Origin of the sequence: Nostoc sp., assembly GCF_036919815.1 — a bacterium.
Lineage (GTDB): Bacteria > Cyanobacteriota > Cyanobacteriia > Cyanobacteriales > Nostocaceae > Nostoc.
The window spans coordinates 1-83,862 of the sequence record NZ_JBALCE010000121.1 but is presented as its reverse complement, the minus strand read 5'-3'; the positions used below and the strand labels follow the sequence as shown (position 1 = coordinate 83,862).

The following is an 83,862-nucleotide window of genomic DNA, read 5'->3' as shown; positions in this document are numbered from 1 at the left end:
ATTTAGCGATCGCCTCTGGAATCTGGGTTATTTGGTTGCTATAGAGGATAAGCTGCGTCAGATTGGTTAATTTAGCGATCGCCTCTGGAATCTGGATTATTTTGTTGTCACTGAGGTGAAGCTGCGTCAGATTGGTTAATTTAGCGATCGCCTCTGGAATCTGGATTATTTGGTTGCTATAGAGGATAAGCTGCGTCAGATTGGTTAATTTAGCGATCGCCTCTGGAATCTGGGTTATTTGGTTGCTATAGAGGATAAGCTGCGTCAGATTGGTTAATTTAGCGATCGCCTCTGGAATCTGGGTTATTTGGTTGTCATTGAGGATAAGCTGCGTCAGATTGGTTAATTTAGCGATCGCCTCTGGAATCTGGGTTATTTGGTTGCTATAGAGGATAAGCTGCGTCAGATTGGTTAATTTAGCGATCGCCTCTGGAATCTGGATTATTTTGTTGTCACTGAGGTGAAGCTGCGTCAGATTGGTTAATTTAGCGATCGCCTCTGGAATCTGGGTTATTTGGTTGTCATTGAGGATAAGCTGCGTCAGATTGGTTAATTTAGCGATCGCCTCTGGAATCTGGGTTATTTGGTTGTCATTGAGGATAAGCTGCGTCAGATTGGTTAATTTAGCGATCGCATCAGGTATTTCAGTTAGCTCTACTCGAATTAAGATAAGTTCCTCTAAATGTAGTATTTGCGTTACCACATCGGGAATGCTCTCTAAAGGATTGCCACTAATATCCAACTTACGCAAATTAGGCAAACCCAATAGTTCGAGTGGAAGCGTTTTTAAATTGTTGCCTAAAACCTTTTGGAGATAGCGCCTTCCTACGTCTTCATAACCTTCAACCTTCTTTCCCAAAATCAAAGACTCAAGCTGCTTCAACTTACCAATTTCTACAGGTAACTCAGTCAACTCCTGCCCCGACAAGTCTAACTCTTGCCAACCCTCAGCCACAGCGCGATCTATCAATACCAACAACTCATCCTGCGTCATAATTCCAAGGAGAAGGGTAAAAGGAAAGAAGATTGATGAAGATTATCTTAACTGATTAGCGAAAAATGCTAAATTATCACTTGTTGGCGATGCCTGCGGCGGGCTACGCCAACGCGCCTTGAGATGATATTTGAAAAGTATTTTTATTAACATCAAAGCCTCAGAAACCTAACCCCCCTACCCCCCTTCCCTACAAGGGAATGGGGGTTTCAAAGCCTCTCTCCGTTTCGGGGAGAGGTTTGGAGAGGGGTTTCTAGTATACTTTACGACTTTTCAAACAACCTCTGAGATGATAGGAAAAGCGATCGCGCGAGTGCTAACTTGTCAGTTTGCTGTTTGGGATATTGCGGATTTAGGCTACGCCTACGCATATATCTAAATCTGGTTTCTAGCTATCTCTGTTATCATACCTACGATCAATTTTTGGCATTGCTTACAAAACGAGCGATCACATCCCTGACAGTACACCAGGGAGCAATCACGCTATCTAACAAATTTGAATATTTCTACTCATCACTCAAAGTTTCAATTAATAAATCTACTTGCTGCTGTCGCTGCTGCAAAAAACTTTCGCACTGACGCAAATACTCTACAGCCTTAGCAAATTGCTCAAAAACCTCTTCCAATTCCAACTCACCCGCCTCAATGCCAGCGATAATTCCCTCTATTTCAATAACCTTCGCCTCATAATTCCAACCTTCCTCAGAATTAGAAGCACTCTTACGTTTAACCATTCAACTCTCGGCGTCCTTGGCGTCTTGGCGGTTCGTTAATTCCATAACCTTCACTTTAACCCCACCCTGCCCCAACTGAATCAACAAATCTTCTCCCACAGCCAACTGTCCCGCAGAACGCGCGATCGCCCCATCTTCCCTTCTCACCACCGCATAACCACGCTGTAACACCGCTTTCGGGTCAAGACTAGCCAACTTTTGCCGCAATAATTCTAGATGCTGCGTTGCTTGCTGCGATCGCCCCGTGGTAATTTGCACCAATTGCTGACGCTTCCAAGCTAACTTGTCCACCTCCTGCTGCACTTGCCGATCTAACCGCAAACGTCGCAAACGATTTCGCAATACTTGCAGTTTATTCTCAGCATTTTCCCTAAAGTCATGCACCGCATCATGTAAAGCCACAACTCGCTGGCGATGCTCAGTATACAACTCTGAAAGTGCTGGTACAACCATTTCCGCCGCCGCAGTGGGTGTATGCACACACGCATCTGCAACTAAATCTGCCAAAGATTCATCTCGTTGATGTCCAATACCAGTAATTATCGGTATAGAACAACTAGCAAGCGATCGCACCACTCGTTCATCATTAAAGCAAGCCAACTCCTCAACTGCGCCACCACCCCGCGATAAAATTAGCACTTCGGCGCGTCCATCTCTTTCCACCCGCTCAATTGCTTTGACGATAGATTCTGGTGCTTGTTCACCTTGTACGGTAGCCGGAGAAAATAAAACGTGTAAACCTGGATACCTTTGCTTGAGAGTTTTTTGAATATCACCCCAAGCAGCAGCCGTTGGTGAAGTGACAACAGCGATCGTTTGGGGGTGAGTTGGGAGCGATCGCTTTCTTTGAGCATCGAACAACCCCTCAGCCAGCAAGCGATTTTTTAGTTGTTGATAGCGCAACGCCTGTAAACCAACACCAGCAGGTAGAGTCTGCCAAACTGATAACTGATACTCTCCCCGTTGCGGATACAGGCGAATACTGCCCAAAATAATTATCTGCTCACCGGGAACGGGTATCTGGGCGAGTTTTGGCAATTGGCTATTCCATACCACACACTTAATTCCGGCGGTGCGATCGGTATCTTGCAGCGTAAAAAATAAACCACTGCGATGATGGTTTGCGCTGGAAACTTCACCAGTTACCCAAACTTGCCGTAATTGTTCATCTTGCTCTAACAGCAAGCGGATATAGTCAGTTAATCCAGCTACTGAAAGTGCACTATCGAGAATGAGAGAGTCGGGAACGTCGAAAGTCATCAAATATGCGCGAGAGCAAAAGCTTAATCAAATCTTAGCAAATAACGTTAATTAATAGCTATTGCGTTGAATTATCAAACTGGAAATATCCAAAAATTCGATTAGACTTAAATTAATCACTAACATAGAGTTTAAAACCATAATGGAAAAAATAGAACTTGAACTAGATAGACTCACTTTTGAACGAGCAAAAACTCTGGCAATAGTCAATCAATCAACTTTATCAGAATTTATTAGTCACGTAATTGAACGTTTAGCAGAAATTCAGAAAAACAACGATCCCTTAATGGGATTATATGCTGATGTTCCAGAAATTGTTGATGAAATTGTTGCCGAGGCGATGGAAAAAAGAGGATATACTATATCAGATGAATAAAGTAGAAAAATCCCTACTTGATACGGATATTCTTTCTGAAATTATTAAACGAGCAAATCCTCGTATTATTGTCAAAGCCAATAATTACTTAAACCAGTTTGATAAATATACAATTTCTGCAATTACAGTCATGGAAATTGTAGAAGGCTGGCAAAAACGTAAGCAAGAAAAACGCCTTCAGCAATTTTTAAGTATACTGGCTTCACAGGAAATATTATCCTTTGACTTGACAGAAGCTGTATTAGCAGGGAAAATCTACGCTGATTTAGAGGCAACCGGAAAAAGAATTGGTTATCCCGATTGTATGATTGCTGCAATTGCCATCAGTCATAATCTAACTTTAGTTACGGGTAATTTATCTCATTATCAAAGGATTCAAGATTTCGATTATTCGCTAAGACTAGATAACTGGCGTTTATAGTAACAATGGTAATGGATGAAGTGCCATCAAGTTTTGCCATTAACTAAATGCTCCAATGCAGATGTAAAATCCTCTGTACCAATCATTTGGGACTGACTCAGAGCAACTTCAGCTGCCTGACCGAAAACCATATCCTCTAATTCTTCCAGCCGATTAATTAATTTTTGATAGCTCTCGGCTGAAATAATCACATGGCTAGGCCGTGATTGCTTAGTTAGTAGAACTGGCTCAGTAGCAGCCTTATCAAAAACCTCACCATGTTTGTTGCGGGCATCTGTGAGAGTGTAGGTCTGCATAGGAATTTTGACTACTTTAGACATTTTGACTATATTTTAGCAGATAACTCTTCTTTCCCCCCACACGCCCAAATTATACCAAGTTGCCAAAGTTAGTCTTGTTTGGAATCAAGTCCGCTACTGGACTAACTTTTGAGCAAATAATACTATCTATCGCAACTTGGTATTATACCCCGTATTACCTCGCTAGCACGGAGTTTGTTTTTGGTGATTGGGTGCGATCGCGGTAAAGTTAGGTATTCTCAATAAACAAGTAGAAAAAATCGGCTTTAAAGTAGACAGCGTAAAGAGTTGATAGTTTTTAACTCGAAATATACATTATTAGGAAATATTTCTGATATTAAGTGCGTCAAAACTGCGTCACTTTTTTGAAAACAGAAAAAAGTGACACAGAAAAAAACGCTAAAAAGTGCATAGTTGTAAGGTTTTTTTTCAACTAGGCACAAAAACTGCTACTCTAGGGAAGATGATATGCTGATTGGCATAGGCGATCGCTCCTAATTTATCAACCTCCGCAAATACTCACGAGTACGGTTCTACTGACACTGTATATTTAGATAATTTTTCTTTAAAATCCCTTGCTTACCCAGCCAAAAAAAGCTATCTCTGAATGCAAGTTGGTATCATTGTGCAAGACTACCCTAATCTGGTAGCGATCGAGTTACGATCTTGTCATACCCTTTTTTTGATTTGAGAAGTCCTATTCCAGAATTTTCTGGTTAAAATAGTATATCTGTTCTACTCAAACTCCCAAAGCAACACTCCTTAAAACCATATATTTAGAGGCATTAGAGGCAGGAATGGCTATTAACACCGATACTTCTGGCAAGCAAAAAGCGCTGACTATGGTGCTAAACCAGATTGAGCGCACCTTTGGTAAAGGAGCAATCATGCGCCTGGGCGATGCTACCCGGATGCGGGTGGAGACAATTTCTAGTGGGGCGCTCACCTTGGATTTAGCATTGGGTGGTGGTTTACCCAAAGGGCGGGTAATTGAAATTTATGGGCCGGAAAGTTCCGGGAAGACTACAGTAGCGCTACATGCACTCGCCGAAGTGCAAAGAAATGGCGGTATTGCTGCCTTTGTTGATGCTGAACACGCCCTTGATCCCACCTATGCTGCGGCATTGGGTGTAGATATTGACAACTTGCTAATTTCCCAACCTGACACTGGCGAATCAGCTTTAGAAATTGTCGATCAGCTTGTTCGCTCTGCTGCGGTTGATATTGTAGTCATTGACTCAGTAGCAGCACTGGTTCCTCGCGCTGAAATTGAAGGGGATATGGGTGATATCCACGTCGGTCTTCAGGCGCGGTTGATGAGCCAAGCCCTACGTAAAATTACTGGCAACATTGGTAAATCTGGTTGTACAGTAATTTTCATTAACCAGTTGCGGCAAAAAATTGGTGTTACTTACGGTAGCCCAGAAACTACTACTGGCGGTAACGCATTGAAATTTTACGCTTCGGTGCGCTTGGATATTCGCCGAATTCAAACCTTGAAAAAAGGTACAGATGAATATGGTAATCGCGTCAAAGTCAAAGTCGCTAAAAATAAAGTAGCTCCGCCTTTTAGGATTGCCGAATTTGACATTATTTTTGGCAAAGGTATTTCTACCTTGGGTTGTATTGTAGACTTGGCAGAAGAAACTGCCATTATTGTCCGAAAAGGAGCTTGGTATAGTTACAACGGCGATAATATCTCCCAAGGACGAGATAACGCCATTAAGTATCTAGAAGAAAAGCCTGAATTTGCTGAGGAAATTAAGAAACTGGTGCGTGAAAAGCTAGATAAAGGCGCTGTTGTTTCTGCTAACTCTGTAGCTAAACCCAGTGAAGAAGATGAAGAGGAAGAAGTCGATTTAGAGCCAGAAGAATAAGGAATGTGGATTTTTTAATCTGCAACTTTTAATCTGTAGTGGGTTACAAAGACAGTTAACCCACATTTTCCAAGGTATTGATGAGTTACAGCAAGCCATAAAAATGATTGCTTCTATATGACGGGCAATCATTTTTATGGCTTTTTTCGTTGGAATCAGATAATTTTCAATTTTTTAGCTGGGATTGTATGGTATTTGTCTGCTAAAAAAGCGGTCTAAAATTTCTGATTTCTGTTCTAAACTGAAGTTGTGAGAAATTTTAGCTTTAACTTGTGACGAATGATTGCTTAGACGGATGCGATCGCCATTCACAAACAAGCCATTGGACAAAGGAAAAGAAAAAGAATTGTTTTGACGTAGCAGTGCTACGTCTCTACAAGGGTTCTGGGTAACGCATATTTAATTAATTTCACCAGATGTCTATTGATTATGTAATATGCCTTCACTCTCCTCAACGACAGTTGAGAAAAGGTGGCTCCGAAATCCCAACTTTCAACTTACAACAAGCCTCGTTTACCATTGGGGCGGATGGTCATCCAATTTGTTTTTGCTAGTGCTAGCTGCTCATCAGAAATTTTGGCACTGGTGAGATTAGCACCACACAGATTAGCTCCTCGCAGGTTAGCATTGCTGAGATAAGCATTGCTAAGGTCTGCACCTCGCAGGTCTGCCCCTTCTAAATCAGCATGGTTAAAGTATGCTTTGCTTAAATTAGCATCCTTGAGATTTGCTCGAGTCAGACTGGCTCTGCCAAAGTCACTATTTTGGAGATTAGCTCCCTGGAGATTGGTTTTTTGCAATTGAGCGGAATGGAAATTTGTTTGGGATAAGTCAGCACCTTGCAGGTTCAGCAAATTTAAATTGTGTAGGGCAAAATCCCGTCTTCCTTTCAGATAGGCTGTTAATAAACCTTCAGTATCTAACTTACGCTGAACTTTAGAATTTTGAACTTGGGAACTATTGCTGTTGCTGTTAGCTAAAATTGTTGATTTGGTCATCCCAGAACCCTGCTGTAATCCGGCCACTTCCGCTGCCTTGGCTCGTCTAGCGCGAATTGCTGCCGCTACCTGTGACACTCCTAGACTGGTAACACCAATAGAAGGGTTGTTAGATAAAACAGCAGAATTTTCCCGGTGGTTGTGTGTTCGCTCTTTAGATCCACTATCAGATTTAGTCAGTAAACCCTTTGCTAAACTATCTAAATATGGTTCTATTTCCAATGCTCTGAGAACTTCTGCTGCTGATTGATAGCGATTACGTACAGACACCTCTAACATTTTTCGCAAGACCTTGCTCAAGTGGTCACTCACTTGCACAATCTGCTCCCACATCATCTCGCCAGTGTTGGGATTGTAATCTAAATCTTTAGGAGTTTTGGTAGTCAGTAAATAAATGCATGTGACCCCCAGTGCATAGATATCACTGGCGTAGACTGGACGCATAGCCATTTGCTCTGGAGGTGCAAAACCAGGAGTACCAATGGCATAGGCAGTTAATGCTGTCTGTCCTGATTGACTTATCGCAGCTTGGCTTACTTGGTCTTTGACGGCACCAAAGTCGATGAGTACCATTCTGGCATCTTGAGTGCGGCGAATTAAGTTGGCTGGCTTGATATCACGGTGAATCACCTTTTGCTCATGGATGTATTGCAGCAGTGGCAGAGTCTCGCTCAAAAATTGCTTGACTCCAGTTTCGCTCAAGATGCCGTTAAGTTTGACCTCCTCCTGCAAAGTATCACCACTGATGTATTCTTGAACTAAATAGAATTGTTCATGATCTTCAAAATAGTCTAACAATCTTGGTACTTGGGGATGATTGCCAATCTTACCTAGAGTTTTGGCTTCTCGCTCAAAGAGTTCTCTAGCCATCTTTAAAACGTGTGGGGCGCTTCCTGATGGGCGTAATTGCTTGATTACGCAACTCGGTTCTCCGGGTAAGCCTTGATCATTGGCTAAGAAGGTTGCTCCAAAGCCACCCTGACCTAATGGTTTGATCACCTGATAGCGATCGCGCAATAGTAGTTGCGAGCCACAAGACTGACAGCTTTGGCTATTTACCAAATTTTCTGGATTGGGACAGATAGGATTTAAGCAGTAGCTCATGCACTCTCAACTCGCTGCACGAATAATCACCGGGAGTGTTATACTCTCTTTCTGTTATACTCTCTTTCAATTATTTAAATATTAATCAACTCTTGCAAGGTAATTTTTGCTGGAAATTCTTTGAAGATTTTATAAAGTTTAACTGATATTACGTAAAGCGATCGCTATAACAAGATGATTTATTATACTTATTTTTTTAAGTAGTGTTTAGCCTACTTTATACTAATTCGTAATGACGCTCTCTGAAAGCTTGCTACGTGCAGCGTGCTGCTTTGGCGACTGGCTACCCTAATTCGGAATTGAGAAAGTCAGCTTTAATCGGGGTTTTTGGATGATTGTATTTGTAGTCTTATTTTGGAGAATTGGTATTTAGAGGTATTGGAGGGCAGTGCCCAAGGCCAGTTGCTCTATTTGGGGAGACCCTAAGTAGAGCAACTGGCTCCCCTACAGAAAATCGCTGTAGGATTTTGGATGCCCAAATTTGGAGGCAATTTAGAATTATCTCCATTAGTCCTTAAGAGACTATCAGCTGGCTTTCATGTTCACACTAATCAGCTGTTCGATAAGTGCAAAAACATCACTGCGACTGAGTTTCTCTTTCCCATTAGCAAGGGCATCAAGAGTGCCATTAGCCAAGGTTAAGGGAATTTGGCAAAAATCTAAGGCAGGTCCTGTAGGAAGGTCTTTGGTGTAAGCTTCTGCCAGCGCTAGATTGCGCCGCGCATACTCTTGCATATTTGCTGCACTCCAACCCTCTGGGAAAAAGTCTACTCCACGCCCTAAATCTTCAGTATGGTTACGCAGGATATTAATTGCTTGTAAACCCCGACCAAACCCAATTGCCTGGGTACGGTTAGTTTGGGTTCCATCGTACCAAGTCCATAAGTCAGAAAGTAACAATCCCACTGCACCTGCAACCCCAAAGGTATAACGATCCAAATCGGATTCTGTGTAAATTTTCCAGTTATTTTCTGCCCAGTAAGCCATCCGGTCTGCCATTGCAGCAGTGGCATCCCAAATTCGAGGTGCAATGGTCTCTGGTGCTAGCAGCGACCATTCTCTAATCCTCACAGTAACTTCTTCTAAGGTATTCTCATACCCGCTAAATCCCGCAAAGAAAGCATCTACCGCGAAGCCATCAACTCCTGTCTGTAACGTCAGGCTAATCGCTCTTAACAGCTTTGCTTTAGTAGCGTTATCTAGTTCAGGATGATCTTCAATTTCATCAATGGCACGCATACACAAATATGCTGATGCTACTGCTTCTTGCAATCCTGGAGGTAAAAGACTAATTGGGATATAAAAAGTTCGGCTAGTTTCTTTGAGGATTTGCAATGCATCTCTACGTAAATTCATGTTTTCACTCCCCACTTGATTTTTGCACCACATGAAGTTGGCAGTTTTTTGATGATACTGGATATAGTTTTGACTAAACCTTAAAAACTATAGACCATAAGATACGCTAGTATTTCATCTAAAAATTAATAGTTTTTGGTGTTGCAATTAACAAAACTCTCAAATTTATCAAAGTCTAACCTAGTATATAGGGTTTTGGTTGCAAAAATGCGTCAGGTCTCGTTTGATATAGCTTTCATAAACTTTTAGTTTAGATATAAAGAATTATGCTAATGTTTGGTTGATTACCGCCAAATTTTTCCATGAGCAAACATCCATTTTCGAACTTTGAAAGTGTTTTAAGTCTGCGTTAATCTGGCTAACAAAGTGTAATAATTGTATATATAAAGACAATTCAGGAAAAGCTGGTAACAGATAATTGCAACTGTACGCACCTTTAGATGCAAACGGCGGCTTCCCCAAGAGTTAAGGCCAGTTAAATTGGGCATAGACGGCTGCGATGCCTGGGTTGGGCTATTCGGCGTCGCTTGATCGGTTACAGTGGAAGCCTCCTTGCTGTTCAAGGTGATATAGAGTGACCATAACTCAGAATAAGAAGTTCCCGTATATTTGCTAAATTGACAATAAAAAAGTGGGCTGTTTGCCCACTCAACAAAATATTTGTGAATATTTGACCTCTTACCGGTCTGAAGATATAGAAATTTAAATAGTTGTTTCGAGCTAGACTAAAGCAAAAGTGCGGGATGTTGGTATTGATGTCGAAGTCGAAGTCGATGTGGAAGCTGAAGCAACACCAGCTTTAGACTATGAAAAATGACTGCGCGATCGCATTATCGCGCGAATTCCAGGAGGCGGATGATGACAACTCGTGAAATTCATCTACAATTACTGCTGAGTAAACCAGTACTATAGACTCAACAGGTAAAACCGTCGGACGCATTCAGGAAGTACGCGCCGAACAACAAGGCGAATAATGGATTGTTAAGGAATATCTTATCGGCTATGCTGCGGTATTAGAACGGTTATCTGCTTGGACAATTGGGTTAAAAATTTTGCATCTACTGGGGGCGTAGAAAATCTACGGTGGTTATACAGTACCTTGGGACAAGCTAGATTTGACTGACCCTGACAAGCCGCGTTTGCGTTGCAGTCTAGATGCATTAAAGTTATTAAATGAGCAACCACAGGATACAGAGTAACTTGGCTTGAAAGAAGCAGATGATGTCACTAAGTTGCAAAACCTTGTAAATGTTAAACATTTTTGGTCGCCTGCACCTTCTTTTAATTACATTTAGCAATGTTAAGTATTTTATATTATTAATAAATTGACATTCAGCATGATGTTAGTTTGGCTAAAATTCTCTAAAAGCTTTCTAGAAATCTTTTAAAAGCTAATTATTATATTTTCCTGTTCTTTATTTTTTTTAATGTTCAAATGCCAGAAGTTAAAGTTGGAGATATTAGCATTTACTACGAGGTGAGAGGCAGTGGTTATCCGCTAATTATGATTATGGGTTTCAGCTTTAGCCTTTTGGATTGGGGAGACGCGTTTCCTGATGAATTGGCAAAAAATTACCAAGTCATTATGTTTGATAACCGCGATTCTGGACGTACAAAAAGTCAGTCAACAGACAACTACACGACTGCTGATATGACAAATGATGCAGCAGGATTGCTTAATGCTCTAGGAATAGCACGAGCTCATGTTTTGGGATTCAGCATGGGTGGTATGATTGCTCAACAGTTTGCCTTGAGACATCCTACCAAGCTAGATAAATTGATATTGTCCTGTACAATGGCTGGTGGAGATTGTAGCGATTTCAACCCAAATAATCAAGGAGATTTATTGGATCTTCTTTTTCCAACATCATACTTAGCGATCTCTAATAACCGGAAAAAAGCAGAAGATTTTTTCAGAAAAACTTCAGCTTATCACAGCCAACCAGATGGTTTTATAAGAAAATTACAGGCGCACCATACTCACGATACATGTAATTTATTGCAAGGCATTAAAGCACCTACCTTGATCATTACTGGAGATAGCGATATCATAATTCCTCCTGTCAATAGTAATATTTTGAATAACAAAATTTCTGGTTCAGAACTCAAAATTATTAAAGAAGGCGGACATGGGTTTGGTTATAGCCATGCTGCTGAAATTGCAAAAATTGTGACTGATTTTTTATCGTAATTCAACGGCATAAAATAAATGTGTCTCGTTTCCAGTCGGAGACTGGGAACGCCTAATGGGGGCTGCCGTCTCAAGACTTGCGGCAGAGCCGCAATTGAAGTGCATTTCCAGCCAGAGGCTGGAAACGAGGTTTTAAAGGGGTTTGCGCTGAAGTTGACACCTATGCCAGCTGTAAGCATCGCTCATTTTTTGGCCGACCTCATAAAATCGCATTGCTCCTCTGTAAATGTTTGTAACGGCAACATTTTGTGCATTACAAAAATCGCTCTTGCTAAAAAATATCTGCTAATCTTTCACCCAACTTCTAGCGAAAGAAAGAGTTTTAGGCTGAGTATCTCTGTAATCATGAATGCGGAGAAGTGTTAACTGCTTAATAAGTGATATGCCGCAATATTTCGGAAAACTACCTACTACTAACCAACCTTGGACAAGTGTTAGCAATGTAAAAGCTGTAACCTGGGACAATAATATTATTAATTTTGACTGTGGCGACTCACGCCTAATCATCAGCGTACTTGCTCCCAATTTAATCCGCGTGCGTTTTGCACCAACTGGGGAATTTATGCCTCGCCGTTCTTGGGCAGTGACACTGGATGATGCAGAATGGGCAATAACACCTTTTGCGGTGCGGGAAACTGAAGCAACGATAGAAATTGAAACAGCACAGATTCGTGTATGTGTTCAACGAGAAAAGTCTCGCATTACCTATTTTGACAAAGCTAATCGTCCTTTTGCCCAAGATGCACAGATGGGGATGGGTTGGCGGATGGGCGCAGTTGCGGGGTGGAAGGAAATTGCAGCCGATGAACATTTCTATGGCTTTGGTGAACGCACAGGCTGGTTGGATAAACTCAGCGAGGTAAAAACCAACTGGACAACGGATGCCTTAGATTATGATGCACTGACTGATGAAATGTACCAAGCAATTCCATTTTTTATGGCTTTGCGCCCAGAGGTAAGCTATGGCATCTTTTTTAATACCACTTTTTGGAGTCAGTTCGATATCGGTGCTGAACAACCAGGTATTTGGAAGATGGAAACTCGCGGCGATGAATTAGATTATTACATTATCTATGGCCCCGAACCTGCCCAAATCCTGGAGACTTACACTCAGCTAACTGGGAGAATGCCATTACCGCCAAAATGGGCGCTAGGTTATCATCAATGTCGTTGGAGTTACGAATCAGAAACTGTTGTGCGGGAACTAGCAAAGGAATTTCGTCAGCGTCGCATTCCCTGCGATGTTATTCACCTCGATATTGACTATATGCGGGGTTATCGGGTGTTTACTTGGAGTCCTCAACGCTTCCCCAACCCGGCAAAACTCATTAGTGATTTAGCAGAGGATGGTTTCAAAACAGTCACAATCATTGATCCTGGTGTGAAGTATGAACCAGAAGCCAATTATGATGTTTTTGACCAAGGAATAGAAAAAGACTATTTTGTGCGTAAAACTGATGGTGCGTTGTTCCACGGTTATGTTTGGCCTGAGAAAGCTGTTTTTCCTGACTTTTTACGTCCTGATGTGCGTAACTGGTGGGCTGATTTACACAAAAGCTTAACTGATATCGGTGTGGCAGGAATTTGGAATGATATGAATGAACCTGCCATAAACGATCGCCCTTTCGGCGATGATGGTGAAAAGATTTGGTTTCCCCTAGATGCACCACAGGGGGAAGGGGGAGATGAGGATAATTTTCAATCCAAAATCCAAAATCCAAAATCTAAAATTGATGCGACTCATACAGAAGTGCATAATTTGTATGGGTTGATGATGGCTAAAGCTTGTTATGAAGGGTTGCAACGGCATCGAGGCTCAGGGCGATCGTTTGTGTTAACGCGATCGGGTTATGCTGGTGTGCAACGCTGGTCTTCTGTGTGGATGGGAGATAACCAATCGTTGTGGGAGCATTTAGAAATGTCTCTGCCGATGCTTTGCAACATGGGACTTTCGGGTGTGGGGTTTGTGGGTTGCGATATTGGCGGGTTTGCTGGTAACGCCACAGCAGAATTATTCGCTCGCTGGATGCAGGTAGGAATGCTTTACCCGTTGATGCGCGGACATTCGGCAATGTCTACTGCTCGTCATGAACCTTGGGTATTTGGCGATCGCGTTGAAAATATCTGTCGAGAATATATTAACCTACGTTATCAACTACTTCCCTACATTTATAACCTTTTTTGGGAAGCGGCAAGAACAGGCGCACCGATTTTAAGACCATTATTATACCATTTTCCCAACGATCCGAAAACTTATACTCTCTACGATCAAGTATTGCTAGGTGCCTCGCTGATGGCTGCACCAATTTACCGCCCTGGAGTTGAGCATCGATCTGTTTATTTACCCCTTGGCACTTGGTATGATTGGTGGAGTGGCGATCGCTATGAAGGTCCGATTCATATTCTGGCTCATGCACCACTGGAAAGAATGCCACTATATGTCCGTAGTGGTGCGATCGTTCCGATGCAACCTGTCAGGCAATATGTTGATCAAGCCCCACTCGACGAGATTCGATTACGGATTTGGCCTGGTAATAATAAATATCAGCTATTTGAAGATGATGGACATACAAGCAAGTATCAAGATAAGGAATTCTCACTGACTAATATCAGCGTGTTTACTGAGAAAAATCAAACAGTAATAGAAATTGAAGCAAGAGTTGGGGAATGGACACCTTCACCGCGTCAAGTGATTGTAGAACTTGTTGGTATTGGAGAGCAACGTTTCCAAGATGATGGTAAGCAACGTAGCCTGCAATTCTGAAATACTCGTAAAGCTGGCTTATCTATAATACTCAATTGTGCAACAAAAAATATGCAGGGGGTTAATGAAGGTAGTTACAAGTGATACCTACGGCGGTTTATTAATTGCCGCGATCGCACTATCTTTTATATTACAATACAGTTCAGTTAAGCAATTTTTTCGTTCTCTTTCTTCTCTCTCTGTGTCCTCTGCGCCTCTGTGGTAGCCTGCGGCAAGCCGCTCCGCGTCTATGTTAAAAAAAACGACTTTAACAAAGAGTGCTAGCCTTAACCCAAGCGTATTGTTTTATATTAGACAAAGGAAAACAAAATGAATGTAGAGACGTAGCAGTGCTACGTCTCTACAAGGGTTCTGGATAACGCATATTTAATTTCTGGAGATGTCTAATTGTTGAGGTTCATACGATCCGGCGTTTACAGTATCAGTGTTTGCGATCGTCCTGATTGCGATGTGATCGCAACCACCAGAATTAGGGGAACAATTCCCGTCACAGCATTGACATCTGATGTAAAATATCGGATGCGAGCTATTCAAGAAGGTTATCAGCTGCATTTATCTAAACCTATTGAAGCAGGTAAGTTAGCTACAGTAGTCGCCAGTCTTGTTGGACGGACTTAGAGAGAATGGAAAATGGGGAGTGGGGAATATGAATTAAATTCTGCCCCATGCCCTCGGATATTTTTATTTCAATATGAATAATTATTGTGTATTGGGGCGATGTTTTAACTACCGAGACTCAGGAGTTTGTTGCAGGCGTAATAGGCTATCGTAAACCTGCCGTTTTAACATATTGTTATTTTGTAGTTCTAGAGTAATTTTGTTGAACTGATCAAAGCTCAAACCATTATCTGCGACAATTTTTTGAGCGCGAGTACAGTAATTGACTGCGATATCTTGAGCTTTCTTTGGAAGACCATTGAAGCTGTTAGAATCGTTACAAACAATCTTGGGAATTTCTCCATTGCCAATAAGTTTTTTAATTTCTTCAAAAGCATTTTGACGTGCTGGCTCCATTGCTAGCACGGCTTGAGCATAACTGTCAATTTCAGTATTGTTAACTATTGGTGATGGAGTTTGACCATCAGCTTTTAAACTCAATGAAAAAGCGTTTAAAATCACACCCGCAGTGGCTAGAACGCCGAAAAAGAATGATTGGGAAAGGATACGCTTTCGGCTATGTCGAGAAAATAAATCGGAAATTTTCTTCATATAGTGTGTGACACAAAACTACATCAGGGATATTTATAAGAACTTTGAATTATTTTCGGAGTTGGAAGTTCCAGCAACTACTCAATAGAACATGAAGCTTTTATATTTGATTGTCAATTGACTCGACATACTTGACAAAGTTCGATTATTTTAGTCTGGAGTGTTGACATTTCTGATGCTCCTTGCTTGAGGCTGACTTCTAACTCCAGTAGTAGGGGTAAGCAAGAGATTAATTGTTGTACAGAAAGCAGCCTGATTTCTTGTTGTAAGAAGTAGATCCGTTTAGGATTACCGATATCAGCAGCTTGAGCGATCGCTTGTTGATTGCGCTCACCACTTTCGATCATAATCTTTACCCATAGCCAGGTACGAAATTGTCCAATCAGTGTGGCAATTATCCGTAATCCCGGCTCGGAAGCATTGAGCAGATCCGCCAAGGTTGTCAAAGCTTTAGCTGTATCTCCTGTTCTGATTGCTGCTGCTAATTGTAAGCTATTTTGAGTAGTATTTCTGACTAACTTCGTAACAGTATTTATATCTAAAGGCTTATTATTACCTTGGGCATATAGCCGCAATTTCTCTAACTCATTGTAGAGAAGCCGTGTATCATTTCCTACTGATTCTGCCAATAACTGGGCAGTATTGGCAGTCAGTTTTACGCCCACAGTCTGCGCTGCTTGATTAACAGATTGCACCAGCAATTCTGTTTTCCAAGGGGGAATGAGCGGAAATTCTCGGAACTCGGTAGCAAACTGTTTTAACAATTTCGTGGATTTAAGGCGTTCATCTGGCTTGTTACGGCTAGTGAGCAATAAAAATGAGTTTTCGGGGGTTACAGGTAGCGATCGCACCAATTCTGCTAATACATTCTCTGGACAGTGCTGAAACAGAGTAGTATTTATCAGCCATACCAAGCGCCCACCAGCGCCAAAAGTGGGTGTCATCACCTGATTTAAGCCCTGAATCGTAGCATCAGCTTGATCTGGAGGGAATGAAGTGTAGTTAAAACTAATCCATTGGGGATCGAGGACGCGATCGCGCAGCATAGCGATCGCCTTTTCGATAGCAAAATCATCCTCACCCCAGTAAACATAGATTGGCATAGACAAACCTCTTAGCAAATGCGATCATTGGGCGTTGGTGAAGAATTAATAACTCCTAACTCCCCACTCCCCACACCCAAAAACTAAATACTTTTAAAATCATTCTGTTAATCGGGATAATTTTCCCTAAAATCTATCAAGTGAGAGCGTGAGGCTATAAAGATTGGACGACAACTATCAAACTTACTTAAATCGGTTAGCACGACTGACGCTGCCAGAAGCCTACAGATCCCAAGTTCAGCATATTCAGGAATCTTCTAAATTTCAGCCAGATTCTGGGTTAATACAAGCAACGGCCTTTCCTGGCTATACGCTAATTACCCCGCCTGCGGCAGAAGAAGAATCACAAAACTCTGCTTTCTATGCCAAATTACAGACTTACCAACAGGAACTTTTACAGTTGCCTGTAAACCGTAATTTGATCGTACCTGTACCTCCTGCTAGCTTCCATCTAACTTTAGCGGATTTAATTTGGGACAATGCTTACCTTGACACCTACGAAAAAAATCCCAAATTTGACGAGGAGTTACACTCTTGTTTAGCCGAAATGTTTCAGCAATATCAACAATTGATGACAAACAGGAGTCATCCGATTAAATGGCAAATGCTGGGACTAATACTGATGCCAAGAGCTGTAGCCGTTTGTTTGGTACCCAAGGATGAAAGCTGCTACGAGGAAATTAGTAAATTTCGCCGAACAATTTATCAAAATCCCAAGTTAATTGCTTTGGGTATTGAGCAGCATTATCACTTTACAGCCCATGTTACATTAGCCTATTTTGGGGAGGTTTCATCTGACTTAGACCGCACAAGTTTCAGCACAATGCTTTCTCAATTGAATGAACAATGGCTGTTAGATTTGCCAGAAATTTTGATTCATCGCGTCGAATTACGGAAGTTTAATGACATGACCCGCTATTATCGTGAACCAGACTGGCCGATTTTAGATTTTTGATCTGAATCCGCGTATTATCTGAGCAACATTAAATTTGGATTTGCTAATATAGCGGTTCTCAGTTGAGTCTAATATAGACCTAACCCCCAACCCCTTCCCTACATTCGCGCAGCGTCTCGTTGGCGTTCGCGTTAGCGTCTCTGAAAGAGAAGCCTCTCGTAGAGAAGAGAGGGAAGGGGAGTAAGATTCAAAGCCTCTCTCCTAAAAGGAGAGGTCAAAGTCTATTGCATACAAAGGAAAAGTGCTATAGTTTATTCGCATTTAAAATTCCGGTTGTTGATAAACGAGGTAAACAGCTTCTAAAAATACATCAGGTGTAACAGCTTCTGGCAACTTTTCTAGATTAATAATACCTACAACTTGCTCGGCTAGCTTTAGAGATAATGAGGCTTTTGCTTTTAACGACATTGCACCACGTCGCTGCAAATACTCACGAATAACAGCAAAATCATCAGGCATCAATGGTGATAAATCGGCAATTTGGATTAACTGTTCATGAAGTACCTTAGCCTGTTCCGAAATTGTTAATGTGGCTGATGCAGTCGGTGTTTGGGCTTGAATTACAATTGTGCCAGCTGCCAAATCACCTAAGCGCTTTTCTCGACGGCCAAACATAATTAAAAATGCGCCAATAAACAAAGTTTCATCAAAGGGTCGCAGTAAGGCACGTAGAGTTGCTTGTTGTAGCCCGATGAGTCTACCATCATCTCGAACTACGCGAATTTTAGCAACCCGTTTACCAGGGGTTTGCCCAAACCATAAGGTTTCAAAAAATACAAAATAGCCGATGTAAATTGCAAAGGCGATAATGAAGAAAATTGCTATTAACCAAATTCCTAAATTCCGAGCCTCAAAAAAATTGAACAGTTGCGTCGAAAAGAGAGTCCAGCCAAGGAAAAACACAAGCAAAATTACAGCCAAGGCTGTATAATCAATCAGCAGTGCCAAAGCTCGATTGCCGATTCCCGCTAGAGTAAATTCCAACTCTACACTTTCTGGAGTCTGGAATGTGATGCGATTAAAAAAGCGCATATTTTAACTAATTCAAAATTAATAGAGTTAAATTAAGGTGTTGAGTTAACGAAAATCCTGCAAGGGAGGTTCTCGTAATTGCAAACCTAGACCCTCGCGCCGACTACGCAAGTCAAAATATAAAACAGCTTTTAGTGCTTGCCAAAATGGCATCACAAAAACTCCACCTACTAAGCCGCTGATCAAAGAAATAACATATACAATTCCGTAGATAGTAGAACCTTGCTCAAGCTTTACGAGGAATAGTTGGGGTATATAGTTAAATACAAATACTAACGGAAATGTAACGACACACGCAACTAAAACAACGCCCTGAATGCGAAGTACTGAAGCTTTAGTTAAGTCCCAACTTCTGGCAACACTTTCGCCACCATTGATATTTTCCTCAACAGCTAGCGGTACCTCAGCTACTACCCAACGCGAGTAGAACCAAGTTAGTCCCAATAGCATAATAACTACCGTTACAATAATTGCCAATGTGGTTGCAACTATAACACCTGTACTACCTAATATCCCTCCTAATACTACTCCCAGCAAGCCACCCACGATACCACCCGCGATCGCTAGTCCCAAATAAATTACAAGTAAATATATACTTACTTGGAAACCAACTCTTAAAAATGACCAAAGACGTGGATTAATATGGCTACTGGCAGTTTGGACATTTTCAGGTTGGTAAACCAATTCTCCAAAAGCCAAGCGTGAAATTAGTCCAGAGATGGCTGCATATTTTGCCCAGCCGTAGATCGGAATTATAATCCACAAGTGAGCAATTAAAGCCAGTTTCAGATAAGTCTTCAGATGAGAACGATACAACCGTACCGCAGCAGTAACAACATTCCCTAAACTCAGTGGTTGTATCTGACTGGGAGATCCAAAATTTTCAGACATAATGGCAAATTTCCGTTGAAATTACGGAGATGAATTTGAGGCTATCTTAAGCTAAGTTAAACTCAGTGTTCCCAAAATTCATGAATATTCAACGTTGGATTGCACGACGAGAACCGAATTGGCAACGTCTGGATGCCCTATTAAGGCAGATAGAAAAAAAAGGGTTAAAATCCTTATCGGCAGCAGAAATTAGAGAGTTAGCGAGTTTGTATCGTTCAGTGGCAGCAGATTTGGCTCGTGCCCGCACACAACAAATCGGCAATACTTTGATCCAAAGTTTACAATCTTTAACAACTCGTGCCTATACGCAGATTTACCAAGGTTCGCGGCGACAGGAATGGCAGGCAATTCTGGAATTTTACCGATGGGGATTACCATCTGTAGTTCAGAAAACATTTGCATATATTGCTGGTGCAACGACGCTGTTTCTACTGGGGGCGCTAGTAGGTTGGTGGTATTCCTGGCAAAATCCTAGCTTTATGTCGTTGATAGTACCTGAAAGTTTGATTACTAAGGTGCGAGATGAGCATAAATTGTGGATGGGGTCAATTGTCGGCGTTGAACCTCTGGCATCCAGCAGTATCATGATCAATAACCTGTCGGTGTGTTTTGGGGCTGTTGCTGGTGGGATGACGGCTGGAGCATATACAACTTATTTGATGGTATTTAATGGCTTATTGATTGGTGCTGTTGGTACTTTGGTGGGTCAAAATAATCTGGCTTATCCTTTTTGGGCGTTTGTGTTTGGGCATGGTTCTTTGGAATTACCCGCGATCTTTTTTGCTGGAGGTGCGGGATTTTTATTAGCAAGAGCAATTTTATTTCCTGGTAAATATCGCCGTGGGGATGCACTGAAATTGTACGGTTTGCAAGCGGTGCAGCTAGTATTTGGGATTGTACCAATGTTGATTATTGCTGGTGCGATCGAAGGCTTTTTTTCTCCTAATCCCAACATACCTGATCCAATTAAATATCTGGCAGGAATAGGATTATTTATACTTTTAGTGCTGTATTGTAGCCGCAAGCAAACATCAAATAATTTAGATGGCGGCTGATGGGTAAATTGAAAAAATATTTTAGAATAAGGTAAATACTTTTCAGTTAAGACTTCAGAAGTTAGGACTTAACTATGTAAAAAAGTTCTTATAAGTTGAAGCTAGGATAATCATGATACAAACATCAAATAAAATATTGACCCTAGAAGAGTTTCTCGCACTACCAGAAACTAAACCATATTGCGAATACATCGACGGTAAAATTATTCCAAAACCTATGCCTCAAGGAAAACATAGCACTATTCAAGGAGAACTCTGTCCCACAATCAATTCTGTTGTCAAAGTACAAAAAATGGGTTGGGCTTTTCCAGAATTACGTTGCACTTACCCTTCGGGAAGCCGTGCTTCGCACGTCTATGCAGGACGTTCTATAGTTCCCGATGTCGCTGTATTCTGTTGGGCAAGGCTGCCTGTAGACGAGAATGGTGATATTGCCAATATATTTGCCGTAGCACCCGACTGGATAATCGAAATTCTCTCCCGAACAAAGCCATACAAAAGTTACAAAAAAAATCTTACACGCTCTCAATCACGGGACTCAAATGGGTTGGTTAATTGATCCTGATGAGCGATTCATTGCTGCTTATCCTGCGGGACAACAACCTTTACCTTTTGAGGAAATTGAGTCTGTTTTAGCAGTGCCAGAGTTGTGTCAGGGGTTACAGTTGATGGTAGGTGATATTTTTGGGTGGTTAAAGGTGACTACGTAATAAATATTAATCGGATTACTTTAGCAAGATCCTGATTCTGTGTAGATACACAACAACGAATGATTTAGGATTGCTACTCAATTCTACAGACTCACCGATTACCACAGATTTTTTATCTATTTTGTACTGAAGTTATAATTTTGAAATTTAGTGGTTTTTTCACTTTTAATTATTTAAATTCAACTGAAATTTTTTATCAGCATATTATTGCTAAACTAATCTAGTTAATCAAATATCAATAAACAAAAGATTAAGGTATGTTTAAAAGTAAGATTTAATTAGATATTAATCTTTTGTTTATTCATCCTTAACCATAAAAATTGTAAGTTATCTTAAGGCTGAAATTACAGCATAAATGTATTCCTTTAATTAGAGGTAATATGATTTTTCCGACTACCATCTTGAATCGTGTCATTGCTACTTCAGTGATGACAACTTCTGTTGCACTTAGTCCATTTTTTGGTGCGATCGCACATGCTGAAACTCTCAATGGTGCAGGAGCAACTTTTCCGGCTCCACTTTACGAACGCTATGCTCGTGAAGTGAAAAAGAAATATCCCGACTTGAAAATTAACTACCAAGCAATTGGTAGCGGCGGCGGTATTCGTCAAGTCATCGCTGGAACCGTTGACTTTGGTGGTAGTGATGCTGCAATGAAAGATGATGAAATCACTAAAGTCAAGAACGGTGTAATCTTAGTACCTACAGCAGGCGGTGCCGTTTCTGTTGTTTACAATCTTCCCGGCGTTAATGATCTCAAATTGTCCCGCGCTACACTACCAGCAATTTTCTCAGGTCAAATTACCAAATGGGATGACCAAAAAATTAAAGCTGATAATCCAGGTGTAAATCTACCAAATCAATCAATTAAATTTGTTGTTCGCGCTGATGGTAGCGGTACAACTTTCATTTTCACTAACCACTTGAGTGCTACTAGCGGTTATTTTAAAGGCAGAGTTGGAACTAACACTGCTCCCAAATGGAATCTGCCAAATGTCCTCAGAGGCAAAGGCAATCCAGGCGTAGCTGCCTTAGTATCTCGTACTTCCGGTTCTATTGGTTATGTAGAATATAGCTACGCTGTCCAAAATAACCTGAAATCAGCACTGGTACAAAATAAGAAAGGAGAATTTGTTGCTCCTTCTTTAGAATCTGCAAATGCAGCTTTATCAACTGTGAATTTCCCCGAAAACTACCGCGTTTTCGTAGGAGAACCAGCACAGGGTTATCCAATTGTAGGTCTTACTTGGATGCTGGTTTACAAACAGTATGCTAATGCTGCTAAAGCTGATGCAATTAAGAAATGGATTAATTGGGTATTAAAAGATGGTCAACAATATAACGATGACCTCAACTACACCAAAATTCCATCTGATGTGGTCAATCGGGTGCTTCAGACAGTGAATAGCTCTGTCAAGCCTTAATTTACAATCTGACTATAGTGGTTCTCAATTGCATGGAATACAGACCTAACAAGAACAGCCCCTTCCCTACTAGCGTTGGGGAGTAAACCTCAAAGCCTCTCTCCTAAAAGGAGAGAGGTCAAAATATATTGTATACAAATGAGAAGCGCTATAATTTCCTCTCCTAATAGAGTGAATTAACAACTCACTCTATTAGTAATAAAAAAATCTATTTTATTGATTTGTAATGGCAAATTCACTTGAACCAGCCGACAGAAATTCATCAGATAATTCAAATCTAGGCGATGAAAATTTCAATTTAACAGCTATCGGCGGCACAAATTTATGGTTTGACCAAGGTTTTACACGGCTAGTATACTTTTTTGCCGTGATTACGATTGCAGTGCTATTTGTAATGAGTTGGGTAATTTCACACGAAGCTCTACCAGCCATTAAACAGTTTGGACTGGGGTTTTTGTGGGATCAAGATTGGGATACAGGTAATCAGGTTTTTGGTGCATTACCCTATATTTATGGAAGTTTGGTGAGTAGTGCGATCGCTATTTTATTGGCTGTCCCAGTGGGGATAGCAGTAGCCTTAGTCACGAGTGAAAATTTCTTACCTTCATCGCTACGAACAACCTTAGCATTTGTTGTTGAATTAATTGCAGCAATTCCCAGTGTCATTATTGGTTTATGGGCGATTTTTGTTTTTATTCCAGTTCTAGAACCTCTACAAAAGTTGCTCTCCAGCACTTTTAAATGGATACCACTGTTTAATACAGAAGACCCTTCGGGGACTAATATGTTGACTGCTGGAATTATTCTAGCCATCATGATTTTGCCGACAATGGCAGCAATTACTCGTGATGTCTTAATGGCTATTCCTAAAGAATTACGTAGCGCATCTATGGCTTTGGGTGGCACCCGTTGGGAAACAATTTTTCGAGTCTTGCTACCAGCTGGATTTTCTGGAATGGTGAGCGCAGCAATGCTGGCCTTAGGACGTGCTTTGGGCGAAACAATGGCTGTGACTATGGTAATTGGTAACTCTGCTCAAATCAGTGCTTCTTTACTCGATCCAGGTTATACAATTCCCTCTGTATTAGCTAATGAATTTGCCGAAGCTGAACCGGGATTGCATATAGGCGCTCTCAGCTATTTGGCATTGATTTTGTTTGGCGTAACTCTAGCTGTGAATATTGGCGCTGTACTATTGGTGAAGTGGGTTGGCAGGAAAAATAAATAATCCTATTTCAGTTTAATGTTGCCATAAATATTTTCATCTCAATGTAGCAAGACGTTTATCAATCAAAATTTGTAAAAAATATGAGTGCTTCCATCCAGCCTAAACCTGATGAATCTCTGGCAACAGAATTATGCAGTCCTCTGCCAACAGAGCGAGTAATATTTACTTATGCAATGAATGCGATCGCCTTTGGTTTGACAGGTTTAGCACTGATTCCTTTATTATCAATTTTGTGGGAAATTCTCGTCCGGGGAATATCTGGGCTGAAATCAGATATGTTTGTCAAAGCAGTGATTGACAATGGCTTTGGCAATGCCATACTGGGAACCATAATCATGGTATTAATTGGTGGTATATTGAGCATTCCCACAGGGATAATGACAGGAATTTTCTTGGCAGAATTTAGTCAAACCAACCCAATTACTGGGCTTGTTCGTTTTATCAGCAGTATTCTGACAGGCGTGCCTTCAATTGTTGTAGGCGTATTCGCTTACGGTGTGATAGTTTTGGTAACTAAAGGATTTAGTGCGATCGCAGGTGGTTTTGCTTTAGCCGTAATTATGCTACCTGTGATTATACTGACAACAGAAGAATCCTTAAAACTTATTCCCATATCTCAACGTCTTGCCTCGGCTGCTTTAGGCGGAACTCGCTTCCAAACTATTTTTCGCATCGTTGTGACTGCTGCAATTCCCGGAATTACTACAGGCATTTTATTAGCTGTAGCTCGTGCAGCTGGTGAAACAGCACCCTTAATTTTTACTGCTTTATTTAGTCTAGATTGGTCAGAAGGATTGTTAAGTCCAACAGCTTCCTTACCAGTATTGATTTTTAACCTCTACAACGACCCCGACCCGGAAAAAAGCCAATTAGTATGGACTACTTCTATAGTTCTACTCAGCTTAATTTTATGTGTCAGTATTCTCTCTCGCTTAGTTATTAGACAGAGAAAAATAAACTAAAAATAAATTTTTGTTTTGTTTCGCACCTTGGGCAAGTATGAATAACCTAATTCCAGCTATCAAAGTTAAAAATATCAGCTTTTACTATGGCACAATCAAGGCAATCGAAAGGGTATCAATAGATATTTGTCAGAATCAAGTAACTGCAATTATTGGCCCTAGTGGTTGTGGTAAATCTACCTTTATCAAAATTCTTAATCGGATTAGCGAATTAGAAGGGCCAGTGAAAGTTGAAGGAGATGTAGAATTTTTTGGTCAGAATATTTATGCTCCTCGTGTCAACATCAATCGCTTACGTCGCCAAATTGGTATGGTGTTTCAAAAACCGAATCCTTTTCCCCTGAGTATTTACGAAAATGTTGCCTACGGTATGAGAATAGCAGGCAGGTATTCAAAAGTAGAATTAGATGAAATTGTCGAATCTGCCCTCAAAGGTGCTGCTCTTTGGAATGAAGTCAAAGATAAGTTGGATAAATCCGGTTTAGGGCTTTCTGGTGGTCAACAACAAAGATTATGTATTGCCCGTGCTTTAGCAGTCAAGCCGAAAGTTCTGCTGATGGATGAGCCTTGCTCGGCTCTTGATCCGATCGCGACGATGAAAGTTGAGGAACTGCTCCATAGTTTGAAGTCTCAGTTGACAATTGCGATCGTTACCCACAATATGCAGCAAGCCGCTCGCGTCTCTGATTTTACGGCTTTCTTCAGCACCGATGAAAGTCGAATTGGTCAAATGGTTGAATTTGGCGCTACAGAGCAAATCTTTAATAACCCATTAGACCCCCGCACCCGCGACTACATTTCCGGGCGTTTCGGTTAAGGTATGTCCTAGCGTGGCTTAATAATTTTTGTCGTACATTTACATAATTAGGACTTATATCATGTCCGGTAGCATAACCATAATAAAATGGGCAAGTATGCATTCGGAAACAAGCATCTACCGTACCAATGCCAAAGCGAATTAGTATGTCAACAATTGCTCCAACAACAAGATTTAGTTCGAGGTTTGACCAACTTCCACTGGTGGCCTCAGGTGGTGACCTAATTATGGGTAAGCTACCGGACATGATATTACGCAATCAAAGCTTGAAACCTCGATCCCCCCTAACCCCCTTTTTTAAGGGGGGAACTTGAAAGCCCCCTTTTTAAGGGGGTTGGGGGAGCTCTTCTGCGTAAGTCCTAAACCCTTGTAGAGATGTAAAATTTTACGTCTCTACATCAACGATTCATAACTGTATTCAGTAAGGCAAAAGCGATCGCTACTTTCCTGATTTACCCAGATACAACAGCATGGGATCTCTCAGTTTGCGTTTGCAAATAGCGATAAAGACGATTCAGGGCATTTACATGAGCGTAAGCTGCTGCTACGACGATATCAGTATCAGATGCTTGTCCAGAGAAGATCCGCTCCTGATGCTTCAAGCGAACTGTGACGGTTCCCAGTGCATCAATTCCGCCAGTCACAGATTGCACAGAAAATTCAATCAGTTGATTGGGAATTTTCACCAATTGATTGATTGCTTGATACACCGCATCCACTGGGCCAGCGCCTACACTCGCATTCGTAAGGATTTTGCCATCAGGAGTAACAATTGTAATGGTTGCAGTTGGGCAAGTGCAATCACCGCAGATTACTTGGACGTGTTCGATTTTAAAGCCACTTTCTACTTGAATCTGTGTCTCATCTCGAGCGATCGCTTCTAAATCCCAATCTGATATTTCTTTTTTCTTATCGGCGACTTCTTTAAATCGATTGAAGGCTTTATTCAAGTCTGCTTCATTCAATTCAAAACCCAATTCCTTAAGTCTGCTACGAAAAGCATTTCGTCCAGAGTGTTTGCCTAAAACAATGCGATTTTCTGGCAAACCGATCGCAGCAGCTTCCATAATTTCATAAGTCTGGCGGTGCTTGATAATCCCATCTTGGTGAATCCCAGACTCATGGGCGAAAGCGTTTGCTCCCACGATCGCTTTATTGGGCTGAATCAGCATTCCGGTTAATTGGGAAACCAAGGATGAGGTTTTGTAAATCTCCTGAGTCTTAATATTAGTCAAGGGTGCATCGGCATCAACTGGACGACCAAAATAGGGGTTGAAAAATGGTTTGCGTACCTGCAACGCCATCACAATCTCTTCTAATGCTGCATTACCCGCCCGTTCCCCAATGCCATTAATAGTACATTCCACCTGACGCACACCATATTCAATGGCAGCCAAAGCGTTAGCTGTCGCCAAACCCAAATCATTTTGAGTATGAATGGAAAGAATCACCCCATCGATGTTGGGAACATATGATCGAATTCCTTGAATCAGAGTTCCGATTTCCTTGGGTGTGCAGTAACCAACGGTATCAGGAATATTAATTGTAGTTGCACCGGCTGCGATCGCCACCTCCAAAACTTGATAGAGAAATTCTGGTTCAGTGCGACTGGCATCCATTGGTGAAAATTCTACATCGTCTACAAAGGACTTGGCATAGGCGACCATTTCGGCTGCGATCGCTAATACTTCGCTACGAGATTTTTTCAACTGATATTTCAGGTGAATATCAGAGGTAGAAATCATCGTGTGGATTCTAGGACGAGCCGCTCCCTTCAAGGCAACGGCTGCGGCGTGAATATCTTGGCGAATGGCTCTGGCTAAACTGCAAATGATTGGTCCGCCTGATATTCCGACTTGTTCAGCAATAGTTTTAACAGCTTGAAAATCTCCCGGACTAGCAACGGCAAAACCTGCTTCAATCACATCGACACCAAGGAGAGCCAGTTGATGAGCAATCGCCAGCTTTTCTTCTACATTCAGGGTTGCGCCCGGTGATTGTTCGCCATCTCGTAGCGTGGTGTCGAAGATAATAACTCGGTCTGGTTGAGATGTGATGCTCATAACTGTCTCCCGTGGTATTGAGGGGATATTCAAAAATTCTACTTCGGATATTGTATACAATTATCTGGATTTTGTATACAATATTAAATATGAACTTAAATGACTTGGCAGCTAATGTGCTGCAACAACAACGCAGTACCCCAGATTTAATTGCCGATGCTTTGCGGGAAGCGATTCTGGGCGGCATTTTTCAGGAAGGACAATCACTTAGACAGGATGAAATCGCCACTCAGTTTGGCGTTAGTCGCATTCCCGTGCGCGAGGCGCTCAAGCAGCTAGAAGCCGAAGGATTGGTGACACTGCATCTAAATCGTGGTGCGATCGTATCGGTGTTGACATATCTGGAGGCGCAAGAAATCTGTGAAATTCGTAGCGCCTTGGAAGTGAAAGCAATGCAGTTGGCAATACCTAAGTTCAGGGAAACAGATATAGAAAAAGCTGCTGTGATTCTGGAAGCGACAGACAAAGCAACTGATGCAGGTATGTTGGCAAAACTCAACTGGGAATTTCATGCGACGCTGTACGCCACTGCTGAACGTCCCCGATTGCTGACAATGATTAAAACTTTACACGTTAATTGCGATCGCTATGTCCGCGTGCAAATGGCGCAGATGGATTACCAAGAGCGATCGCAAAAAGAACACTATCAACTCCTAGATGCTTGTCAAAAGCGAGATACAAAAGCTGCTGTCAGGTTACTAAAACGACACATTGACACCGCAGGAGAACAGCTAATTGCATACTTACAGCAAATTGCTCACAAGCGCTGATTCTTGCTAGAAATAGATGATCTACTAGAACAGACTAAACGGGAAATTTAGACTATCCTGTTGAGAGAAATAAGTAGGATCGTCTATGAAAAAACTGATCCAGCGTATTCAGAGATTGCTCAAACGTATCCTCAAGAGGTTTGCCTCCAATTCTCAGCAACCATCGTCCCTGCCTCTAATAAATTCTCGCCCGTTAGAAACTTCTATTCCCAGTATTTCTCCCCGATGGGAGTCCGGTTTGGTGCTAGTGTGTTCACAATGTGCAAACGAGCAACCAAATAATTTTCATCCAACTGGCAGAAGCTCAACTGCTTCCGAAGACTTAGAGAATTGGTTGAAATCGCGTTTAAAATTTGAGGGATTATGGGGTGAATTTCGGGTTGTTAGTACCAGTTGTTTAGGGGTTTGTCCACGGATGGGTATTACTGTTGTTCTTGTAAGTAATGAAAGTCACGGGAATAGTCCATGCTTAATTGTAAATCCCCAGAGCGATCGCGAACTTCTTTACTCATACATCAAACAGAATAAAGGGTGACTTCAAAGCTTTCCTAACGCTTAGTACAGAATTTCATTAATTCAGAACAAATATAGCACTCAAACTTTGCGTCCCTCTGCGCTTTACTTTGCGTTCCTCTGCGTTTAAAAAAGCTACAAACTTATGCAAACCCATACTTCCAACAGAACATTTTTTCCACTTTCAAAAACGATTATTCCCTTGTAATGCCAACCGCAGATAAGGACACTTTTGTAAAAATCCAGATGCCTTATTATCAGCATCTAAGTTATCAATATGTGCTGGTGTAGGTCGAATAATACCACCAAACAAGTCATCCAACCCATAGGGAGTGAAAAATTGCCATTGGCCTTGTGTATCTTGTCGAACTCCTACAGCAGTAGCGGTGTGCAGCCAATCTGTAATCGCATCCTCTGTACTAATGTAAGGTCTGCTACCAAGACGCCAACGAGCAAAACTAGCTTGATTTTTTACATCAAACTGGTCATGAGGAAATTGTTGTGTGAGAGTCGCCTTTGCTGCTAGTTCTTGGGAACGGTTCCCCTCTATATCAAAGAATGCAATATCAAAATCTTTAATACCTAACCGACAATTCTCGCCAAAAATTGAATGCCAAACGGTGTTTCGGACTGCACCCCCGGCTAACCACCAGTTAGGTAGATTTAGTTGTGCGATCGCTCTTAATACTATATCAATACGTGTATCAGCTAAAATCATTTGTAGACCAGTGTTACTATTCATATCAAATTCCTGGGATTGTCAAGTAGAAGGTGAAAATATTATCATTTACATTTCATTAAGCTTACGGTGTTGATAGTCCTGCGGTGACACATAGCGGGTCGATGTTTTTTAGTTTTGCGGAAGGTTAAATTGTGAATTTAGAATTTAGAATTTTTATTTATGGAAGATTTATTTGCGCGGCTAGAACGCACACTCAATCCTGAACTGCCTTCCCTAACAGAGTCACAACAACAACTTCTACAAGAACTCAGTATTGATCAAAATCAACCCGGTACGATTGGGCATGACTTTCAAACTCTGATAGATTTTTTACAACCAAATGGAGTGGAAGTTAGTAGTGTTAATAACCTTCTACCCCTAAAAATCCTATCAGAACTTAATTCTCGGTTAAGTCATCCAATTGAAACTAAACTCAAACGCCCCGTACAGAAATCATACCCCTATATTAATGGGTTATATTTGTTATTACGCAGTTCTGGGATAGCCCAAATTAGATCCCAAGGGAAGAAGCAAATTTTAGTATTAGACGCAGCTATCTTAGAATCATGGTCAAATCTAAACCCAACAGAACGCTATTTCAACTTATTAGAAGCTTGGTTAATTTGGGGAAATAACGAAATTTTGGGTGAGCATCAAGACTCATTCGGAAATTTATTTAGATGCATTCAACTTTGGACTCGCGTCCCAGATAAAGGTTTGAAATTTCCTAAATATGAAGACCAAGATGATATTAGTTATTACCCAGGTCTGCATAACGTTGCCCTGTTAGAGTTATTTGGATTGCTATCTATCCAGCAAGGAAAACCACAAGAAGGCAAGGGGTGGCGCATTACTAGTTTACAACGCTTACCCTTTGGTGATGCTCTCTTGCAATTACTATTTCCACTGGGTATACGAGGAGAATTACAGGATGATGTCAATGTGACTTTTGGAAAATTGCAGCCGCATTTTCAACCATTTTTTCCAGAATGGGAGCATAATTTATTTGTGGTCAAGCAAGGCTTCACTGATGGTATTTATATTTTTAAAGTGTCCATTTCTAAGGCTTGGAGACGCATTGCCATCCCAGCGAAAAAACCATTAAGCTGGTTAGCAGAGACAATTCTCGATGCTTTTGATTTTGACTACGACCATTTATATGAGTTTAGTTATAAAGACCGTTTTGGTCGTATAATCAAAATCGGTCATCCCTACATGGAAACACCGCCATTTGCAGACCAAGTACAGATTGGTGACTTATCTCTAGAACCGGGTGCTAAAATGATCTATCTTTATGATTTTTGCGACAACTGGAAATTTGATGTGCAGTTAGAAGCAATTAATCCACCTGATAACAAAATCAAAAAAGCAAAAATTTTAGAAGTTCACGGAAATGCACCTCAACAGTATTGGAGTGAGGATGATGAATTGGATGAAGATGAAGAATGAGGGAGATTTAGAGAGACGTGGACAATAAAAATGTCCCCGTATCTTCTGTTTGTGTCTTCTACAACCAACTTTAAGATTGAGATAGCTTTAGTTACAATGAAGCAACACAAATTGTCAGGAGATAAAACCTGTGAGTCTTCCATATACTGGAGGTTGTCAATGTGGACAAATTAGTTACGAAATTCATGCCCAACCGTTAACCCTTTACCTATGCCACTGCAAGGAGTGTCAGAAACAATCGTCTAGTGCCTTTGGAATGTCTCTTACAGTACTACGAGATGCTATTATGATTGTTCAGGGAAAACCGAAAGCTTGGACTCGGAAAAATGATAGCGGACGTGAAGTAAATAACCTATTCTGTGGCGACTGCGGAACGCGATTGTTCCATGAACGGACTTACAACTCAAATACTATCAATGTCAAAGCCGGAACCTTAGATGATACAAGTTGGTTACGCCCAGTGGGTAACATTTGGACACGCAGTGCCCAGTCATGGGTGATAATTTCAGACCAATTGCTCAACTATGACGGGCAACCAGAGGATACGCACCCTTTATGGGAAAAATGGAAACAACAACATCCTTAACAATTCAAAATTCAAAACTCAAAAATAAATGCAGAACTCTCGATATCAAACATCATACCCCAAGACTTAAACCAACGCCCTCGGTTGGTAGTCTAACTTATGACTGTACGAAAGGAGATAATAATAAATTTTTACTCGTAAAGTGCTTTAATGAACATATTAAATTATTTAAAACAGTAATAGTAAACTCAAATTATAAGTTCGGCTTGTATATCATATAAATTTCCACACTTGTCTGCAAATCATTAATAAAGCTAACACACTATTAATATTTAACATGAAAACTTTCTGGGCATTTCCAATCAAGTGATTTAAGTGAAACTAGATAAGTAAGACGATTTTGGCTCATTCTCAACACTTTTAACAGTTATTTCTAGACAAAGTTGATGATAAACGACACACCAAAAGAATTGAACCCAGACCAAGAGATTGGGCGCTTGATTGATGAGGTAATGTCTTCATCTCTGACTGATGAACAGTACCGCAAAAAGATGCAGCGACGCAAAGAAGTCCAAGAGAAGCGCATCGCAGAAGCTGTACCAGAAAAAGGGTTAATTATTGTAAATACTGGTAATGGTAAGGGTAAAACCACTGCGGCTTTAGGGATGGTGTTACGATCCCTCGGTCACGGGTATAAAGTAGCGATCGTCCAATTCATCAAAGGTAGCTGGGAACCTTCCGAAAAAAGGGTTTTCAGCTATTGGGAAGACCAGATAGAATTTCACGCAATGGGCGAAGGCTTTACCTGGGAAACTCAAGACCGCGATCGCGATCTCGACAAAGCTAGCGCCGCCTGGGAAAAATCATTAGAATATATCCGCAACCCAGACTTTCAGATGGTGTTGTTAGATGAAATCAATATTGCCCTGAAAATGTCTTACTTAGAAGTAGAAGACGTTTTAGCAGGTTTGGCGCAAAAACCAGCTAACAAACACGTTATTCTCACAGGTAGAGGCGCACCGGCTGCTTTAATTGAGCGTGCTGACCTCGTAACCGAAATGACCTTAGTTAAGCACCCTTTCCGCGATCAAGGTGTTAAGGCGCAACCAGGAATTGAGTATTAACTTGAAGATTATTTGCACATTTGCAATGTGCGGCGATCGCTAGCAGTGATAGAATTTAATCGGTAAAAGTCTTGCAGAGCCACCGAATAAGCATAACTGCTTGATTCGTCTTCACCAACTTTAGGCAATCTACTGCTTGTAGCTACCTGATTCGACTGATTAGAACTAGCTTCATTTGCTGAACCATTAACCGTCATCGCCAACTCTCCTGATGGGTTGAGTGTACCCTGAAAACAATTAAACTCTGATTGTGGCATATACAATACACCCGTTACCTTCTCCTGCTGCTTTTGAAATATGATGTAAGCTTGACCAAGCTGGTTTGGTTTTGGGGATTGACCATAGAGATAAACCCCATCTTTTTCAGGAAAATTCGCTTTTGGTAAAACTCCCGCGCCTTTGGTCGCTCCCTGAGAACCTGGAACCAGCGCGGTGGTTGTAGTTTGTGTTTTTCCAATCTTATAGCCAAAAAGCTCTCTATCTCCAGAAGCCGCATTAAGTTGACTTCTCTGCTCTCGAACTCTTCTTAGCTGCGACAGAAGAGAGGGTTTGGAGCTTTTCTCAATTTGAGGCGATGATAATCGAGAATTTGTAACTGACACTACTTGAGTCTGCTTGCCTATAAAGCCCAAACCGAGAAGTAAGCCTAACCCCGCCAGGGAAATTGCCCACTGACGGGGAGATAATAATTGATGAAGGTTGTTAAGCACCCTACTTCTCCTGTTAAAAAACTAACTAAGTTCTCTATAACTTACTTAAACTATAACCAAGTCTTAATTGTTAAAGACTTTGTTTACGACTTAATATTATTATTGTCCAAAAAAGAAAACTGTCAAAAAATAAAGTTTTAATTTAACTTACCAATCTTAGATTACCATGAGTTAGAGTATTTATTCTTCATCCAATAGATTCATGCCATTGGGTGACGTTAATCACAAATTAAATCCTCTGAATTAGCATCCAATTTTTTGACATCTTGCATTTTAGATTTTCAGGTGATAAAAATACTGGTATTTTTTCTCAGATTTATCTCCGTAGAACTCGAAGCCGCAGATCCCCGACAACTTTTACGAAGTAGGGGATCTTGTTTCCCACAAATAGAGTAATATTCAAAGCCTCTCTCCTAAAAGGCTACGGTGTACACACAAATCTGAAGTAATTTACGAATCTGGTTTAACCCCACCCTAACCCTCCCCGATGGATTGGGGAGGGAACTAGATTTCCGGCTTCCCCCCTTGTAAAGGGGGGATTGAGGGGGGTAATTTGACTTGTGTGTACACCGTAGCCTAAAAGGAGAGAGGTCAAAGTGTATTGCATACAAACGAGCGTAGGCGTAGCCTCTCGTAGAGAGGCTACGCCTACGACAAAGCTCAGTGACCATCGTAGACATCGCTATATTTTTTCTGGTTTTCAGCATAAAAAAATCGCCCCCTGAATTCAGGAGGCGCATTACCAAGGTGGTGTAGAGACGCGAAATTTCGCGTCTCTGGTTTTATTTAGCTAGCAACGTATTCTTGGACATTGGCACGACGGCGACGCAGATGAGCCAAAGCTTGATGCTCTAACTGACGGACGCGTTCACGGCTGAGACTCAATCTCTCACCCACTTTCGCCAATGACATTTCATTACCATCCTCTAAACCAAAGCGTAAAGCTACAACTTCTCGCTGTTGCGGGGTTAGTTCCGCTAGCAGGTTGTTCAAGTCTTGGCGTAAGAATTCCTGGTTGGTGTAATACTCTGGTGATGGTCCATCATCTTCGAGCATTTCTTGCAACTCAGTATCCTGGTTCTCACCAACTCGCACATCCAAAGACACTGGTTGACGCGCCATATTCAGATACTCGCGGATCTGAGCAGGTTCTAATTCCAGTTCTTTGGCAATTTCGGCTGGAGTCGGCGATCGCCCCAAAGTTTGAGCCAACTCGCGCTGCACTTTTTTGATTTTGTTCAGTTTCTCAGTAATATGGATCGGTAAGCGGATAGTACGACCTTGTTGGGCGATCGCGCGGGTAATCGCTTGGCGAATCCACCAATAAGCGTAAGTCGAGAACTTATAACCCCTCATTGGGTCAAATTTCTCTACACCCCGCTCTAATCCTAGTGTTCCTTCCTGGATTAAATCCAGAAACTCCATATTCCGCTTTTGGTATTTTTTGGCAATAGCAACCACCAAGCGCAAATTCGCTTCGATCATTTTTTGCTTTGCCCGCTTACCTTGCGTCACCGTTTGTTGAATGTCGGTTTCCGATTGTTCAACCTTGTCAGCCCACTCTGACATATTCGGCTCGCGTTGCAGTTTCTTCGCCAAAGCCTCCTTGGCGTCGATCAGCGTCATCATTTGTTGCACTTGCTTCCCAAAGACAATTTCTTGTTCGCGGGTTAGCAGTGGCACACGACCAATTTCCCGTAGATAGGTTCGCACCATATCAACCGTGAATTTGGTATTGAGGTTTTCCGTTTGGGTGTTGACAGTAGGCATTGGTGCGTTATCCTCTACTCCGTAAACACAATGTATATTTTCTTGCTAAAATCGATTGGGATAAAGTAGTACATCTATCAGTAAATATCGGGAGCTACCAAAAGCAATTATCAGTTGATACAGCCTTTGTTAAGACGTAAGTCCCCAATCATCAGTTCCCCTACCTTCCCTAAATTTTCAATCTTCTATAATCACGCTGGTTGTTTTTGAGAATTCTTCTTTTGGGCAGTTACTGACAGCATCTGGTAAATGCGAAGTCGGTATGAGTTCTACTTAGCTTTATAATACGATAAATCAGGCAGATAGTAAAGTATCTTAAGATAAAGCTTATAATTATAATTCAAAAGGGGTCATTAGAGAAAAAAATTTAAACTTCCTTGAAATTACTTACTACATCTATGTTGACGCGAAAAGCCCCTCTTCTGTTGCTAAAACCTAGCGGGATAACCGAACTTAATTTGCTGTGACGATGGAGGGATGTCACGAATTGGGCATTGGTTAGGACTCACCATTTAACCAAGGACAAATGACCAACGACTAATGACAAATAACTATCTAGAATCCCAGGTCAGCTTTAGCTAGTTCAGCCGCAGCGAATACTTCTGCGTCAGGTTTTTCTTCCCAGGCTGGCTCACCAATTTCTTCGTAAAAAGTTGCGTCGTAAGGACGGGTACGTACTACTACTGGCATCGGAACGGCGTGACCCAATATTAAAGCTTGTTGCTTGGAGTCTAACTTTGCCAACACCGATCGCAGTCCACTACCACCAGATACACCCGTGAAAATCGCGTCAATGTCTTTTTCATCATTCAGCAAAGCGGTAATGCGAGTCCCAATCTGGGACATAACTTCATTATCTATGCCTGATGGACGTTGATCAACTACCAAAAGTGTGACAAAATATTTCCGCAGTTCACGGGCAATAGTCCCAAAGATCGTACTTTGTACCACTCCTGGGTCAAGGAAACGGTGCGCCTCTTCAATGGTAATCATCAATGGCGTGGGGCGATCGCAAGGATTTTTGCTCTGTAAAAATTTATCGGCTTTTTTGACGTAATGCTCGTGAATCCGGCGGGTGATCATATTTGTCACCAACATATAAGAGAGCATATTAGACTGGGAACCAAATTCGATCACAACATTCTTCCCAGATTCCAGACACTGCACAATTTTACTAATGTAATTCTGAGGGCAAACAGCTCGCATATACTTTAAACTATCCATCCGCAATAGTTTGCGCTGCAATGCCATAATCGAGCCTTTGTGTCCGCGCTTCTCGTCGCAGAACATCTCAATTTCTTCGTTAGTCATATTTAACAATTGGACAATCCAAGGCTTGCCAAACTCGCTATATAGAATATTGGCGTTATCTAAGGCTGCATCAGAGAGTCCTAAATCTCGACTACATAACTTAATATCTTCAACTTCTATTTGTTCGTAACTCAAATAGAGTTCTTGAGCATCACGCACACCCCGACGCTTCGTCGATTCCGGGTCGAGGGTGTAAACTTCCACCTTACTAGGAAAAAGTTGCTTTAAACCCTTAACAGTACTGACGTTTTTACCTTCTGCAACAGCTTCCCAGCCATACTCAGAGTGCATATCAAAAATCAAATTTACTGCGGCATTTTTACGGATAACCCCAGCTAAAATTAGCCGTGTTAGAAAGGATTTACCAGTACCAGATTTGCCAAAAATCCCATTACTCCTTTCCACAAAGCGATTTAAATCGATGCAAACGGGCACATCCATATCTAAAGGTTTCCCGATGGAAAAATTGCGCCTTTGGGGGTCATCTTCCCAGCCAAATACGCGGCGAAAATCGTCAACACTTGCATCGTAAACTTGACTAAAGTGGCTAGGAATAGTTTTAACAGGCAACAATTCCATTGTCGTGCTGGTTTGTGGCACAAATGAAGCCAAACCCGTCATTGATGGGAGGAAAGGATTTGCTGATTTGCCATTTGTTGGAGAGAAAGATTCTTCAGATTCGGGAGTGAACATCAACATCGGCGCGAGGTTGATAGTACCATAAGTACCACTTCCGGCTAAAACATCTCGTAAAAAAGTGTCTTCCCAATTGGGAGGATTAGCAATAATTCGGGCATTAGCAGCACCCAATGCTACATCTGTCAGCATACAAAAAAAACGCGATCGCATCCCTTGCACAACCAGGAACTTACCCACCCGCATATCTTCCACAGAAATGTCAGGATGCAATCGTACTTCTAAACCTTCAGTTAGAGAACCTTGAATTACCGAACCTAATGGCTGTGCCGAATTCATCTAATTAGTTACATGATTGTTGGTGCTATCTCTTATGTTGAATTGTAATTGCATAGGGCAAAAGTTGCGAATTTTTCATTAGTCATTTGTCATTAGTTATTTGTCATTTGTCTTGAGTTATTCTCTCCCAATGCCCAATGCCCAATGCCCCATGCCCCATTACCTAATCAATTTGAATCGAAGTTGGCGCACTCCCTGTTGATGGAGTGGTCATAATTAATGGTTTGCGGAATTGGGTGTAAAGGCGATCGCGCCAAGTAAAAAATGGTTGATAATTTATATTCTCTGTAAAGATTGGCAATCCTTTACCTCTAATAGAAGCTGGTAAATCCAGATAGGAACCAGAGGGGAACTTGAGCAATATCGATAAACCCGCCACTGCCAAGTCAGCTAAAGTCGGCTCATCTCCTGTTAAATAAGGACTATCTGCCAGTAACAATGTTAAAGCTTCCAGGTCTTGTTTTAAGGATGCGATCGCAGACTGAATCACATCTGGGCTATAACCTACCCCAAAACCTAACAGTGTCAGGAAGTCACTAGGTACTCCTTCAACCAGACTTTTAAATATATCGGGTGTTGAGGTGGGTAATAAAGACTTGCGGAAATTTTGATCTTGACTTATTGCAGCAAATAGTGCTTTGCGACCTTTGATGCCTATGGATTCATCCGCCCATTCTTCTATTAATAAAGTTAAACCCCGTTTTTTGGGATCTTGCGGTATTATGGGGCGATCGGGATACTCTAAGTCTAAATACTTAGCTATTTCCGTAGAATCCGCAATATATCTATTACGATCCTTTAATACTGGGACTTGTTTTTGACCAGTCAGCCGGAACAGTTCTACCTGTCCAATCCCAGGCGTAACCTCTATTTTGCGGTAATCTAGTCCTTTAAAATCTAGAATTAGGCGCACTTTCTCTGAGTATTGAGATAGTTCCCATTGGTATAATTCAATCATCGTGTATACCTTATAACTGGTCAACTTCTTAACTTTACAATTGTATCTTTAGTTAAAGTAATTTTTCTTGACATTAGTTGCTTAATTGTCTATTTAATTAAGATTAGGGTTTAACTGATGCCTAATTTTTAGCAAGATTAAACAGTAGCTGAAAAGAATGGTTTTTAGGTAGGGGCAATTCATGTAGACGGAGGCTGACCGCAGGGTATTGCCCCTACGGATGTAGTTTTGCGTAAGTCTTAAAGTAAAATCTTTCTCAAAAATTCTTGTAACTCATAATTTATAGATGTGAGATTTTCCCACTTTCTTAGAGTTGATGCTACACCAAGTGAGACTTTATTAACTCTTTTTGATGTGATCAAGAAAATTTGCTCAATTTACATAAAATGTATGCTAGATATATTTCATACTTGTAAGCGTAAGCCAAAGTCGAATATTTTGCATCACAAGCACAAAATCTGCTGATAACAAATCTTACTTTCCTCTTCGGTTAGATTTTGTGCATAGCAAAATGTTATAAATCTTTATGTAATGTGTGGACAAAAAAACAAACAAAATTTATGAAGACAAATTACAGCAAATTGCTGACCGCCTTGGCAGGTATAGCAGGATTTACTACTTTTAGCGTCCTTATTACTTTACCATCTGATGCGAAAGAGGCACTAAATCCTAACCCCAGTATTTTCAACGAAGCCCGCTATAACCAGGGACAACGCCTTCAAGCAAACGCTCAATACACACCTGCTGAGGCTGCTTCCGAAATCGAAAAGGGCAATACCAAACGCCAACAAGTGGTGCAGAAAAATGATGGAACGCTAAATCCCAAACCAAGTATTTTCAACGAGCCTCCTTATAACCGTGGTGGTAGCGTTACACCTAGTGAACCTGCACCCCTGACCCCACGTACTACCCCAGAAAATCAACCTCCCACACCACCAACACAAGTACCATCTACTGGGACACCTACTACAACTCCACCAGGACCCGGAGCAAGCGATAATCAAGGCAAAAACTTGTTAGCGTTGGCAGAGTCAAATGCTTCCTTTACAACCTTAACCAAGGCTTTGAAAGCAGCAGGATTGACCGGGGCTTTGCAGGGTAAAGATAACTTAACTATTTTTGCACCCACTAATGCAGCTTTTGCTAAATTGCCACCAGATGCTTTGCAAGAATTGTTAAAACCAGCTAACAAAGAAGTATTGATCAAAATCTTAACTTACCATGTAGTGCCTGGTAAGGTATTGTCCAGTGATTTGAAATCTGGTGAAGTTAAAAGCCTTGAAGGCGGCACAATCAACGTTAAAGTTGATCCTGCTACGGGTGTAACTGTCAATGATGCGAAAGTGACACAGGCAGATATCACAGGCACTAACGGTGTAATTCACGCAATTGATCAGGTGATTTTACCTCCAGACTTGTAGTTTTTTTGTCTTAGTAAAAGCGGAAACAGAACTAGGTTGGTATAAAGTATTAATAGGTAAAAATCCCGTTCAGATATTAATTTTGGACGGTTTTTTTGTAATAACGCTTAGTAAGTGACTACAATTGGCTGAGTCCCTAATTTAAATCACTGAGGCATAGGCAGACTACCTTGTAGTATCATCTGACTTGCCCTAGCTTGACAGCTAGCACAGGCACAGCCAAACATCTGCATGGCAAGCTGTTTAACTCTTTCATTAGCACGTATTGATGGGTATTGGGGATATTCTTGTGAAACAGGTGCGGCAACTGTCTGTGTGTCAGTGGATGTTAAGGTAGGATTGGCTAAATCTTGGGGAGAAAGCTTCTTAGCAAAAGCTGGATTGACACTTAGGAGCGTCAAGGCAAAAAAGCAAGAGCAGCAAACCAAAGCCATTACAATTTTATTCATGATTTTCCTGAGTAGTAGACTTTATTATTAGTTGAGTTTAGCTAAAGAAATCTCCAAATCGCCAAGAAAAATTCAACTTGTTTTTAGTTGCCGAGTGGCGATTGATAGAGGCGGTGATTTCCATCGAAATAACAATTACTTTTTGTTTGCAATCAGCTTTTGATCTTTATCTTGCATTTCTAAAAGTTCAGGAATAGTAACAAAACTATAGCCCTGTTTGCGAAAGGTGGCAATAATTTCTGGTAAAGCTTGCACAGTTTTAGAGCGATTACCACCACCATCATGCATCAGCACAATCCCACCTGGTTTGGCCTGCCTGAATACATTATTAATTAATTTTGGTACAGCAGGACGCGAGTAGTCTATAGAGTCAGATGACCAGAGAATGATCGCATATTTGCTATTTCTAGCGTAAGCAGCCACCCCATTGTGCATGATTCCCCCTGGTGGTCGAAACAGATTTGTTTTAATACCTGTGACTTGATAAATCAGGTCTGCTGTGTGGACAATTTCATAGGCAGCTGCTTGTGGATTCAAGAATTGATACCAATGATGCCAAGTATGATTACCAATTACATGGCCTTCAGCAATCTCCCGCTTTACTAAGCCGGGATAATTCTTCACGTTCTGCCCAATCAGAAAAAATGTCCCTTTTATCTGATTTTGTTTAAGAATATCCAGTACTTGCGCGGTACTCTCAGGCCATGGCCCATCATCAAAAGTGAGAGCAATAACTTTCTGTTCAGGAGTAAGTTTTGCCGACTCAACTATTGCCCCTTGAAAGCGTAGTGGCACAGCATAGGAGAGACCCTTTGTTTGTGCTTCTTGCTGCCAACTTTTAAGCATCACCGCTTTTAGTTCTTCAATCTGCTGCTCAGTTCCAACTTTGGCTGATAGATTCTTTACATTTATATTCTCTGTACCTTGAGCCTCAGAGGAGCTTGACTTGATAAGCATCATCGTGCTTACACTCAAACTGGCACTCAAGACAAGCAACGTAATTAATCTTTTTTGCAGACCAAAAAATGACTTATTGTCCTGCACTTCATAGCTCCTTCAAGGGTAGAATCATCTTTTTTCAGAATCCTAATACTTTGGGCAGTTTTTTACACTCATGACTTACGCAAACAATAGCCGAAAAGAATGATTTTCTTTTTAGGGGCAATTTATGAATTGCCCCTAGAGTGTTTAGTTTTGCGTAAGTCCTAACACTTTTGTAAACCTTGCCATGCAAACTACACCATGATTGGTCTATTTTTTAAAGTTTGCTCCAACCTTAACTCTAAAAAAATGCCTTACCCTATGGATAATCTAATATCTATAAGCAAAACCCTCACCATAAAGGTGAGAGCCTTCTTGCGCGTTAATTTTTGTAGACTATAGGGTATGGGGGGAATTTCGAGAATTGTAAAAGGCAATTAATCCTGCCTTATTAATATGAATATACTTAATGTAGGTTAAATATTGCATATCCTATTGACGAAGCCATTGCGAAATTATGACGAAGATGTGACCTTCCTTGAGTGATGACGGCACATGGCAGATCCGCATTATTATTAGAGTAATCTGAACAGAAAATGGAGAAAGTTATGACAACTGTAACCCAAATGAAATGCGCCTGTTCAAGTTGCCTGTGTATCGTCTCAGTTGACGATGCTATTAAAGAGCACAGCAAATACTATTGCTCTCAAGGCTGTGCTGAAGGTCACAAAACTATCAAAGGCTGTAGTCACACTGGCTGTGGCTGTTGAGTAGTGCTGAGTTACCGAAATTCAGATTGGGATGTGGGTTTCACTGCCTAACCCTTCTGGAAAAAGGGTTAGGCAGTGAGAGAGAATATCAACGACCGAAGTTTTGATGATCGGAAGCTGACACTCCGACTTCTGGCGATCGCGCACAGTAGTAATTTGACATCCTCACCGGACTAAAGCCACGGTGATTCCCAAACATTACTATTTGGGTTCCTGCTTCATAGCAACTGCCTCCACCTCCGGAAGGGTAATAGGTCTTACGTTCGCTCCACAGGCTTTGGTTTTGAGCCTCCCGCAAGACAAAGCGGTACTCTAGTATTATACCAAAAGCCGTCCTAGAAGCGATGCACTGAGCGTGGTCGTTGTGGACGGGGTTTTAGACCAAATTTTTCGATAATTCCCAGTGAGCAATGCTGTAGGCGTTGTCTTTACTGAGTACTCAGCACTCTTTTGGTTATATGCTAGACATTACATCCCGTGCTACTGCTAAAGTCTGCTCAATATCCTCTTCGGTGTGAGCTAAAGACGTAAACCCAGCTTCAAATTGAGAAGGTGCCAAGTAAACACCATGCTCTAACATCCCACGATGGAAGCGTCCAAATTTAGCTGTATCAGACTTTTTCGCATCTTCGTAGTTATGAACTGGGCCAGAAGTAAAGAATAAGCCGAACATTGCGCTGATTTGACCGCCGCAAACCGCATGACCATTTTCTTTAGCAATTTGCAGCAAACCATCTGCTAGCTTTTTAGTAATCCGCTCAAGATACTCGTAAGTACCTGGTTTTTGCAGCAATTCTAAAGTCTTAATGCCAGCAGTCATCGCCAAGGGATTACCAGAAAGAGTCCCAGCTTGATATACGGGGCCGGCGGGCGCAACCATTGACATAATATCCCGACGACCACCATAAGCTCCTACTGGCAAACCACCACCAATAACTTTGCCCAAGGTTGTTAAATCGGGAGTGACGCCAAATTTTTCCTGAGCGCCACCGTAAGCAATACGGAAGCCTGTCATCACTTCGTCAAATACCAATAACGCTCCATACTCGTGAGTCAGTTCTCGTAATCCTTCTAAGAAGCCAGCATCAGGTGCAATAAATCCAGCATTGCCGACGACTGGCTCAAGAATAACGCCAGCAATCTCGTCGCGGTTTTCTTCAAACAAGGCTTTAACGGCTTCTAAGTCATTGTAAGGCGCAGTTAGAGTGGTGCTAGTTGCCGATTTAGGTACTCCCGGCGAGTCTGGCAAACCAAGTGTAGCAACACCAGAACCTGCCTTTACTAGAAAAGCATCGGCGTGTCCGTGGTAGCAGCCTTCAAACTTGATGATTTTCTCCCGGTTGGTGAAAGCCCGCATCAACCGTAAAACTCCCATACAGGCTTCAGTTCCAGAGTTAACAAATCTGACCATTTCGATGCTAGGAACGGCATCGATGACCATTTCTGCCAAAACATTTTCTAGGACTGAGGGAGCGCCGAAACTGGTGCCTTTTTCTAAAGCTTCATGCAAGGCTGCAATGACTTCTGGATGAGCATGACCGCAAATAGCTGGCCCCCAAGTGCCTACATAGTCGATGTATTGGTTGCCATCTACATCCCAAATATATGCTCCTTTAACACGATCAAAAACTATGGGTTGTCCGCCCACAGATTTAAAGGCACGAACTGGAGAACTGACTCCTCCTGGCATAAGGTTTTGAGCGGTGGCGAAGACTTCTTGTGATTTTGTTGTTTTAATTGTGGTATTTACCAAAGTTCTCTCCTAATAGCGGGCAATAAAAAGCTCTATCTTAGGATAGGGTCAAAAGTTACTGAGAATTTCTATCCTATAGAATTAACTGAACCAAAAAAATAACAATATGTTATACAAGTCGAATAATGACTTGCCTTTAGATATTCAAACTCGATTATCTGAAGCATACCAGGATCTTTACCGAGCAGCTTTTAACTCGGCAATCCATTGGTATGGTGAAGCCTCAAAAGCTCACAAAGTCGCCTTGAGTGCTGTAAAGATGCAGTCTGCTATGGAACGGAATGCTTTTGTTGAGAGCTAGATAAGATAGTTCAATTTAAAAAAACATCCCAGCTGCTCTATTCAGAATGGTATCGTGAATCCATGAATTATTCTCATTAGAGCAAATTAGCTGGTATGTCTTCTAACGATTCGCGATCGCTGCATTACACCATCCCTGTTGAGGAAATTCGCTACGATGAACGAGGTCTAGTACCGGCAATTGTCCAAGATTATTTGGATGGTAGTGTCCTGATGATGGCGTGGATGAATCAGGAGTCGTTACAAAAAACTTTAGAAACTGAAGAAACTTGGTTTTGGAGTCGTTCCCGGCAAGAATTGTGGCACAAGGGGGCGACTTCTGGACATATTCAGAAGGTGCAGAGTATCCGTTATGACTGTGATAGTGATGCGCTGCTGATCGGGGTAGAGCAATTAGGAGATGTTGCCTGCCATACTGGAGAACGCAGTTGCTTTCACCAAATAGAAGGGAAAATTGTCGCACCACCAGGGGATACTTTGTCGCAATTGTTTCAAATAATATGCGATCGCCGCGACAATCCGATTGAAAGTTCCTACACCTGTAAGTTATTCGCAGGTGGCGATAACAAAATTTTGAAAAAGATCGGTGAAGAAACTGCTGAGGTGGTGATGGCCTTTAAGGATGATCAAGCAGATGCGATCGCGGGTGAAGTGGCTGATTTGCTATATCATACTTTGGTTGCCTTAGCTCACCATCAAGTTGATTTAAAATTGGTGTATCGCAAGTTGCAAGAACGTCGCCGATAGACGCAAAACACCCTCCCGTTGGACTGACCGAAACAGTGCTGAGTGCCCAGGAACGAGTGCTGAGTAAAAAAGTAATAAAAGACTCAGCACAGAAAGTCCCAGAGCAACTATTTAAAAGTCATGCAAAAAGAAATAAATATTTATTTCGAGATGCGTAGCGCATATTTAAGACGTCCAAGTTTTCAATCCCCTAGATTTATCTATGGGGTTACTCAGCACTCGTGAAAAAGGTATTGTTATAACTTTTGTCAGTATTCATTTTAAATGAGTATATTTTTTGCTGTCAAAAATATATACAGTAGTAAATTATTACTGCGAGAACAAAAAATACTGCAAACTTTATAGAATATAAGTTCTAGTCATCTTTACTGAATATTTATTAACATTCAAATTTTGTACTTTTAATACCCAGAAATAAGTATATCACGCTTATTTAGCCATTGCTTAACCTATTATTAATTTATAGTAAATCGATTGATTTACCGTATTTTCTAGAAGTTAGCAAGGTAGGTGTGCTGATGCTCAAGAGTCACGACCCCACGCAAGTCCTCGTACTGCTAATGGGAGGTTCCATGCTGCTTCTCTATGGTGTGAAACTGGTTACTGATGCAATGGAGCGAGCATTGGGTTCACGTCTGCGGTTGGCGATGATGACGCTGGGGAGGCGTCCTCTGGGAGCTTTTGTGTTAGGTGCGATCGTAACCATGTTAACCCAAAGCTCCACAGCAACTGCCTCGGTGATCGTGGGACTGGTCAGCGCCCAACTACTGCCATTAGCAGCAGCTACGATCGATCGTGCTACTGGGATCGGCCTTAGGCTCTACATTGGTTGTACAACTGCTGGCCTTTCACATCACTGACTATGCACAACAGTTCTTGGGTTTAGCGGCGGCGTTTGCTTTGTTTACCAGACGTAAAGCTCTTCGGGATATTGGTCGTGGCGTATTTAGTTTTGGATTGGTATTACAGGGTTTGGCAATGATTGAAGGCAGTAGTGTCCCCATTGCCGATAGTCCCATTACGAATGCCATTATGCAAGCACTTTCCCAGTCTCCTCTGGTGCTGGTATTATTAGGCATTTTGTTGGCAGCAGTCTTTGTCTCTAGCATCGCAGCGATCGGAATCGTTATGGCGTTGGCCGCAGGAGGTGCGCTTCCACTGGAGGCGGCTCTGGCAGTAACTGTGGGTGCGAATATTGGTACAACACTCATGCCGTTAGTCACTGCATTGAACCGAGGCAGTGTCGTTGGTCGCCGACTAGGATTCATCTATGTTGGTACCAGACTAGCTGGAGGAGTATTGGCGTTGGCATTGCTGAATCCCTTGGCGGTGTTATTGACTCGTCTGCTGCCCAATCCATCAACACAAGTAGCATTAGCACACCTGGGATTCAACTTGATATTGGCGATCGTTTTTGTGCCAATAGCAAATCCCCTCGCCGACTTTGTTACCAGACTCCTACCAGAGCCGGAGGCAGAAAAAAAACTGAGTTCGCGCTACCTCGATCCCAATGCGTTGACATTGCCTTCAGTCGCTCTGGGTCAAGCAATGCGCGAGATTTTGCGGATAGCGGATTTGGCCGTAGAAATGCTACAGCTTAGTATCCTAGCCTTTGAAGACGGAGCGAAAGACCTGCCTAAACAGATTGGGGTACTCGATGACCAGCTTGACGATCTAGAAACTGCCATCAAGCATTACCTAATTCAACTTAATGATGAATTGCTGACGGAAGAACAGTCGCTACGGAAGTTGACATTGCTTCATATGAGTACCGAGTTGGAGGCAATTGGCGACATTGTAGATCGGCAACTCATGCGATTAGCTCGTCGTAAACGTCGCAAGCAAATTGCTTTTTCTCAGCAAGAGTGGAAAAACATCGTTACCTACCACCGCGAGGTGCTGGGACTACTGCAACAAACTTTGACAGGACTGGCTGCACAAGACTTAACTATTGCAGAGGAAGTGTTGTCTCAACGACAGTGGCTTAACGAAATTAAGCGGGAAATTTATCTAGGACATCTTCAGCAAATCAGCTCAGGAGATCCTGTCAGTCTCAATGCCAGTTCCATTCATTTGGAGATGTTCAATGCAATGAGCCGCATTGTTTCCCACACTTTCAGCATTGCCTGTGCTGTTCAGGGACAGTTGTAATTTGTGAACTAACTTTTAAACATGAGGAAATTTAGGCTTTTCACCAGGTAAAATCCGATTGAGGTACTGTAAAATCGCCACGACAATAATCACACTCAAAGAAAAGCCTAGCCATAAACTATCAATAATAATTTCCGGTTGATCTAATGCCCATCCACCCAAGGGATGACCAATAAAAGAGCCAACAGCCCAGCAGACAGCGTTGATGGAGAAATAAACGCCGCGTTGATTTTCCGGGGCTAACTCAGTGACTAAAGAGGCAGCAGATGGGGTATAAGAAACAATCGCCACAGCAAATACTCCCAATGCCAATATTACCCAAACTAGATTATGAGATGGGGCAGTACCGCTTACCCAAATCAGGCCAAAACCAATTGCCCAAAAAATAGCAGACACAGTAAGTGCGAGTGTATGAGAACAACGTTTTAAGGCACTAGTAACAGGCAATTGACAAATGATGGCTAGCACCAGATGCCAAGCAAATAGAACGCTAATCGTCGTTTGAGTAAATCCTTCGGTAGTACTTTTGATAACAAAGTTTTTGAAGTAAAGCGGGAGGGTGCTGTGGATTTGAGAAATATAGATTGTGAAGAATATATTAACTGCTATGTAGACCAGGAAACGGCGATGTCTGACGACAAGCCGCTTTGCGTCTACGCTTAATACTGTCATCCAAAAAGCAAAATGTTCTGTCTTTTCAGATTCCTCCATCTGGTGTTGTTCAGTTTCACTAATTCCCAGATAGATAACCCCAAAAAACACCAGAAAAGAGATGGCATCAATGACAAATAGCCATCGATAACTCCCAATTATCGTGATCAAAAACCCAGCAAGGACAATTCCGATCGCTAACCCCAGATTATCAGCTAGTCGGGCGATTGCAAAAGTTTCGCGGCGATTATCAATCTCGCTGGCATCAGCAACAACAGATTCAGCCGCCGGCCAATAGAAACCTATCCCTAAACCGCTAATCAAGCTACCAATTACCAAAATAGTAAAATTACTGGTTGCAGCTAAAACTAGAGAACCAATTGCTGAAATCGCCGTGGCTAGCAACAAAGTGCGGCGGCGTCCCCAGTGTCCAGAATCAGCTAAAGAACCACCGACAATCCGCCCCACAATGCCGGAAATTGAGGCGCTACCTAAGGCTACCCCAACACTGGTTGCAGATAAACCAACTTGATTGACAAAAAAGATCGGGGCGTAAAACAGGGTAAAGCCGGTGCCAACTTCCGAAAAGAATCTACCAACTGCGAAAATCCACACCTGGGGATGTATCGAGGGCAGCCACGATGATAACTGAGATTGAGAAGCTAATTTCATCAACTTAAATGTCATACTTTCGTGACATTTTTGTAATTCTTATCATTGGCTGCTATTTTCCTCACTCATTCCACAGGGTTTCCACAGGGATTTTCGCACTTTTCCACAGGTGTTCAACGAGCTAATGGGCTTCTTGCCGTCTGACTGGGGATTGTTAATTAAGAGTGACAAGTAACTTAAAAGACTGAGTTTTTATAAAGTAAAGTAACGAAAACTCGGCTCTAAAGCTGATTATTACGTTCGTATTTATTTTTTATACAATCGTTTTTAACATTTCGCAGCATTGACAAACCCACCCCCTCTTGGCGCACAATGATTCGGCTTGCCTTTATAGTCCGTTCAACCGTTGGCATCAAATGTGTAAAATATATTACCACCAGATGTGGGCGTTGATTGTCGGTCTAATGAAGGAGTGTGTGAGATAGCTTAATTGCCGTTTCACCACAAGCAACTTGTCCCTCTTGATTATCCTCATAGGAGGAAAATCTCATGAAAGCAACGGTTAGCATCTTTACAGAAATTCCCGAAACACTCCACGAATCCTTAAAAAACTACTTAGAAACTCATCCTGATTGGGATGAAAAGAGAGTGTTGACGGCGGCGTTATCATTATTTTTACTCCAAAATGGAGATAGCGATCGCCGCGCTGCCCGAGTCTATCTGGAAACTTTGTTCCACCACTCCTCAGTAGAAATCCCCAGCATCGATTCACCCACAATAGCTAATCTACTAGACACCCCATAGGTACTGGTATGAAGGGCGTTATTTTGGATCATGCCCGAATATGGGCACGGTTTACCGTGTCCCATCAATAGGATTTTCACCCAATAGCGATCGGCCATCTGGGGGCAATATTACAACAAAAAAAGATCAGTAGATTCTGATCCTGTCTTAAAGGGATAAATCGATATCTCAAATAACTACCTAGTCTGTATTTGAGGAATATCTATCTATTTTGATTGTCTAAATTTGTCTTTTACTAAAGCCAAATAAATTCACTAATTGCTCCCCCAAAAGTTTATAGTCAAGAGTTAAAAAACTCCAGACTGTAAACTCAGGACTTGGTTTCTAAGTGCTGGGGGTAACGTAACTAGCAGATTCAAACTTATACCCTACGCCGCGTACAGTTTGAATTAATGCTGGCTGACTAGCATCAATTTCAATCTTCTTGCGAATTTGGCCGATATGTACATCTACAACCCGCTGGTCGCCGACATATTCATAGTCCCACACTTCTTGGATTAGTTCTGCACGCCGCCAAACTCGGCCTGGATGACTGGCTAAAAAATGCAATAAGTCAAATTCCAGAGCAGTTAAGAGTACTGGTTGGTTATTAAGTGCTACCTCCCGTCGCACCGGATCAATCATAAGTTTTTCAAATACCAAGCGTTTCTGCTCGGCCGTAGTTATCACTCGCTGACGCCTCAAAATCGCTCCGACTCTGACTTCTAGCTCTCCCAACCCAAAAGGCTTGGTGAGATAGTCGTCAGCACCTTTAGAAAAGCCACGAATTTTGTCGGCTTCGTCAGCACGGCTAGTCAACATCAGAACAAAAACACCATTACGACTTTGCATCTCTTGGCAGAGGTTAAACCCAGTTACATCTGGTAGATTCACATCTAAAATCACCAAATCAGGGTTAAACTGCTCAAATAGAGCTAAGGCTGTCTTTCCATCTTCGGCAGCCTCCACCTGATAGTTCTGCTTTATTAAAAAGCGTTGGATTAAATTCCGAACCGCAGGGTCGTCGTCAACTACAAGAATCTTGGCAGGAGCCATGACCATCACTTTGCACAAAAATCCGTAAGATTAACAAGAGGGTTACGTAAAAACGCAGTTGCCACTTTGGGACTAACTAAGAATCTACATGGCTAGAGTATAAGAATCCTGATTATTCAAAAATAAATACTCTAATCAGGATTGTGGGCGATGAGAACGCTAAATTTCTGTTAGCCACAGTATATAGGCGCTCTGACTTTACCCGCAACAGTTCTTGACACCAAGACACCTTTTTGATCCCAAGCCAAGTTAGGTGGTAACTGAAAACGTTTCAATTTTAAATCGATATGCGGATATATACCACAAGCGATTATTCAGTATAATTAAAAAACTTTGTTACGGCACAGTAAGTTGCCAAATCTGAAACAGTAAAGTTGATTTTTTCATCAAAACTATGTGTTTTAGGTATTCTCCGTTCAAATTCTAGATTAGAGCCAGAACTGGGCAACGACATGAGGATATACACGGAGTTATGGCGATATGTTAAAGTGACTATAGTTGAAATTACAAAGTTCAAGCAAACTAACCCGTGCTACTATCCTGTTAGGGCATAAAATAGACCGAAACTTTAGTTTCGATCTAAATAAAAGCTAAAGCTGTTTTTTCTTAGACAAAAGATTGCCGCTGACTGAGGCTGAAGTAACAAACTCCCATGAGCGATCAAAATCCCTACGAAAAACTTGGGGTATCAGAAGAGGCTAGTTTCGATGAGATTCAGGATGCTCGTAATCGCCTATTCGAGCAACATAGTGGCGATGTCAAGCATTTAGAAGTAATTGAAGCGGCTTACGATGCGATTTTAATGGATCGCTTACGGATGCGCCAGGAAGGTAAAATTAAAGTCCCTGAGCGTATCCGGTTTCCAGAGTTGCGAGTGCAATCGCCTCCTAAGGAAAGTCCAACCCCTCGTGAGCAGTCACCTGCATGGCTGCAACGGATGCTGGATCAGCCAACGCCTGCGGATATACTCTTACCAGGAGCCTGGTTTCTTGGTTTGAGTTCTATCAGCCTGTTTTATCCAGAGGGAGGCGATCAGGTTTTGCAGTTAGCATTGGTGGTTGGGATAGGCACCAGTATTTACTTTCTCAATCGCAAGGAAGGCAAATTTGGCCGAGCAGTTTTGTTCACCCTGGGCAGTTTAATAATTGGCTTAATCGCTGGGGGACTAGTCGCTAGCTGGTTCTTATCACAAATATCATTTATTACTCTGGAAACGAATCAGTTTTCTACGGTAGTGACGTTTATATTGTTGTGGTTGGTTAGTAGTTTTCTACGCTAAATCACTACTCGTAAGTAAGTTTCTATAAAGAAGACGTGATTTATATAAGAGAGTCAGGAGTCAGAATACTTATTCTGACTCCTGCTTTAATTTGCAACCTGAATGCCGATTATATTCAATGCTGTTGCAAAAGTCCCTAACACCCCACCCCCAGCCCCTAAGAGCCTGCTCTTAGGGGAGAATTTGACCTAAGTCAAAGGCGGGGTAGGGTTCTTTTTTTGATTTATGCAAGAAGTCTAATCTATTGCAGCTACATGGGTTTTAGGACTAAATCTACACCAGCGCCCAAATCCTTAATGATTAAGTCGGGATGGTAAAGTTCCAATTGGGTGCGATCGCGGATGCCAGATTCTACAGCCATTACCTTAATACCATAATTTTTAGCGGCGGTGATGTCGGCTTCGGTATCTCCCACCATCCAGGTATCAGTAGCCGGGGGCAGTTCTTTTAATGCCCTAGCCATCAACAAGGGCTTATCTTCAATATCACGAGTTTTAATGTAGTCGTTACTCAGGCAATAACAACGATTTTCTGGGAAAAATCTCCCTAAATCGTATTTTTTAAAGGCATAATCTAGTTCTCGAACTCGGCGCATAGTCATAACTGCCAAATCAATTCCAGCTTGTTGAATTTTTAACAGTGCATCCACAGCACCAGGCGCGAGAGTGTCATAGTTGAAATAAGGTTCTGTATGCACAGTTTGCCGCCGTAACTGGGCGAATTCTTGGGCTTGGGTTTCGTCTAACCCAGAATTTAAGGCGATTTGTTTTTCAGGAACGCGCGATCGCTTTAACTGCCAAAATTCCGCTTTCGGAAGTTCTTGCACTACTTGGCTTGGGCGACGGGTTTTCTCCAAGCAGAATTGATAAACACGGTAGTATCGTTCGGAAACATCAATAATGGGGCCGTCGAAGTCAGTAATCAGTCTTAGCATCGGCGGAAAATGTTAATTTTTATTAAAATTATCTCAGATGTATGGCTATTTTTCCAGAGCATCAAGTCTTAGCTAAAGGTTTAGAAAAATTGTCGAACTAGGAAAGTTACTGTATGGACAAGGCAAAACACACGTTAGTACAGTTTTGCTTGAAAAGAGCAACAGCCTGATTTAAGCGCTGCAAAAAAACTAGCTCAAGAATTACCAGATACAGCAATATATCACTGTCAGCATTAGCTTGAGGTAAATTGTGAGTGAAGAATGGAAATTTTTGAAGCCTATTTTCAATGATGAAGAAGTGACTAAACTTAGGGAAACACTAAACAAAGTTGTAATTGGTTCAGGAAGTACTGTCGAGCCTAGTAAACTTAATATTATTAAGCAGTCCGACTGGATTTCCATACCAACTGAAAGTGGAGACCACTTTTCTGAAGAAGATGAAATTAAACTCTTACAAGCAGTATTGCAACATGATAATCAAGAAATTGTAGCAATAGCATTTGAGCCTTTAAAAGCGTTCCCCCCTGCATTTGTATTTCCAGCAACGGCTGAAGCAATTGAAGAATTCAATTGGAAGTGTGGGCTTTTTTGGTTTGCGCTTTATTCTGGAGAGCCTGAGTGGGTCATTATTTGTACTAAGCTAGATTTCCTTATTATTACAGGAAAACATAGTTTCGTTAGTCAATTTTTAGGCTGTGAAATTCAAGAAGCTTTTGCTGACTTCTACGAATTAGCATTAAGTTATTCTGATGATGATCCTGAAAAAAAGTCCTTACTACAAGTGTACAATCGACTTTGGTGTGAATATCCTAACATAAATCCTGGAGAAATTATTGAACTTTTGCCTGTGTGGTGAGCGGTGCGTATTCATATTTCGTACTCAGGCATCATTGCAGAGTACCGCGTTTGATTTGTTCACTTTCAATTGCTTCAAATAAGGCGCGAAAGTTACCTTCTCCAAAACCTTTAGCTTGGAAACGGCGCTCAATAAACTCAAAGAAAAATGTCGGCTGTTCAAATATTGGCTGGGTAAAAATTTGTAGTAATAAGGGCGCGATATTTCCTCCCTCTAAAGGAGTATATTCTTGCCAATCCACCAGAATTTCCTGTTGAGCGATCGCTTCCAGTTCTAGAGGTGATAAGCTAAGTCCTGGACGCTGTTTTAGCTGCGAGTAGTAGGTTTGGGGAACTGAGAGTAAGGATAAACCACTGGCACGAAATTGAGCGATCGCACTCACAAGATTAGTCGTCCGCAAAGCAATATGTTGAATTCCTGGCCCTCGGTTGACATCAAGAAATTCCTGAATTTGGGAATTGCTGGAAGCCGGTTCATTAATTGGCAATTGGACGCTACCGTTGCGCGAAACCATCACCTGACTGTGTAAAGCAGAGCGATTGGTTTTAATTTTAAATGCTTGCTGGGGTTGAAAATCTAGGATCTTTTCGTACCAAGCAACAGCACGCTCTAATTCACCAACTGCTACGTTCAGGACTATGTGATCTATGGCGGTAAAAGTGTTGTCATTTGTCATTTGTCCTTTGTCAAAAACTAATGACGGATGACCACTGACTAATGACTTTTCTATCAACGTATGAGTCAGTCCACCCCAGGCGGCAATTTTGCCACACTTGAAGAATGCCGTACCCACCTGCCGTTCCTGGATGGGTTGTAGGATTGTAGCACCGTGCAGGTGAGCTAGTGCGATCGCGCCATCTACATCTTCGACAGCAAAAGCGACATCTGCTACACCAGGGGGATATTGACGCAGAAACTCAGCGACTGGACTTGTAGGTAACAGTGGTGAAGATAGAAAAAAGCAGACAGCACCACTATTAACTACTTCTGTACAAGTATGAAATGAACTGATGCGATCGGTTACTGCTTGAAAACCAAGATGGTGTACAAACCAATCCCGCCATACTTTGGCATCTTCGACATAGAAATGAACGTGATCAATTTTCATAAATACTGAAAATCCAGCATAACAGTTTATATATCTGTAAATTTTGGCTTTTTTGCTAGATTTTCACGTCTTTCCTAAGCAGGAATTATGTATACGTACTTCCACTTTAAAAGAACAGATGACTATCAGGTTGAATGTTAATTTCCATTGGCACAGCTTGCGGTTCGGCAGAAAGGGCAAAGAAAATCGCATTGGCAGCAGTTTCAGGACTGAGCATTTTTTTCCGATCTACTTTTAAGTTGACGTTATCCCAAAAAGGAGAATCTACTCCACCAAAGTAGAATAGCGTGAACTTGATACCAAAACGCTTGAGTTCCTCTGCCATGCACTTGCTGAAACCGACAACACCAAATTTAGAAGCAGAATAAGCTGCTGCCATCCCCATCGAATGCTTGCCCAGAATTCCTACCACGTTACAGATGTGACCAGACTTGCGCTTTTGCATCTCTTCAGCAGCCGCCTGAGTGGTGTAAAAGCTGCCTTTTAAGTTCACATCTAGCATTTTGTCTAAATCAGAGGGTTCTAGGCTGTTGTAGGGCTTGAGTATACCAACACCAGCTGCATTCACCAAAATATCAATTTGACCAAATTCAGCGACGGTCTTTTTGATCAAAGTATTTACTTGTTGGGGGTCAGTAATATCGGTGGGAACGCTCAAAACTTGCCCTGGTAAATCAGCTGCCAGTGTTGTTAAACGAACCGCATCTCTGGCAGCCAGTACCAACCGGACTCCGGTAGGCGCAAGTTTGTGTGTTAAAGCTGAACCAATACCACCTGTAGCACCAACAACAACAACGACTTTATCCTGCATCGGATTATTTACATTTCTTTATATCTTTTTAGATAATACTGAATTATTGGCTCAGGTTGTACATAGACATCGAAAAAGTATTTACTTGGAGAGTAGCGCTGTTACCTCATATTCCTTGCCACTTGCTTTTAATGTAAATGTGGGAGATGATTGTAAATATTTGGTAAAACTAGAACCTAACTTTAATTTTTTGACAATTGAACTAGGAGATTTTCCGGTTGTTTTCTGTAACACTGAACCTAGCTTAGACACAGATAATTGGGTTTGGGGAGACTTTATTTTTATATCTTGAATAATTTTCAATAGTAATTTATCTAATGTTTTTCTATCAGGAATTTCCGCAGAATCTTCTTTTTTTTCTTCCTCTGGAATAGATGGTGTAAATGATTTATCTAGAACAGGGATTATTTCCTCAACTTCGGGTTGCTTGGGATGATGTTTGATATTGATATTGCATCTTTCTTGAAATAAACTGGCAACATCAACTAAACTGTTTAATCGAGCATTGATAGATTCCTGTTCATTTTTAATTAAATCTTGAATTTGCTCAACCACTTTTTCAAAGGATGGAACTTCTGTTGCCATTGCTAAGGAATAATGAGTTAATTTGCCAGTATTCCGGTTTTCTATCTGCAAAGTTTGCCCTTGTCTACGTACCCAGTAGACAATCAATCCTTGATTTTGGAGTTCGTTACAGAGGTGAATTAAAATTCCATCGCTAGAACAGACCAAGATTTCTTTAACTGTTGGATAAGAGCGTAAAGCACAAGCACCAATTGCGATCATTTTTGCATCAGCACTATTCTTACCCTCAGGCACATGGACAAGTTGATAGCTACGGTTATATAGTTCAATATCTTGCTTCCCAATGCTGGGATTTCTCCAGTTCGCAAATGCTATTTTAACTTGGAGAGGATAGTTACAAATGCTGGCTAAAAATAATTCGGAATTAACATCTAATTTTAAGTTTTCTGCATCCAAAAGTAGAAGAGAGATTCCTGTTTCTAACTTCTGGTCAATTTGATTTTTTTGCTGAATTTTCAGGAGCAATTGACTGAACGCAGTAGATTCTAGCCAATCAGGTGATAATATAGTTTGCAGCAGTTCTTCAGCTAATGTCAAACTAAAAGAGCCAAGACTTTTCTCTGTGAGTTTTTCTTCTAGCAGGTTTTTTACTAAAGGAACTTGCGTCACTTCAGCCATAGAGACTTTAGTATGCCCGTTGCTATTAGCAAGCAAGTCAGTTTCTAGGGAACGAGGGAATATAGGCTCAAGGAATTGTTTACCACAATCTTTGCAGAAGTAATTCTGCTTGTCATTCCGACGACCATTTTTACGATATGAAGTAGATTCGCACCGGGGACATTTCATCTTGTGATTCAGGTGGTCTAGAGCAGATGCTTGTCTTTAAGTATATAGTACAAAAAATACTGTTAATATAAGTTTGCATTGTCCAACACAAGAAAAACTCAAAGCAAGGGGAAATTAAAATAATTCGTAATTCCTAATGATGCTCTCTACCTTCGCGCAGCGTGCTTGGATTGTAGGCATACGCGGACTTGCTAACCTAACAAAGTTTTGTAACGAGGATTTATACCCCGCCACAAAACTTGCCGCGACTCGACTGAGCGCTCGCCGAACGTCTTGTTAAAAGCTCAAGCAACTTAAACCCATATAAATTAGTTAAGAAATACTTTAACTGGCACGGGCGAAAACGTAGTCGCGGGTGCGAGAATCGACCGGGTTAGTAAAGATTTTATTTGTAGTACCAAATTCAACCATTTGAGTAGTGCGATTTTCATTACTACAAAAGAAAGCCGTAAAATCAGATAGGCGAGTAACTTGCTGCATATTGTGAGTAACCATCACAATTGTCAATTCAGAGCGCAAGTTATGGATCAGATGCTCAATTTTCATGCTACTGACAGCATCAAGACCTGAGCAAGGTTCATCCATCAACAGAACGTTCGGTTTTACTGCTAAAGCACGGGCAATACATAATCTTTGTTGTTGACCACCAGAAAGCTCTAAAGCAGATTTGTGCAGCTTATTTTTCACTTCATCCCAAAGATCGGCAGCTTTAATCGCAGATTCAACAATTCCATCTAATTCTACTTTCGGATGCCATCCAACTAACTTCACCCCATAGGCAACATTATCATAAACGCTCATGGGAAAAAGATTTGGCTTGGGAAAAATCATACTAACTTGGCGACGTAAGCGATTGATGTTAACACGACGCTCATAAATACTCTGTCCAGAAAATTCTACTTTTCCTTCAACCCTCATTTCTCCTTCTAATTCACTCATCCGATTTAAGGATTTAAGAAAAGTAGACTTGCCACAACCACTAGAACCAATAATTGCCGTGACTTGGTTTTGGTAAATATCCATTGACACGCCTTCAACTATCTTTTGAGTGTCGTAATAGAAGCTGAAGTTTTTGACTCTGATGGCTGGAACTAGTTTACTCATATTCCCAAAACGTGTGAAACAAAACTTGACTAAGTAAAATATTATAAATCAGCGTCGCTGTTTTACTATGTTACCTCCAAAAGGAGATATTCATAGAATTTACTTAGTTATACACTACTTATACAGCAGATAACCTGTTAGTAAGTACTTATATTAAGGCTGTATCCTAAAATTTCTCCCAGACTTTGCAGATTGATCATTTGGCAAATAATTACATATCTCGCTGATATTCTTTTAACAATTGCGGAATGTGAACATACCCATCTACACCAATAACTGCAATGATTTTAGGGCGATGTTGCTGTAATAAGTTTTGGAAAGCTTCTAAACCTATTTGCCGTTGTAAAATTGTCAGTAACCCTGCTGGCTGACGCCACTCACGAGAAGCAATTTGCTCTAAAAGATACATTCCCATGCAGCCTGTGTAAACTGTTTTTTCGGAATTTTCTAGATGATAATAAGCTTCTGCCAAATAAGCTAAGTTCCGCCCTTGGAGATATAAATCGCCGGAAACTTGCGCTGTTTTAAAGCCGTCTTCGAGATATTTAATTGCTGTTTGGTGTTGTCCAATTACTAGATAGGCAATTCCTAAGCTGCTGACACATAAGGCTTTACTTTGAATATCGCCTAATTTTTCTGATAATTTTAAACCTTGTTCCAAATAATTAATTGCGGCTTCATAGGTTTCGGGTTCTATTTGTTCTAGTTCCTGAGCTTGCATAACTTCGCTGTAACCTAAATTTACCAGCGCGTTTGCTTCTCCTGTCTTATCGCCTGCTTGCCGACTTAGTATTAATGCCCGTTGACTATAGTTAATTGCCTCAGCATAATTTTGCTGTTGTACGTAGGTGCGGCTGAGGTGGTTGAGATTGGCAATTTCACAGGGGCGATCGCCTGCATTCCTGGCGATCTCTAGTGCCTGCTGATGAAAATCAAGCGATCGCTGGTATTGTCCTAAAGCACGCTGAGAATAGCCTAAAAGTGTCAAAATTCGCGCTTTTTCCTGGGTTCCCTCGCCACGTCGTAGCGGTTCATCCAGATAATCTAAGGCATCTCGCAAATAAGTGCCAGTAAAAGAGGCAAAAATCCCGCCGTAAAAGGGAAAATACGGACGCTGGGCAAAGGTTCGCAAAATCTGGAGCATGATTTGAGAACAGGCTTCGCTGTATACTGTCCCAATGCTCCCAAAACCACTTGCTAACTGACTCCAAATCACTGCAAAGGTCAAAAAAGTGGAAATGGACAACTTTGGCCCCGCTTTCACATCGTAAGCTTGTTGGTCAAACCAGTTAATTAGTCCCCGTTGCAAGTACTGTAAAATCAATGCCATTTCCACCCAATCTCTGAGGGTGATGCCTCGTTGTCGCTGGGCAAACTCAATTGCCGATTCTTCCATAGCCAAGGTGCGAAGCAGTGCTTGGGGTAACTCACTATTCAGTTGTTTAGCCCAACTTGCCCAAGGGCCACGTTCTCCGGGTACGCCGCCAAATCCCAAAGATTCTTTTTGCTCGTACATCCAACTGAGCAAGTTATCTTGCAATCGCTGCCAAGAAGCTAAACCACGGGTAATACCTTCGGAAAATTGTTGTATATCAGAATCTACCTGGGCAAATTGCTGTAATGATTTTGATAACTGCTGTAACTGTTGCGAATTTAGGGGATACTTCTGATTGGGGTCAGTGACCCGTAAAAATGCCGCCAGACGCTCCTCAGTAGGGGATGTGATAATTTCTGAAACTGCTCCGGCGATCGCTTCTGTAGCTTTGTTTTGCTCTTGCCAACGTTGCCATTGACTTTGAATGGTCTTAATCGCTCTCAAACTCCGAGTCGCTTTCCCTTTCTTGAGTTCGTCTTTTTCGCTATCTACTTGGCTTTGGAGGGCATTCAGGCGATCGCTCAAAGCTAGCTCAAAGACTTCCCCTGTACCGGAAGTGATTCCTTTAAGCAGCATTTGATATACCATCTCAACAGAGCTAATTTTGCCCTTGAGGGTGGTTTCGACAATTTCATCGATTAAGGCAAGATAGCGATCGCGCAACGGCAGAGATTCTGACACTTTGGCTATTAGAAAACGTCACCTCAATTCTAATTCTAGTCCTGGTACAAGAGGAGCGGGGAACTTTCAAAAGTAGGTATATTAAAAATCAGGCAGTACCATGTAGCTGACTTCAGTTGTAAAGTGAGAACGTAGGATGAACAATACACTGTGATAATCGACACCTCAAGCCAGCAAATTTGCTCACTCAGCGATCGCCTGAATATGTTCTTCAAGAGCTTGCTTTTGTTCTGGAGTCATCGGTAAATAAATCCCACATTTGTCTTACTTATCCTGACTTATTTTTACCCTCTTTGCAAAAAACTGGGATGCTCCCGTTTTACTTCCAGATAATATGCAAGTTAAAAGTTTATTAATGTATAAAATATTACATAAAGTTGTCTGATCAAAAAGCAAACTTTTATCAGATGTAAAATTGCAGTGCGATCGCCTAAAATTTAAGATTGAGAAATTCATATCTATAAAGTTAATCAAAAGCCAATGAATTACCAGCGTGCTAATACTCTGAAAGCTGCATTTCAAGTTTGTAATGTTGAACCGCTAGAGGGTGCAGACATGGAGCGTTACTATGTTGATTTATCAGCAGTCCGCAAAACTTCAGCAATTGAAGAAGTTAGTGAAATTTTAGACTTTCAAGAAGCCGCGGATTTCCGTACAATTTTGTTTACCGGACATCGCGGCTGTGGCAAAAGTACAGAGTTAAAACGCATTCAGAAGCAATGGGAAGAACAATACCACGTAATTTATTTAGAAGTTAACGAAGAAACAGATATTAATGATGCTCGTTATACAGACTTATATTTAATCGTCATCAAACAAGTAGAATTTGAGTTGCGTAAATTAGGTTTAAAATTTGATTTTCAACTTCTGGAAAACTTTGAATCTTGGTTTAAGGATATTACCAAAGAAACGGAAGAAACTGTGGAAAGGTCTGTGAGTATTGAAGGCGAAGCGACTCTGAAACCAGAAGCTCCATTTATCGCTAAATTGATGGTCAAATTACTGGCACAAATTAAAGGTTCTGATAAGCAAAAAACTACTATTCGCCAAACTTTAGAAAAAGACCTATCACGTCTGAAAGCAGATATTAACCTTTTATTAGGAGATGCCTACGTTAAACTCCGAAAAAAATTCCCTAAATGTAAGGGTTTATTGATTATTTTTGACAACATGGATCGTGTACCACCGACGATTGCAGAACATTTATTTTTTGATTATGCGGCTCAGTTACAAGAACTAGATTGCACGATAATTTATACAGTTCCAATTTCTGTGCTTTGTTCCCCGAAAAATCCACTCAATCAGTTTGATGGTAATCCTCATATTGTCCCAATGGTGAATATTTATGAATTGGAACGCGATCGCTGTCATTTAAACTACAATCAAACGGGACTAGAAGCAGTTGCCAGCGTCATTGAAAAGCGGGTAGATATTGATGCTGTATTTGAATCTCGCCAGGAATTGCTAGATTTAGCCAAAGCCAGTGGAGGACATGTCCGCCAATTAATGCAGATGATGCGGACTGCTTGCCTAACTGCTAGTACTCGAAAACATCCCAAAGTTATTGCCGAAGATATTATCTATGCTGTGAAACAACAGCAATTTAATTTTGAAAGGTTTATTCCTGAAGAACATTATGCGTTTTTAGCCCAAGTGTGTATAACCAAGAATGTCAGCAAAGATGATATTGGTCAGTTAATGCTGTTTAACACTTCAGTTTTAGAATACAACGGCGATAAACGGTGGAATTACCCCAATCCAGTGGTGAAGCAAAATGAATTCTTCCAGAAAGCCCTCGCATCCGCACTCGCAGCGCAACCTTAGATCAGAAATCGGGACGTTTATCACGCTTAATCAAGAGATATTTGCTGAATTACTCACCTTTGTAGACTTTGCAGAAAAGTTTACCATTGGTTTTGTAGAAATTAATTTTCCCCCAGATGCAGAAATATTAGTTGAGGTACTAAAGACAAATCCTGAGTGTCGGGATATTCAGTTTGTGACTATGAATTTTTCTGATGCCAATTTGCGATTTCTCAGGGATGAAATTGTCAAAATATTACCAACTATTCAAATAGAATCTAACAAAAAATTAGTCTTGATTGTACAAGGTTTAGAAAAGTCTATTGGCGTTTATGGAGACTACCCGCCAGTTTTACAAGACCTCAACTTTGTCCGAGATGCTTATAAAAGAACTGTTCCTCATCCGATTCTGTTTATTCTGCCAGATTATGCCCTGACTCGGTTAGCCAAATTTGCTCCTGATTTTTGGGCTTGGCAATCGGGGATGTTTCGGTTTCAAACACCTCAAGTTACTAAAGATCATGCGATTAATGAGGCTCAAAGTACTGAGAGAATTATAAACAGATTAGAACCTCCAGAAAAGCAAGAGCGAATCGATTTATTACACCGCCTGCTAATGGAATATAAACCTACTGGACATCATCCGATAGGAGAAAACCTCCGCAACTGTAGTAATATTTTGCATCAGTTAGGAGTTGCTTATCTGAGTAAGAGAGAACCTATCAAAGCTAGAGAATATTTAGAAGAAGCCGAAAAAATAGCTCATGAGTTTCAAGATTCCACCTTCCATGCTGAAGTCCTCAACACATTAGGAGATTCTTATTCTCAGCAAAGGCAATTTGATACAGCGATCGCTTATTATCAAAAATCTTTAAGTATTTCACAGCAACTTCAGAATCCTCGTGGCGAAATTCCTGCTTTATTTAAACTGGGCAATGCTTACCGAAAATTAAGACAATTTATACAGGCGATAACTTTTTATCAACGGTGTCTAGAAATTGAACAACAAATAGGCGATCGATATTTCCAAGCTAGCATTTACCATCAGTTGGGAATGCTTGCCCAAGAATTGCGTGACCTTGAGGAGGCGCGGTGCTATTACCAACAAGCTTTGGCTATCAATATCGAGTTTGGCGATCGCTATTCTCAAGCTAGCACCTACTGCAATTTGGGAATAGTTGCCGAAGAATTACGTGAATTTGAGGAGGCGCGGCACAATTACGAACAAGCTTTGGCTATCGATATCGAATTTGGCGATCGCTATTCTCAAGCTGGCACTTACCACCAGTTGGGATCTGTTGCCCAAGAATTGCGTGAATTTGAGGAGGCGCGGCACAATTACGAACAAGCTTTAGCTATCAAAATCGAATTTGGCGATCGCTATTCTCAAGCTGGCACTTACAACCAGTTGGGATCTTTTGCCCAAGAATTGCGGGAATTTGAGGAGGCGCAGCGCAATTACAAAGAAGCTTTGGCAATCTTGATCGAATTTGGCGATTACTATAACCAAGCTAAAATTTACCACAATTTGGGAATGGTTGCCCAAGAATTGCGGGAATTTGAGGAGGCGCGGTCCAATTACCAACAAGCTTTAGCTATCAAAATCGAATTTGGCGATCGCTATTCCCAAGCTAGCACCTACCACTGTTTAGGACTGGTTGCAGAAGCAGAAGAGAACTACTTAGAGGCGAGGGTTCATTTGCAGACAGCGTTGGAGATATATGTTGAGTACAAGGAAGAATATTCGGGGGCGATCGCACGGGAGGCGTTAGAGAGATTACCAGAGTGATGGCAAGGCGATCGCTTGTTTAAAGCGCCTCCCATTCATCTCTACTAACTTGAGCCTGTTTTAAAATTTTTGCCAGCAAGCTTTTGCTGATATCTCCTTCGTGGGGGTTAGGAATGATTAATCTTAGTTCATCTTTAACCATAAATTGATGTTTTGTACCTGAGTAAGGCCCTTCAAAAGCAAGTTTTTTCAAGTAATAAATTAAATCCCTGCGATTAATCGGCCCAAAGTTTGGCATTAAGCGGCATCCTTTTTCAAAGCAAGAGAGATTCCGTCTAATTCCGGTAAATTATGCCCTAACTGTAATCCTAAAACAATCCACTCTTCTAAAGACTGTTTTAACTCTTTTCTGCAAGCTTCCAGTGTTGATGCATTCGCATATAACCCTTGCAATTCAGGTACTTCTGCATAAAAAGTACCATCTTCTAAAATTTCATAGTTTGCTCTATGCAAAGCTGCTTGAATGTACTCTGTCAGCATTTGGAGATTTTGTACAAAACTGCCTATATGACTAAATTGTAAGCTAAAAATCAAAGTTGAGATTGGCGATCGCTATTCCCAAGCACTCACCTACTACTGTTTAGGAACGCTTGCAGAAGCAGAAGAAAACTACGCAGAGGCGAGGGTTCATTTGCAGACAGCGTTGGAGATATATGTTGAGTATAAGGATGAATATTGGGGAGCGATGCCCTACGGCGGCAAGCTACGCACGGGAGGCGTTAGAAAGATTACCAAAGTGATGGGGTGATGGCATTTAACAGGGGCGCGACTAGATCATACTTATTAGGCAAGATATCACTCATTGGCAAATAACGCGATCGCATCAATATTATAGTGCTTCACGATCGCTTAGTTTGCTGTCCCGCAAAACGAGGTAAAATCCTTAGCTAACAAGAATCTAGTTTCTATTCCTTCCCAGAAAGACTCTGCATAAACTAAGATATGTGATGCCCTTCTCTACGAGACGCTGCGCGTAGCTTGCTTCCACGTTCGCGGAGCGTCTCGTAGAGAAGTGGTACGGCGCAGGCTCAGGGTAAGACCTGCGGCGGTAAACTACGCGCCTCTAATGCTGAATTACTTCTTAACTCAGCACTCTTAACTCCTCACTGATTTTAGACTTTCCCAAACCGCCGATCCCGTTGCTGGTAGGCACACAAGGCGCGGTGAAACTCAGCACGGTCAAAATCAGGCCAGAGAGTATCGGTGATGTAAATTTCCCCATAAGCCATTTGCCAGAGAAGGAAATTTGAGAGGCGCATTTCTCCACTTGTGCGAATTAACAAATCTGGGTCAGTAATTCCTGCTGTGTACAAGTGGCTCTCAAACAGATGTTCATCAATTTCATCAGGTTGTAGTAGACCTTGCTGAACTTGCTTGGCGATCGCCTGACAAGCTTGTAAAATCTCCTGCCGTCCGCCATAATTAGTTGCTACTGAAAACTGGATACCCTGATTATCCTTAGTTTCTTCCATTGAACGGGATATTTCTTGTTGGAGCGATCGTGGCAGGTCTTGCAAATTTCCCACAAACTTAATTTGAACATTCTCTTCGACCATTTCCCGCAGTTCTTGGCGCAAAACTCTTTGAAACAGAGTCATCAAAAAATCCACCTCTTCCTGCGGTCTTTTCCAGTTCTCTGTGGAGAAAGCATAAGCTGTCAGCGCTTGAATTCCCCAATCTTGACAACAGCGAAGTAAATCCTTGAGAGCATCTACTCCTCGCTTATGACCCATAATCCGGGGTAGACCCTGACGTTTAGCCCATCGACCATTGCCATCCATAATCACCGCAACGTGTTGCGGCAATAGTTCTCGTTTTAAGTCAGTAGGCAAATCTTGCAGTTTAGTTTGTTGTGCTGTCATTTTTTATCTCGAGAAGCGGTCGATGGTAATCTGAGTAAACGTGAAACCAGTGCTAGTGTTTTCCCACCTATCTGATGAACAAAACTCAACAGACCAGGAGCAACAGCTTCCCTATCCACGGTTGGGGACAAAAGATCCTCTAATGACTCTTTCAGCTTTTTAATCGTCAGTGGTCTATTTAGGGTTCCCCGTTCCGCTAAAGAAATGGAACCCGTTTCTTCAGATACAACCACACAAATGCAATTTTCGACCCGCTCAGTAATTCCCATTGCCGCCCGGTGGCGTGTTCCCAACTGGCGCGAGGCTGTGCGTCCCGAAAGTGGTAAAATTATACCCGATGACACAATCCTTGATCCCCGAATTAATGTCGCTCCATCGTGTAACAAAGTTTTCGGCTGAAAAATTGTCTGGATAAGTTCCTTAGAAACCTCCGCATTTAGCTTTACTCCGGGCACAGAAAAATCTCGCTCATCAATTTGCCCTGTGGTTTCCAAAATTAGTAAAGCTCCAATGCGGTTTTTTGACAATTCTTTAACAGCCTCAACAATTTCATCAATTACACTATCAGATTTGGGGATTGCCAAACGGTCGGGTTGAAACAGCTGGCGGAATTCGCCACGCCCCAATTGCTCCAAAAAGCGCCGAAACTCAGACTGGAGAGCAACTGCCATCGCCACAGCACAACCAATCACCAACTTTTCTAGTACAAAACTTAGCAGAGGTAGTCCTAATTTGCCACTTATTGTTGAGGCTAGCATTAAGATAATAAACCCCCGCACCATCCACAATGTCCGGCGCTCACTAATGATAACTAGTATCATATATGTCAGCGCCAGCACTAACACAATATCCAGAGTCCCAAGTAGCAAGGACTGTGACCATCCCAGGTTTATCAGCCATTGCTTCCACCAATCTCTCATGACATCTGGATTACACTTTTGCCTCTAATTACATTTAGTCATTAGTCATTAGTCATTTGTAATTAGTTCCTGACTAATGACCAATGACCAAGGACTAATGACTATTTTTCAGTCTTTCTGGTAGGCGGTCTTGTCGAATTAAGTCTTGATAAGTTTCACGTTGCAAAATTAAATTTGCTTCGCCATTCGCCACTACAACTGCTGCCGGTCGGGGTAAGCGGTTGTAATTAGATGCCATACTGTAATTGTAGGCACCAGTTCCCATAACTACGAGAATATCCCCTGGTTCAGTCTTTGGAAGTAGTGCATTGTGAATCAGAATATCTCCTGATTCACAATGTTTACCAGCAATTGTGACTGTTTCTGTTAAGGGAGAAGACATTTTATTAGCAACGACTGCCCGATAAACTGATTGGTAAGTAATCGGGCGGGGATTGTCAGACATTCCTCCATCAATTGCCACGTAGGTACGAATTTCTGGAATGACTTTGGATGAACCAACAGTATATGCAGTAACGCAAGCTGTGGCAATTAGCGATCGCCCCGGTTCACTAAGTAATTTCGGCAAAGGCAGATTTTCGGCTACGCAAGCTTCTTGGATAACTTCACAAATCGCCTTCACCCACTCTTCAATGCTGGGGGGATCATCTGATTCTGTATACTTAATCCCCAAACCGCCACCAACATTTAACTCTGTAATATTTAAACCATACTTCGTGGCATCCCGCACCCACTGCACCATAACAGCCGCTAAATCTTGATGCGGTTGGCGCTCAAAAATTTGGGAACCAATATGAGCGTGTACTCCTACGCAATTAAGGGCAGGTTGTTCACTGACAAAGGTAAAAACTTGATCTAGATCCTTGGGATCAAAGCCAAATTTGCTATCTAAGTGTCCCGTGCGGATATATTCGTGGGTGTGGCACTCGATACCAGGAGTTAACCGAAGCATGATTCGGATTGGTTGAGCAGGTTGGGCGATTTCCACAAGGGTACGCAACTCATACCAGTTATCCGCCACAATGGTAACACCAGACTTGATCGCTAAAATTAATTCTTCATGAGATTTATTATTTCCATGAAGGTAGATTTTCTGAGGACTAACACCCGCTTGCAAGGCGGTGTAAAGTTCGCCCCCAGAAACTACATCGATTCCTAAACCCTCAGAAGCCGCGATCGCACAAACTGCTAGACAATTCCAAGCTTTTGAGGCGTACAATACTTGAGATTCGCCCTTGTAATATTGCTTAAAAGCATCTCGATATTGCTGACAAGCCGAACGCAGGGTTTCTTCATCTAAAATATATAAAGGTGAACCAAACTGCTCAACTAGGGTTGTGACATCACACCCACCAATTTCCAGGAGGTGATGATCATCAACTCTGGCAGTCAAGGGTAAAAGTTCTTGATTAGGCGAGGGATTGGCGCTGCTGTCGCGCCTTTGAGGTAAATACTGACTTCCAGAATGTTGAACCCCAGTGGGGTGAGTCGATACCATAACTATAAAAATTGTCCTTGTTCAAATTACGGGCTTTAAGTTCGTCTTCTGATTCCCAGTTTACAAATGGTTTGTAATCTTATTCAATAAATGTGATCTCATTAGATTTAGAAATTCAATTACTGAAAATAGAGCATCTGAATGCATTGTTGGAACTGGATCAAGCCTGTTTTGGCGGCCTATGGACAATGGAGGGCTACCAACGAGAGTTGGACAGTCCCAACAGTGATCTGCTGGGTTTATTTTCCTCTGTCTCTAATTCGAGACTACTGGGAATGGGTTGCTTTTGGTCAATTTTAGAGGAAGCACACATTACAATATTGGCGGTTCATCCCCAATATCACCGTCAAGGTTTGGGACAGGCTTTATTATATTCACTTATTAAGACAGCTTGCGATCGCAAAATGGAGCGAGCTACCCTCGAAGTGCGAGCTTCCAACTTGGGGGCTATATCTTTATATCAAAAATTTGGCTTTAAAACAGCTGGGCGACGTCGGCATTACTACCAAGATAACGATGAAGACGCGCTTATCCTTTGGCTCCCAGATTTACAATACCCCCAATTTCAAGCAACTTTAGACCAGTGGTATTCCATGATCAGCGATCGCCTGGACAAATCCTCTTGGCACTTGCTTTTTAAATAGTCACGGATGATTAATTGGAATTATCGGGGCTGGCGATCGGCTTCAGCAAAAAAATGCAACTTTGCCGCGGCTTTTTATATTTAAATATTCTATATAAAAATTGTTTCACATAAGTAAAATTTATAAAAAATATTTTTATTTGACATTTGAAAATGGATGTGTTAAATATAAGTGTTTGGGATTGAGTAAAGAACTCCTAATATAAGCAGTCAGCTACTTGTAATAAATCCCAAAAAGGCTCGTGAACTAAAGCTCCTCAGTACACCAGCCAGATAAAAGTAGTCAATAGTTAACAATTAGCCCATCAACCCAAGTCATAGCTTCAGGATGTCTAGAATTTGTGATACAGACATCCAAAAGCTTTGCCTGTGCTAAAATCAGCATACCGGCACGACCGCAGGTGATGGGAAAAATGCCATGTTTGAACGCTTCACAGAAAAAGCCATTAAGGTAATCATGCTGGCCCAAGAAGAGGCCCGCCGTCTAGGTCACAACTTTGTCGGAACCGAGCAGATCCTCTTGGGTCTGATTGGCGAAGGGACTGGTGTGGCCGCCAAGGTGCTGAAATCAATGGGCGTCAATCTCAAAGATGCCCGAATTGAAGTTGAAAAAATTATCGGACGGGGATCAGGCTTTGTTGCCGTGGAAATTCCGTTTACGCCACGGGCAAAGCGAGTTCTAGAACTCTCCTTGGAAGAAGCACGCCAACTGGGGCATAACTACATTGGTACCGAGCATCTGCTGTTGGGCCTAATCCGCGAAGGGGAAGGCGTAGCAGCCAGGGTGTTAGAAAACCTCGGTGTGGATCTATCTAAGGTAAGAACCCAAGTCATCCGCATGTTAGGAGAAACTGCCGAAGTTTCACCAGGCGGTTCATCCGGGCGCACAAAAACCCCGACCCTGGATGAATTTGGCTCAAACCTGACCCAGATGGCAATGGACAATAAGCTCGATCCAGTGGTGGGACGCGCCAAGGAAATTGAGCGGGTGATTCAGATTTTGGGTCGCCGAACTAAAAATAACCCAGTGCTGATTGGGGAACCAGGGGTTGGTAAAACTGCGATCGCTGAAGGTTTAGCTTCCCGCATTGCCACTAAAGATATCCCTGACATCCTAGAAGATAAACGCGTCGTCACCCTAGATATTGGTTTGCTCGTAGCAGGAACCAAGTATCGGGGTGAATTTGAAGAACGCTTGAAAAAAATCATGGATGAAATCCGCTCTGCGGGTAATGTCATTCTCGTGATTGATGAGGTACACACCTTAATTGGTGCGGGTGCAGCAGAAGGTGCCATTGACGCAGCAAATATCCTTAAGCCAGCCTTGGCTAGGGGTGAGTTGCAGTGCATCGGTGCTACAACCCTAGATGAATACCGGAAGCACATCGAGCGAGATGCAGCACTGGAGCGGCGTTTCCAACCAGTAATGGTTGGCGAACCTACAGTTGATGAAACAATTGAAATTTTGTATGGTCTGCGCGAACGCTACGAGCAACACCACAAACTGAAAATCTCCGACGAAGCATTGGTAGCGGCGGCGAAATTGTCAGACCGTTACATTAGCGATCGCTTCCTCCCAGATAAAGCCATCGACTTAGTTGATGAAGCTGGTTCTAGGGTGCGCTTGATTAACTCTCAGCTGCCACCCGCAGCCAAAGAGTTAGACAAAGAGCTGCGTCAGATATTAAAAGAAAAAGATGACGCGGTGCGCTCTCAAAACTTTGATAAAGCTGGGGAATTGCGCGATCGCGAGATGGAAATTAAAGCCGAAATCCGGGCGATCGCTCAAAGCAAGACCAATGCAACTGGCACAGAAGGTGATGAACCTGTAGTTACAGAAGAAGACATTGCTCACATTGTCGCTTCCTGGACTGGGGTACCGGTGAACAAACTCACCGAATCTGAATCTGAAAAGCTGCTGCACATGGAAGACACCTTGCATCAGCGTTTAATTGGTCAAGATGAAGCTGTGAGAGCAGTTTCACGGGCAATTCGTCGCGCTCGTGTCGGTTTAAAAAATCCCAATCGACCCATAGCTAGCTTTGTCTTCTCTGGGCCGACTGGTGTAGGTAAAACCGAGTTGGCGAAGTCCTTGGCTGCATACTTCTTCGGTTCGGAAGAAGCGATGATCCGCTTAGATATGTCCGAATACATGGAGCGTCACACCGTCAGCAAGCTGATTGGTTCACCTCCAGGTTATGTTGGTTATAACGAAGGTGGTCAGCTAACCGAAGCCGTGCGGCGGCGTCCTTATACCGTGGTGCTGTTCGACGAAATCGAAAAAGCGCACCCGGATGTATTCAATATGCTGCTGCAAATTTTGGAAGATGGTCGGTTAACCGATGCCAAAGGTCGCACGGTGGACTTCAAGAACACCTTGCTGATTTTAACTTCCAATATTGGTTCTAAGGTAATTGAAAAAGGCGGTAGTGGTATCGGCTTTGAGTTCTCCGAAGATGCCACCGAGTCAACTTACAACCGGATTCGCTCATTGGTGAACGAAGAATTGAAGCAGTACTTCCGTCCAGAGTTCCTCAACCGACTCGATGAAATTATCGTCTTCCGTCAGTTGAGCAAGCCTGAAGTGACACAAATCGCCGAAATTATGCTCAAGGAAGTATTTGGTCGTCTGACGGAAAAGGGTATTACCTTAGAAGTCACCGATCGCTTCAAGGATCGCTTGATCACTGAAGGTTACAGTCCCAGCTACGGCGCAAGGCCGTTACGTCGAGCGATTATGCGGCTGTTAGAAGATAGCCTAGCAGAAGAAATTCTGTCTGGGCGCATTAAAGATGGCGATACTGCGATCGTTGATGTGGATGAGAATGGCGTTGTGCAAGTTAGTTCTGAACAGCGTCGGGAATTGTTACCCCAAGGTGTTGAGTAATATTTAGGGTTTGGGATTTAATCTAAAAATCCCAAATTAAAAAACGGTAGAGTATTAATTGCTCTACCGTTTTTTTGTTTGAATATGTCTAATGCAGAGGACGAATACCGTGTTATTCCCCCACAAGATCAAATGAAGAATAACTGGGAATCTATGGAAGTATGGATAGATCCAAGTCATTCCCCTCCATATGTTCTTTTATTGCTTTGCGACAGTGAAGATAACTGTCAGATTTATGATCCGGCACAGGGTTATAAAGTTGTATTTTCTAGTAATAACTATGATGAAGCGAAGTTATATTTACTAGAAGATGAGTTTGAATCAGTTCAAAGTAGGGTGTTAGCTGCGGAATTATAGCGGTTCTCAGTTGGGTGCAATACGCCCGATTATTGGGGAGTCCAAAACCAGAATTCAGGAGAACTTTATATTCTGACTCCTGACTCCAAGCTGTGTTAGGTGTATTTTAGTCATCTGAAATCGCCATAGTTTGAAATTGATTCATTTGTCAGAGAAAGAAAATCAGGTGATCGCTATTTGTTTTCTTGCTTAACCCAAAGATAACAGTAGAAAATTCAGTTTGAAGCCACAACAAATAATCAAGTAGAATTAGTACACAGTAGCAACAAAGGAGCAAAGCTATGCAAAGCATACTTTTAAGCCGCGAAGAAGTTGGGCGACGTGCGAAAGAATTATATGAAAATAGCATTCGTCAACAAGTAGAACGAGAAGAAAACATCGGTAAAATGGTGATTATCGATATAGAAACAGGTGAATACGCAATTGATAAAATAGGCTTAGAATCGGCACGATATTTACGTAATAAAAACCCATTTGCTCGACTTTTTGGTATTCGCATTGGTTACAAAGTTGCTGCTTCCTTCAGTGGTGAGATGCAGCGTGATTATCGGTGATTTCTGGTATTGTCAAGAACGGACGCGCAACCGTTAATATCATATTTCGACTGCCCAATCAACCAGATTTTACTATTGAATTTGTTATCGATACAGGTTTTACAGAGTTTCTTTCCCTACCCCCAACAGCAGTTACTCTGTTGGGTTTTCCTTTTGTATATGATATGTATGCAAATTTAGCTGACAATAGCAATGTAATCTTGCCAGTACATCAAGCTACCATTATTTGGAATGGAGAAGAACGGGAAGTGAATGTACTTGCGATAGGAAAGCGACCTTTGTTAGGAACTGCTTTACTTGATGGGTATGAACTTGTCATACAGTTTACCGAGGGCGGTTTAGTAACAATTGATGAGTTGTAGTTGCTTTCTGGATATATTGGCTTTCTATCAATAGCAATGAGAATTATTACCCCAAGGGATTGAATAGGATTTAAAATTTTAGCTTTATCGTTACCATGTTAGATTGATCCGATAAGCACTAAAAGGTGTTTCAAGTTATGACCTTCAGTGATGTAGTTGAAGCAATTAAAAGTCTTTCCAGCGAAGAGAAGTTAGAAATTCAACTGTTATTACAGCAATATCTACGGGAAGAAAGACGTGAAGAGATTTATCAAAATTTTCAGGCGGCGCAAGTAGAACAGCAAAATAGTGAACTAAAGTTTTCCTCAAATATAGATGAACTGAGAAATTTGATTTTTCAAATACACGTAGGATGCGTTAACGAAGCGTAACGTACTCCGTCCTAATGCACCCTACATATACTTAGATTTTTTCAAAAATCAAATCGGATTGCTATATCAGATAACTAATAGATTAGACCTCTTGCAAAAGTCCCAAAACCTCAGCCTTAATCCCCTCCTCGCTTGCGGGGAGGGGAGACAAAGCGTAGCTTTGGCGGGGTGGGGTTCTTATTTCTGATTTATGTAAGAAGTCTATTAATTAACAGCTTAAGTAGTAACACTTAAAAAAAACTCAATTCAACAAAAAGTAAAATAAGTATTTTTACTAAGGTTGTTTGTAAAAAAAATACATAATAATTAAAGAGTGAATCTGTAATAGTTTAAATAGCAGCTTTTCATTAATATCAGTCAGGGATGAATACATCTCAAAAAATCAGGTGATATGAAAAAGCTAATTTTCTAGTAATGTTTTGAGTGCATTGCTACCAATTTTATGCAGATTATTTGCACCTTTGCATACAACAATTATCTCGATAGGACAATTTATAAATGACAATTACATTAACAAAAGGTCAGCGTATCTCACTTGCGAAAGTTGCACCAGGTTTATCCGAAGTGTTTGTTGGTTTAGGATGGGATGTGAAAGCTACAGACACTGGTCAAGACTTTGATTTAGATGCATCTGTCTTTCTATTAAATGCAAATGGAAAGCTGATTTCTGATGCTCACGTTATCTTTTATAACAACCAAACAAGTCCCGATCCAGAGAAATCAGTTGAACATACTGGAGATAATCTCACAGGCGCTGGTGAAGGAGATGATGAAGTCATCAAAATTAATCTCAAAAAAGTTCCTGCTGATATTCAAACAATTCTAATTGCAGTAACGATTCATGAAGCCGAGGTGCGGCGTCAGAATTTTGGTCAGGTGCAAAATGCGTTTGTGCGAGTTGTTAACTCTCAAACTAATGAAGAAGTTGTTCGCTACGACCTTGTGGAGGACTACTCTACAGAAACATCGATGATTATGGCTGAACTTTACATCAAAGATAGTGAATGGCGTCTCAACGCTGTAGGTTCTGGTTATCAAGGTGGCTTACAAGCACTTCTTGAACGCTACAAATAGGCAACTATTGCAGAGACATAACTGATACTAGTAAAAAATTTAAGGAGTCTACCAAATCATGGCAGTTACACTTACAAAAGGACAACGTATATCACTCGATAAAGTTGCACCAGGGCTAACTGAGGTATTTGTTGGTCTTGGATGGGATGTCAAAGCAATGGACACCGGCTTCGCTTTTGATTTAGATGCATCAGCTTTCATAGTGGGGAGTAACGATAAACTAATTTCAGATAACCACTTCATTTTCTACAACAATCTTCTCAGCCCAGATCTAAATAACTCAGTTCAACATACAGGAGATAATCTAACAGGCGCAGGCGATGGTGATGATGAAGTCATCAAAATTAATCTGCAAAAGGTTCCTGCTGAGGTTCATAAAATTTTTATTACTGTAACCATTCATGAAGCCGCAGAACGGAAGCAAAATTTTGGTCAAGTTCAAAATGCTTTTGTGCGCGTCGTTAATGCTCAGAGCAATCAAGAAGTAGTCCGATATGACCTAGTGGAGGATTACTCAATCGAAACTGCATTAATTATGGCTGAACTCTATCGTAAAGACGGAGAATGGCGTTTAAATGCCGTTGGTTCAGGTTATCAAGGTGGATTAAAAGCTTTACTAGACCGTTTTAGCTAGGAGATTGAGTATGGCAATTAGTTTACAGAAAGGACAACGGATTTCACTTTCTAAAGAAGCGCCTGGTTTAAGCAAAATGATGTGTGGACTGGGCTGGGATGTCGCTAAACGCTCAGGCGGTGGATTTTTTAAGAATTTTGGTGGTGGTCAAGACTATGACCTAGATGCATCTGTAATCTGTCTGGATGTAAATGGCAAGTTAACGGCTAAAGAGAATATTATCTTCTTCGGAAATCTTCAGCATTTGTCTGGAGCCATAACTCACACAGGGGACAATTTAACTGGTGCAGGTGATGGTGATGATGAAGTGATTATTGTTGATTTGCCGCGCGTACCTGCCGAGATTGTCAAGTTACTTTTCGTAGTCAATATTTACGATTCCATTGCCCGTAAGCAAGACTTTAGTCAAATTGAAAATGCTTTTGTGCGCCTGGTTAATGCAGCTAATAACAAAGAGCTGGCTCGATATAACCTCTCTGGTAAGGAGTATTTGGGCATGACTGGGATGGTCTTGGCTGAAGTTTATCGACACAATGATGACTGGAAAATGGCAGCTATTGGCAATGGTGTCAATGTCAATGGTATAGGTGAACTCGCTAGTTCCTACTCTTAAATACTGAGCAAACTTGTAATTATGGCTATTACACTTCAAAAGAGTGGCGATTCCCACAAAATAGACCTGAGTAAGGCAGGTAAATCTAAGCCACTAACGGTTCATATCAACCTGAATTGGAATCAGCTATCGAATCAAAACGCTGGATTCTTTTCCAAGCTGCTTGGAGGTAACAATGCTCCTGACCTTGACTTAGGCTGTATGTATGAAGCTGTTAATGGCGAAAAAGGGGTTATCCAACCTTTAGGAGGAAATTTTGGCTCAAAAAATTCTCCTCCTTACATCTTTCTTGATAAAGATGACCGTACCGGAGCAGCCTCAGACGGCGAAAATATGTTCATTTACAGACCAGACACAATTAAACGAGTGATGTTTTTTGCCCTGATTTATCGGGGAATACCCGATTTTAAGTCTGTAGGTGGTCGGATGCTTTTCAAAATCAGTAATGGCGAGGAAATTTATCTAGAACTTAATAACCCAGATACAAATCGACCTTTCTGTGCTGCGGCTATGGTTAACAATCTGGGATCTGAAGTAACAATTTTGAAGGAAGAGAAATACTTTAGTGGTCATGAAGAAGCAGACAAACACTACCATTTTGGCTTTAATTGGGTAGCTGGTTCTAAGTAAAATGTCGCTCTACGATCGCCTGAATCTAACTAAGACAAATCCTAACCTAGAAGTTCCGATTTGGGAACGTATTAATCTTGATAGACCTTCAAAACCTTGCTGTCAAGGTTGCCGTTCTCGTATCCAAACTAATTGGCGAATGTGTCCATATTGTGGATGGTTGATTGTTGGAAAAAACAGCGAAATTCGCCATTGTCTTTGGGTGAATATTTCAGGCATGATTATCGATACTGAAGATAATAGCACCATGCTAGAAGTTATGGCAGATGCGCTTGCTAAAGTCTTCAGTGCTTTTAGAAGTATTAATGTGTTTTTGACCTCAGAGCCACCCGATGAAAAAGAGTGGAACCAAAACTTTACCCATATCTATGTGTTAGTTGCTCAGCAACCAGTTGACTACTTAGGAATAGCTAGTTTCACTCATGGGAAAGTTACAAATATTGCTGCTGTTCGCCTAGATCAAATACTTCATGTCTCTGATCAAGCAAGTCTAAATTTGGCTCAATTGTCTAATTTGATTGCTAATACTATTACCCACGAAATTGGTCACACTTTGGGATTAGATCACTCCCAACTAGCAACAGATGTGATGCACGATGGACTCGATCATGGAATTCACAGTTTGATGCCTCCTTCATTCCATGTTGAGCAGATCATCTTGATGAATAATGCTATTCGTAAACATAAATCTTCATCAATATGAATTGGTATTGAACTTCTAAACTTTGAGCAAGTATTGAAAATTCGTCATTATTCACTTTGAAAAGCATTCAATATAGCAGTTATCGGTTGAGTGAGGTACAAGGAACCCCACCCCCAACCCCCTTCCCGCAAGCGAGGAGGGGGCTATGATGTACCTCATCTGATTAGGAAACGCTATATTCTCCTTTGGCGGCACTCTTCTTAGCTAAAGGACTTTGAGATTTAAATCCTTTTATTTAGGTACAAAAACTGAATATGCTTACTCGTAAAACCAGCGATCGCGTTCTGCCATTTCAGGGACTCACATCGGCTCAGGTAAAACTTAACCGCGAAAAGTATGGCGCTAACATTTTTACTCCCCCAGAACGCGAACCCTTGTGGAAATTGTTCTTAGAAAAATTTGAAGATCCAGTAATTCGGATTCTGATGATTGCGGCAGCGATCGCTATTAGTGTCGGTATTTTTGAAGGTGAATATGCTGAAGGCTTAGGTATTGTGGCTGCTATCTTATTAGCCACAACTCTCGCTTTTGCCAACGAATACAAAGCCAGTAAAGAATTTGATATTCTCAACCAAGTTTATGACGAAGTTTTTATCAAAGTCATTCGGGATAACAGCTTTACCACGGTTAAGCGCAAAGATTTAGTTTTTGGTGATGTTGTATATGTAGAACAAGGTGAAGAAATCCCAGCTGATGGACAAATTTTAGAAGAAATTTCTCTAGAAATTGACCAGTCAAAAATCACGGGAGAAGCGGAACCAGTCAAAAAGCTTACTCAGGCTAACGCAGAAAATCAAGGTATTGAAGAAGAAACTTACCCACCTTACAAGATTTATCGCAGTACGATTGTTGAAGAAGGACAGGGTTATTTTGAAGTCACTGCTGTTGGTGACAATACAGAAATTGGTAAATTGGCAACAGCAATTGCTAGCATCGAAAACACCGAAGATACACCGCTTAATCATCAACTAGAAAAACTTAGTAAACTGATTGGTGTAGTTGGTCTGGGATTTGCTGGTTTCACTTTCGTATCTTTACTGGTGCGCGGTTTTGTCACTAAAGAATTAAGCCTGAGTTCTCAACAGTGGTATGTTGTCGGACTGTCAATTATTAGTGTATTAATCGCACTTAGCCGAGTATGGCTACCTGTGGTTTATGATGCTTCGGAGTTAGCTGGTAACAAACTTGTAGCACCGAAATGGTTGGAAAATAATAGTTTTCTTAGTTGGCTGAAAACAGTTGGAATAGGACTAATATTTTTAACTATCGGACTTGGTTTAGGCTATCCTCTAGGACTAATCCCTAGCTCTATAAATAGCTGGGTTCCTAGTAGTGTTGCCAAAGCATTACTGCACTACTTTATGGTAGCTGTGACAATTATTGTGGTAGCTGTGCCAGAAGGTTTGGCGATGAGTGTTACCCTCAGCCTTGCCTACAGTATGAAAAAGATGGCGGCTTCTAATAATTTGGTGCGTCGGATGCACGCTTGCGAAACAATTGGTTCAGCTACGGTAATTTGCTCTGATAAGACTGGCACTCTTACCCAAAATCAAATGCGGGTGTATGAAGTCAATTTTCCCAGTCTTAATTCTCAATTGTTGCCAGCACTTAAAGATGTTAAAGGTTTAATAGCGGAGGCGATCGCAGTTAATAGTACTGCTGATTTAGAGAAAAAACCTTTGCAGCCTTCTCGTCCTATTGGCAATCCCACAGAAGGAGCTTTACTTTTATGGCTAGATAGCCAGGATATTGATTACATATCTTACCGGGGTAACTTTCAAATCAAATCTCGAATGCCTTTTTCTGGTCATCAAAAATACATGGCTACAATCGGCATTTCCTCTGTAACTGGAGAAGATGTGCTTTATGTGAAAGGAGCGCCAGAGGTAATTTTGGAGCGTTGCTCGCAGATTCTCACAGAGCAAGGACTAGAATCACTCAAGAATAAAGCCGCGATCGCATCTGCAATTAAACAATATCAAAGACGAAGAATGCGGGCACTAGGGTTTGCTTATCATAACGTCTCACAGCATTCGAGTCAGACGAACTTGGACGAAATTGCTCACGATATGACGTGGCTGGGGTTTGTGGCAATTTCAGATCCCTTGCGTCCAGAAGTACCTGATGCAATCCAAGCCTGTTTACACGCAGGAATACAAGTCAAAGTTGTAACAGGTGATAACTCGGAGACAGCTAAGGAAATTGCTCGTCAAATTGGACTTTGGCAAGAAGAAGATGACTTTAATAGCGGTTATTTACATTTTACTGGTCAACAATTTGCCCAACTGAGTGACGAAGAAGCAAATCAGGCGGTGCTGCAATTAAAGGTACTTTCCAGAGCGCGACCACTTGATAAGCTGCGGCTAGTGAAACTGTTACAGGAAAATGGTGAAATGGTTGCTGTCACCGGAGATGGTACAAACGATGCAGCTGCTCTCAAGCAAGCTCAGGTAGGTTTAGCAATGGGAAGTGGTACAGCGATCGCTAAAGAAGCTAGTGATATCATTTTGCTTGACGATTCTTTCCACAGTATTGTAAATGCAGTTGTTTGGGGGCGATCGCTTTACCTAAATATCCAACGATTTATTCTGTTTCAGTTAACAATCAACGTTGTGGCGTTGGGAATTGCTTTAATTGGGCCATTTATCGGTGTAGCGCTACCTCTAACTATCACCCAAATGCTCTGGGTGAACTTAATTATGGATACCTTTGCTGCTTTGGCTTTGGCGACAGAACCCCCTCATTTGAGCGTGATGCAGCACTCTCCTCGTAACCCGCAAGCCTTTATTGTCACCAAAGCAATGGCACAGAATATTTTTACTGTTGGGTTAGCATTTTTGATTTTTCTGATTGGTTTCTTACGCTACATCCGTCGGGATGGGGAAATCACTCCTTATGAGCTTTCCGTGTTCTTCGGCGTGTTCGTAATGTTACAGTTCTGGAATTTGTTCAATGCTCGATGCTTGGGGTTAAAGCAGTCTGCCTTGAAAGGCTTGTCTAAGAATAAAGGATTTGTAGCGATCGCTAGCACCATTTTTGTCGGACAGATATTGATTATTCAGTTTGGTGGTAACGTTTTTAGAACAGTACCTTTGTCTTTGGTGGACTGGATAAATGTAATTGTTGGAACATCAACAGTGCTTTGGATTGGTGAGCTATGGCGCCTCATAATGCGGTTGAAATTGAAAAATCATCTGCGACAATCCTATTAACTACTTGGCAGATGGTTGGTAAAGCGATGTCAAAAACAATATCGGTAGTTTTAATCCCAAGGGGTTGAGTAAAATTTAGAACTGGGATTAAATCTTAAATAGAAAGTTGTAAAACGGTAGAGTATTTATTACTCTACCGTTTTTTGTGTAAAAATATCTGGGGTTTGAGCAATGATATGAAAAAAGCAGAGTGATTACTTTGGTTGGATCTATTACAAGTCAACTTATTTCTAAATTCAATTTAACTGCCAAGCTAAATCGACCGTAAAATATACTTTTTCCATCCTTGATTTCTCTAATACGTTGATCGGAGCCTAGCATTTTGTCTCTAATACCAATTTTGTATGAAGATGCACATAACACACCCCCCTGTAGTCCCCCCGATGCCTTGGGGGGACGGCATAGCCGGGGGGTAAATATATGCAGCTTCACAAATAAACGGTATAAGTTTCAATACCTCTACCTTGATTAGTGGAGAAAGATTATCCCAAAAATTCAATGACGTTCTTGGTGGTAAAATAATATTAATTTTAGGCAAAGATATTTCTTGATTATCTTGATTTAGAATAAAAGGAATCGGTTTTTGCACACGAACTTTTTGACGACCTTCGAGAAATCTTAGATGGAGACTACGCAACAAAACTGATATTAATAGGGGGAACAATTCAACCGCTTGTATTCCCAGATGTTTCTATTGTGGTGGAACAAATTATTAACAGCTAAGATAATTTATAGCCTTTTTTATATCTTTGAACTACAATCATGTGTAAATTAGTACTTCTATGCTAATCTAGCTTATAGTTTAATTACCTGAAAATTGCTGAGATATTGCTTAACTAAAACCCATTGCATTTTTGTATATAATATGTATGCAGATTTCGCTGACATCAGGTTGCTGATTAAAAACAAATTACTAGTTTTCACTACTTTTTTCTTTGGTCAACTGCTGTACTAATAATTGCACTCCCAAAGCCAACAAACCAATTGCCACTATACCAAATATTCCGCTTCCCAAAGCAACTACGCCAACAACCAAAGTACGAACAGCAGAAGAAATCTTCACCACTAATGGATTAATTGAATGGATAGGTTTAGTAGCAAAATTTGTGGCGATCGCAATCATCAGCGAATACACTGCAAATCCCATTCCTCCCGAAATCACCGCCCCAGTTAAACAGCGTAATGGACTCGTACTCGCCGGTACTTTAGTATCTGTTTGTGGTGTTAACTTTTGGTCATTCATAACATTTTATATTTTAGATTTTGCACTGGAGCATTAGGAATAATTCTTGTCCTCAGCTAATCGTCATTCAATTTGCATCTTTGCGTCTTTTTAGCGATTTGAACTATGCAACTTAAAAGCTCATCAGCTTATTCCCCATACTCCATTAACGATAAAGATTTATTTAAACTGAAGATCCCACCTGAATCCCATGTGTAATTGTCCGAGTCACAAACAATTCTAAGTCTTCATCAAGAATTGCTTCCCTCACTTGCAGCTTAACTTGTTCTGCCTGCTGTTGAGACTCCAAAAGAGCAAATACTGTTGGGCCAGAACCAGACATCATTGTTCCTAAAACGCCTTCCTGATTTGCAAACACCTCTCGCAGTTGCAAGACTTGGGGATAGGATGGCAATATCACGCGCTCCAAATCATTGTGCAGTTTTTGGGCAATTTTTCCCGCATCTTTATCCAGGATAGTTTTTACTATTGCTCCTGAATGAACTGCATTAGTACGGGCTGCCAAATTGTCGCTATCTCTAATATAAGAATTACCAAACTGCTGTCGATAGGTTTTGTATGCCCAAGCGGTGGAAACTTCCAGGCTGCGGTATTTTGCCAACACTATATATATGTTATCCAAACTTGGCAGAGGAGAAAGTTGCTCACCTCTACCTGTTGCGATCGCAGTTCCACCCGCTACACAAAACGGTACATCTGAACCAAGTGTGCCTCCCAACTCCTCTAATTCTGACTGAGTTAATCCCAATTTCCACAGTAAATCTATCCCCACCAACACAGCAGCTGCATTCGTGGAACCCCCAGCCAACCCAGCAGCTACAGGAATCTGCTTGTTGATGGTAATCTCCACGCCTCCATATTTAGCAAAGGCTTCGGGAAATTGCCTCGCCATTAATTCTGCTGCGCGGTATGCCAGATTACTTTTATCTGTCGGTACTTGTGGGTGATTGCAGTGAACACGGATGCTGTCAGTGCTAATAGAACGCACATCAATTTCGTCTGCAAGACCAATACTCTGAAGTATCATGGCTAACTCATGATAGCCATCAGGGCGATCGCCAATGATTTCCAGATACAAGTTAATTTTGGCAGGGGCAATTAGGGTGTAGTAACGCATTTTAAAAGTTTAAAGTTAGAAGTTATCGGTTACTAGTTGGGAATGGGTGAATTTTTAGTTTTGAATCAAAGCAATCATCTAGATGTTCACTCTTAACTCCTCACTCCTCACTTTTAACTCCTAACTCATTTGCTAGGATTACCCATTGCTGAACGCTGAGGTCTTCGGCTCTGGCTTGGGGATTTACTTCTAATTGTTCCAGTAAGTGGCTCAGGCGATCGCGTTCTATAACTGATTGCAAATTATTTCGTAACATTTTCCGCTTGGCACCAAACCCCAACTTTAAGAAGTTCTCTAACTGTCGGGGATTAAGTGCTGGTATTCCTATTTTTCGGGGGCGCAATCGCACCACTGCTGAATCGACTTTTGGCGGTGGATGGAATGCGATCGCTGGAACTGTGCAGATTAACTCACATTCAGCCAAATACTGTACCCGCACACTCAACGCCCCAAATGCTTTTGATCCTGGTTTAGCATACAACCTTTCTGCTACTTCTTTTTGTACCAACAACACTATTGAGTCAAATGGTTCAGGGTTGGGGTTGGCGATCGTACCCAGTAGTTTCTCAATGATCGGCCCTGTAATATTGTAGGGGATATTCGCTACTACTTTATTTGGCTGTTGGAAATTGGGAAAAGCTACCAGATGAGATGGTAAATCCAGAGTGAGAAAATCGCCTTGCAACAGTAAAAAATTTTCAGTCTTACCAAGTTGCTTTGCCAATAGTTGGCATAAGTCGCGGTCTATTTCAACTGCAACCAGAGATTGCACTAACGGTAATAAACGACGAGTCAGAATGCCGGTTCCAGGCCCAATTTCCAGGATGCGATCGCATCCTGTACACTCTGCTGCTTGAATAATTGCGTCGAGCGCCTTTTCACTTTTGAGCCAATGTTGAGCAAAGAGCTTACGCGGTCGAATCATCTGTATTTATTGCCTAGTCTAGTTTTTAGGTTTTTCTCAAAAATTCTGGTTAAAAAATCTGATTGGACAATTATCATGGCGATGCCTTCTTTGCCAGAGGCTACGCGTAGCTTGCTTAATAGTAGGGGTACGCCAACCCACTTAAATCTTCGGAGTCATTGCGGTAATTTTTCTTTTTCCCACTTCCTCAAATTTATTGCTCATAATCCTGACAAAATCACTACCTTATAAATGGTGAAATCCGTCTACAGCGCTAGACTCACTGTAACGGATCTTCATATAAGGGACTGCCTATCTTCTCTTGCCTACGAGAAACTGTGCTAGCCAGACGCTCCGAGAAGGTAGCGTAGCCTCTTCGAGTACTCGAATGTCGATACAACCCACATTCGGTATCCTAAACTGTCACACCACAAGGTTCAGCCACTTCGTATTCGCGTCTTTTCTGTTCCTTAACCCATTCACCTGAAAGTAATGCCAGTCAGGCTATTTGCCCTTTTATAAAAAAAAATGACTTTACCCCTTGACAAACTAGGGAATGAATAGTTACTCTAGTTAAGTGCGAAGGCGAAAGAAGCCAACGACCGCTGAACCTAAAAAACATAATACTTTGAAAGCTTAATAAAAAACCAATCCTCGTCAAAAGATTTAACTTTTGGGATTTACTGAAAAGTTAATCGAAATTATAACTAGGATTCCGGGAAATATTTTTTCCGGAGCCGCAAACTCGAAACAAACCAAAACGGAGAGTTTGATCCTGGCTCAGGATGAACGCTGGCGGTATGCTTAACACATGCAAGTCGAACGAAACCTTTCGGGGTTTAG

General features: G+C 41.5%; 77 protein-coding genes, 1 rRNA gene and 2 pseudogenes. 43 read left to right on the top strand and 37 right to left on the bottom strand.

Features of this window, described 5'->3' with window-relative positions:
* The 3 genes from V7K15_RS27645 to xseA all read right to left on the bottom strand — a co-directional run.
* Positions 1 to 994, bottom strand: a 994-nt coding sequence (locus V7K15_RS27645; RefSeq protein ID WP_334910840.1) for a leucine-rich repeat domain-containing protein, incomplete at its 3' end; no start/stop codon positions are given.
* Positions 995 to 1,500: 506 nt separating this feature from the next.
* Positions 1,501 to 1,728: an exodeoxyribonuclease VII small subunit gene (xseB, locus tag V7K15_RS27640; RefSeq protein WP_334910838.1), complete on the bottom strand. Its 228-nt coding sequence runs from the start codon at positions 1,726 to 1,728 to the stop codon at positions 1,501 to 1,503.
* The gene (gene xseA / locus V7K15_RS27635) at positions 1,729 to 2,988 is read right to left on the bottom strand and encodes an exodeoxyribonuclease VII large subunit (RefSeq protein ID WP_334910835.1); all 1,260 of its coding nucleotides are present in this window, start codon (positions 2,986 to 2,988) and stop codon (positions 1,729 to 1,731) included.
* 142 nt (positions 2,989 to 3,130) lie between these two features.
* Between xseA and V7K15_RS27630 the strand changes: the two genes are divergently transcribed.
* Both V7K15_RS27630 and V7K15_RS27625 read left to right on the top strand, forming a co-directional pair.
* Positions 3,131 to 3,364, top strand: coding sequence for a hypothetical protein (locus V7K15_RS27630; RefSeq protein ID WP_334910833.1), 234 nt, complete (start codon positions 3,131 to 3,133; stop codon positions 3,362 to 3,364).
* Positions 3,357 to 3,785, top strand: coding sequence for a type II toxin-antitoxin system VapC family toxin (locus tag V7K15_RS27625; RefSeq protein WP_334910831.1), 429 nt, complete (start codon positions 3,357 to 3,359; stop codon positions 3,783 to 3,785). The genes V7K15_RS27630 and V7K15_RS27625 overlap by 8 nt, the downstream gene beginning before the upstream one ends.
* A 26-nt stretch (positions 3,786 to 3,811) precedes the next feature.
* Here V7K15_RS27625 and V7K15_RS27620 read toward each other — a convergent pair whose 3' ends face one another.
* Complete coding sequence (locus tag V7K15_RS27620) at positions 3,812 to 4,105, bottom strand: type II toxin-antitoxin system Phd/YefM family antitoxin (protein WP_334910829.1); 294 nt, start codon at positions 4,103 to 4,105, stop codon at positions 3,812 to 3,814.
* 776 nt (positions 4,106 to 4,881) lie between these two features.
* Between V7K15_RS27620 and recA the strand changes: the two genes are divergently transcribed.
* Positions 4,882 to 5,961, top strand: coding sequence for a recombinase RecA (gene recA / locus V7K15_RS27615; RefSeq protein WP_334910827.1), 1,080 nt, complete (start codon positions 4,882 to 4,884; stop codon positions 5,959 to 5,961).
* A gap of 497 nt (positions 5,962 to 6,458) precedes the next feature.
* On the opposite strand, the gene V7K15_RS27610 is transcribed toward recA, so the two are convergent.
* From V7K15_RS27610 to V7K15_RS27600, 3 genes are all read right to left on the bottom strand, one after another.
* Positions 6,459 to 8,063 (bottom strand): serine/threonine-protein kinase, encoded by a 1,605-nt coding sequence (locus tag V7K15_RS27610; protein ID WP_334910825.1) that lies wholly within the window; start codon positions 8,061 to 8,063, stop codon positions 6,459 to 6,461.
* Positions 8,064 to 8,588: 525 nt separating this feature from the next.
* Complete coding sequence (locus V7K15_RS27605; RefSeq protein ID WP_334910823.1) at positions 8,589 to 9,419, bottom strand: phytoene/squalene synthase family protein; 831 nt, start codon at positions 9,417 to 9,419, stop codon at positions 8,589 to 8,591.
* A gap of 799 nt (positions 9,420 to 10,218) precedes the next feature.
* The gene (locus V7K15_RS27600; RefSeq protein ID WP_334910821.1) at positions 10,219 to 10,359 is read right to left on the bottom strand and encodes a hypothetical protein; all 141 of its coding nucleotides are present in this window, start codon (positions 10,357 to 10,359) and stop codon (positions 10,219 to 10,221) included.
* A 495-nt stretch (positions 10,360 to 10,854) separates the two neighbouring features.
* Between V7K15_RS27600 and V7K15_RS27595 the strand changes: the two genes are divergently transcribed.
* From V7K15_RS27595 to V7K15_RS27580, 4 genes are all read left to right on the top strand, one after another.
* On the top strand, positions 10,855 to 11,610 hold the full coding sequence (locus V7K15_RS27595) for an alpha/beta fold hydrolase (RefSeq protein ID WP_334910819.1): 756 nt from the start codon (positions 10,855 to 10,857) through the stop codon (positions 11,608 to 11,610).
* 382 nt (positions 11,611 to 11,992) lie between these two features.
* A complete protein-coding gene (locus V7K15_RS27590) occupies positions 11,993 to 14,374 on the top strand; it encodes a glycoside hydrolase family 31 protein (RefSeq protein WP_334910817.1) in 2,382 nt (793 codons plus the stop codon).
* Between the two features lie 64 nt (positions 14,375 to 14,438).
* Entirely contained in the window at positions 14,439 to 14,579 is a 141-nt protein-coding gene (locus tag V7K15_RS27585; protein WP_334910815.1) for a hypothetical protein, read from the top strand.
* 182 nt (positions 14,580 to 14,761) lie between these two features.
* Positions 14,762 to 14,992 (top strand): hypothetical protein, encoded by a 231-nt coding sequence (locus V7K15_RS27580; RefSeq protein WP_334910813.1) that lies wholly within the window; start codon positions 14,762 to 14,764, stop codon positions 14,990 to 14,992.
* A gap of 108 nt (positions 14,993 to 15,100) precedes the next feature.
* On the opposite strand, the gene V7K15_RS27575 is transcribed toward V7K15_RS27580, so the two are convergent.
* Positions 15,101 to 15,583 carry a DUF4168 domain-containing protein gene (locus V7K15_RS27575; RefSeq protein WP_334910811.1) on the bottom strand — a complete coding sequence of 161 codons (483 nt, stop codon included), beginning with the start codon at positions 15,581 to 15,583 and terminating at the stop codon, positions 15,101 to 15,103.
* Between the two features lie 113 nt (positions 15,584 to 15,696).
* Entirely contained in the window at positions 15,697 to 16,686 is a 990-nt protein-coding gene (gene holA, locus V7K15_RS27570) for a DNA polymerase III subunit delta (protein WP_334910809.1), read from the bottom strand.
* Positions 16,687 to 16,849: 163 nt separating this feature from the next.
* Between holA and V7K15_RS27565 the strand changes: the two genes are divergently transcribed.
* Complete coding sequence (locus tag V7K15_RS27565) at positions 16,850 to 17,641, top strand: DUF1868 domain-containing protein (protein WP_334910807.1); 792 nt, start codon at positions 16,850 to 16,852, stop codon at positions 17,639 to 17,641.
* Between the two features lie 261 nt (positions 17,642 to 17,902).
* Here the strand turns inward: V7K15_RS27565 and V7K15_RS27560 are convergent, their stop codons facing one another.
* Positions 17,903 to 18,673, bottom strand: a complete 771-nt coding sequence (locus tag V7K15_RS27560) for an RDD family protein (RefSeq protein ID WP_334910805.1) — start codon at positions 18,671 to 18,673, stop codon at positions 17,903 to 17,905.
* Between the two features lie 45 nt (positions 18,674 to 18,718).
* The gene (locus tag V7K15_RS27555) at positions 18,719 to 19,564 is read right to left on the bottom strand and encodes a hypothetical protein (RefSeq protein WP_334910803.1); all 846 of its coding nucleotides are present in this window, start codon (positions 19,562 to 19,564) and stop codon (positions 18,719 to 18,721) included.
* Positions 19,565 to 19,644: 80 nt separating this feature from the next.
* On the opposite strand from V7K15_RS27555, the gene V7K15_RS27550 reads away from it, so the two are divergent.
* The 6 genes and pseudogenes from V7K15_RS27550 (at position 19,645) to pstB (ending at position 25,760) form a co-directional block, all read left to right on the top strand.
* A complete protein-coding gene (locus V7K15_RS27550; protein ID WP_334910801.1) occupies positions 19,645 to 20,619 on the top strand; it encodes a stage II sporulation protein M in 975 nt (324 codons plus the stop codon).
* A 112-nt stretch (positions 20,620 to 20,731) separates the two neighbouring features.
* Positions 20,732 to 21,329 (top strand): annotated as a pseudogene (locus V7K15_RS27545) (Uma2 family endonuclease).
* Positions 21,330 to 21,709: 380 nt separating this feature from the next.
* Positions 21,710 to 22,753 (top strand): phosphate ABC transporter substrate-binding protein PstS, encoded by a 1,044-nt coding sequence (pstS, locus tag V7K15_RS27540; RefSeq protein WP_334910799.1) that lies wholly within the window; start codon positions 21,710 to 21,712, stop codon positions 22,751 to 22,753.
* A gap of 226 nt (positions 22,754 to 22,979) precedes the next feature.
* Positions 22,980 to 23,981: a phosphate ABC transporter permease subunit PstC gene (pstC, locus tag V7K15_RS27535; RefSeq protein WP_334910797.1), complete on the top strand. Its 1,002-nt coding sequence runs from the start codon at positions 22,980 to 22,982 to the stop codon at positions 23,979 to 23,981.
* An 80-nt stretch (positions 23,982 to 24,061) separates the two neighbouring features.
* Positions 24,062 to 24,943, top strand: coding sequence for a phosphate ABC transporter permease PstA (pstA, locus tag V7K15_RS27530; RefSeq protein WP_334910795.1), 882 nt, complete (start codon positions 24,062 to 24,064; stop codon positions 24,941 to 24,943).
* Between the two features lie 37 nt (positions 24,944 to 24,980).
* Positions 24,981 to 25,760, top strand: coding sequence for a phosphate ABC transporter ATP-binding protein PstB (gene pstB, locus V7K15_RS27525; protein WP_334910793.1), 780 nt, complete (start codon positions 24,981 to 24,983; stop codon positions 25,758 to 25,760).
* A gap of 452 nt (positions 25,761 to 26,212) precedes the next feature.
* Here the strand turns inward: pstB and V7K15_RS27520 are convergent, their stop codons facing one another.
* Positions 26,213 to 27,817, bottom strand: a complete 1,605-nt coding sequence (locus V7K15_RS27520) for a 2-isopropylmalate synthase (protein WP_334910844.1) — start codon at positions 27,815 to 27,817, stop codon at positions 26,213 to 26,215.
* A 95-nt stretch (positions 27,818 to 27,912) separates the two neighbouring features.
* Here V7K15_RS27520 and V7K15_RS27515 point away from each other — a divergent pair, with 95 nt between their 5' ends.
* Both V7K15_RS27515 and V7K15_RS27510 read left to right on the top strand, forming a co-directional pair.
* Positions 27,913 to 28,593: a GntR family transcriptional regulator gene (locus tag V7K15_RS27515; RefSeq protein ID WP_334910791.1), complete on the top strand. Its 681-nt coding sequence runs from the start codon at positions 27,913 to 27,915 to the stop codon at positions 28,591 to 28,593.
* Positions 28,594 to 28,678: 85 nt separating this feature from the next.
* Positions 28,679 to 29,128 carry a (2Fe-2S) ferredoxin domain-containing protein gene (locus tag V7K15_RS27510; protein ID WP_334910789.1) on the top strand — a complete coding sequence of 150 codons (450 nt, stop codon included), beginning with the start codon at positions 28,679 to 28,681 and terminating at the stop codon, positions 29,126 to 29,128.
* A 162-nt stretch (positions 29,129 to 29,290) separates the two neighbouring features.
* Here the strand turns inward: V7K15_RS27510 and V7K15_RS27505 are convergent, their stop codons facing one another.
* Complete coding sequence (locus tag V7K15_RS27505; RefSeq protein ID WP_334910787.1) at positions 29,291 to 29,848, bottom strand: nucleotidyltransferase family protein; 558 nt, start codon at positions 29,846 to 29,848, stop codon at positions 29,291 to 29,293.
* 159 nt (positions 29,849 to 30,007) lie between these two features.
* Between V7K15_RS27505 and V7K15_RS27500 the strand changes: the two genes are divergently transcribed.
* From V7K15_RS27500 to cobO, 3 genes are all read left to right on the top strand, one after another.
* Positions 30,008 to 31,276: a plasmid pRiA4b ORF-3 family protein gene (locus tag V7K15_RS27500; protein ID WP_334910785.1), complete on the top strand. Its 1,269-nt coding sequence runs from the start codon at positions 30,008 to 30,010 to the stop codon at positions 31,274 to 31,276.
* Positions 31,277 to 31,406: 130 nt separating this feature from the next.
* Complete coding sequence (locus V7K15_RS27495; RefSeq protein WP_334910783.1) at positions 31,407 to 31,862, top strand: GFA family protein; 456 nt, start codon at positions 31,407 to 31,409, stop codon at positions 31,860 to 31,862.
* A 386-nt stretch (positions 31,863 to 32,248) separates the two neighbouring features.
* Positions 32,249 to 32,926, top strand: coding sequence for a cob(I)yrinic acid a,c-diamide adenosyltransferase (gene cobO, locus V7K15_RS27490; RefSeq protein ID WP_334910781.1), 678 nt, complete (start codon positions 32,249 to 32,251; stop codon positions 32,924 to 32,926).
* Positions 32,927 to 32,934: 8 nt separating this feature from the next.
* On the opposite strand, the gene V7K15_RS27485 is transcribed toward cobO, so the two are convergent.
* The 4 genes from V7K15_RS27485 to V7K15_RS27470 form a co-directional block, all read right to left on the bottom strand.
* Positions 32,935 to 33,636 carry a hypothetical protein gene (locus V7K15_RS27485; RefSeq protein WP_334910779.1) on the bottom strand — a complete coding sequence of 234 codons (702 nt, stop codon included), beginning with the start codon at positions 33,634 to 33,636 and terminating at the stop codon, positions 32,935 to 32,937.
* Positions 33,637 to 34,422: 786 nt separating this feature from the next.
* A complete protein-coding gene (locus tag V7K15_RS27480; protein WP_334910777.1) occupies positions 34,423 to 35,406 on the bottom strand; it encodes an RNA polymerase sigma factor, RpoD/SigA family in 984 nt (327 codons plus the stop codon).
* 555 nt (positions 35,407 to 35,961) lie between these two features.
* Positions 35,962 to 37,692 (bottom strand): ATP-binding protein, encoded by a 1,731-nt coding sequence (locus tag V7K15_RS27475; protein ID WP_334910775.1) that lies wholly within the window; start codon positions 37,690 to 37,692, stop codon positions 35,962 to 35,964.
* Positions 37,693 to 37,855: 163 nt separating this feature from the next.
* Positions 37,856 to 38,650, bottom strand: a complete 795-nt coding sequence (locus tag V7K15_RS27470; protein ID WP_334910773.1) for a glutathione S-transferase family protein — start codon at positions 38,648 to 38,650, stop codon at positions 37,856 to 37,858.
* Positions 38,651 to 39,210: 560 nt separating this feature from the next.
* Between V7K15_RS27470 and V7K15_RS27465 the strand changes: the two genes are divergently transcribed.
* The gene (locus V7K15_RS27465; RefSeq protein WP_334910771.1) at positions 39,211 to 40,071 is read left to right on the top strand and encodes a fasciclin domain-containing protein; all 861 of its coding nucleotides are present in this window, start codon (positions 39,211 to 39,213) and stop codon (positions 40,069 to 40,071) included.
* A 146-nt stretch (positions 40,072 to 40,217) separates the two neighbouring features.
* Here V7K15_RS27465 and V7K15_RS27460 read toward each other — a convergent pair whose 3' ends face one another.
* On the bottom strand, positions 40,218 to 40,520 hold the full coding sequence (locus V7K15_RS27460; RefSeq protein ID WP_334910769.1) for a hypothetical protein: 303 nt from the start codon (positions 40,518 to 40,520) through the stop codon (positions 40,218 to 40,220).
* 135 nt (positions 40,521 to 40,655) lie between these two features.
* Entirely contained in the window at positions 40,656 to 41,564 is a 909-nt protein-coding gene (locus tag V7K15_RS27455; RefSeq protein WP_334910767.1) for a polysaccharide deacetylase family protein, read from the bottom strand.
* A 533-nt stretch (positions 41,565 to 42,097) separates the two neighbouring features.
* Between V7K15_RS27455 and V7K15_RS27450 the strand changes: the two genes are divergently transcribed.
* Positions 42,098 to 42,271: a metallothionein gene (locus tag V7K15_RS27450; RefSeq protein ID WP_442949722.1), complete on the top strand. Its 174-nt coding sequence runs from the start codon at positions 42,098 to 42,100 to the stop codon at positions 42,269 to 42,271.
* An 88-nt stretch (positions 42,272 to 42,359) separates the two neighbouring features.
* Here the strand turns inward: V7K15_RS27450 and V7K15_RS27445 are convergent, their stop codons facing one another.
* Both V7K15_RS27445 and hemL read right to left on the bottom strand, forming a co-directional pair.
* The gene (locus V7K15_RS27445; protein WP_334910764.1) at positions 42,360 to 42,569 is read right to left on the bottom strand and encodes a hypothetical protein; all 210 of its coding nucleotides are present in this window, start codon (positions 42,567 to 42,569) and stop codon (positions 42,360 to 42,362) included.
* 156 nt (positions 42,570 to 42,725) lie between these two features.
* A complete protein-coding gene (gene hemL / locus V7K15_RS27440) occupies positions 42,726 to 44,024 on the bottom strand; it encodes a glutamate-1-semialdehyde 2,1-aminomutase (RefSeq protein ID WP_334910763.1) in 1,299 nt (432 codons plus the stop codon).
* 106 nt (positions 44,025 to 44,130) lie between these two features.
* Between hemL and V7K15_RS27435 the strand changes: the two genes are divergently transcribed.
* From V7K15_RS27435 to V7K15_RS27420, 4 genes are all read left to right on the top strand, one after another.
* Positions 44,131 to 44,325, top strand: a complete 195-nt coding sequence (locus V7K15_RS27435) for a ChaB family protein (protein WP_334910761.1) — start codon at positions 44,131 to 44,133, stop codon at positions 44,323 to 44,325.
* A gap of 95 nt (positions 44,326 to 44,420) precedes the next feature.
* Positions 44,421 to 45,071 (top strand): bifunctional phosphoribosyl-AMP cyclohydrolase/phosphoribosyl-ATP diphosphatase HisIE, encoded by a 651-nt coding sequence (gene hisIE / locus V7K15_RS27430; protein ID WP_334910759.1) that lies wholly within the window; start codon positions 44,421 to 44,423, stop codon positions 45,069 to 45,071.
* A gap of 440 nt (positions 45,072 to 45,511) precedes the next feature.
* Entirely contained in the window at positions 45,512 to 45,931 is a 420-nt protein-coding gene (locus tag V7K15_RS27425; protein WP_334910757.1) for a hypothetical protein, read from the top strand.
* Positions 45,897 to 47,222 (top strand): Na/Pi cotransporter family protein, encoded by a 1,326-nt coding sequence (locus V7K15_RS27420; RefSeq protein WP_334910755.1) that lies wholly within the window; start codon positions 45,897 to 45,899, stop codon positions 47,220 to 47,222. The genes V7K15_RS27425 and V7K15_RS27420 overlap by 35 nt, the downstream gene beginning before the upstream one ends.
* A gap of 15 nt (positions 47,223 to 47,237) precedes the next feature.
* Here the strand turns inward: V7K15_RS27420 and V7K15_RS27415 are convergent, their stop codons facing one another.
* Positions 47,238 to 48,545, bottom strand: a complete 1,308-nt coding sequence (locus V7K15_RS27415; RefSeq protein WP_334910753.1) for an MDR family MFS transporter — start codon at positions 48,543 to 48,545, stop codon at positions 47,238 to 47,240.
* Positions 48,546 to 49,034: 489 nt separating this feature from the next.
* Here V7K15_RS27415 and V7K15_RS27410 point away from each other — a divergent pair.
* Positions 49,035 to 49,226: pseudogene (locus tag V7K15_RS27410) on the top strand (DUF2811 domain-containing protein); the annotation flags it as partial.
* A 387-nt stretch (positions 49,227 to 49,613) separates the two neighbouring features.
* Here V7K15_RS27410 and V7K15_RS27405 read toward each other — a convergent pair.
* Positions 49,614 to 50,324: a response regulator transcription factor gene (locus tag V7K15_RS27405; protein ID WP_292823258.1), complete on the bottom strand. Its 711-nt coding sequence runs from the start codon at positions 50,322 to 50,324 to the stop codon at positions 49,614 to 49,616.
* Positions 50,325 to 50,976: 652 nt separating this feature from the next.
* On the opposite strand from V7K15_RS27405, the gene V7K15_RS27400 reads away from it, so the two are divergent.
* Positions 50,977 to 51,603: a CPP1-like family protein gene (locus V7K15_RS27400; protein WP_334910751.1), complete on the top strand. Its 627-nt coding sequence runs from the start codon at positions 50,977 to 50,979 to the stop codon at positions 51,601 to 51,603.
* 250 nt (positions 51,604 to 51,853) lie between these two features.
* Here V7K15_RS27400 and V7K15_RS27395 read toward each other — a convergent pair whose 3' ends face one another.
* Positions 51,854 to 52,537 carry an HAD family hydrolase gene (locus tag V7K15_RS27395; RefSeq protein ID WP_334910749.1) on the bottom strand — a complete coding sequence of 228 codons (684 nt, stop codon included), beginning with the start codon at positions 52,535 to 52,537 and terminating at the stop codon, positions 51,854 to 51,856.
* Between the two features lie 250 nt (positions 52,538 to 52,787).
* On the opposite strand from V7K15_RS27395, the gene V7K15_RS27390 reads away from it, so the two are divergent.
* Positions 52,788 to 53,393: a hypothetical protein gene (locus tag V7K15_RS27390; RefSeq protein ID WP_334910747.1), complete on the top strand. Its 606-nt coding sequence runs from the start codon at positions 52,788 to 52,790 to the stop codon at positions 53,391 to 53,393.
* A gap of 31 nt (positions 53,394 to 53,424) precedes the next feature.
* Here the strand turns inward: V7K15_RS27390 and hppD are convergent, their stop codons facing one another.
* The 5 genes from hppD to V7K15_RS27360 all read right to left on the bottom strand — a co-directional run bounded on the left by hppD (position 53,425) and on the right by V7K15_RS27360 (position 59,843).
* Complete coding sequence (hppD, locus tag V7K15_RS27385; RefSeq protein ID WP_334910745.1) at positions 53,425 to 54,501, bottom strand: 4-hydroxyphenylpyruvate dioxygenase; 1,077 nt, start codon at positions 54,499 to 54,501, stop codon at positions 53,425 to 53,427.
* Between the two features lie 106 nt (positions 54,502 to 54,607).
* Complete coding sequence (locus V7K15_RS27380; RefSeq protein WP_334910743.1) at positions 54,608 to 55,312, bottom strand: SDR family oxidoreductase; 705 nt, start codon at positions 55,310 to 55,312, stop codon at positions 54,608 to 54,610.
* An 81-nt stretch (positions 55,313 to 55,393) separates the two neighbouring features.
* Positions 55,394 to 56,683 (bottom strand): IS1/IS1595 family N-terminal zinc-binding domain-containing protein, encoded by a 1,290-nt coding sequence (locus V7K15_RS27375; protein WP_442949721.1) that lies wholly within the window; start codon positions 56,681 to 56,683, stop codon positions 55,394 to 55,396.
* 324 nt (positions 56,684 to 57,007) lie between these two features.
* On the bottom strand, positions 57,008 to 57,787 hold the full coding sequence (locus V7K15_RS27365; protein ID WP_334910741.1) for a phosphate ABC transporter ATP-binding protein: 780 nt from the start codon (positions 57,785 to 57,787) through the stop codon (positions 57,008 to 57,010).
* A 211-nt stretch (positions 57,788 to 57,998) separates the two neighbouring features.
* Positions 57,999 to 59,843, bottom strand: a complete 1,845-nt coding sequence (locus V7K15_RS27360; protein ID WP_334910739.1) for a tetratricopeptide repeat protein — start codon at positions 59,841 to 59,843, stop codon at positions 57,999 to 58,001.
* Between the two features lie 480 nt (positions 59,844 to 60,323).
* On the opposite strand from V7K15_RS27360, the gene V7K15_RS27355 reads away from it, so the two are divergent.
* Together V7K15_RS27355 and V7K15_RS27350 are read left to right on the top strand one after the other, a co-directional pair.
* Positions 60,324 to 61,667: a P-loop NTPase fold protein gene (locus tag V7K15_RS27355; protein ID WP_334910737.1), complete on the top strand. Its 1,344-nt coding sequence runs from the start codon at positions 60,324 to 60,326 to the stop codon at positions 61,665 to 61,667.
* The gene (locus V7K15_RS27350; protein WP_334910735.1) at positions 61,618 to 63,435 is read left to right on the top strand and encodes a tetratricopeptide repeat protein; all 1,818 of its coding nucleotides are present in this window, start codon (positions 61,618 to 61,620) and stop codon (positions 63,433 to 63,435) included. The genes V7K15_RS27355 and V7K15_RS27350 overlap by 50 nt, the downstream gene beginning before the upstream one ends.
* A gap of 19 nt (positions 63,436 to 63,454) precedes the next feature.
* On the opposite strand, the gene V7K15_RS27345 is transcribed toward V7K15_RS27350, so the two are convergent.
* The 5 genes from V7K15_RS27345 to lysA form a co-directional block, all read right to left on the bottom strand.
* Positions 63,455 to 63,673, bottom strand: a complete 219-nt coding sequence (locus V7K15_RS27345) for a type II toxin-antitoxin system HicA family toxin (protein ID WP_300423126.1) — start codon at positions 63,671 to 63,673, stop codon at positions 63,455 to 63,457.
* Complete coding sequence (locus V7K15_RS27340; RefSeq protein WP_334910733.1) at positions 63,673 to 63,915, bottom strand: type II toxin-antitoxin system HicB family antitoxin; 243 nt, start codon at positions 63,913 to 63,915, stop codon at positions 63,673 to 63,675. Before V7K15_RS27340 ends, V7K15_RS27345 begins: the two co-directional genes overlap by 1 nt.
* A 632-nt stretch (positions 63,916 to 64,547) precedes the next feature.
* Complete coding sequence (locus tag V7K15_RS27335) at positions 64,548 to 65,297, bottom strand: isoprenyl transferase (protein WP_334910731.1); 750 nt, start codon at positions 65,295 to 65,297, stop codon at positions 64,548 to 64,550.
* Positions 65,294 to 66,217 (bottom strand): diadenylate cyclase CdaA, encoded by a 924-nt coding sequence (gene cdaA, locus V7K15_RS27330; protein WP_334910729.1) that lies wholly within the window; start codon positions 66,215 to 66,217, stop codon positions 65,294 to 65,296. Before cdaA ends, V7K15_RS27335 begins: the two co-directional genes overlap by 4 nt.
* 94 nt (positions 66,218 to 66,311) lie before the next feature.
* Positions 66,312 to 67,715 carry a diaminopimelate decarboxylase gene (lysA, locus tag V7K15_RS27325; RefSeq protein ID WP_334910727.1) on the bottom strand — a complete coding sequence of 468 codons (1,404 nt, stop codon included), beginning with the start codon at positions 67,713 to 67,715 and terminating at the stop codon, positions 66,312 to 66,314.
* A gap of 92 nt (positions 67,716 to 67,807) precedes the next feature.
* On the opposite strand from lysA, the gene rimI reads away from it, so the two are divergent.
* The 12 genes from rimI (at position 67,808) to V7K15_RS27265 (ending at position 79,755) form a co-directional block, all read left to right on the top strand.
* Positions 67,808 to 68,359 carry a ribosomal protein S18-alanine N-acetyltransferase gene (gene rimI / locus V7K15_RS27320; protein WP_334910725.1) on the top strand — a complete coding sequence of 184 codons (552 nt, stop codon included), beginning with the start codon at positions 67,808 to 67,810 and terminating at the stop codon, positions 68,357 to 68,359.
* A 417-nt stretch (positions 68,360 to 68,776) separates the two neighbouring features.
* Positions 68,777 to 71,245: an ATP-dependent Clp protease ATP-binding subunit gene (locus tag V7K15_RS27315; protein ID WP_334910723.1), complete on the top strand. Its 2,469-nt coding sequence runs from the start codon at positions 68,777 to 68,779 to the stop codon at positions 71,243 to 71,245.
* A gap of 84 nt (positions 71,246 to 71,329) precedes the next feature.
* Positions 71,330 to 71,602 (top strand): hypothetical protein, encoded by a 273-nt coding sequence (locus V7K15_RS27310; protein WP_334910721.1) that lies wholly within the window; start codon positions 71,330 to 71,332, stop codon positions 71,600 to 71,602.
* Positions 71,603 to 71,883: 281 nt separating this feature from the next.
* Positions 71,884 to 72,156 (top strand): hypothetical protein, encoded by a 273-nt coding sequence (locus V7K15_RS27305; RefSeq protein ID WP_334910719.1) that lies wholly within the window; start codon positions 71,884 to 71,886, stop codon positions 72,154 to 72,156.
* Entirely contained in the window at positions 72,153 to 72,518 is a 366-nt protein-coding gene (locus V7K15_RS27300; protein ID WP_334910717.1) for a clan AA aspartic protease, read from the top strand. The genes V7K15_RS27305 and V7K15_RS27300 overlap by 4 nt, the downstream gene beginning before the upstream one ends.
* A gap of 137 nt (positions 72,519 to 72,655) precedes the next feature.
* Positions 72,656 to 72,889 (top strand): hypothetical protein, encoded by a 234-nt coding sequence (locus V7K15_RS27295; protein WP_334910715.1) that lies wholly within the window; start codon positions 72,656 to 72,658, stop codon positions 72,887 to 72,889.
* Positions 72,890 to 73,387: 498 nt separating this feature from the next.
* A complete protein-coding gene (locus V7K15_RS27290) occupies positions 73,388 to 73,963 on the top strand; it encodes a TerD family protein (RefSeq protein WP_334910713.1) in 576 nt (191 codons plus the stop codon).
* Between the two features lie 58 nt (positions 73,964 to 74,021).
* On the top strand, positions 74,022 to 74,597 hold the full coding sequence (locus tag V7K15_RS27285) for a TerD family protein (protein ID WP_334910711.1): 576 nt from the start codon (positions 74,022 to 74,024) through the stop codon (positions 74,595 to 74,597).
* Positions 74,598 to 74,607: 10 nt separating this feature from the next.
* On the top strand, positions 74,608 to 75,210 hold the full coding sequence (locus tag V7K15_RS27280; RefSeq protein ID WP_334910709.1) for a TerD family protein: 603 nt from the start codon (positions 74,608 to 74,610) through the stop codon (positions 75,208 to 75,210).
* Between the two features lie 21 nt (positions 75,211 to 75,231).
* Positions 75,232 to 75,840: a tellurium resistance protein TerA gene (locus tag V7K15_RS27275; RefSeq protein ID WP_334910707.1), complete on the top strand. Its 609-nt coding sequence runs from the start codon at positions 75,232 to 75,234 to the stop codon at positions 75,838 to 75,840.
* Between the two features lies 1 nt (position 75,841).
* Positions 75,842 to 76,543, top strand: coding sequence for a zinc-dependent metalloprotease family protein (locus V7K15_RS27270; protein WP_334910705.1), 702 nt, complete (start codon positions 75,842 to 75,844; stop codon positions 76,541 to 76,543).
* 254 nt (positions 76,544 to 76,797) lie between these two features.
* Positions 76,798 to 79,755 carry a calcium-translocating P-type ATPase, PMCA-type gene (locus V7K15_RS27265; RefSeq protein WP_334910703.1) on the top strand — a complete coding sequence of 986 codons (2,958 nt, stop codon included), beginning with the start codon at positions 76,798 to 76,800 and terminating at the stop codon, positions 79,753 to 79,755.
* Between the two features lie 913 nt (positions 79,756 to 80,668).
* On the opposite strand, the gene V7K15_RS27260 is transcribed toward V7K15_RS27265, so the two are convergent.
* The 3 genes from V7K15_RS27260 to rsmA all read right to left on the bottom strand — a co-directional run bounded on the left by V7K15_RS27260 (position 80,669) and on the right by rsmA (position 83,040).
* Entirely contained in the window at positions 80,669 to 80,998 is a 330-nt protein-coding gene (locus tag V7K15_RS27260) for a DUF3082 domain-containing protein (RefSeq protein WP_334910702.1), read from the bottom strand.
* 163 nt (positions 80,999 to 81,161) lie between these two features.
* Positions 81,162 to 82,115, bottom strand: coding sequence for a 4-(cytidine 5'-diphospho)-2-C-methyl-D-erythritol kinase (gene ispE, locus V7K15_RS27255; protein ID WP_334910700.1), 954 nt, complete (start codon positions 82,113 to 82,115; stop codon positions 81,162 to 81,164).
* Between the two features lie 100 nt (positions 82,116 to 82,215).
* Complete coding sequence (rsmA, locus tag V7K15_RS27250) at positions 82,216 to 83,040, bottom strand: 16S rRNA (adenine(1518)-N(6)/adenine(1519)-N(6))-dimethyltransferase RsmA (protein ID WP_334910698.1); 825 nt, start codon at positions 83,038 to 83,040, stop codon at positions 82,216 to 82,218.
* Positions 83,041 to 83,776: 736 nt separating this feature from the next.
* On the opposite strand from rsmA, the gene V7K15_RS27245 reads away from it, so the two are divergent.
* Positions 83,777 to 83,862: ribosomal RNA gene (locus tag V7K15_RS27245) — 16S ribosomal RNA — on the top strand; the annotation flags it as partial.

What these genes read in the sequence shown, in the direction of transcription:
- xseB (WP_334910838.1), bottom strand. Translation starts at nt 1,728, where the DNA reads ATGGTTAAACGTAAGAGTGCTTCTAATTCTGAGGAAGGTTGGAATTAT.
- xseA (WP_334910835.1), bottom strand. Translation starts at nt 2,988, where the DNA reads ATGACTTTCGACGTTCCCGACTCTCTCATTCTCGATAGTGCACTTTCA.
- V7K15_RS27630 (WP_334910833.1), top strand. Translation starts at nt 3,131, where the DNA reads ATGGAAAAAATAGAACTTGAACTAGATAGACTCACTTTTGAACGAGCA.
- V7K15_RS27625 (WP_334910831.1), top strand. Translation starts at nt 3,357, where the DNA reads ATGAATAAAGTAGAAAAATCCCTACTTGATACGGATATTCTTTCTGAA.
- V7K15_RS27620 (WP_334910829.1), bottom strand. Translation starts at nt 4,105, where the DNA reads ATGTCTAAAGTAGTCAAAATTCCTATGCAGACCTACACTCTCACAGAT.
- recA (WP_334910827.1), top strand. Translation starts at nt 4,882, where the DNA reads ATGGCTATTAACACCGATACTTCTGGCAAGCAAAAAGCGCTGACTATG.
- V7K15_RS27610 (WP_334910825.1), bottom strand. Translation starts at nt 8,063, where the DNA reads ATGAGCTACTGCTTAAATCCTATCTGTCCCAATCCAGAAAATTTGGTA.
- V7K15_RS27605 (WP_334910823.1), bottom strand. Translation starts at nt 9,419, where the DNA reads ATGAATTTACGTAGAGATGCATTGCAAATCCTCAAAGAAACTAGCCGA.
- V7K15_RS27600 (WP_334910821.1), bottom strand. Translation starts at nt 10,359, where the DNA reads ATGCGTCCGACGGTTTTACCTGTTGAGTCTATAGTACTGGTTTACTCA.
- V7K15_RS27595 (WP_334910819.1), top strand. Translation starts at nt 10,855, where the DNA reads ATGCCAGAAGTTAAAGTTGGAGATATTAGCATTTACTACGAGGTGAGA.
- V7K15_RS27590 (WP_334910817.1), top strand. Translation starts at nt 11,993, where the DNA reads ATGCCGCAATATTTCGGAAAACTACCTACTACTAACCAACCTTGGACA.
- V7K15_RS27585 (WP_334910815.1), top strand. Translation starts at nt 14,439, where the DNA reads ATGAAGGTAGTTACAAGTGATACCTACGGCGGTTTATTAATTGCCGCG.
- V7K15_RS27575 (WP_334910811.1), bottom strand. Translation starts at nt 15,583, where the DNA reads ATGAAGAAAATTTCCGATTTATTTTCTCGACATAGCCGAAAGCGTATC.
- holA (WP_334910809.1), bottom strand. Translation starts at nt 16,686, where the DNA reads ATGCCAATCTATGTTTACTGGGGTGAGGATGATTTTGCTATCGAAAAG.
- V7K15_RS27560 (WP_334910805.1), bottom strand. Translation starts at nt 18,673, where the DNA reads ATGCGCTTTTTTAATCGCATCACATTCCAGACTCCAGAAAGTGTAGAG.
- V7K15_RS27555 (WP_334910803.1), bottom strand. Translation starts at nt 19,564, where the DNA reads ATGTCTGAAAATTTTGGATCTCCCAGTCAGATACAACCACTGAGTTTA.
- V7K15_RS27550 (WP_334910801.1), top strand. Translation starts at nt 19,645, where the DNA reads ATGAATATTCAACGTTGGATTGCACGACGAGAACCGAATTGGCAACGT.
- pstS (WP_334910799.1), top strand. Translation starts at nt 21,710, where the DNA reads ATGATTTTTCCGACTACCATCTTGAATCGTGTCATTGCTACTTCAGTG.
- pstC (WP_334910797.1), top strand. Translation starts at nt 22,980, where the DNA reads ATGGCAAATTCACTTGAACCAGCCGACAGAAATTCATCAGATAATTCA.
- pstA (WP_334910795.1), top strand. Translation starts at nt 24,062, where the DNA reads ATGAGTGCTTCCATCCAGCCTAAACCTGATGAATCTCTGGCAACAGAA.
- pstB (WP_334910793.1), top strand. Translation starts at nt 24,981, where the DNA reads ATGAATAACCTAATTCCAGCTATCAAAGTTAAAAATATCAGCTTTTAC.
- V7K15_RS27515 (WP_334910791.1), top strand. Translation starts at nt 27,913, where the DNA reads ATGAACTTAAATGACTTGGCAGCTAATGTGCTGCAACAACAACGCAGT.
- V7K15_RS27510 (WP_334910789.1), top strand. Translation starts at nt 28,679, where the DNA reads ATGAAAAAACTGATCCAGCGTATTCAGAGATTGCTCAAACGTATCCTC.
- V7K15_RS27505 (WP_334910787.1), bottom strand. Translation starts at nt 29,848, where the DNA reads ATGAATAGTAACACTGGTCTACAAATGATTTTAGCTGATACACGTATT.
- V7K15_RS27500 (WP_334910785.1), top strand. Translation starts at nt 30,008, where the DNA reads ATGGAAGATTTATTTGCGCGGCTAGAACGCACACTCAATCCTGAACTG.
- cobO (WP_334910781.1), top strand. Translation starts at nt 32,249, where the DNA reads ATGATAAACGACACACCAAAAGAATTGAACCCAGACCAAGAGATTGGG.
- V7K15_RS27480 (WP_334910777.1), bottom strand. Translation starts at nt 35,406, where the DNA reads ATGCCTACTGTCAACACCCAAACGGAAAACCTCAATACCAAATTCACG.
- V7K15_RS27475 (WP_334910775.1), bottom strand. Translation starts at nt 37,692, where the DNA reads ATGAATTCGGCACAGCCATTAGGTTCGGTAATTCAAGGTTCTCTAACT.
- V7K15_RS27470 (WP_334910773.1), bottom strand. Translation starts at nt 38,650, where the DNA reads ATGATTGAATTATACCAATGGGAACTATCTCAATACTCAGAGAAAGTG.
- V7K15_RS27465 (WP_334910771.1), top strand. Translation starts at nt 39,211, where the DNA reads ATGAAGACAAATTACAGCAAATTGCTGACCGCCTTGGCAGGTATAGCA.
- V7K15_RS27460 (WP_334910769.1), bottom strand. Translation starts at nt 40,520, where the DNA reads ATGAATAAAATTGTAATGGCTTTGGTTTGCTGCTCTTGCTTTTTTGCC.
- V7K15_RS27450 (WP_442949722.1), top strand. Translation starts at nt 42,098, where the DNA reads ATGGAGAAAGTTATGACAACTGTAACCCAAATGAAATGCGCCTGTTCA.
- V7K15_RS27435 (WP_334910761.1), top strand. Translation starts at nt 44,131, where the DNA reads ATGTTATACAAGTCGAATAATGACTTGCCTTTAGATATTCAAACTCGA.
- hisIE (WP_334910759.1), top strand. Translation starts at nt 44,421, where the DNA reads ATGTCTTCTAACGATTCGCGATCGCTGCATTACACCATCCCTGTTGAG.
- V7K15_RS27415 (WP_334910753.1), bottom strand. Translation starts at nt 48,545, where the DNA reads ATGAAATTAGCTTCTCAATCTCAGTTATCATCGTGGCTGCCCTCGATA.
- V7K15_RS27405 (WP_292823258.1), bottom strand. Translation starts at nt 50,324, where the DNA reads ATGGCTCCTGCCAAGATTCTTGTAGTTGACGACGACCCTGCGGTTCGG.
- V7K15_RS27400 (WP_334910751.1), top strand. Translation starts at nt 50,977, where the DNA reads ATGAGCGATCAAAATCCCTACGAAAAACTTGGGGTATCAGAAGAGGCT.
- V7K15_RS27395 (WP_334910749.1), bottom strand. Translation starts at nt 52,537, where the DNA reads ATGCTAAGACTGATTACTGACTTCGACGGCCCCATTATTGATGTTTCC.
- hppD (WP_334910745.1), bottom strand. Translation starts at nt 54,501, where the DNA reads ATGAAAATTGATCACGTTCATTTCTATGTCGAAGATGCCAAAGTATGG.
- V7K15_RS27380 (WP_334910743.1), bottom strand. Translation starts at nt 55,312, where the DNA reads ATGCAGGATAAAGTCGTTGTTGTTGTTGGTGCTACAGGTGGTATTGGT.
- V7K15_RS27375 (WP_442949721.1), bottom strand. Translation starts at nt 56,683, where the DNA reads ATGAAATGTCCCCGGTGCGAATCTACTTCATATCGTAAAAATGGTCGT.
- V7K15_RS27365 (WP_334910741.1), bottom strand. Translation starts at nt 57,787, where the DNA reads ATGAGTAAACTAGTTCCAGCCATCAGAGTCAAAAACTTCAGCTTCTAT.
- V7K15_RS27355 (WP_334910737.1), top strand. Translation starts at nt 60,324, where the DNA reads ATGAATTACCAGCGTGCTAATACTCTGAAAGCTGCATTTCAAGTTTGT.
- V7K15_RS27350 (WP_334910735.1), top strand. Translation starts at nt 61,618, where the DNA reads ATGAATTCTTCCAGAAAGCCCTCGCATCCGCACTCGCAGCGCAACCTT.
- V7K15_RS27345 (WP_300423126.1), bottom strand. Translation starts at nt 63,673, where the DNA reads ATGCCAAACTTTGGGCCGATTAATCGCAGGGATTTAATTTATTACTTG.
- V7K15_RS27340 (WP_334910733.1), bottom strand. Translation starts at nt 63,915, where the DNA reads ATGCTGACAGAGTACATTCAAGCAGCTTTGCATAGAGCAAACTATGAA.
- V7K15_RS27335 (WP_334910731.1), bottom strand. Translation starts at nt 65,297, where the DNA reads ATGACAGCACAACAAACTAAACTGCAAGATTTGCCTACTGACTTAAAA.
- cdaA (WP_334910729.1), bottom strand. Translation starts at nt 66,217, where the DNA reads ATGAGAGATTGGTGGAAGCAATGGCTGATAAACCTGGGATGGTCACAG.
- lysA (WP_334910727.1), bottom strand. Translation starts at nt 67,715, where the DNA reads ATGGTATCGACTCACCCCACTGGGGTTCAACATTCTGGAAGTCAGTAT.
- V7K15_RS27315 (WP_334910723.1), top strand. Translation starts at nt 68,777, where the DNA reads ATGTTTGAACGCTTCACAGAAAAAGCCATTAAGGTAATCATGCTGGCC.
- V7K15_RS27310 (WP_334910721.1), top strand. Translation starts at nt 71,330, where the DNA reads ATGTCTAATGCAGAGGACGAATACCGTGTTATTCCCCCACAAGATCAA.
- V7K15_RS27305 (WP_334910719.1), top strand. Translation starts at nt 71,884, where the DNA reads ATGCAAAGCATACTTTTAAGCCGCGAAGAAGTTGGGCGACGTGCGAAA.
- V7K15_RS27295 (WP_334910715.1), top strand. Translation starts at nt 72,656, where the DNA reads ATGACCTTCAGTGATGTAGTTGAAGCAATTAAAAGTCTTTCCAGCGAA.
- V7K15_RS27290 (WP_334910713.1), top strand. Translation starts at nt 73,388, where the DNA reads ATGACAATTACATTAACAAAAGGTCAGCGTATCTCACTTGCGAAAGTT.
- V7K15_RS27285 (WP_334910711.1), top strand. Translation starts at nt 74,022, where the DNA reads ATGGCAGTTACACTTACAAAAGGACAACGTATATCACTCGATAAAGTT.
- V7K15_RS27280 (WP_334910709.1), top strand. Translation starts at nt 74,608, where the DNA reads ATGGCAATTAGTTTACAGAAAGGACAACGGATTTCACTTTCTAAAGAA.
- V7K15_RS27275 (WP_334910707.1), top strand. Translation starts at nt 75,232, where the DNA reads ATGGCTATTACACTTCAAAAGAGTGGCGATTCCCACAAAATAGACCTG.
- V7K15_RS27270 (WP_334910705.1), top strand. Translation starts at nt 75,842, where the DNA reads ATGTCGCTCTACGATCGCCTGAATCTAACTAAGACAAATCCTAACCTA.
- V7K15_RS27265 (WP_334910703.1), top strand. Translation starts at nt 76,798, where the DNA reads ATGCTTACTCGTAAAACCAGCGATCGCGTTCTGCCATTTCAGGGACTC.
- V7K15_RS27260 (WP_334910702.1), bottom strand. Translation starts at nt 80,998, where the DNA reads ATGAATGACCAAAAGTTAACACCACAAACAGATACTAAAGTACCGGCG.
- ispE (WP_334910700.1), bottom strand. Translation starts at nt 82,115, where the DNA reads ATGCGTTACTACACCCTAATTGCCCCTGCCAAAATTAACTTGTATCTG.
- rsmA (WP_334910698.1), bottom strand. Translation starts at nt 83,040, where the DNA reads ATGATTCGACCGCGTAAGCTCTTTGCTCAACATTGGCTCAAAAGTGAA.